Source organism: Acidovorax sp. 1608163, assembly GCF_003669015.1.
Lineage (GTDB): Bacteria > Pseudomonadota > Gammaproteobacteria > Burkholderiales > Burkholderiaceae_C > Acidovorax.
The window spans coordinates 4,785,159-4,894,742 of sequence record NZ_CP033069.1 but is presented as its reverse complement, the minus strand read 5'-3'; the positions used below and the strand labels follow the sequence as shown (position 1 = coordinate 4,894,742).

The window sequence follows — 109,584 nt, the reverse complement described above, 5'->3', positions numbered from 1 at the left end:
GCCGATTTCGTCCACGATGGCGCGTGTCACCTCAAGCAGCAGGCGGGCGCGGTTTTTGATGCTGCCGCCGTAGTCGTCGGTGCGCTGGTTGGCGCCGGTCTTGAGGAATTGGTCGATGAGGTAGCCGTTGGCCGCGTGGATTTCCACGCCATCAAAGCCGGCGGCAATGGCGTTGCGCGCGGCGTGGCGGTAGTCCTGCACGATGCCGGGCAGCTCTTGCGCATCCAGCGCGCGGGGCTCGGATGTTTCAGTGAACGTGGGCACGCCGTCTTTGATGAGCACCGTCTTGGCATGGGCGCGGATGGCCGATGGCGCCACGGGCTGGGCGTTGCCGGGCTGCAGCGAGGTGTGAGAGATGCGGCCCACATGCCACAGCTGCACCACGATCTTGCCGCCCGCCTGGTGCACGGCGCGGGTCACCTTCTTCCAGCCGTCCAGTTGCTCGGTGCCGTACAGGCCCGGCACGTCGGCATAGCCCTGGCCCTGGGGGCTGATGGCGGTGGCCTCAGAGATGATCAGGCCCGCGCTGGCGCGCTGCGCGTAGTAGGTGGCGACCAGATCGGTGGGAATGGCCTCGGGCGAGCGGTTGCGGGTGAGGGGGGCCATGGCAATGCGGTTGGCCAGGGCGATGTCACCGGCTTGGGTGGGTTCGAACAGGGAAGTCATGGACGCGCTTTCCGCAATCTAGATTGCACTCAGTGGATAACGGCCTCAAGCGTACTGCTGCTGGCCCCAACGTGCAGGCCGGATGCATCAACAAGGGCTCTCTTTTTGTGATAACCGCAGGGCTTGGAGGGCGCGCACACAGTGGCGTTTCACGTGGAACCTTGCAGTGCGGGGGCGCTGCTGCGCTGGTGGGCAGGCCCATGAAAAAAGCGCAGCCTCTTTGCAAAGGTCTGCGCTGTTTGGGTCCCGTTCAGGGGGCTGCCGCTTACTTGAGCAGGCCTTCCGCCTTCAAGGCGGCTTGCACGCCTGGGCGTGCTTCCATGCGCTGTTTGAAGGCTTGCAGGTTTGCCAGGCCCGAGGTGTCCACGCCCACAAACTGGCCCCAGCGCGAGACGGTGTACAGGTAGCCGTCGGCCACGCTGAAGCTGCCCAGCAGGTAGTCCTTGCCTGCCAGTTGCTTGTCGACCCATGCAAAGCGGCTTTGCAGGCGTTCGCGCACGATGGGCTTGTACTCTTCGGGCGTGTTGGGGGCAAACAGTGGGCTGTGGCCCTTGTGCAGCTCGGTACCGATGAAGGTCAGCCACTCTTGCAGGCGGTAGCGCTCCATGGTGCCGTGGGCAGGGGCCAGGCCCTTGCTGGGCACCTGGTCGGCCACGTACTGCACGATGGCGGGGCCTTCGCGCAGGCGCTCGCCGTTGTCCAGCTCCAGCACGGGCACGTAGCCCAGTTCGTTGATGGTGTAGAAGTCGGTGCCGTCTTGCAGCTTGTGCGTCTTGGTGCTGGCCAGCACGGCGTCAAACGCCAAGCCCGCTTCGTGCAAAGCGATGTGGGGCGACAGCGAGCAGGCGCCGGGGGAGTAGTACAGCTTCATGGGCTTGTGTCCTCTGGTCAAAAAATCACGAGGTGCACATCGTATGCGTTGGCGCAGCGTTGTGCGTAGGGGCGGGCTTTGGGGGCGTGGGCTTCAGTGGTCAAACCCTGGCGCTTCGCGCTGGGCCTTGCGCAGCAGTGCGGGCCAGGCAAAGGCACCGCCCAGGCCGCCCGTCTGCACGCGCATGGCCTGGGCCACGCCACTGACGATGCGCGGGTCCACGGCAATCAGCTCGCCACCGGCCTGCGCGTCGATCTGGATGCGGCAGGTGTTCTCGAACGTGTACATCGACAAGAACGCATCGGCAATGGTTTTGCCCACTGTGAGCAGTCCGTGGTTGCGCAGCATGAGGAAGTTGGCCTCGCCCAGGTCGGCCTGCAGGCGCGGTTTTTCTTCGTCGCGAAAGGCCACTCCCTCGTAGGCGTGGTAGGCCAGCGAGCCCAGCACAAAGGTGCTTTGCTGGCTGATGGGCAGCACGCCGCCCTTTTGCGCGCTCACGGCCACGCCCGCGCGGGTGTGGGTGTGCAGCACGCAGCCTGCCTCAGGCCGGGCCTCGTGCACGGCGCTGTGGATCACAAAGCCCGCAGGGTTCACCGGGAAGGGCGAGTCGTGCAGCTTGTTGCACTGCATGTCCACCTTGATGAGGCTGGATGCGGTGATCTCGTCGAACATGAGGCCATAGGGGTTGATGAGGAACTGGTGCTCAGGCCCTGACACCGACTCGGGCAGCTTGGCGCTGATGTGGGTGAAGACCAGGTCGCTCCAGCCGTACAGCGCCACCAGCCGGTAGCAGGCGGCCAGATCGCAGCGCAGTTGCCATTCTTCGGGGCTGACGCTGCCCTGCAGCGAGGGGATGGAATGCATGGGGTGTCTCCGTAACGTGGGTGGGGACACTGTAGGCCGCTTGCGCCAGCGTGGCTGTCAGACAGGCTACACAAGCAAGGGGAGTGGTGGCCCTTTTGTTTATTCAAAAATGATAGCTGCTAGCGCTTATTGGATAAGCGCTAGCAGCCTATTTGGTTTGAAATCACACCACGGGTGTTTGCGGGATCGGCGCACGCATGCCAGCGTTGATCAGGTTCCAGGCGTTGATGATGGCAATGGCAAAGCCCAGGTCGGAGATTTCGGCAGCGCTGAACACGGCCTGCAGTTTGGCAAACTCTTCATCGCTGGCGTCGCTGTGCGGCGTGGCGGTCAGGATCTCGGCCCAGCGCACGGCGGCGCGCTCACGGTCGCTGAAGAACGGCGCCTCGCGCCAGCCCGCCACGGCGTTCAGGTGGCGGGGCTCCATGCCGTCTTTGACGAGCACATGCCAGTGCATGTCCATGCAATAGGCGCAGCCGTTGATTTGCGACACGCGCAGGAACACCAGCTCGGTCAGGCGCAGGCCCAGCGGGCCTTTCTTGACGGTGTCCGACAGGTTCACCAGGCCCATGAAGGCCTTGGACGACAGCTGGTGGTAGGGCAGGCGGGCGGTGTGGGAGGTGCTGGAGGTGCTGGAGGTCATGTCAGGTCCTTGGATGGAAAGCGTTAGGGTGGAAGTGCAAAGGGTCATGAATGCGGCCAAGTGGCCTGTTCATGCCCATAAGACGCAGCCCGTGCCGTGTTTGTGACAGGGCAGGGCCCCAACGCCCCAATTTCCTGGAGCTTCAGCCCAGCGTAGTGGCAATGCCGGTGAGCTTGTCGGGGTTGCGCACGGCGTAGATGGCCACGATGCGTTCGCCATCCGTCACAAACGCCTGGGCGGATTCGAGCTGGCCCTCCACGTAGCGCAACAGCCCCGGCTCGCCGTTGATGAGCGCCATGCGGTACGCGACCTGCGGGCCCAGGCGGCGAAACAGCGCCCAGTACAGGTTGGCAATGCGAAACGGCCCCACCAGCGGCTTGGGGAACGAGGGCACCTTGCCGCCGCCGTCGCCAATGAGCTGTGCGTCCTCGCCGATCAGTGCCTCGATGGCGTTGCGGTCGCCACTGTGGGCGGCCTGCATGAAGCGCTGCAGCAACTGCTGGTGCACCGTGCGCGGCACCTCAAAGCGGGTGCGCGCCTGCTGTACCCGCTCGCTGGCGCGGTGCACCAGCTGGCGGCAGGCGGCCTCGGTTTTGCCCAGCTGTGCGGCAATGTCGGCGTAGTCGTAGTCAAACACCTGGCGCAGCAAAAAGGCCGCGCGCTCCTCCGGCCCCAGGCGCTCCAGCACGTACAAAAACGCCACTGACAGTTCCCCTGCCAGCTCCGCCGCCGACTCTGGCGTGTGGTGATGTTGCCCGCCTGCCTGCAGCTCCACCAGCGGCTCTGGCAGCCACCAGCCCACATAGGCCTCGCGCTCGGCCTTCAGGGCACGCAGCCGGTCAATCGACAGGCGCGTCACCACCGTCACCAGCCACGCCTCGGCCGACTGCAGGGCGGCGGTGTCCTGGCGGCTCCAGCGCAGCCAGGCGTCCTGCAGCACATCCTCGGCATCGGCCCGCACCCCCAGCATGCGGTAGGCCAGCCCAAACAGGCGGGGGCGCAGGATGGTGAAGGGGTCTGTGGTGGGTGCTGCGAAAGCGGGCTCGGTGGGATGGGTCATGGCGTGGGTGGTGAATGGGGGGCACAAGGGGCTTCGCGCTGCGCTTGTCTGAGTCTGTCAGACGTACAGCCCCTAGGGTTTGTGACAGCGGTATCGCATCTGCTTCTGATTTGATAGCTGCTAGCGCTTGCTGTGCGGGCGCTAGGCGGCTTTTTTGTCAAAAACCTCGGGCCACGGCGCCATGGAAACCCTGGGTGTTGCCCGGTGCCACAGGCGCCTTCCGTTCAAAGGCCAAAAGGTATTTGTGGGTATGTGATTTTGTTAATCTTTTAACAATTGGTGATAGTATTTTTTTGACACGTGTCAATGCTTTTGGGGGCTGAAGCCACAAGAAGCCTGCACAGGGCCGGGTTTTACAGGACCGATCGCGGAGATTCCGCACAGAGTTGGCTGGAGTGGGGCGGCGTGGTTTGCAACGCGGCGCCCTCTGCGGCTGTGGGTTCCAAACTGGGGAGAAGTCTATGAAAAACTGGAAGATATCGACGCGCCTTGCGGGGGCCTTTGCAGCCATGGTGCTGCTTGTTTTGGTGTTGGGTGTGATCAGCCTGGTGCGCTCTGGCCACCAGCGGGAGGCCCTGAACGACGTGGTGGGTGTACGCATCCCTGTGACCAAAGCCCTGGCCGCCCTGGATTCCGGGGTGAACGAGCAAGCGATCCAGTACCGCAACCTGGCCCTTTGGGACACCGATGAGGTGCGCCAGCGTGCCTCCACCCAGATCGCCTCGGCCCGCGAAACCGTGACCGCCCAGTACAAACTGCTGGAGACCTTGATTCGGTCGCCAGAAGGCAAAGACCGCTTGGCCAAGATGCAGCAGGAGCGGGCCAATTTTCTCCGGGTGAGTGACCAGTACCTGGCAATGATCAAAGAAGGGCGCAAAGACGAGGCCCTGAAGTACCTGGAGACGGAGCTGCGGCCTGTCCAGAGAGCGTACCGGACGCTGATTGAGAGCCAGCTGGATTTCCAGGACAAGACCACCCAGGCCGCCGGTGAGAGGGCTGAGAGCGAGGCCTCGGCCCTGCAGCGGGATGTTCTGTTGGCCTGCGCCGTGATTGTGGGCTTGGCCATCTTCCTGGCGATTGCCATCATCCGCTCCATCACCGCCCCCCTGTCCCGCGCAGTGGAAGTGGCCGACCAAGTGGCCGCAGGCGACCTCAGCGCCCACATCGAAGTCACCTCCACCGACGAAACCGGCCAGTTGCTCGGAGCCCTGCAGCGCATGCAGCAAAGCCTGGTGCGCACGGTGAGCGTGGTACGCCAGAACTCAGAAAGCGTGGCCTCGGCCAGCGCAGAGATTGCCTCCGGCAACAACGACCTGAGCGCCCGCACCGAACAACAAGCCAGCGCCCTGGAAGAAACCGCAGCCTCCATGGAAGAGCTCGGCTCCACCGTGCGCCAAAACGCAGACAACGCCCGCACCGCCAACCAACTGGCCATGAGCGCATCGACCGTTGCCACGCAAGGCGGAGAAGTGGTTGCCGAAGTGGTGGAGACCATGAAAGGCATCAACGCCAGCAGCAACAAGATTGCAGACATCATCAGCGTGATCGACGGCATCGCCTTCCAGACCAACATCCTGGCGCTGAACGCCGCCGTGGAAGCCGCCCGGGCAGGCGAGCAAGGCCGAGGCTTTGCCGTGGTTGCCACCGAAGTACGCAACCTGGCAGGACGCAGCGCAGAAGCGGCCAAAGAAATCAAGAGCCTGATCATGGCCAGCGTAGAGCGGGTAGAACAAGGCACCCTGCTGGTAGACAAAGCCGGCAGCACCATGACCGAAGTCGTCACCGCCATCCGGCGCGTGACCGACATCATGGGAGAGATCAGTGCCGCCAGCAGCGAACAAAGCGCAGGGGTAGGCCAAGTGGGCGAAGCGGTGACGCAAATGGACCAGGCGACCCAGCAAAACGCGGCGCTGGTGGAAGAAATGGCGGCAGCGGCCAGCAGCCTCAACGGCCAAGCGGGCGAGTTGGTCAACGCCGTGGCAGTGTTCAAACTGGCGCACGATGCCAGCGGCACAAGCTACAGCGCCCGAACCAGCAGCCCCGGTGCCAGCAGCCTGGGCAAAACCCCCAGCGCCCGGCCTGCACTGAGCAAGCCCAAGGCGACAACGGCCAAAGCGCCAGCCCAAAGCAAGCCAGCGGCGAGCCTGGCAGCGCCCCAGGCGGCGGCGCCAGCACCCAAGGCAACGCCAGCACCCAAAGCAGCGAAGGCCGGGGGCAACGACGATGAGTGGGAGAGCTTCTAAGCTGAGCTGAGCGGAGTTGGGTGTGTAAGGGCGTGGGGGAGGGGATTGCCTTCCTGCCGCCATCACGCCAGCCGTTACCAAAGCACGCCCATGGGCGTGCTTTTTTATGCCTGTGCCCGCCCCAAGCCGCTGCAGGTCAACGCTGCGGTAGGTGGGCTGGTTGGGTCAGTTGTTCCAGTTGCGTCAGATACGCCATGGCCTGTGCGTTGCTGGCACCGCACATCTCAGCGGAGGGCATCAACCCACCGCACACCGCTGGCCGATCGGGTTGGCCAAAGATGCGGCACCGTGCGTGCTCGTCCAGCTGCACACAGCGCACCCCCGCAGGCTTGCCGTGCGGCATGCCAGGGATGGGGGAGCTGATGGAGGGGGCGGTGCAGCAGGCGCCGCAGCCAGGGCGGCAATCCATGGGTTTGCTATGGTTTATATAGCTGCTAGCGCTTGTTAAATAAGCGCTAGGGCTTGTTTTGACTTAAATACGTTCAGGCGGGGCCTGCAGCGTCGCCGTGCAGGCGGCCTGCGGCCCACAGCACCTGGTCCACCACGGCGCGCACGCGGTCGCGGTGGGCGGGCTGGAGCAGGGCGCCGCTGTCATCGAACGCGCTGCCTGCCGAGCCCAGCGCAAACGCCTTGGGGGCCAGCCAGCATTCGAGGTTGGTGAGCAAGGGGCCCAGGTGGCTTTGCGAACGCAGGCCGCCCAGCGCACCAGGGGACGCGCTGAGCATGCCCACCACCTTGCCCCGGAAGGAGCGGGTGCCGTCTTGCCACACCGGGTCGCCCTTGATGGGGCTGGAGGCCCAGTCGAGGGTGTTTTTGAGCAGGGCGGTGTAGCTGCCGTTGTATTCGGGCGAGCAGATGATCCAGGCGGGGTGGTCGAGCAGCACCTGCTTGAGCCGCACCACATCGGCCGGGGTGCCTTGGGCTTCCAGGTCGGCGTTGTAGAGCGGAATGTCAAAGTCAGACAGCTCCAGCAGCGTGACGCTGGCACCCGCATCGCGCGCGATGGCCGCGGTGGCATGGGCCAGTTTGCGGTTAAAGGACTGCTGGCGGGTGCTGCCCGCGAAGATGAGGAGTTGGGCGTTTGGCATGGGTGCCATTGAATCACACCGGGTGGACAGGATTCCTGCGTGGGGTGTTTCACGTGAAACAAGGGGGCAGTCTCTTTTTTAGGCTGAGCGAAGGGGGCTTGCCAGGATGCGCCACCACCCGCCCCAAGGGCATGCGCAGACACAATGCGCGCAAAGTGGGAAAATCAGGGGTTACCCGCAATCGCCCTGGCCTGCGCCGACAGCACCTGATGCCCGGCCCGCAGTGCGATTCCCGAAAGGATTTTGAACAGATTCTGATTGCGGGTGTTTTCTTTATCGGGCCCGGCAGGGCCCCGGAGCGCTCCCATGTTGTACCCCCAGGAATTTGATGTGATCGTCGTCGGCGGTGGCCATGCTGGCACCGAGGCCGCGCTGGCCGCTGCCCGCATGGGCAGCAAAACCTTGCTGCTGTCCCACAACATCGAGACCCTGGGGCAGATGAGCTGCAACCCCAGCATTGGCGGCATTGGCAAGGGCCATTTGGTCAAAGAGGTGGATGCGCTGGGTGGTGCCATGGCCTTGGCCACGGACGAGGGCGGTATCCAGTTCCGCATTCTCAACAGCTCCAAGGGCCCTGCGGTGCGCGCCACACGGGCGCAGGCCGACCGCATTCTGTACAAGGCGGCTATCCGGCGCATGCTGGAGAACCAGCCCAACCTGTGGCTGTTCCAGCAGGCGGTGGACGACCTGATGGTGGAGGGTGATCGCGTAGTGGGTGCAGTCACGCAGGTGGGCATCCGCTTTCGCAGCCGTACGGTGGTGCTGACGGCCGGGACTTTCCTGGACGGCAAGATCCATGTGGGCCTGAACAACTACGCCGCCGGCCGGGCAGGGGACCCGCCCGCCGTTTCGCTGAGTGCACGCCTCAAAGAACTGAAGCTGCCGCAAGGGCGCCTGAAGACCGGCACGCCCCCGCGCATTGACGGCCGCAGCATCGACTTCAGCCAGTGCGAGGAGCAGCCCGGCGATGGCATGCCCGGTGGCGTGAACGAGGGCACCGTGCCTGTGTTCAGCTTTATGGGCAATGCGCAGATGCACCCGCAGCAAATGCCGTGCTGGATCACCCACACCAACGAGCGCACGCACGAGATCATCCGCAGCGGCTTTGACCGCAGCCCCATGTTCACCGGCAAGATCGAGGGCGTGGGCCCGCGCTACTGCCCGAGCGTGGAAGACAAGATCAACCGCTTTGCCGACAAAGACAGCCACCAGATCTTTCTGGAGCCCGAAGGGCTGACCACGCACGAGTATTACCCCAACGGCATCAGCACCAGCCTGCCATTCGACATCCAGTACGACCTGGTGCGCAGCATGAAGGGCTTGGAGAACGCCCACATCCTGCGCCCAGGCTACGCCATTGAGTACGACTACTTTGACCCGCGCTCGCTCAAGAGCAGCTTTGAAACGCGGCAGATCCAGGGTCTGTTCTTTGCCGGGCAGATCAATGGCACCACGGGCTATGAAGAGGCGGCAGCGCAGGGCTTGTTTGCTGGCATCAACGCCGCCCTGCAGTGCCGGGGCGAAGCCGCCTGGCTGCCCGGCCGCGACGAAGCCTACCTCGGCGTGCTGGTGGACGACCTCATCACCAAGGGCGTGACCGAGCCCTACCGCATGTTCACCAGCCGGGCCGAGTTCCGCCTGCAACTGCGCGAGGACAACGCCGACATGCGCCTGACCGAAGCAGGGCGCCGCATGGGATTGGTGGACGATGCGCGCTGGGATGCGTTTAGCCGCAAGCGCGATGCTGTTTCACGTGAAACAGAGCGTCTGAAAGCCACCTGGGTGAACCCACGCAACCTGCCTGCTGCCGAGTCTGAGCGCGTGCTGGGCAAGAGCATCGAGCACGAGTACAACCTGTTTGACCTGCTGCGCCGCCCCGATGTGGCCTATGGCACGCTGATGGGAATGGACGGCGGCAAGTACGCCAGCGCCGATGTTTCACGTGAAACGCTGGGAGCGCTGAGTGAATCGGTGATTGAGCAGGTGGAGATCGCGGCCAAGTATTCAGGCTACATCGACCGCCAGAAGGGCGAGGTGGAGCGTGCCGCCCATTACGAAAAACTGCGCCTGCCCGCTGAGCTGGACTACATGCAGGTGACGGCCTTGAGTATTGAGGCCCGCCAGGCGCTGACGCGCCATCGCCCTGAAACCCTGGGCCAGGCCTCGCGCATCACAGGCATCACCCCGGCGGCCATTTCCTTGTTGATGGTGCACCTCAAGAAGGGTGGCTTCAAAGACTTTGCCCTGGCACCCGCCAAGGCCGAGGGCGAGGTGACGGCATGAACACGCCGACCCTTCACCCCGTGCAGACTCTACAAGTCCGTTTGCAGGAGGGTGCCCAGGCTTTGGGCTTGGACCTGACGGATGCACAGACGGCGCAGTTGATGGAGTTTCTGGCCCTGCTGCAAAAGTGGAACAAGGTCTATAACCTGACGGCGGTGCGCGACCCGCAGGAGATGCTGACGCACCACCTGCTCGACAGCTTGGCAGCTGTGGCGCCGCTGCGCCGCCATGCCGCCACCTTGGGGCAGGGCGGGGCGGGCGTGAGGCTGCTGGATGTGGGCTCGGGCGGTGGCCTGCCCGGTGTGGTGTTTGCCATCTGCTGCCCTGCCGTGGATGTGAGCTGCGTGGACACGGTGGGCAAAAAGGCCGCGTTCATTCAGCAAGCGGCAGTGGCGCTCAAGTTGCCCAACCTGCATGGCGTGCATGCCCGGGTGGAGACACTGACCACGCCGTTCGACATCGTCAGCTGCCGGGCGTTTGCCTCGCTGCCTGATTTTGTGACCTGGTCGCGCTCGGCCCTGGCCGCGCCCCATGGCGTGTGGCTGGCCATGAAGGGCAAGCACCCCGAGGATGAAATCGCAGCATTGCCCGCTGACGTCGCGGTGTTTCACGTGGAACAACTCACGGTGCCCGGGCTGGATGCAGAGCGCTGCATTGTCTGGATGAAGCCCGCATAAGCTGGTCGGGGCGCGCTCTTCGGGGCTGGTGCTTGACCCGCGCTGCGTTGGAGGCGCTGCTTCCGAAAAAGCGTCGCTTAAACTCGGCCTTGTTATTGCGCAGTTTTCGCTGCATTCCCCATCGTCACGGCACCGGGAGAAATCATGTTTGGCATTGCTGACTACGGCGCATTTGTCGCCGCCATTGTGTTGTTCTTGGCCATTCCAGGCCCCGGCAATCTGGCGCTCATCACCTCGACCAGCAAGGGCGGCATTCGCGGCGGCCTGGCGGCCACGATGGGGGTGATTGCGGGCGACCAGGTGCTGATGTGGGCGGCCGTGGCGGGTGTGGCCGCACTGCTGGCCACCTATCCCACGGCGTTTGCGGCCGTGCAATGGCTGGGGGCGGCCTACCTGGGATGGCTGGGGTTCAAGATGCTCACAGCCAAGCCCGGCGCCAAGCCGGTGCTGAACATCGAGCCGCGCCACTACTTCAAGCAGGCTGGGTTGATCACGCTGCTCAATCCCAAGGCCATCGTGTTCTACATGGCGTTCTTCCCTCTGTTTGTGGACCCAGCCCGCCACCAGGGCCTGCTCACTTTTGGTGTGATGGCGGCCACCGTGGCGGTGCTCACGTTTCTGTATGGCTTGGTGGCGGTGCTGCTCACCCACCACCTGGCAGAGCGCATGCGCGCCAACCCCCGCATTGGCCGCATGCTGGAAAAGCTGGCGGGCGTCTTCCTCATCGGCTTCGGCATCAAGCTGGCCATCTCCAAGTAACTCGAACCCCTCCACCTTCAAACCCTCATGGCCAAAATTTTCTGTATCGCCAACCAAAAGGGCGGCGTGGGCAAAACCACCACCACCGTCAATCTGGCCGCGGGCCTGGCCAAAATTGGCCAGCGTGTGCTGATGGTGGACCTGGACCCGCAGGGCAATGCCACCATGGGTTCGGGCGTGGACAAGCGCCAGCTGGAGCTGTCGGTGTACGACGTGCTGCTGGAGTCCGCCTCCGTCAAAGAGGCGGCGGTGCTGTCGGACAAATGCGGTTACTGGGTGCTGGGCGCCAACCGCGAACTGGCCGGTGCCGAGGTCGAACTGGTGGCCCTGGAGCACCGCGAAAAACGCCTGAAGGCCGCGCTGGCCGAGGCCGATGCAGACTATGACTTCGTGCTCGTCGACTGCCCTCCATCCTTGAGCATGCTCACCCTCAACGGCCTGTGCAGCGCGCACGGTGTCATCGTGCCCATGCAGTGCGAATACTTCGCGCTGGAAGGCCTGACCGATCTGGTCAACACCATCAAGCAGGTGCACGCCAACCTCAATGCCGACCTGCAGGTCATCGGCCTGCTGCGCGTGATGTTCGACCCGCGCATCACGCTGCAGCAACAGGTGAGCGAGCAGCTCAAGGACCACTTTGGTGACAAGGTGTTCAACACCGTCATCCCCCGCAACGTGCGCCTGGCCGAGGCCCCCAGCTACGGCGTGCCGGGCGTGGTGTTTGACCCATCGGCCAAGGGCAGCCACGCGTTTGTGGACTTTGCCAAGGAGATGGTTGATCGCGTCAAGCGCATGGGGATTGGAGATAAAAAGACCTCCAAGGCGCAACCATAAAGCGCTATAAGCTATAAAAATGATAGCAATTAAACCCTCCAATGTGCTGCTGTTGCCCGGCTGGCAAAACTCGGGCCCTGACCACTGGCAAAGCCGCTGGGAGCGCCTGCACGGCTACCAGCGCGTGGAGCAGCACGACTGGATGCGCCCACTGCGCGGCGATTGGTCGGCCCGGCTGGAAGAAACCGTGGCCGATGCCGACGGCCCCGTGCTGCTGGTGGCGCACAGCCTGGGCTGCGTGCTCACCGCCTGGTGGGCCAGCCACACCCGCCACGCCGCCAAGGTGCGCGGCGCGCTGCTGGTCGCCCCGGGCGATGTGGAGCGGCCTGACATCGCCGCCATGATCCACGGCTGGGCGCCCATTGCGCGGCAGCCACTGCCGTTCCCGGCCCTGCTGGTGGGCAGCCAGAACGACCCGTACTGCAGCTACGAGCGCGTGCAGGGCCTGGGCGAGGCCTGGGGCGCGCGGTTTGTGGACTACGGCGAGCGCGGCCATATCAATGCGGAATCCGGGCTGGGCGACTGGGAAGAGGGGCACGGCTGGTTGACCCAGTTGGCCTATGCGGAATGAGCCGCTGGGCCCTGTGGCGCAAGCGCCCGCCCGTGACGGACGCCGTGCAGGCCCCGGCTGCCACGTCCCGGCGCCGCCCTGCCCAGCTCTATGTGCCGCTGGAAGCGCTGCAAGTGGTGTTGGCCTGGTTGCTGCCCAGCAGCGCCGTGGTGGTGGCCGCTTTGGGCCAGTTCATGCTGGCCCTGGTGCTGCTGGCGGTGGCCTGGGGTGTTTGGCTGCGCTTGTGGCGCAGCCGCAAAAAGCGCCAGGCCATGGCGCGAGCTTCGCGCTGACAACCCCGCATTTCTAGCCCATGTCCAAAACCCATCTGATCTCAACCGCCAACCAGCTGTCCCGCGCCTGGGCTTCCACCATCGTGGGCCAGGCAGCGGGCAGCAACGTCAAGGTGCTGCGCATGGACGGCGCTGCCTACCCCGATGAGTCGCACGACTTCGATGAAGCGCTGTTGGTACTCGACGGCTGCATGCGCCTGGACCTGCAGGGGCAGGTCACCGAGGTGAACGCGGGTGAAGTGTTCATCGTCCCGGCAGGCGTGCCCCACGCCGTGGCACCTGGCAGCCACGGCACGCTGGTCATCATCGACCGCTGATTCTTTCCATTCCTTTTCTCTTTCGCGAGACGCATTTCATGGTCACCAAAAAACCCAAGGGCCTCGGCCGCGGCCTGGAAGCATTGCTCGGCCCCAAGGTCGAGGAAAAAGTCGAACAAGCCCAGGCCGTGCAGGCGGGCTTGCCCAGCACGCTGCCATTGACCGAGCTGGTGCCGGGCGTCTACCAGCCGCGCACGCGCATGGACGAAGGCGCGCTGTACGAGCTGGCCGAGTCCATCAAGGCCCAGGGCATCATGCAGCCGATTCTGGTGCGCCGCCTGACGGATGGCGAGCATGCTGGCAAGTACGAAATCATCGCGGGCGAGCGGCGCTTTCGTGCCTCCCGCCTGGCGGGCCTGGCCGAGGTGCCGGTGCTGGTGCGCGATGTGCCCAACGAGGCCGCTGCGGCCATGGCGCTCATCGAAAACATCCAGCGTGAAGACCTGAACCCGTTGGAAGAAGCGCAGGGCCTGCAGCGCCTGGTCCGCGAGTTTGGCCTCACGCACGAGCAGGCCGCGCAGGCGGTGGGCCGCTCGCGCAGCGCTGCCAGCAACTTGCTGCGCCTGTTGAACCTGGCCGATCCGGTGCAGACCATGCTGATGGCCGGCGACATCGACATGGGCCACGCCCGCGCGCTGCTGTCGCTCGACCGCGCCGCGCAGATCACGGCGGGCAACCAGATTGCGGCCAAGAAGCTGTCGGTGCGCGAGGCCGAGAGCCTGGTCAAAAAGATCGGCGCCGAGTTCAACCTGGTGCCGCAAAAGCCCAAGAAGGAAAAGTCCCGCGACATGAAGCGCGTGGAGGAAGAGCTTTCGGACCTGCTGATGGCCGCCGTGGAAGTGCGCGTCAAAAAGCGCGTGAAGCGGGCAGGGCGCATGGAAGACATGGGCGAGCTGGCCATCCAGTTCGGCTCCATCGAAGAACTCAACGGCCTCATCGAGCGACTGCGCGGCTGAATGGCTGTGTAGTTCGCAGCGCGGCCTCACGACTGGTGCCGATTGCGCCATGGGGTGCCCCAGAGATCCCCGGCGGCAATGGTCTTTGGCCGGGGCGCGTTGACAGCCCGGCGGGCGCGAATGTGAACTTTGGCACAACCCTGGCCTTGGCGAGGGCCTGAGGGCCCTGGAAAACACGCCCAACCGGCCTACACTGCCCGCTGCAGACCGGCGCCTGGAGTGCGCCGTGCTTCCTCCAGCCCTCGCCATGAACCACCCTTGTCTTGATTGCATTGCCTTGCCCGCAGCCACGCTGTGGCACTGCGGTGCGCTGCCTGTGGCGGATGGGTGCGCATGATGGTGTCCCTGCGCCTGCCCTGGCCCTTGCCTGCCTTGCTGGCCTGGGCGGCTGCCTGGCTGCTGTTCATCACGCTCCAGCCCGTGGTGCCTTCGCTGTGGGCCATGCTGCTGCCCTGCCTGCTGGGCACAGCGGCCAGCTTGCTGGGTGAAAGCTGGTGGCGGCGCGGGTTGATAGCGGTGGGCTTTCCCTTGTCCCTGGCATTGACGGGCATGGCCACCTTGCCCGCCTGGGCCTGGCTGGTGCCTTTGGCGCTGCTGCTGCTGGTGTACCCGCTCAACGCCTGGCGTGATGCCCCCTTGTTCCCTACCCCCCGCCATGCCCTGCAGGCCTTGGCTGTACAGGCCCCTTTGCCCGCAAGCGCGAAGGTGCTGGATGCAGGCTGCGGCCTGGGCGATGGCCTGCTGGCCCTGCGCCACGCCTACCCCGATGCGGCGCTGCACGGTATTGAGTGGAGTTGGCTGCTGCGGGTGGCCTGCGCGCTGCGCTGTCCTTGGGCCCGGGTGCGCCGGGCCGACATGTGGAAGGCCGACTGGAGCGGCTACCAGATGGTGTACCTGTTTCAGCGGCCCGAAAGCATGGCCCGCGCTGCGGCCAAGGCCCAGGCCGAGATGGCCCCCGGCGCCTGGCTGGTGAGCCTGGAGTTTGCTGTGCCTGGCGTGCTGCCCCGCGCCCAGCTGCGGGCCCCGGGTGGGCGGGTGGTGTGGATTTACCGCATGCCATTGCAGGACCAGCGCCGGTGATCGCCATGGCCGAGCCGCTTGTCTACTCCCACCTGCTGGCGCCGCTGCAGGCCCGCTTGGTTACAGAAAAGATACAACGTTTTGCTACATTCCCGGCTGGCTACATCTGCCAACACAATTTCCAGAAAACTCACAGCTTGAGGGGGCTGCCTGACACGTTTGCGCGCCGGGAGGGGGCGCACCGTGACACCCGATCCATCCCGTTGATTGCCCGGTTTCCATGCGCATTTCGCCTGCCGTTGCGGCGGCACAGACTTGGTGCGCGTTGGCCTACCGGGCTGGATGTGATGGGTCCTGCAGGGCTTTCTGAGATCCCGTTTACCGTTCTCCTAGGAAAAAAATGAAAACTCTTGCGCACTTTCGCCCCCGTTTGCTGTGGGTGCTGACGCTGAGCGCGGCTCTGACGGGCTGCGCCAGCATGCAAAGCCATGACAAGCTGGCCACCGATGTGCAGTCGGCCGGTCGCACGGGCGGCATTCCAGCCGCGTTGCAGCAACTGGAGGCATCTGCCAAGAGCGAGGACGACAAGACCGCGCTGCTCTACAACCTGGAACGCGGCGAATTGCTGCGCATGGACCGCCGCTACCAGGACAGCACCAACGCTTTCTTGCTGGCAGACATCAAGGTCAAAGAATGGGAAGAAACCGCCAAAACCAACCCTTCCAAGCTGATGGGCACCGTGGGTGCCGCCCTGATCAGCGAGCGGCTCAAGAACTATGAAGGCCAGGATTACGAAAAGGTGTGGCTCACCACCCGCCTGGCCTTGAACCGCGTGGCCGTGGGCGACTTTGAAAACGCCCGGGTCGATATCAAGCGCACGCACGAGCGCGAGGCCATCATTGCCGAGTTCCGCTCCAAGGAAACCCTGGCGGCGGAAGAAGAAGCCAAGTCCAAAGGCGCCGCTGCAGGCGGCAAGGAACTCAACGGTTACCCCGTTGAAACCCTCAACGACCCCGAAGTGCTGGCGCTGAAGAACGGCTACCAGAACGCCCTGAGCCACTACCTGGCAGGCTTCATGTACGAAGTGCTGGGCGAGTCTGGCCTGGCCGCCCCTGGCTACCGCAAAGCCATTGAACTCAAGCCTGAAACGGGGGTGCTGGAAGAGGGTCTGCGCGGCCTGGACAACCGTACCAGCTTCACCTGGAAGCGCCGCCAACGCATGACGGATGTGCTGTTCGTGGTCGAAGCCGGTGACGCGCCTGCGCGCAAGCCCAAGGCCTTCACCATTCCCGTGCCCACGGGCCGTGGCATGGTCACCGCCAGCATCTCTTACCCCATCATCGAGCCCTCCACTGACCCGCTGCTCACTACGCTGTCGGCCGCAGGTACCAACCTGAAGCTGGAAAAGGTGGTGGACGTGAACGTGATGGCCCGTCGCGCCCTCAAGGACGAAATGCCCGGCATGGTGCTGCGTGGTGTGACCCGCGCTGTGGCCAAAGGCGTAGTGCAAAACGAGCTGCAAAAGCGCGGTGGCCTGGTGGGTGGCCTGATTGGTGCGGTGGCCTCTGCCGCCACCGAAGTGGCCGATGACCGCCTGTGGCGCATGTTGCCGGGCCGGGTCTATATTGCCCGTGGCTACCTGCCTCCAGGTGAGCATGTGGTCAGCGTCAATGGCCGCGCCTTGCCCGATCCGATCAGGATCGACGGCCAGTACGCCCTGGTGCCCTTGCGCTTGTACGAAAACACAGTGCTGATGGGCGATGTGGCCAGCCTGGGCAAGCTCGCTCCTGCAGGCTCTGTGCCTGTGGAAGCCGCCGCCCCTGCGGCCAAGCCCGCCGCTCGCACCGCCACGCGCACCACGACCAGCAAGCCTGTGGCCAAGTCCCCCACGGCTGCCCCGATACCTGCCGCTAAAAACTGAGCGCATCCCGCCCAGACCATCGGCCCATTTCACGATTTGCCTGAAGGAGTCTTTTGAATGACCAACCGCATCATCCTGAGCGCCATCTGCGCCGCCTGCGTGGGTTTGGCTGGCGCTGCCAGCGCCCAACAACACGACCCTGCCACGCCGCTCGCTGTGGCTTCCAAAGTGGCCTTGCGCGGTGAAGCCAACGGCATCGCTGTGCGCGAGATGCGCCTGGTGCGCAAGAACGACATCCTGGCGGTGCAGGCCGACCTGTCCAGCTCGGTGCGCAGCGACCGCACGCTGTTCTACCGCTTCAAGTGGCTGGACAACGTGGGCAACCAGGTGGGCGATGGTGAGTCGTGGAAGCAGCTCACCGTGCTGGGCCTGGGCCAGCAAACCATCAAAAGCGTAGCCCCCACCGCAGCTGCGGTGGACATGCGCCTTGAAATGAATGTCGAACCGCGCTGATGCGCGGACCGCACAACGCATTGACCGTTTTGTAGAGAGAGAAAACCATGCAACGCAATTTCCAGCGCACTGCGCTCATCGTGGCCTTTGCGGCCAGCACGCTGGCCCTGTCGGCCTGCCAGAACCTGTCCTCCCCCACCGTGCGTTTTGACCGCCAGGTCAACTACGGCGACGCCAAGGGCGTGGAACTGGTGACCAATGAATTCGGCTCGTCCGACCTGCAGATGATTGCCGAGAAGATGACCGGCAGCCTGCTGGAAACCGGCATCTTCCAGGGTCGCCCCACGGTGACCATTTCCACCGTCAAGAACAAGACCAGCGAGTACATCGACACCACCAATGTGATGAACTCGATCCAGACCGCGTTGGTCAAGTCGGGCAAGGTGCGCTTCACGCGCTCCATCAACGAAATGCAGCAGGGCGTGGACGAACTGCAGCGCCAGAACCAGAGCGGCCTGTACAAGCAGAACACCACGGCCAAGGTCGGCCAGATGACGGCGGCCAAGTACCAGCTCGAAGGCGAGCTGACCAGCATCGTCAAGCAGAACAACAACACCAAGGACGTGTTCTACAAGTTCACGCTGAAGATGTTTGACGTGCAGGAAGGCACGATCGAATGGCAGGACGAAAAAGAGATTCGCAAAACGAGCAAGAAGTAAAGAACCCCCTGAGCGGCTTTGCCGCTTCCCCCTTTCTCTCGCGCTTGGCGCGGGAAGGGGGACGCCGCCAGCGCGGCGGGGCGGCCCTTGCGCGGCGGCCACTGGTATCGACCGCGCCAGTATCGGACGATGTGCGTTTTGGATTGCACTGCGTCTGATTCATCCCTGAATTCCCGTCAGCTCACAAGGAGCACACCATGCAACGCAGAACCACTTTGCACACGGCACTGGCCGTGATCGCCGCCACCACGCTGGCCTGGGGCGGCAGCGCCCAGGCGCAGAATGCGGCCCCCAAGATTGCTGTGACCGACTTGGCTTATGCCCAGCGCGTGTCCGAGTATTTTGTGGCGGGCGCCTACCAGCGCAGCGCCCAGATGAGTGCGCGCAGCAGCCAGGGCGGCAGCCACAGCCATGGGGCATATGGTGGCGGTGGCTCGTACTCTGGCAGCCAGTCAGTGCAGGCGTCCGAGCAGGCCAGTGGCACCTATGTGGCGGGCAGCTACAGCTACATCGAGCAGCGCGAGCTGGGCGGCTACACCAACGACATCAAGGGCGCTTTGCTGCAAGGCACCTACTTCCGCCTGGTGCAGGGCAAGGGCTTTGACGCCGGTGCGCCCCAGGCCTCCAAGGCCGAGCAGGTGCTCAACCAAGTGCAGGGCGGCAAGATGGCCACGCCCAAGGCACAGCCCCAGGTGACCGATGTGATCGCCCGCATCAAGAAGGGCGAATTCAACGGCGCCGACTACGTGCTGTTCGGCGTGGTCTCCAGCATCGATTTCACCGATGCCCTGTCGCCCCTGCAAGGCAGCAGCAGCGCCACACGCCAGTACGGCCTGCAGTTGCTGGCCGACTTTTCTCTGATCAACACCCGCACCTATGAAATCAAGGCAGCGTTCTCGGCCCAGGGCCAGGGCAACGACACCAAGATTTTGTCCACGCGTGGCGACATTGCCCCACCCAACCGTGCCAAGGTGATCCGCGAAACCTCGCAAAGTCTGGCCCAAGACGTGTACGTGCAACTGGCCACCCAACTGGGCTACACCGATGCGCACTTGTCCCGTGGCGTGCGGCCTCCACAGCCGATGGCCTACCCTGCAGACGGCGGCCAACCCCAGCCGATGCCTGTCCCGCAGCAGCCTGATCAGGTCATCATCCTAAAGTGATGCCGGGCACTGCGTGGCGATGAACGCCATGGCGCCCTCGCTGCGCCAGCGCACCGTGAAGGCCAGCCTTGCGCTGGCCTTTTTTGCGTGCGCTGTCGCGGGTTTGCCCGGCTGCGCTGCACCGCGGACGCCTGCGCCTGCAGAGACCGCTGAAGGGCAGGGCGCCGTGCGATTTATGCCCCTGCGGCTCAGTGGGATCAGTGTGGGTGAGGGCCCAGCGCAAGCGCTGTGGGCGCTGCAGCGCGGTACCCTGGCGCCGCCCTTGCGCTACCGCGTGGTGGTGATTCCGGGCTCTGGCTGCGCGGGCATGGGCCCCTTGGCAGACCGCTACTTCAGGGGCCTGCTGCATGCCCAGGTGACGGTGCTGCACAAGCCCGGCGTGCATCCTCAGGACACCACCGCACCTGCCGATTGCCCGCCCCATTTTGTGCGGACGGACAGCCTCTCCCACTGGGCGGTCAACGCCCGGGCTGCGCTGGAGCAGATCGTCGCCATGCCGCCACCTGCCCGTGTGGATGGTCCGCCGCAGCCCCTGCTGCTCGTCGGGATCTCCGAGGGGGTGGAACTCCTGCCCACCTTGGCGGCGGCTGCCGGGCCTGGACTGGCGGGCATGGTGATGGTTTCTGGCAGTGGCCTGGACCCGCGCGAAGCCGGGCGGCTTCAGGCACTGCGCACGGGCCACAGTGCCGATTGGGACGCCTTGGACCGCATGCAGGCCAGCACAGCCCCAGACTCCATCGTGCACCAAGGCCGCAGCCTGCGCTACTGGCGAGACCTGTGGCACTGGTCTGTGCAGCAGCCCCTCGTTGACGGACCCTGGCCGCTGCTGCAGGTGTGGGGTGAGAGGGACGAGCTTGTGCCTGCGGCTGCGTACCGGCAATTTGCCCGGGTTGCCCAGGGTCGTACAGCGCCATACTGCATGCGCAGCTTGGCGGGGGCCAACCACGGCCTGCAGACGCCAGACACAGATGGCGTGCAAGGGGTGTGGTATGGGCTGGAGCAATGGGCCCGCACGCCAGGCCAGGGGTTGTGCTGACGGCTGCAGGTGCCCTGACGGTGCCGTGCCCTATACTCGCCCCCGTTGGTGCTCGTGCCGTCATTGCGACGGCACAGTTAAACGGGAATCGGGAGAGCGCGGCCCACCACGAGTCGCCCTTAACCTGAGCTGCCCCCGCAACGGTAAGCGAGAGAAAGCACCGCTTTCAGCCTGCGTCACATGTCCACTGGGTCTTCATGGCCTGGGAAGGATTCACAGGAACACCTCGCCAGCCCGGAGACCGGCCGACAAGCGGGTGAGCCACGTGCCCACCCATGTCACAGAACCTGCGGGGAAGCAGGGGGTCTGGGTGCATCCGGGTTTTGTCCATGGTTTCTGATTTGATGTTGGCCTGCGTGCCAGCGGCGCGGCGTTTGGCGTGCCATCCCTCTCCCTTGCGGACAGGGTGGGCCTCCTTGTGCCTGCGCCAGCCATGACGGTCGGCACCGTCTGGTTTGTGGGCGCGGGCCCAGGTGATCCGGAGCTCATCACCGTCAAAGGCCGCTCGCTCATCGAGCGTGCTGGCGCCATCCTGTTTGCTGGCTCGCTGGTCAACGAGGCCGTGACCCGCTGGGCACCGCCGGGCTGCAGCATTGCCGACAGCAAAGACATGACGCTGGAGCAGATGGCCGCTTGGCTCATTGCCCAGGCGCAGCAGCACGCGGTAGTCATCCGCTTGCAGACCGGCGACCCGGCGCTGTACGGCGCATTGATCGAAGTGGTGCAGCCATTGGATGCCGCAGGCGTGCCCGTGCGCGTGGTGCCGGGTGTGTCATCGGCCATGGCGTCGGCAGCGGCGGCGGTGGAGAGCTTCACGCTGCCCGAGGTCACGCAAAGCGTGATCTTCACCCGCGTGGAAGGCCGCACGCCCATGCCTGAAGGCGAGTCGCTGGCCGAGCTGGCGCGCCACCACTGCACGCTGTGCATCTTCTTGTCCATCACCCTGCTGCACAAGGTGCAAGAGCAGCTGCGCGCCGCCGGCTGGGCCGAGGACGCCCCCATGCTGGTGGTGCACAAGGCCAGCTGGCCGGGTGAGGAACTCATCATCCGCGGCACGCTGGCAGACATTCGCCAGCGCTGCCGCGACGCCAAGGTGGTCAGCCAGGCCATGGTGATTGCCAGCCCCAACCTGGGCGCACGCCACTGGCCCACGCTGGCCAAGTCCAAGCTGTACGACGCCAGCTTCACCCACCGCTTTCGCAAGGCCAGCGTGCCTGCCACGCCCACGGAGACCTCTTGATGCACACCCCAGCCACGCCCCACGGTATACACCTCGGCGCACGCCACGACGACACCATCCTGCTCATCGGCCACGGCTCACGCGAGAGCGAGGGCAACGACGAAATCCACCGTTTTGTGGCCCAGTGGCGCGCGCGCCAGCCGGGCTGGAACATTGAGGTGTGTTTCATCGAATTTGCCGCCCCCAGCCTGCACGACGGCTTGCAGCAAGCCGGGCGCAACGCCCGCCGCGTGCTGGTGCTGCCCCTCATCCTGAATGCGGCGGGCCACGTGAAGATGGAGATCCCTGAGGCCATCGAGCACGCGCGCGAGCATCGCCCAGGCACCGAGTTTTTGTACGGCCCACACCTTACGGCTTGTGATCCCATTTTGGCGGTGCTGCGCCGCAATTTGCGCCAGTGCATGGGCCAGCTCGATATGCCCGACCCCACCACCACGGGCGTGGTGCTGCTGGGGCGCGGCTCGTCAGACCGCCAGGCCAATGGCGATGTCGCCAAGATGGCCCGCTGGCTGATGGAAGAGACCGACCACGAGCTGGTGGACCTGGCCTTCACCGGCATCACCTGGCCGCGCCTGGAGCGCGCGGTGCAGCGCCAGGTGCTGCTGGGCATGAAGCAGGTGGTGGTGCTGCCGTATTACCTGTTCACCGGCACGCTCATGCAGCGCATTGCCCGCCAGGTGGAGCACCTGCGCCAGCAGTACCCCCAGGTGCGGTTTGCGCAGGCCTCGTACTTCGGGTTTGAGAAAGAAATCTTCGCCCTGCTGGAGCAGCGTGTGGCCGACCTGCGTGCGGGCGTGCCCGACAGCAAATTGCCCTGCGACGGTTGCAAGTACCGCGAGATTGCCCACGACATGGGCCACGGTCACAGCCATGAGCACACCCATGCTCCGGCTGCAGAGGCCGTAGTGCATCTGCACGAAAACGATCACCACCATCATCACCATCACGAGGTGCAGCCCGCATGAGCACCGTCAACACCGTCACCGAGCAGCTCACCCGCGCGGGGCAGGCCATTGAGCACGACAGCTTCTCCATCATCGATGCGGAGGTGCAGGGCCACGATTACACGGCCGAGCAGTGGCCCATCGTGCGCCGCATGATCCATGCCAATGCTGACTTCGAGTTCAACGGCCTGACCGACTTTCACCTGAACGCCGTGGAGGCGGGGATCACCGCCATGCTGCGTGGGGGAACGCCCGTGGTGGCCGATGTGGAGATGATCTGCTCGGGCCTGTCACAGCCGCGGTTGGCGCACTTTGGCATGTACACGCACCAGTTCATATCAGATGCGGACGTGATTGCGCAAGCCCAGCAGCAAGACACCACCCGCGCAGTGCAGGCCATGCGCAAGGCGCACCAGCGGGGCTTGCTCGACGGGGCCATCGTGGGCATCGGCAACGCCCCCACGGCGCTGATCGAGTTGGCCCGGCTGATCGCCGAAGAGTGCGTGCGCCCGGCATTGGTGGTGGGTATGCCCGTGGGCTTTGTGTCCGCGGCCGAGTCCAAAGACCTGATTGCCAGCCAGCACGAAGTGCCATGGATCGTGATCCGTGGGCGCAAGGGGGGCTCCACCTTGGTGGTGGCCGCCTTGCATGCGCTACTGGCGTTGGCCGAGGCGCGGCAAAAGCACCTGATGGGCATTGCAGCCCAGGGCTGACACCGCCATGATGGAAAAAACCGTTCGCCGTGGCACGCGCACCGGGTTCACCACTGGGGCCTGCTCTGCCGCCGCCGCCGCCGCCGCCGTGCAGGGCTTGGTGCATGGCACGGTGCCCGATGCGGTGGACTGCCTGCTGCCCAACGGCGACACGGTGCGCTTTGCAGTGAACGATGGGCGTTGCGATGCGAGCACCCTCAGTGCCACCGCCCATGCCATGGTCATCAAGGATGCGGGCGACGACCCCGACTGCACCGACAAGGCCCACCTCACCGCCGATGTGCGTGTGCTGCCCAGCGAGGCCGGTGTGGTGCGCCTGTGTGGCGGCTTTGGTGTGGGCACCGTCACCATGGCTGGGCTGGGGCTGGAAGTGGGCGGCCCCGCCATCAACCCCGTGCCCCGCCGCAATATCGAAGACAACGTGCGCGCCGCAGGTGCAACGTTGCTGGCCCATGCGGGGCTGGAGGTCACCATCTCCGTGCCGCAAGGCGTGGACATGGCCAAGAAGACACTCAATGCGCGCCTGGGGATTCTGGGTGGCATCTCCATCCTCGGCACCACCGGCATCGTCAAGCCGTATTCCACCTCCGCCTACCGCGCCAGCGTGGTGCAGGGCGTGCAAGTGGCGGCCACGCTGGGCCACGGTGTGGTGGTGCTCACCACCGGTGGCCGCACCGAGCAGTTTGCGATGAAGGAGCGCGCTGGCCTGCCCCCCGCCTGCTTTGTGCAGATGGGCGACTTTTTGCGCTATGCGCTTGATGAAGCTGTGGCCCAAGGCCTCGCCGAAGTCGTCATTGGCGGCATGGTGGGCAAGCTCACCAAAATCGCCCAGGGTGAAACCATCACCCACGCTAACCGCGCCGAGGTGGACACCGAGCTGCTCGCGCAACTGGCTGCAGGCATTGGTGCCCCGCCCGAGGTGTGCGCCGAGATTGCTGCTGCTGAAACCGCCCGTTTTGCCGCCGAGCGCATGCAGGCCCTGGGCTTGGCCACGGCCTTTCACGAAGCGCTGGCCCGGGCCGTGGTGCACACGCTCATGGCCCCTGACCGCTACGGTGGCAAGTTCCGCCTGCAGGTGCTGGTGTGTGACTTCGATGGCCTGAAGATGGCCGAAGCCGATTCTTCCATTTCACAACCCACATGACCGACCCCCAACCTTGCCGAGTGATCGGCGTGCTCGACGATGGCGCCGCCAGCCTCAGCCCCACAGCCCTGGCCCTGCTGCGCCGGGCCGACTGGGTCATTGGCGGTGCCCGCACGCTGGCGCTGCTGGACGACGACATCGCCCCCCATGCCCAGCGCCGCGATCTGACGGGCCAGCTCAGCGCCGTGCCCGGCTGGATAGCTGCCGCGCGCGACGCAGGCCAGACCAGCGTGGTGCTGGCCACGGGCGACCCGCTGTGCCACGGCATTGCCAGCTACCTCGCCTCGCGCCTGTGCATCGAGGCGGTGGAGGTGCTGCCCAACCTCTCGACCGTGCAACTCGCCTGCGCCCGCCTGGGCCTGGCCTGGCAGGACGCGCGCATCGTGTCCGTGCACAGCAAGGATGCTGGCGAATGGCGAGTGGGGGCGGAGCCCGGCCACGGCCTCTATGCCCTGGCGCAGAGCCTGCGCCAGCACGACCGCTTGCTGGTGCTCACCAGCCCCGACAACACGCCCGATCGCATAGCCCGCCTGATCGTGGCCGAGGGCCTGGGCGACGACTTTCAGATGGCCGTGGCTGAGCGCCTGTGCACACCCGACGAGCGTGTGGTGGCCGAGCTATCGCCCCACGATGCAGCCCAGCAAGCCTATGCCGACCCCAACGTGGTGGTGCTGGTGCGCAGCCAAGTGCGCCCGCAGCCTGTGCGCATGGGCCTGGCCGACAGCGCCTACCACCAGCGCCAACCCGACAAGGGCCTCATCACCAAGCAAGAGGTGCGTGCCGTGTCGCTGGCCCGCATGCAGCTGCGCGCTGACAGCCGGGTGTGGGACATTGGCGCGGGCAGCGGCTCGGTGGGACTCGAAGCCGCCCGCCTGTGCCCGCAAGGCCATGTGTGGGCCATCGAGAAGAACGAGGCCGACCACGCCATTGCAGGCCAGAACACCCGTGCCTTTGGCGTGAGCAACCACACCCTGCTGCACGGCAAAGCCCCTGAGGGGCTGGACGCCTGGCCCGACCCGGATGCCGTGTTCATTGGCGGATCGGGCGGTGAGCTGCAGGAGCTGATTGCCCTGTGCCTGCGCCGCCTGCGTGCGGGGGGCTGGCTGGTGATGAACTTCGTCACGCTCGAAAACCTGGCCAGCGCCACGCACGTCTTGCAGGCCCAGGGTGCGGTGTGGGATGTGCTGCAACTGCAAGCCGCCCGCAGCAAACCCATCCTGCACATGCACCGCATGGCGGCAGAGAACCCGGTGTGGATCGTGTGCGCGCAGCGCGGCGAGGGTAGTGCGATGCCAGCGGTGCCAGCCACGCAAGGGGAGGGTGCATGAGCGAGACCACGCTTCAGACCACCCCTGCACTGGGCCGCCTCATTGGCGTCTCCCTTGGCCCTGGCGACCCTGGCCTCATCACCCGCGCAGCTTGGGCACAGCTGCAGCGCACCGATGCAGTGTGGACCTACCCCGCCCGCAGCACCAAAACACCCAGCTACGCCTTTGACATCGTGCAGCGCGCCGGGCTCACGCCGCCCGCCCAGCACCAAATGTTGTTGTTCCCCATGACGCATGACGGCGACAAGCTCGCCCGCGCCTGGATGCGCGCCGCAGAGACAGTGCTGCCCTGGCTGCTGGCCGGGCAGGACGTGCTGTTTTTGGTGGAAGGCGATGCCAGCACCTACGCCACCTTTGGCCACTTGGCCCGCACCGTGCAGGCGCTGGATGCGCGCATCGATGTGCCTGTGATTGCCGGTGTGAACGCCTTCGCGGCCGCCTGCGCCGCGCGCGGCATGCCTCTGGCAGAACAGGACGACACCATTGCCATCGTGCCAGCCGCCTACGGCGTGAGCGCGGTGGACCGCTTGCTCACCGACTTCGACACCCTGGTGCTCATGAAGGTCAAGCCACTGATGGACGACCTGATCGACTGGCTCACCCAGCGCGACTTGCTGCCCCACACCCAGTTCATCGAGCGCGTGGGCGCGCCCGACGAGCGCAGCGTGAACGGCGTGGACCTGCCCGCTCTGCGTGGCACCAAGGTCAGCTACCTCTCGCTCATGGTGGTGAAGAACCCGCACCGCATCCGGGGCGAGCGCATCAAGGGTTGCCTCAAAAAGACATCGCCCGTGCCGTTGCCCGCATTGGATGGCAACGGCCTCTCTGCCGAATTGGAAACCGCTGAATGACCGCATCCTCTGAATCACCCGCCGTGGTGCTCTCTGCTCCCGTGAACCCTGAGCAAGAGACACGCGTCTGCATCGTCGCCATCACCCGCCACGGCGCGGCCCAGGCGGCCCAGCTGGCGCGTGATTTGCCAGATGCCCATGTGTGCACCGCCGCCAAGTTTGCCCAGGCGTTCGAAGGCCTGGCCAACCCCGTGCGCGCTTACGACGGTGCTCTGCGCGATGAGATGGCTCCGCTGTTTGCGGCCTACGATCAGCTCGTGTTCTTTGTCTCTCTGGGTGCGGTGGTGCGGTTGATTGCACCTGTGCTGAAGTCCAAGGACGAAGATCCCGGCATCACGGTGGTAGACGATGCTGGCCAGTTCGTCATCCCGGTCCTCTCGGGCCATGTGGGCGGCGCCAACGCCATGAGCGAGCGCATTGCCGACCTGCTGGGCGCTACGCCCGTGCTGACCACTGCATCGGACGTGGGCAAGACCATCCCTGTGGACATCCTGGGCCGCCACCTGGGCTGGCGCGTGCAGGCCCCCAAGATCAACATCACCCGCGTCTCGGCCCATGTGGTCAACGGCGAGCCCATTGCTTTGGTGCAAGAGGCTGGCAGCACCCGCTGGTGGACACGCCCCACGCCGCTGCCCGCCAATGTGGAATGCCTCAACGCCTTTGCGCAAGTGCGGCCCGACCACCACAAGGCCGTGCTGTGGGTGACCGATGCGGAGGTGCCAGACAGCCTGTGGGCCGACTGGGCCGAACGCCTGGTGGTGTACCGCCCGCCAGCCGGGCAGACCGCTGACGTCACCACCGCCTGAGCCATGCCCGCGATGGCCTGCACCACGCCCATCCAAGCTGCGCAGCCCCTGGCCATTGGCCTGGGCTGTGACCGGGGCACGCCCCTGGCCACCGTGCAGCAGTGCCTGCAGCAAGCCCTGGCGCTGGCGGGTGGCACGTTGGCCGATGTGGTGGTGCTTGCCAGCATCGAGGCCAAGACCGACGAGGCTGCCTTCCTGCAACTGGCGCAGCAACATGGTTGGCCGCTGCGGTGGTTCACGGCCACCCAACTGGCGGCCGTGCCGGTGCCCAACCCGTCGGCCACCGTGCAGCGCTACATGGGCACACCCTCGGTGAGCGAAGCCGCCGCTCTGCTGGCCGCGCAGGCTGATCTGCGCGCCCTGGTGGTCGAAAAGCACAAGCTGCGTGGGCCCGATGGCAAGAACGCCACCGTGTCCATCGCCCGCATGGTGTGCCAAACGTCCTTTGCATCGCCGGGCCCGACCACTGCAGGCCCACCCCCCGTTCAGGCTGAGCTTGTCGAAGCCTCGCGCGGCGCTTCGGCAGGCCCCGCGTGAACGGCTTCTGTTGGGTTGATGCCGTCTCCAACACCCTCCACCCCATTTTCACCCCGTCCGTTTCTTGAAAGGAAACCTCCCATGCACATCGAAATCGGCATCATCTCCCCCGAAAAACTGGCCTACGCAGGCGTAGCGGCCACGGCCCTTTTGGGCGCCCACGCCATGGGCCTGCTCAAAAGCCCCACCGCTTGGCTGCGCACGGCGCTGGCCTCGTTTTTCTTCAGCGTGTTGATGCAGGCCTGGCATCTGCCTGTGGGCCCGTCAGAGCTGCACCTGGTGGGCGCCATGCCCATCTACCTGCTGTTTGGCTTCATTCCCACGCTGTTCGGCTTTGGCCTGGGTCTGCTGGTGCAAGCCGTGGTGTTCGAGCCGCAAGACATGGCCCACCTGGCCGTCAACTTCCTGAGCCTGGCCGTGCCATTGCTCACCGTGCACCACACCTTGGGCAAGAAGATGCAAGGCATCAACGTGGCCAACGTGCTCAAGCTCGACGCCGTGTACTACGCTGGCGTGACGCTGATGGTGGGCTTTTGGCTGTCCATCAGCAACGACGCAGCCCCTGTGGCCGACTGGGCGCTGTTTGCTGCCTCGTACGCCAGCCTGGTCGCCATTGAGCCGCTGCTGACCATCGGCCTGGTGGCCTTGGCAGGCCGCATGCAAGGCAACCGTTGGCTGACGGCCTGCATCGACGAAGGTCTGCTGCGCCGTGCAGCACCCGCCGCGTCGGCTGCTTGATCTGCAAAGGGCTGATCCCATGACCGCAGGAAAAATCATGCTCGTGGGCATCGGCCCCGGCAGCACCGAGCACATGACGGCGCGCGCGCGCGCCGCCATTGCCGAAGCCGACACCATCATTGGCTACGTCACCTACATCAAGCTGGTGGCTGATCTCATCGAGGGCAAGGAGATCATTCGCAAGTCCATGACCGAGGAGTTGGACCGCGCAATCGAAGCGTTGGCCCGCGCCCGCGAAGGCAAGAAAGTGGCGCTCATCTCTTCGGGCGACGCAGGCGTGTACGGCATGGCCGGCCCCACGTTCGAGGTGCTTTTCCAGGCCGGGTGGACGCCGCCCGCCGTCGATGAAAACGGCACGCCCGAGCCCGGTAGCATCGTGGTCGAAGTGGTGCCCGGAGCCTCGGCCCTCAACAGCTGCGCGGCCCGCGTGGGTGCGCCGCTCACGCACGACTTTTGCGCCATCTCGCTGTCGGACTTGCTCACGCCCTGGCCCACCATTGCGCGTCGGCTGGACGCGGTGGCTTACTCCGATTTTGTGGTGGCCCTCTACAACCCCAAGAGCGGCCGCCGCACGCGCCAGATCGTAGAGGCGCAGCGCCTGTTCCTGCGCCACCGCAGCCCGGATACCCCCGTGGCCATCGTCAAGAGCGCCTACCGCCGCCGTGAGCGCATCGAGTTCACCACGCTGGCGCACATGAGCGATGCCGACATCGGCATGCTCAGCACCGTGCTCATCGGCAACAGCAACACCGTGGTGCAAAACGGCCTCATGGTCACGCCGCGCGGCTATGCCAACAAATACGACGTGCAAGCGGGCGGCACCACGCGCGAGGGCGAACGCCCGGGCCGGTCGCTCTCTACCGGGCTCAACGGCTGGCTCGAAAACTTGTTTGCCGACCACGCTGCGGGCGACACCATCGAGGCCCTGGCCCAGCGCCACCGCTTGCCGGTGGAGTACATCCGCGACACCCTCGAAAACCCGCTGGAAGCCGCAGCGCAGGACGCCCCCGAGGAGGCCGAAGCATGAGCACCGACAGCGCGAACGCGGCTGTGGCCGCAGATGCAACGACCCCCGAGGTCGTGCGCCCCAAGATTGGTGACTACCGCCGTCATTTGCTCATCTGCACCGGTCCGCGTTGCACCCAAAACGGTGAGGCGCAAGACCTGTTTGACAGCCTGGGCGCCAAGTTCAAGGCCGCGGGTTTGAACGATGGGGAACTGCGCGTGAAACGCAGCAGGGTCAGCTGTTTCGCCGCCTGCAAAGGCGGCCCGGTGATGTGCGTGCAGCCTGACGGCACTTGGTATTACGACGTGACCCCCGCGAACATGGACCGCATCATTACCGAGCACTTGGTGGGCGGGCAGGTGGTGCAGGAGCTGGTGTTTCACCAGGGGCCGACGGGTGGGTAGTGCGTGGCGGTAGGCGAGGACCACGGTTCCTTGCCGCTGCATGTGTTGCAGAACTCGGGACCGTTTGCGGCTGCAACACTGAACGTTCCCGCACCCCATTGGATTGCCCCTGTACTGTTGACGAAGCCTAGAGCGTTTTATGAACTTCCTGCCCCGGCCAGCACTCGTGCGGCAGCGGGCAACATGAGCATTGCAAAGACAAGGAAATGCAGCCCGCCGGGCACTTCGGGCAGTCGCTCGTAGCCCCGCGATAGCCTGCGAAATCTCGCCAGCGAGCCGAAGCTGCGCTCTACCACCCAGCGCCGGGACAGCAGCACGAAGCCCTTCTTCGCCTCAGGCAACTTCACAATCTGCAGGTCGATCGCGTTTGCTTGCGCCGCCTTCGATGCGGCCTCACCCGTGTAACCCTGGTCTGCCCATGTCAGTTGCACCGTGTGGCCCGTGGCCTACTGCATGTCTTCGCACAGGCGCTGCACTTGGGCGCGCTCCTGTTCGTCCGCTGGCGTGACATGCACCGCCCGCAGGTGGCCCAGCGTGTCCACGGCCATGTGGACTTTGCTGCCGCGCTTGCGTTTGTAGCGTCGTAGCCCGCACTCGGGCCGCTCTCGCAGCTCGACTGCAACGTGTGCCCATCCATCGCTACGGCGCTGGGCTGACCTTGGCGACCCTGCGCTACGCGAATGCTGGAGCGCAGGTCCGAGACCATCGCCTCGAGGCAACCCGCATCCAGCCAGCGCCGGCTCTGCTGATAGACCGACTCCCAGGGTGTTGAAGACTTCCCGCAGATCGTTCTCTCGCTGGGGCGCGTGCTGGTCCATCAAGGTCAGATATGGGGCAGTGAAGCTCCATTCTTCATCGCTGACGTCCGTTGTGTAGGGCTTGCGGGGCATGCGCAAACTCTACTCGCGGCTTTGCCCTCAATGAGTAAAGTTCATAAAACGCTCTAGTTGCGTTGCGGGTATGGGCGATGTTTTCATTGGAAGAGTGAACCCATCAATTTAAATTGGTTGGGGCGTAACGCAATCTGAGCAACGGTTACGCCCTCTTCATCACAGAACTCGATTTCGTAAGCGCTCTCTGGTTCTGTGAACTCTTCGACGATTACACCGATTGCGCCCTTGGCTAGCGATTCGCTCGGAATTGCGTCAATGAGCTCCACAGCGTCATTTATCTTTGGCTTCATTGTCTGCATCACTTCACAAAGATAGTTGTCATTTCAGGCACATTTGAACCAGGTTTGTATATCCAGCCGCTTCGAACAACGCCACTGCCTGCTGGACCAGTTACAGGTATATCTACCGTAAAGCGACTTCCGAACTGATCGACCTTACCCGCGATGGGTGTGTAATTCATCACACCTTGACGAAGTTGGCTCATCAGATCATCAGCGTTACTCTTGGTGAATCCAAGTGCTGACTCAAACACCCGTGCTTTGTTTCCCCCGACCGGATGGGCAGGGTTCAGTGCGTAATCGGTAAGCTTGCGTGGATCAATGACTGCTCTGTTAGCGCCAATGAGAGAGGAGGCGCCTTCAGCAAGTTCGACGCCTCCATTGTTCGAAATGTCCCTGCTGCTCGCAGCCTCTACTCCACTCACACCCGAACCGTTCTGAGGCCTATTTCCATCCGGCGTCTTTCCCGCAGCCCCCATCGCATTGTCAACACTGCCGCCCAGTCTGTTGCCAATCCCCCGGCCCAGCGCACCTCCCATGGCCATTCCGACCTGCGCGTGCAGCCCTTCCTCCGTCGCAAAGCCCGTGATGTCGTTGATCGCATCCCGGCTAAACCCTTTGCCTGCAGCATTTTCCAACGCTGCCGCCTTGGTCCACAGTCCGTTATAGATGGCGTCGCGAGAGAAGTCTTTGCCCTGGATTTGCTTGTATTCCGAGGCTGCAGCTCTCCACTCTGCTGCGCTAAAACTATCTATGGGCATGTCCGACATGCTCGCCAGCGTCATAACCCGCTGACGCGGATCGGTATAGGCACTGGGATCGGTGATCGTAGAGCGCCCCGCAAAAGGGTAGTTTCCATACTCGGACGCTGGTGCTGGATTCACAAATCCTCGGCCACCGCCCGCATTGTTGGTGTTCTCAGCGGCGGCGTCTCTTTGCGCCCTTCCCCCACTCTCGGCCGCAATAGCCCGCCCACCCAGCTGCGCCGCGCTCGTATCCGACAAGTCAAACCGCAGCACCTGCCCCGGCTGCACCACGGGCACGCCCTGCGCGTTCAGCCGCACCTGACCACTGGCCAGCAGCTGGCCGTAGGCCGCCCTTTGCTCCTGGGCACTGAGCCCGGCGGCGGCCAATGCTGCCAGTGGACCCTGACCCTTGCCCACGACGGCCTCGTTGATGGCGGGCGACTCGGGGGCCATGCTGCCGTTCAGGCGGATACCGCCGTCGATCTCATCGCTCCAGTTCGATAGCGCATCGTCCGAGACCCGCAGGCCTTGGCTGCTGCGCCCGGGCTGCAGGCCTTGGGCCTGGGTGGGGTCTACGTCGCTGGAGCCGAGGTTCTGCACCCACTCGTTGTTGGGTTTGTCGCCTTGGCGGGTGTTGCCGGTGTTTTCGGTCTTATTCGTTTTGTCTGCCTTGCCGCCAGCGTCTGCTTTGCCTGCAAACGGGTTGTTCTCTTCCATCAGCCCGCCAAGAAAGTCACTGGCAAAGCCTGCGGCTGCGTCGCCACTGCCTGCCACGCGCACGGCGCTGCTGGCGGCGCGGCTCATCAGGCGCAGGGTGCTGGCTTCTTGCACGTTCAGCGTCCCGTCCTTGCTGAGCGCGGTGATCTGGCTCTCCAGGCTCTTGCCCACTTCTCCCGCCACGCTGGAGATGAGGCTGTTGGTCAGGCCGTCCTTGAACTTGCCGCCGCTGGCTTCTTGCAGCAGGCCTTGCAGGCCAGCTTTGCCCAGGTGGCCCAGGGTGCGGGTGGCCAGCTCGGTGCTTTGCAGGGCGCCACTCACGCCTGAGACGTCCATCACCCCAAACGTCACGCCTGCTGTCAGGGCCGAGCGCAGCATGTTGCCCAGATTGATCTTGCCGCCCGTGGCCAGTTGCATGTTGGCGCTGCTGATGGCGCCCAGGGCCATGCTTTGGCCCAGGCTGGTGCTGGCACTGGCGGCGGTGATGCCGAAGGCGCCGGCCGTCATCATCGTCATGACGCCAGCGAACACCAGGGGGAAGGCTTTGTCGATGAAGCTGTTGCTGGGCCGGATGTTGTTCTCCAGGTCCGTGCTCCAGCCGTTGACGGGGTCAAACCACAGGTATTCGTTGTTGATGAGCCTGCGGTTTTGTTCGGGGGTGAGCTGGGTTTTTTCCAGGGTGGCGTCACGCCAGTCGCCAGGGTTGCCGTTGTCGTCCACGGTCTGGCCACCCATGACCAGCTTGGCCTCACCTAGCTTGTAATGCGCGGGGGTGCTGTCCACACCTGCATCGGTTTGGTTGTGGATCTGCTCAGGCTGGAACTGCAGTGGCTCTTTGCCGTGCAATAGCGCAAACGCTTTTTGCGTAGGGCTGTCGCCTGCGGCGTAGGCTTTGGCGAATTCAGCGGGGTCGGTGAAGCGCCATTCGTTGCTCACCCCGCTGACAAACTGGTTGGCTTTGTCCCAAACCGCCTTCGTTTGCGCAACGTCGATAGGGTGCGTGACGTGGAGCAGCGTTTGCTCTGATACATCGCCGCTGTCGTTATTGCTGCTGTACAGCTGCACGAGCTCACTGCCCACCACATTGGGCCCAGGGTGTTGCTGGGCCTCGTCCAGGGCTTTGAGGAATTGGCCGCGCACGTTGTTTTGCGCTTCCTGCAACTGCGTCAATCGCGCCCCCAGGTCTGTGCCAAAGCGTGCCTGGATGCCGCTGCCCACGTCGGTGCCGGTGTTCAGCGGCGTCAGCGTGGGGCCAAACTGGGCAATCATTTCCTGGTTGGCGGGCTCGGCCAGCAGCAACTCCAGCGCTGCAATCTCCATGGCGCTGGCTTTGGGGGCGGCCACTGCCGTGGCAGCGTCGGGGCTGGCGACTTGGGCGGGTGTCAGCAGCAGGGGTTTGGTGTGGACTGTTACGTATTCCGGGGCAGCGTCAATCTGCAGGGGTTTGTTCACGCCATACGCCACATCGCCATTGCCGTCGTCGGTGATCAGTAAGGGCTTGGTGGATACCGTGACGAATTCCGGGGCGCCGTCAATCTGCAGAGGTTTGTTCACGCCGTATGTCACATCACCACTGCCGTCGTCGGTGATCAGCAAGGGCTTGGTGGACACGGTTTCGTAGACCGGGGCTTCGTCCACCAAGAGAGGTTTGTTGTAGCCCGTGTCATAGCCCGCGCCGCCGTCGAGCAGCAAGGGTTTGGTGTCGACCGTGTCAAAGGTGTCTACGCTGCCTGGGTCGTAGGCATCCACAGATGCGGGGGGGATGGGCTCGATGGTGGGGGTATCCCACACTGCGGCGGCGCCGGACGATGTGACTTGCATGGCGGCGCAGTGTGCCGAGGCTCTGCGCTGTGCGTAACTGGGATGCTTCCTAGCTGGGAATCACCCTAGCTGGGAAGAACACCTATGGGGCGCTGATTGCAAGGCAGGCAATTGCTATCAAATGAATAGCTTCCAGCGCTTGATGAGAAAGCGCTAGAGGCCTAAATGACCACAAGCGAGCACGGTTGGCAATGGCATAGCGTTAGCTGTCCGTTGGACTGGCGCTAGTCGACTGGTGTGGGCGCTTGTCCAGCAGTTGAACCTGCGAAGGGGTGACGCCGAGCAGGTACTCTTGGTCACCGCTGCGCACGACAAGCACCCGTTCGCGTCCACCCAGTGACAGGTGCTGAACGATTTGCAGCGGGGATGTTGCTTGACCCGAGCGCAAGGTACTGGCCCGGTGCAGCAGTTTCAAGAACAGCCATGCCAGGGCGAGCACAAACGCCAGCGCCAGTGCACTGCCCAGCACGCTTGCCAGAGGGCCAGAAGACATTGGGGTGCCTGCGTCTGGTGTCGATGTTGTCGCCGTGAGGGCCTGGGTGGGTGTGGAGGGGGCGACCGTGGCGTTTGCCACATCGCCTGCACCGTTGTTTGGGTTTTGGGGGGAGGCTGGGGATGCGTCGTGTCTTGGCGTTGTGGTCATGGCTGTGACGAGGATGGGTTGTGCTGCCGCCAGCGTCGAGGGACGTAGCGGGAGAAATGGTGTTTGCGCCAGCGCGCGCCTTTGGCGGTCTGGCTCTCGGTGTTTGCGGTTGCAGGGCCGTAGCGGGTGAGGTCTTCGCCGGGGCGGGGCGCTTGGCTGCACGCGGGCCTGTATTCGGTGTCGCGTTGTTTGCGCGTTCTTGTGCCAGCTCCAGCTCGTGGCGCACGTCCTGTGCCCACAGGACCACGGTGGCGATGATGTCGAACAGCTCGGCTGGCACGATGTCACCGGTTTCTGTGTCTGCGAGCAGTTGCCTCGCCAGTTCGATGTTGCGCAGCACCGGCACGCCCGCTTCCTGTGCCGCCTCGCGCATGGCCAGGGCGTCGTCGTCCCGGGCCTTGGCCGTCACTGTGGGCACGGGGCAGCGATCGCGGTGGTAGTCAATCGCAATCGCCACGTGGGTGGGGTTGACGACCAACACGTGTGCGCCAGCGGCGGCCTTGTTGGCGCTTTGTTGGGCCCACTCTTGCTGCAACTGCTTGCGTTGGCCTTTGAGGTGGGGGTCGCCTTCGGCATCTTTCATTTCCTGGCGGATGTCCCGCATGCTCATGCGCATTTTTTTCGTGAAGGTGTAGCGCTGCCAGGCCAGGTCCAGCGCGGACACCAGCAGGAACGAACCGGTGGCCCACGCCAGGAGTGTCCAGCTGGCGTGCCAGAGCGCTGAGCCCACGGTTTCAGGTCGGCTGTTGGCGAGCAGGGGCAGGTCCGGTAGCAAGGTCTTCAGCGCCAGCCAGGCAATGGTGCCAACCAGGGCCGTCTTGAGGATGGACTTGAGCAGCTCGACGAGGTTGTCGAGAGAGAACATGCGCTTGAGCCCGCTGGCGGGGTTCAGGTGCTCTGCCTTGGGTTTGATTTTCTCCATCGTCAACACCGGGCCAGCTTGCAGAAACTCCACCAGCACTCCCACCACGGCAACCGGCACGATGACCAGCGCAACGATGGACAGCAGTGTGACCAGCGCCTGTTGCACTAGGCGGGGCATGGCGGTGGCAAAGGGTTCTCGCAGTGCGCTCAGGCTGATGTCGATGAGTGCAGTCAGCTGTTGGCCGATGAGCGGAAGTGCCACCGTGGCCAGCAAAAGCACGGTCAACAGGGTTGCCGTGGCAGTGAGGTCTTTGCTTTTTGAAACCTCTCCCTTTTTGCGTGCGTCCTGCAGCTTCTTGGGGGTGGGCTTTTCTGTCTTGTCGCCACTGTCGTCGGTACCTGCCATGGCTGTTGTGTCCTCTTGGAGGGTCGATGGGAAGGTTGATAAATCCGGTACATGAGGGGCTGCCTGCGCGCCAGCCAAGACCATGGGATGCCCCCCTGCGGCGATGCTTGCGTCGCGTTTTGGGGTCGATGACTCGGCGATGGTGTTCTGCGAGGGCCCTTCGCCTGAAGGTGTCCAGAAGTGTCGGGGAGTCTGACTGGAACGACAGGGATGTTGAAACAAGGTGCAAGCACAAATGCGACAGCACCATTGTGGTGCGAATGCATTTGTGTTTCGTTGCTGACAAATGGATACGGGATGCGGCACGTTTTGCCACAAATTCGACAAGTTGTACGCAAACACTTGCGTGTCTGTACCTATTCCAAAAAGAAATGCCTCCCGTGCGTCACCCTTTGTTTCATCACGTCTCCAGTGCCGCGCTGCGCATGGCTTGCCGACGCTGGGTGGCCCCCTGGGGTTTGCTGGGGGCGGCGTTCGCCAGCGTTGCCTACGCCGGGGGCGCAGAGGCTGTCCTGGCAGCACCAGTGGCATGTGCAGCAGGGTGGGACCAACTGCTCACCCCTGCTGAGCGTGAAGAGCAGGTGCGTTTACGGGGGTGCCAGGCGGCTTCGGGCAAGGCAGGTCGGCCTGTGCTGGCAGCGCAGATGGGGGTGTACAGACACTCTTCGTCTCGTCTGCTGAATGTGGGCATTGTGAGCACGCCGCGGCCTGGTGCGCGCGCTGCGCAGCAGCGCCCAGATTCCAAGTCGCAGCCTTCGGTGCGCGCCAGTAAGTCCCTGCAAGTGCGAACCCATGGGCCTGCAGGCCTTGCGCCGCTGGTCGACCACGCAGCGCGCGAGCACGATATCGACCCGCTGCTGCTGCATTCGATTGCACGGGTCGAGTCACGGCACCAGCCTGACGCCATATCACCCGCTGGTGCCCGAGGGCTGATGCAAGTGATCCTGCCGACAGCCCGCAGGTTTGGCGTAGAGGGGGCCGACCAGTTGCATGACCCGCAGACCAATCTGCAGGTGAGCGCCAGATACCTCAAGACCCTGCAGCAACGGTTCGGCAATGACCTGGAACTGGTGCTGGCCGCCTACAACGCGGGCGAGGGGGCCGTTGAAAAGCATGGACGCCGTATCCCTCCGTATCGGGAAACACAGGAATACGTGCGCAAGGTGCTGGCGGAGTACGCTGTGTTGCGCAACGTCAGTCGCAGTCAGGTCGGGTTGTCTGCAGTGATCTCCGAGAAAGGCTCGCTGTGAGCCTTGCGAGCTATTTCAGGTCGGCTGCACGGGTCGATCACCGAGGGGGTGGCTTAGCGCGTTACACCGACATCGTTTTGGTGGCGGGCATTGTTGCCATCATCGCGCTGATGATCGTGCCACTGCCTACCTGGGCGCTGGATACGCTGGTGGCCGTCAACATCTCTGGTGGCGTGTTGCTGCTGCTGTTGGCCATCTATGTGGCCAATCCGCTGGAGTTCTCGGTGTTTCCGAGCGTGCTCCTCATCAGCACCTTGTTTCGGCTGTCGCTGTCGATTGCGACGACGCGCATGATCTTGCTGCATGGCGAAGCGGGGCACATCATCGACACCTTCGGCAACATGGTGGCTGGTGGCAATCTGGTTGTGGGTCTTGTGGTCTTTCTGATCATCACGGTGGTGCAGTTCATCGTGATTGCCAAAGGCTCTGAGCGCGTAGCGGAGGTGGCCGCTCGGTTCTCCCTCGATGCCATGCCTGGCAAACAGATGTCGATCGATTCGGATCTGCGATCCGGCCTGATTGACAAAGATGAGGCGCGTCGCCGGCGGCGGCAGTTGGAAAGCGAAAGCAAGCTCAACGGCAGCCTGGATGGTGCGATGAAGTTCGTTAAGGGTGATGCCATCGCCGGCATCATCATCATCATCATCAATCTGCTCGGTGGTCTTGCTGTGGGCGTGTTGCAGCAAGGCATGCCCATGTCGGCGGCAGCCATCAAGTACTGCATCTTGGCCATCGGTGATGGCATGGTGACGCAGATTCCTGCACTGTTGGGTGCCATGTCGGCAGGCTTGCTGGTGACGCGCACGACCGATGATGAGCACGACAAGCATTTGGGCGACGCTATTGGGCGGCAACTCACTGCCAAGCCGCGCGTACTGTTGGTTGCGGGTGGCTTGTGTTTGCTGTTTGCTGCGGTGCCGGGGTTTCCTGCGGTGGTGTTTGGTTTACTGGGCATGGCCTTCTTTGTCACGGGGGCGATGCTTACCCCGGCCTTGCGTGAGCGCTGGGACCGCTGGGTTGGCCCGAAGGTGGTGGCAGTGCGCCGACGGGCGGCTGATGCTCCCGATTTGATGTCCACCGACGCCATTCCCGCACGCCCTAACGTACCGCTGCTGCTGGAGTTGCCGTCTGGCCGCCTCACGGCAGAAGCCAGCCGCGAGCTTTTGCATGGCCTGGAAGGTGTGTTGGATCACTTTCAACTGCACCTGGGGCTGCGATTGCCCCGCATTGACGTTCATGTCGTGCAAGGCCCCAACGGCCCAGGGACACTCTCTGGCGAGCAGGGCGCGCTGGCTTTGGAAAACCTGGGTGCGCAGGCTCCGTGGCGGCTGATGGTGCATGAGGTTCCCGTCGCCCAGGGCGCCATGGTGTCCGAAGGTGCGCCTGCCGCGCTGTCTATGGCCGTGCGCGAGGCGCTGCGCCGCAATGCATCGCTTTTTCTGGGAACCCAGGAAACCAACCATTTGCTCACACGCGCCAGTGTGGATCTCCCCGACGTGGTGAAGGAAACCTTGCGAGCCTTGCCGTTGGCCCGCGTCGCAGAGATTCTTCGGCGTTTGGTGGAGGAAGAGGTGGCCATTCGCAATCTGCGGGACATTCTCGAAACCCTGTCCGATGCTGCCCAGCGAGAAAAAGACGTCTTTGCATTGACCGAGTTGGTGCGTATTGGTCTCAAGCGCCAGCTGTGCTATCGGTATGCGCCTGCTGGACGGCTGAATGCCTTGCTGATCGATCCGTCTATCGAGGAAATGCTGCGCGGTGCCGTGCGTGTCAATGGCGGAGTGCAGCAGCTGGCGTTGGACCCTGCCCAGACCACGCAACTGATTCAGAAATTCACAGAGGCCGTGGGCCGTCACCAGCCTGCGGCCATCGTCACAGCGGTGGACATCCGGCGACATGTTCGCAAGCTGATTGAGGTGGAGTGCTTTGACACGCCAGTCCTCAGCTACCACGAGTTGATCCCGACCTTGCATTTGGGCGTGCTGGCCCATGTCGGAAAAGACGATGCGCCCATGCTGGAGGCCGCGTCACAAGAGAAGTAGCCAGCGATCCGCCGGCTGTGTGTTTTACCTTTCCATTGACATAAAAAAATGAGTTCTGATCTGGGAGTGAAAAAGAGTGCAGAAGTGCGAAAGCACTTGGCGCATGGCACCGCTGTACCGCTTGAGCGCGGCTGGCGCTTGTGGGTGGCCGGTTGTGCCTTGGGGTTGGCGCTGAGCGCTGGGGCCGTGCATGCCACCCCCATTCCTTTTGAAGACCGGCAGGTTGACATGACGGTGCGCGAGCAGCCGATCGCCGCATTCCTCCAAGACTTTTTCGGCACCATGGATGTGCCCGTCTCTGTCAGCGCCAACGTCAAAGGTGCCGTCAATGGCGTGTTTCGAGGGCCTACCGAGCGCGTTTTTTCCAACATCCAAAAATCCTTTGGTTTGATGGCTTACTACGATGGCTCGGTGGTGCACATCTACACACCCAACGAAGTCACCACGCGCACTTTTGCGATGCGCCAGGGCGATGCACGGCAGGTGATCAGCACTGCCCGAGACATGCAGGTCATGGACTCACGCAATACCCTGCGGGTCAGTCAGAGTGGTGGATTGATTGCCAATGGCAACCGCCGGTTTGTCGAACTGGTGGGAGAGTTGGCCTCGGGCCAGCAAAGCCAGTCCACTACGCTGGCGCCCGTGGGCTTCAAGGTGTATTACCTGAAATACGCTTGGGCGCAGGACGTGAGTGCGCAGTACGGTGGCACTGTGACTGTGATTCCCGGCGTGGCCAGCATTTTGCGGTCGCTGTTGACCGCGCAGAGGGGCAATCCGTCGCCAGCGTTAACCCAGTACCGGGGCGCTTCAGAGCCTGGCCTGCGTGGGCAGGGCTTGGCGCGCCAGGGAACGCTGGGGGCCTCGGGCGCCAATCCCATGCTGGCCACCGCAGAAACGGTGCAGCAAGCTTGGGGTAACCGTCCTGGTGGCGTTCAGGTCGCTAGTGTGGATGCCTCCCTGCTCGACGGTCTTGGCGCCTCGTCGGCTGCCAATCAGGCCCGAGTTGAGGCCGATATCCGTCTGAATGCGGTGATCGTGCGCGATCTGCCTGAGCGTTTGCCTTACTACGATGAGCTCATTAAGTCCCTGGACATCGAGCCTCAGGCGCTGGAGATCGAGGCCACCATCATCGATCTGAGTACCGACAAACTGCGTGAGCTGGGAATCAACTGGCGATTGACAGGCGATCGCTACTCCTTCTTGTTTGGCAATGGATCGAGCAGCGACAACAGCCTTCTGGGGTCCACGCCTGTGCAAAACATCACTCCGGCAGGGCAGGGGGGCTTCATGTCGTTGGTGCTGGGTGGGCGCAATAACTTTGCAGCCCGCATCAATGCGCTGCAGAACAAGGGCGTGGCGCGTGTCGTCTCCAGCCCGCAGGTCATGACGCTGTCCAACGTCGAAGCACTGTTCGACACCAACAAGAGCTTCTATGTGCGTGTGGCAGGTCGCGAACAAGTGGATCTGTACAAGGTCTCTGCCGGCACTTCGCTGCGTGTGACGCCCCATGTCTTCCAGGACGGCTCTGATGTCCGCATCAAGCTGCTCGTCCAGATCGAAGACGGTGGCATCAGTGGCGCTAGCCAAGTCGATTCGATCCCGATTGTCGAACGCTCTTCCATCAACACCCAGGCCCTGATTGTGGCGGGGGAGAGTTTGCTGATTGGCGGCATGGTTAAAGAGTCCACCAGCGAGGGCGTGTCAAAGGTCCCCTTACTGGGCGACATTCCTTTGGCGGGTAGCTTGTTTCGCTCCAACACCGATCAGCATGAACGCGTGGAGCGATTGTTCCTGATCTCGCCGCGCCTGATCCCTGCGCGCCGATCGATGAGTGCCAGTGCCCCGATGGGCCCGCTGCGTCCGGGCGGTGCCGTTGCAGCACCGCCCGTCCCGGCCATGGAAGAGCCGTCCCCGCCCGCCCGCCCCGTTGAGCCGGTCAATCCGAGCACGGGTCTGCAGCAGGGCTGGGGTGAGCAATCACAGTGATCACCGTCCGAAAGTCTGGGTCCAGGAGTCCCGTGGAATGAACACAGAACCTTTGTACGAACTTCGTGTATTGAGTGGCGAGCAGCGAGGCGCTTCATCGGTAATGCAGCCGGGTCAGACGCTGCGTATCGGCCGCGATTGGTCTAGCGAAGTGGTGCTGCAACAGGCGCAGGGCAGTGCCGTCCTCTCGTTTTCGGCTGAAGATGGCCTGGTGCTTCAGGCTGAGCAGGGCGACTGCACCGTGGCCGACCACGCTTTGCTGCCCGGAGGGCGTAATGGGTTGGCTCTGTACGTCCCCTTTTCGGTGGGTGGGGTGCGCATGGCCGTTGGGAAGATGGGAGCATCCCAATGGGCTGGCCTGTTCGACGGAAACGTTGCGCCCCAGGCGCAGGAGACGGTGCAAAACGAGAGCACCCATGCTGAAGAAGTCCAGCCCCCTGAGGCGGCCCCTGCCGCGACTTCCTCAGGGGAAAAAATGGCACCACTGCCACGGCGCAGCTGGACGTCCCGTCTCATGCTGGCTGGAACCGCTCTGTTCGGTGTCTCCGTTTGTACGTTGACGCTGGCTTGGGCGATGGGGCCTTCTACGCTCAGCCCTCAAGAGCAGGCGGTGAACATTCGCCAGACCCTCTCGCACCTCGGCCTGACAGCCCTGAACGTGGAATCGCGCAATGGGCAGCTTTTTGTGACCGGGCACCTGGAGTCCCAGGCAGAGCGCACAAGACTGGAAAAAGCCTTGACCGACCGTTCCCCTGCCAGGTTGTCTGTCTGGGTCAATGAACAGGTGGCGGCCAGCGTGGCCGAGGTGTATCGCCTCAACGGAGTCGCTGCTGAAGTCCGTGCCACCGGCCCCGGGGTCGTGCGTGTGCAAACCGCCATCAGCGACTCCAAACTGCTGGAGCACGTGCAGTCTGCGGCCCGGCGCGACGTTCCAGGCCTCAAACAACTGGTTGCCGCCAACGATGCGCCGCCAGCGCCTCCACCAGCGGCCTCTGGCATCAATGATCCAGGTAAGCGCGTAGCGGCCGTTGTTCCGGGGGAACCCGCTTACTTGGTCACTGTGGATGGAACCCGCTACTTTGAAGGTGCCATGTTGCCTAGTGGCCACCGCATTGTTTCCATCCTGCCAGACAAGGTCCAGATGGAGCGCGACGGTGTTGGCAGCGTGCTGGCCTTTTGAGTTGTTAGCGCCCTGCCGCATGTCTGTGCTGCAGCGCCATTTTTCCTGCATTTCAACGTTCCAAGCTGGCGATGTCCGCCAGCGTTTCCTTGAAGGAGTCAACGCATGAGCAATTCCATCAACCCACTGGCCATGATGGCCACCACCGGCATGACCGGCACCCAAAGCCGCAGCGGCAAGGGGTCAAGCTGGTACGAAGTCATGGCCGATGCCTGGGGCAAGACACTGGATGCAAAGGCCAGTGAAATTGAAGCCGCTGGCGACGCGCTGGCCGATGGCAACGACAAGCCTGCCCACATCACCCACATGACGATGCTGGCACAGCAAATGGGATTCATGTCCAACAGCGCGCACACCTCGCTGCAGTCCGTTGGCACGGCCCTGGAAACCATGGCGCGCAAGCAGTAATGTGGCGGTGAACTGATGAACTCCACCCTGTCCATGGGCCTTGGCGCCCCAGGTGCTGACACTTCCGCCTTGCTTGGCAGTGGCGGCGTCCACGCGGGCTACGGCATTTCGCTCACCGATATGTCCGGCTTTCATGAGGCCTTGGCGCGAGCCCAAGCCGGTGGCGTCAGCACCCTCAATGCCCAGCCTGTATCTGCGCCGGGCGAGGGAATGCAAGCATTGTTCAAGCCGCTGGAGCACATCAATGCCGAGGCTGTCTCGCTGGAGGAGCATGCCCAGGCCGCCATGGCCGCAGGCAACGATATGACCCCCGGAGAAATGGTCATGCTGACCGTGCGGGCTCAAGAGTTCTTGTTCCACAGCCAGCTCACCGCCAACATTGCCAACCGTACATCGGATGGTCTGCAGCAATTGTTCAGGCAACAGGCTTGAGTGGCCAGAGTCCTTCGAATGAGACCGCTTTCCCCCGCAGGATCGAGTGTGAGAACTTTCCGCCTATGGCGTTCCGTCGCCCCTGTCTTGCTCATTTGCCTGAGCGCTTGTTCGCAGCAGGATCTCTATGGTCAATTGAGTGAGCGACAGGCCAACGAAATGGTTGCCGTGCTGCGCAATGCCGGCCTCCAGGCCGACAAAGCGGCATCGCGTGACGGCAAAGCCTTTGTCGTGAGTACCCGTTCCAGCGACTTTTCCCGAGCGGTTGAAGTTTTGCAGGCAGGTGGCTTTCCCAAGGAGTCGTTTGACACCATTGGCCAGGTTTTTAAGAAAGAAGGCTTTGTGTCTTCGGCACTGGAAGAGCGCGCCCGCTTCACCCATGCTCTTTCGCAGGAGTTGTCGAATACGCTTTCCAATATCGACGGTGTGGTGCAAGCCCGAGTGCATGTGTCAGTGCCAGAGAAAAATCCGCTGTCTGACAAACCGCAACACTCGACAGCATCGGTGTTCATCAAGCATCGGCCTGGTGTGGACCTGAGCCAGCAGACGGGCAAGATCAAGGCGTTGGTTGTCAATGCCATGGAAGGGCTGCCTTATGACAACGTGACCGTGGCATTGTTTCCCGCAGAACCCATTCCGCCTGCTGCGCCCCAATCGTTGGCATCTGCCCTCTGGTCCCAATATGGCAGCTTGCTGTTGTTCGTCATGGGCCTGGGTTTTCTGATTGCGGGGGGCGTTGTTGTCGCCGCTTGGTGGCAACGCCGTGAGGCCGCAGTGCAGCCTTCGCCGCAGAGGGGCTTGGCATCGATGGTGGATGCCGCTGTAGCGCCATTGCGGCGTGCCAAGGCCCCTGTGGTCGAAGCGGCACCGACGAGCATGGCCAGTGAGGCCTGAGCCTGAGTGGAAAGCATCGACCACTTGAGCGCAACCGCTATGGCGCACGCCCCCTCGTCTGCATCGACTGATATGGGCGGGACTGCGTGCGCCCTCACCCAGGCGGCTGGCAATCGCCGTGCGCGGGCCGTGCTGGCAAAGGAGTTGCACGGCCTGCCATGGAGTTGGCAGCAATTGCATGAGTGCCCGCTGTGGGTTGTCTGGCCGATCGCTTCGCGCGAAGCCCTGTGTGCCCTGGCTGGCCTGGGTTGGCTCAAGTTGTCGCTGCGATCTTGCATTGATGGGCGGCAGTTGGCCCCCATCGTTGGGCTTGTGGGGCCTCAGGCGCTCAGTGCGGTCCTCAACACAGATACCCAAATTCCGGCGTTGGCTTTGGCCAGCGCCCCCAAACCCCTGCTGCCGCCGCAGCAGAGCATCGCCGCATATGTCGTGGCGTGGGGGCGGGCGTTGCTGGTGTGGGGTTGCCCGCATGCGTGTCGTGACGCCTTGGCTGACCATCTGTCATGGGCCGATGCGCCAGCGTTAGTGAATTCCATTGATGTTCACCCCGAGTGGGCACAGACTGCGCTGCGGCAAGCCCATGCGACCGCAGCGGCCGCTGGGTTGGCGCCTGTCCTGCCTCAGGACCACACCTACACGACAGACACGCCATGAGCTACCAACTCACGCTTCACCACGACGCTCTCTTGTCTGTGGTCACGACATCCCGTGTGGTGCCGCCGCAAGACGTGGCTCCTCTTCAGGACGCCTTGGCGCTGCTCACCACCCTGCGGCAATTGATGGACAGCAGCGGCCAGACGGTGGCCGCTGCAGAGCTTGAGGCCAAAGAGCGTGGCTATCTCGCCGGATATGAAGCAGGCAAGGCGATCGCACTTGAAGAGTCGGCGCAAAAGTTATCCCAGTCACTGCACGATCTATCCCGGCAACTGCAAGACCAGCGCGATGAGCTGCGCGACGCATTGGTCAAATTGGCATCAGGGCTGGTGCGTTGCATGGCTGCAGAAATTGCCCCTGATCAGGTGGTCACAGCCTTGGCCGTGCGGGCTTTGGAGCAGGTCGTTCCACCACAGCCGGTGCGGCTGAGATTGCCGCCATCCCTGATGGAGGGTGTGCGTGCCCAACTGTCGCTGCGGGAATTGCCTCTGTCTGTGCAGTGTCTGCCCGACCCGACTCTGGAGGGACTGACCTGCGTGGTGGAGTCACAAGCAGGCGCCTTGCTGGCGGGACTGGATGACATGCTGGCCCATGCTACTCAGCAGCTGGAAGTTGGTCAGCGGCAGGTGCTCCTGCGGACTGAATGACCGACGTTGCAACATTGCCCTGGATGCCATGACCCTGGATACCTCCCCCCGCCCATTGCTTGATCCAGCCGTGCTGGCATCCCTCAGGTCGCTGCAGCCCGTGGCTGCGCGCGGACGCGTGGTGCAAGCCTTTGGGACCACTTTGCGAGTGAGCGGTCTGCGGGTTTCCATTGGCCAGCAGTGCCTCATACGCAACCCTGCGCAACTGCATAACCCACCCCTGCGGGCCGAAGTGGTGGGTTTGCGCGAGCACGATGCCATTCTGGTTCCTCTGGGGCACTTGCTCGGAGTGTCCATGGGGGCTGAGGTCGAGGCTTTGGACACTGGCACGTTCGTGCCTGTGGGGGATGCGTTGCTGGGGCGCGTGCTGGACGCATTTGGCAACCCCCTGGATGGGCGGCCCCTTCCTGTGGGCTTGCCGCTGCGCTCGTTTCAGTCAGATCCGCCCAACCCCCTGACCCGGCGTCCGATTGACACCCCGTTCGTGACGGGCGTACGTGCTTTGGATGGACTACTCACGGTAGGTGAGGGCCAGCGACTGGGCGTGTTTGCCATGGCCGGTGGGGGTAAATCAACGTTGCTCGGTATGCTGGCCAAGCTTGCCCAGAGCGATGTCAATGTCATTGCGCTCATTGGCGAACGTGGCCGAGAGGTCAGTGAGTTTTTGGAGGACAGCCTTGGTGCGAAGGGCTTGGAACGTTCGGTGATTGTGGTGTCCACCTCCGATCGCCCTGCCATGGAGCGCTTGCGGGCTGCGCAAACCGCGACGGCCATCGCCGAGCATTTTCGCGAGCAGGGCAAGCGTGTGCTGCTCATGATGGACTCTGTCACGCGGTATGCCCGGGCTCTGCGCGAGATCGGACTGTCCGTCGGAGAGCCCGCCGTGCGGCGGGGCTTTCCGCCCAGCGTGTTTGCCGAGTTACCGCGCCTTTTCGAGCGTGCGGGCAACGATGCGCATGGCTCCATCACCGCTTTTTATACCGTGCTGGCAGAGGATGAAGACGGCTCCGACCCTGTGGCGGAAGAAACCCGCTCTATTTTGGATGGGCACATCGTGCTTTCCCGCCAGCTGGGGCAGGCTGGGCATTACCCGGCGATCGATGTGCTGGCCAGTGCCAGCCGCGTTTTTAACCGCGTGACCGGTCAGCCGCAGCAAGAAGCCGCCCAGCGGGTGCGCTCTCTTATGGCCAAGCACGAAGAGATCCGGTTTTTGCTCCAGGTGGGTGAGTACGCTCCGGGTAGCGACCCTTTGGCCGACGACGCCATCGCGGCGCAGCCCGCACTGCAGGCACTGCTGCGCCAGCGCCCTGACGAAGGCACGGCCTTTCAAGAAACCCTCGCTGCGCTGCAGCAGTTTTTGCACTGAGAACTGCATGACTCTTGCCGTGTCTTCTCCATCCTGCCGACTGCCCTCTTGGGCCCCTGGGCATTCTGGACGGCGGCCTGTGACCCTCACTAGGCCTCTGGCGTGCCCTGCGATCCGATGCTGCGGTGAACACGGGGAGGCCCGTGTATGACTGCGGTGAGCCATGCACAGCAATTGGCTGCAGCCAGGCAGCTGCAGCGCCTGCGTGAGCTGCGGGAGCGCAAAGCCCTGCAGACCTACCAGCGTGCTGAACTGGGCGTGCGCAATGCGCAGCAGTTGGTGCAAGAGCGTGAGGCCCAGATACGGGGGCTACAGGACCAGCGACTGGCCCTGCAGCGCAGCTTGATCGGCGAATACGCCGCCCGCCTGGGCACATTGGCCGCCTACGCCAGTGCGGCGCAAGAAGTCCTGGATGACCAACTTGAGCGCTCTGAGTACGCACTGATCGACGAGGAGGAAGAGTTGTTCAATGCCCAGAACCGGTCCGGTGCTGCCCGCGACGCGTGGCTGCACGCGGTGGCACAGCACCAGGCCTGCACCACGCTGCGGGACGATGCCCGCAAGGGCCTGCGGCGTGAGCAAGAGATGCGACTTGATCGCGAAGACCCACCCATGCGACCAGAACCATGAGGAAACCAGGGCATGAGTGAAATCCGCCAAACCACCTCGTCCAAGGCACGAGAGGTCGCTCCATTGCAGAGTACGCCATCGGCGAACCCATGGGCACAGGCCCCAGTCCAGGCGAGACGTGACTTCGATGCTGCGATCCGACGTGTTCGCGACAGGGGGAATGATGAGCCAGAAGAGGCTGAAACGTCTGAGCACACGCCCGCCGATGCTGGCCTGCCTTTGCCCGGCCTGATGCCGTATTTGCCGCCTTTGGTGGGGCACAGCGGGCAGACCTTGGGGGGCGATTCGGCTGGGCTGGGAGGGCACACTGCCGTCGCACAGCCCGCGCTGCCCACCAGCCCATTGCCGGATGCCATACCTACGGTTTTGCAGACCAGTGTCCTGGGCGTGGGGCAGCCACTGCGCATGCAGGTGCCGCTGGGTGGGGCCGAGGCCGCTACGCTGGCGCTGCGTTTGGCTCAAACCGGCGCGGGCCAATGGCAGTTGCGAGTGGGAGGAGACGCCTCCACCCGGCAACAACTGGCGCCCCACCTGGAACGGCTGCGTGACCGCCTGCGTGAGCGCAGTGCCGGGGGGCTGGAGGATGTCGGCTTTGACGATGACATCGAGTCCTGAGCCCACGGCCATGGCGCGAGATGCCACTCCATCAGCGGTTCTGTATTTCAAGGGACATCTGGGGGCGTCAGTGGCAGGCTTGCTGCTGCCCATGGATGCCTTGGCCCTTGCCCCTGGGCCATTGACGGGGCCGCAACTGATGTTGGAGATGGCCAAGGCCGAGCCTTTGGTCAGTGCCGTTGAGCAGTGGCAGCTAGCGCCCTGGGAGTTGGCACCCGAACCACTGCCTTGCGATGCGTCTGACCCTGCCACCTGGTGCGAGGCTGTGGTGCGCGCGCCTGCGTTGGCTCCTGCAGGCACCAGGCTGAGGTTGCCTTGGTCGGCCTTGCGCACGGCCCCGCCCCCATGGCTACAGGCACCTCATGTGATCTGGCCCCAAGTGGAGGCCGAGGTCTGCATTGACCATTTGCATGGCGATGAACTGGATTGCCTCCCCATCGGCAGTTTGCTTTGGCTCGCCCCCTCATTCGGCACTGACTGGCCCATCACCGCACGCGACCCTCTCCATCGGCTGGCACCGCGCAGCGGTCAATGGAGACGTGGCCAAGTGTCATTGGAGCAGCTCACGCTGGACCCATTGTGTGCCGATACGGGGACGACGCGCGTGCCATGCACGGCGCCGCTGGACGCATCAGAGCAGGCTGATGTCGTGTTGGTAGCCCCTTTGTCTGTACCGCTGGAGCATTGGCTGGGATGGTCACCAACAGCTACGCGGTCGGCTGCGCTGCCATTGCATGCCCAGAACCTGGCAGTGCAGGTGCGCCAAGCCGGAGCCGTGCGCGTCTCGGGCGGCCTCCTGCCGTTAGGCAGAGGCCACGCTTTCAAGGTTGAAGCAGCAGCCTCTCACCCTTTCGAGCCGTCTGGCGAAACCCGCTGAAACCCAACAACAACCCGGGAGAACGGGGTGGCGGCACTGCCGCTGGCCCTCATAGAACGCATGGATCTCACACAATTTACCCCGTCATCGGCACTGATCACGGTGATCGTAGTCTCGCTGGCCCCATTCGTGGGCGTCATGGTGACATCGTTTACCAAAATCATTGTGGTGCTCAGCCTCTTGCGCAATGCCCTTGGGCTGCAACAGGTGCCGCCCAATGTCGTGCTCAACGGCATGGCGTTGGTGCTCACCATCTACGTCATGCTGCCGGTGGGCCTGGACATGGCTGAGCGTGCCCGCAGCGTCTCGAATGTGGGCAGTACCTCCGGCATGCTGGCTGTGGCCGATGCGGCCAAAGAGCCGCTGCGGGATTTCCTGATCAAGCACTCCTCGGCGCACGAACGCGCTTTTTTTCTCAAGACCGCACAGAAAAGCCTCAGCCCAGAACGTGCCGCACAACTGAGCGAACGTGACTTTGTCGTGGTCGTTCCTGCATTCACCGTGAGTGAGTTGTCGGCGGCCTTTCAGATCGGCTTTCTCATCTTCCTGCCCTTTCTCATCATTGACTTGGTCATTGCCAACATCCTCACGGCCATGGGCATGATGATGCTGTCCCCCACCACCATTTCCCTGCCGTTCAAGCTTTTGCTGTTCGTGCTGGTGGATGGTTGGATCAAGCTCACCCATGGTCTCGTGCTGTCTTACTGACCGGTATGAGCACACCGCGCCTCTTCACCTTGCAGCAACAACGCCATGTTTGAAAGCCAGACCATCCAACTCATGTACCAGGCACTGTGGCTGGTGCTGCTGCTCTCCGCTCCCCCTGTGATGGTGGCGGCCTTGGTCGGCCTGCTTGTCGCTTTGGTGCAGGCAGCCACCCAGATTCAGGAACAGACGCTGCAGTACGCACTCAAGTTTTTCGCCATCGTGCTCACCATTTTCATCACGGCCTCATTGCTGGGGGGCACTCTCTATCGGTTCACTGACCGTGTGATGACGGAGTTCCCCGCCCTCGTGAAGAAGTGACGCGCTCAAGCCATGGGAGACACCTTTGCCGCCATCCACAACGTCAGCGAACTCGCCATGCTGGCTGCGCTGGCCAGCGTCCGTTTTGCGATGGCGTTCTTGCTCCTGCCGGTCCTGTCGCAAGACACGGTTCCGCAGCTTGTGCGTGGCGCGGTGTTCCTGGCGTTCGGTGTCGTTACTCTGGCCATGCAGCCCGCCGTCAACGTTCTCGGCTGGAGCGTTTCCCATTGGATCGGCCTGTTCGCCAAGGAAGCCTTTCTCGGCTTGGCCTTGGGCATGCTGCTCGCTGCCGTGCTGTGGGCGTTCGCTGCTGCGGGCGAGATCGTCGATGGCGCCAGTGGGCTGTCGCAGGCGCAGGTGACCGATCCGCTCTCGGGTCGCCAGACGTCACTGTCTGGGGCATTCCTAGGACGGTTGGCGGTCTACGTGTTCATGTTTTCCGGGGGCATGATGCTGTGGATTGGCGTGCTCATGGAGAGCTTCTTGCTCTGGCCCCTCGCGCAGCCAGGACTCGCCGTGCAGCGCGGCGGTGTGGCCTTGTTCGAAAGCGCGTTTGCCCAGTTTGCGGGGCTGAGCTTTATGCTTGCCGCGCCCGCCTTGGTGGTCCTCTATGCGATTGATCTGTCCCTTGGGCTGATGAATCGCTTTGCGCCCCAGCTCAACCTGTATTCGCTGTCCACCTCGCTCAAGAGCGTGGCGGCCGTCATGGTCTGGCTCGCCATGCTCTCCACGCTCGTCAAGACGTTGCTGAACCATCTCGCGGCCCTGTTGCCCACGCTGCTACAAAAGGTCCAGGCATTGGGCGGCTGACGGGCGTGGTGGTTCAGGTGGTTTTGAAGCATTTTGTTGCAATCACCTCCGCAAAACTAGGAGCCTTCCCAATGGCGCCCAGCCGAGCACTTTTCTAAGATGGAGCCCACTGCCAACTTCAACCGTTCACAGACATGGTGACCCCGTCTTCCCTCTCGTTTCTGCCCGGCGCCTCTGGTGCGGCGCTGCGGACCCCTGAAGCGAATCTGCCTGCTTTGGGCGGGACTGACAGTGCCAGCCTGTTTGGCTTCACGGGGTCGCACAGCGAAGCCCGGGTGCTGTCGGTGCCGCCTGCCAGCGGCGAAAGTCCTGCGCAACTCCAAGCGCGCTTCGTCGATTGCCTTTTTACACGCGCCTGAGGCCGCGCTGCGGCCCATGTCGATCCAGATCCCTGACCTTGTCCTGAAAGACCAACCCGACTGGTCTGCTGCGGCTGAAGTGCTCATCGAAGGCTGCGCCTATCTGCCGTCGCCGGAAGAGCGCGTACGCTGGATGGAACGCTTGTGCCTGTCTCTTGGTGATGCGCTGTACCCGGCCTTCCTGCAGGTGCTTTGCCGCATTGGCGAACATGGCAACCCCCAAGCCCAGAAAGTGGTGGCTGACACCCTTGTGCTGGCCTTGCAGAGCGGCCGCATGCCCTCAGGCCGCCATGCGGCCTGGGGTGCGCAGTGGGACCCCGCCAAGCGTGCTACCCGAACCATCGGGCCCATCGAATACCTGTGTGCCTGGTTCACCCAGCCGGATGGACGCGGCACCTTAGGCGCTGTGTCCTTCGATCAGGGTGCGCGTGCACTGGTGGGCCTCGTCTCGCACAGCGATGCCGCCCGTCGCCTCTATTGCGCCCAGCTGCTCAGCATTGCCGAGGACCCGCTCGAAGGCACGTGGTCCCGCAGCAGCCGCCAGGCCCTGCAGGCCATGGCCCGCAGTTGGGCCAGTGCCGATGCGGACCCTCGCCGGGCGGGTACCCAGGCGGTGGAGGCCTTTCTGGCGGCCACTCGGCAAACTGCTGGCAGCCTGGCCACCCCGCCAGCGCCCGGGGGCTGGATCCCGCCAACCTCTTGGCGTTGAGCTTGCGTGTCCAAAGCCAGCCGACTATCTGTTGATTGCTTCGCGGTCATCCTTGGATGGCACCACGCTGCGCCATGACGACCCCGATCCAGCCAGTCACGTCGGTCACAGCGTCGGCCCCCACAGCCTGGGTTGCCCTGGCCGCAGTGGGGGACACCGCCTTTGATTTTCAGCAGGACCAACGTGAGGGGCTCGATGGAGTTCCCGAGGCCGAGGCCCTCACCATCCTGCAGCAACTGCGCGGGCAGTCTCCTGCGGAGCGCAATGCCTTGGTTTCTGCCTTGAGCGAGGGGCAACTGTGTGCGCTGCGTGGCCTAGGCCCTGAAGGGCTCTCCTTCGGGGAGCAAGGCGAACTCTTTGACTTGCTAGCGAGCAGTCTGGACGGACATAACCTGGCGCGTGTCAGCGCCGTCTACTTGCATTCGGCTGCTGCCAGGCTGTGGGGCGATAGCCTTTGCCGACGGGCCAGTGCAGATGCAACGCTGGCATTTTTGAAGACCTGGGCTCCACGCATTGAAGCCGCACCGTCCAGCCTGGAGGTCGCCGCGATGGGTGGGGACACGGTCTCCTCCGCAGTCTCCTTGCTCGCAGCCAAAGCCTTGGCGGGCTTGGCGAACCACACCCGCCAGGTGGATGAGGCGCTGCAACTGCTCGCGCCCCACCCCAGCGAAGCGGGGCGCTTGCCGTCCGTGATCGGCGCGGCCCAGCAAATGCATGTCAGCGTGCCAGCCTGCCCGTGGGGCGGTGTCACCGCCGTCACCTGCGATCCAGAGCCTCTGTTCCGGCTCATCGATGCCAGCGCCTGCGCCACCAGTCCTTGTGCCAAAGCCAGCGTGTTCGAGTGGTCTGCCCAATTGCTCGGCAAGATGGCTGTGGGCCGCAGCGCAGTGCCCGGGCTGGTGGCCCGCCAAGGAGTCAATGCCGCTTTGGCGCAGTCCCTGACCCGCCTGGTTTGCAGCGACACGGCAGGCATTCTGGGGGCGCTGGAAACCCACCATGGTGGCGGGCAAGGCCTGGCCGCCTATGTGCGAGAGATGGTCCACCAGGGCCGTACCAACGAGTTGCGGGTCATGACCGAACAGCTGCGCTGTGGCCACGATGCTTGCGAAGACCCCGTCCGGCATTTCAACCAGCGCGATGCACAGGGGCGATATCGCCACGCGGCTACTCTGGGCTACTACGTGGGTGCGGTGCAAGCCGCCTGCCAGACATTCTCTTCAGAGATGGCGCCGTGGGCCCATCCTCTGGCTGCCATCTTTGCGGGGGGGCTATCGGGTGGCCAAGGCATGGAGGGCAAGCTCTGGCTCTCCGGTGGCGCGGTCCGTGCGCTCCAACGCGTGGCAGCCTCCCCTCCCTTGGCGTTGGGTGCTCCAATCGCTGAACGGATCACCCGTGCGCTGAAGGCAGGCCCTCAGGACGACGCCGTTACCGCACTGGTCTTGCCCCATGCTGCTGAAGGCGGCCCTGTGGAAAAGAAAGAGGCCGCGATCGCCTGCGTTGCAGCCATGCGTCGCGTGATCAATGCCCATGGGCTGTGAGCGACATGCCGTTCACCCAGTCTCTCTGTGCTCTGCGATGACCGATTCGACCCCCTACCTGTACCAGGGCGCGCGGCTGCGTCTTCGCGAATTTGGCTGGCGCGATGTGCATGCGCTGGTCCAGATGCACCGCGATCCGCGTGTGCGTGCCCACCTGGCAGACGACGTTCCGCTCGATGACGCCCGTGTGGCCCACCAGTTTGTGGAGAACATGCAGCAGTTCTACCGCCAGCATGAAGGCACCGGCATCTGGTGCGCTGAGCGTGCCCACCCTCCCGAGGCCGAGGTGCTTGCCGATGCCCTGCGGGCCCACGCCTGTGGCGAGATCGATGCCGTATTTTTGGACGCCTTGGTGCAGCCTCGGTGGTCCTTTTGCGGATGGTTCAGCTTGGTGCACCTCAGCGATGACCTGCACACCTTGGAAATCGGCGCCCGGCTCACCCCTCAGGCTTGGGGTGGAACGCTCGCTCTCGATGGGGGAGAGTGGCTGCTGGAGCACGCCTTTCGCACGTTGGGCCAATCCCATGTCCTGGGCCATTGCAGCCCTACCAATCGCTCCGCAGCCCATTGCTTGCAGGTGCTGGGGTTTCAGCCGCAGGGGCTCGCGCCGTACAACGGGGGGCAAGCCCTGCGCTTTGGCCTGTGCCAAAACGGCTGGGCTGCCTGGCATGCCCAGCCGCGCCGTGAACGCCAGCGCGCTGTGCTGAGCACTGGCCGGTGAGGCCCCGCTGCTGCGCGGGTGGCCGCTGGAGACAAGAAAGCCGTGTATTTACACGATGCGCATGCCCGATGACGTGATGCGCAGGCGACTGGCGTCCACCTTCAAAAATCCCTCGATCATCTGCCTGCCCAGCTGGCGCATCTGAGCCTCCAGCGCTGGGTCGGGCTGCCGCTGCAGTTGCACCTGGGTCGTTGCCATCAGCATGCCCAACATCACCATCACGTCGTACATGCGCTGCTTCTCGGAATCGCTCATGCGGGTGAAATCGCTTTGGCTCGCCAGCGCATGCCTGAACTGATCCGCCATGGGCCTCACGTAGCTGTTGCTCAGGTTGTGGTTGTTGTAGGCCATGTAGGCGCCCGCAAGAAATGAGGCAATCCCGGTGGCCACATCGTTCGTGGGTACCCCCAATTGGCGCGCCACCTGCGGGTAACTGTTGTGCAAATCCAGAAAGCCTTGGCGCATTTGTGGGCGCTGAGAAGGTGGGTAAAAACCGACCAGTGTGTCCAGGCCTGCTGTGCTGTAAGAGCGCGTGAAACGCGTGCGTGCCAGGGCCGTCCTGGGGGCTGTGTTGTACATGCCCCCTCGGCTGGCACGCGCGGCGCGCTGCACTTGCTCGTTGAGGATGTAGTGCCCCGCGCCAATGGACAGGTTCATTGCTCCATCCGCGCTCATCCAGGCGCTGGCCGGAGACATCGTGGAAAACACAACCGCCGCGGCGATACACAGGTGTTTGAAGGCTTTCATGGAGGTGGTGCTGTGAACGCTGGTAATTCAATCAGGGAATGAGGCATTGGCGAACCCGTGCGCTGGCCTCACAGTGCCGCCGCATCGTATCGGGCGTTTGCAATAAAAACGGGCCGCAGAACGGCCCGTTTCCATTGTTGCAACTGGCGATGATTGCCACGGAGTGGCTGGGGCTGGGGCGGGCTGCATGGCCTGCCCCAGCCCGGCCCCCTGCTGCCCTTTACCGCCCCTTACTGCTTGCGCGCCATGCTGCTCATGCCTTCGCCCAGCGACTTCAGCGCCGTGTTGAACGCATCCGTGAGCAGCTTGAACTCCTGGCTCACCGCCTGGAACTCCGCATTCGTCGCCTGCATCTCCTTGGCCTGGTCTTGTTCGCTGCCGCCCGAGTTCTCCTTGAGCTTGTTGGACAGCTCCACCATCTTGGAGGCCTTGTTGCCCATGGCCTCTCCCATGGCCTGTGCAATCGCCTGCAGCCAGCTCTTGGCACCTGTCTTGCCACCGCCGCCGCATTCCTTGCCCATGTCCGAGGTGCCTTCCGTCATCTGGCGGCGCACGCTGTCCACGATTTGCTTGGCAATGTCGTCCACTGCGCTTTGGATGCCCCCACCTGCGGCGTCCGAGATCGCTTCGTCTGCGCCTTCGCTGGGCTTGTGGCAGTCTTGCAGTACTTTCTCGATGGCCTGGCTGATGGCGTCCTGCAGGAATTTGGGCATGCCGTCTTCGCGCTGCAGGGTTTGCGTGGCCTGCTGGGCGCCGCCGCCCATGATGGTGCTGACCAAGTTGGTGGTGGCGTTGAGGATGTTCACGGGCGAGAAGCCTTCCAGTGTCTTGCCCATGTCCGAGCCGCCCAGCAGCCCGCTGACCATGCCGCCCAGGAACTGGGAGCCGATTCCGCCGAGCAAGCCGCCCATGCCGCCACCACCCATCAATGCGGAACCCACTACGCCTACTGCTGCACCCATGTTCAACTCCTTCAATTGGTTTGGCTCTGTGGCCGATTTAGCTGTCTGTCCTTCCCTGGACCCGCAGGACCCGTTGTTGCACTGGGGCCTGGGGCCATTGCGCGGGGCGGCTGCTGCTCGCGGCGACCCTGTGCAATGGACGTGATTGAATCGGCTTTGCCCCACCAAAGCTATACAGGCGATTCCCAGCTAGGAATCGCCCTAGCTGGGAAGAACACCTATGCCGAACCGTTCACAAGGAGCAGGTGTTGAACTGGTTTGCTATCAAATAAATAGCTGCTTGCGCTTTATAAATGCGCCTTAGGGCATGGTTTGACATCTATTTTCACTCGCCCTAGCAGCTTGGGTGTTGGTCTAGAACACCCCACACACATGCCTGTGGTGGCATCCACGTGCCAGCATTCCGGCGTGTGTCTGTCTTCGCCGGGTACCCACAGCTATGGCCCTGCAGCTGACCCAAAGTGCGTGAAGGCAATCTGCGACGGCGGGGGCGCCTCGTCCAGGGCTGGTGTCCGTGGTACGGGGTTGCGCCCGCCGTTGTTGACGGTATGGCGCTGCATGAGGCGGGCTGAGGTGAGCCCTCAGTTTGATTGGGCTTGCGCTCGCGCCACCGAGGCGCCCTGGATGCCGTGGCGCGCCAGGGCTTCGGCCACAAAGCCGCTGGCCTTCATGTCTTCGACAAACTGTGTGAGCGCAGCCTGCGCGGCAGCGCCCCGGCCTTTGTGCGTGCCCATGGCCTGCTGGATGACCATGAAGCGCCCGGGCAACAGGCGCAGGCCGCCCAAGCGCTGGGCATCGGCTTCCAGCTGCTGCTTCACGCCCGCCGCCACATCGTGGCCGTGGGTGAGGAAGGTGTCGACCACGGCGGGCGAGGTGGGAGCGCGCTCGATGGTGGCGTGTTTCAGTTCACGGCTTAGGAACAGGTCATACGCGCTGCCCTTGCCCACCGTCACGGTGCGGCCGCTCTGGTCCACTTCGTCGTTGGTTTGCAGGGGCGAATCGGCCCGCACCAAGTAGCTGCCTTCGATCAGCACATACGGCGCGGTGAACGCAATGCCTTCGCCGCGCAGTGGGTCGATGGCGAAGAAGCCGATGTCGGCCTGCTCGCCGCGCACGGCCTCGACCGACTTGCCTGCGGCGTCAAACACCACCAGCTTCAGCCCCACACCCAGGCGCTGGGCAAAGGCACGGGCCAGGTCAACGGACACGCCCTTGGGCGCACCTTGCGCGTCCACGCCCGCCAGGATGGGGTTGCCCAGGTTGATGGAGGCGCGCAGAACGCCCTGGGGGGCCAGGGCACGGGTGGTTTCGGTAGAAGCGGTCATGGCAGCAATGGATGGGAAAGGTGGCGCGCTGGCGGGCGCGGGGCCGTGGCCAGTGCAATGGCCTGTATTAGCCATCCATCCTAGCGGCACGGCCTGCATGGGCACAGGCCTTGCTCAATGCAAGCGCGGCAACCTTTTCCCGTCGGTCCTTGGTTGGCCCAAGGACATTGGAAGCGCACGACCGTATTACTGTGGGCCGGGTTGGCCATATACCCGGCGGAACTCCCACAGCGCCACGGCCACGCAGGCCAGGCCCCAGAAGATGGGGTACTCGTACCCGCCGGTGTTCCACAGCCAGCCAAAGCCCTTGACAGTGTGCAGCGCATACACCGCAATCGCTAATGCACTGGCTGCGCCCAGGGCGGCGTAGCGGGTGCACAGCCCCAGCACCAGGGCGATGCCGCAAGCGGCCTCGGTGAACGCTGCCAGCCAGGCCCACAGCTCGGGCGGCTGAAACCCCGCCTTGCCAAAGAACCCGATGGTGCCCGCAGACAGCACGCCAAACGCTGCAAACTTGCTCAGCGCATGCGGAAACATGAACGCGCCGCAGGCAATGCGCAGCAGGTTTTCTGCGCGCGTGATGTTGAAGTGAGAAGCCTTGATCCGGAAATCGTCGCGTGTGAGCAGTTGCATGAAATTTACTCCTTGGTGAATTTCATGTTAGGTAGACCCTGGATTTGCGCAGTTGATGCAAATCAAGGTGCTGTATCGTTGCGTAACACGCCTTGGGCCAAAGCTCTGCGCTGGAGGGCTGCAATGTCCTGCGGGCTGGTACGGCAGCATCCACCAATCAGGCGCGCGCCTTGCGCGTGCCAGCGCATCGCGGCTTCGGCAAAGGCATCGCAAGGAGTTGCATGGGCGGTGGGTGGGGTGCTGCCGCGCCACTCTTTGTCCACTGCGTCGTAGGTTTCGCCCGAGTTGGGGTACACCACGATCGGGGTGCGTGTGTGGCTGTGGATGTGCGCCACCAGCGAGGGGATGTGTTGCGGGGCGGTGCAGTTCACACCCACGGCCCACACCTGGGGCAGCCCGTCTAGCGCGGCGGCGCAGTCGGCCATGCGTTCGCCCTGGCTGTTGTGCTCGCCGTCCTTGCACGAGAAGCTGATCCACGCGCCGGGTGCGTTGCCGTGCCCGTTGTCCAGCGTGGGCAGCAGGCTGGCAATGGCCAGGGCTTCGTCCAGGCAGGGCAGGGTCTCGCAGGCCAGCAAATCGGCACCAGCGCAGGCCAGCACCCGCAGGCGTGGGGCATGAAAGCGCGCCAGGTCGTCGCGGCTGACGCCTTGGTAGCCGGTGTATTCAGAGCCATTGGCCAGCATGGCGCCGTATGGCCCCACCGACGCAGCCACCAGCGGCTTGTGGCGGCCCTGGCGGTTGGCGGTGTCAGCCCAGAAGGCATCACGGGCCTCGCAGGCCAGGGTGATCGAGCGCCGCATCAGGTCCGCCGACTCTTCTACGGAATAGCCGCGCTGGCCAAAGGCCTCGAACGTGGCCTGGTAGCTGGAGGTCGTGGCCACATCGGCACCGGCCAGGAAGTAATCCAGGTGCACCTGGCGGATCAGCTCGGGTTGCTCAATCAGCAGCTTGGCAGACCACAGTGGGTCTTTCAGGTCCGCGCCACGGCGCTCCAGCTCGGTGGCCAGCGCACCGTCGAGAACGAACAGGCCTTGCTTGTCCAGCAGGGTTTGCAAGGGATTGGCGGTGGGCGTAAAAGTCATGGTGAGCGAGGTCTGCAAAGGAAAAAGGGGGCTGCGGGGGCAATGCACCGCCGCAGGCAAGCCCGGCAAAGGTACGACAGGCCTGACGCTGGGTGGCCGCTTTTAAAGCGTGCAAATGCGGAAATCCGGCATTCGCCGCGGGGGAGGCGCGGCAACCCTGCGGTGGCGCACAAGTGCCCTTTTGAAGGGGCTTACTTCTCCAGACTGCGGTGTGTAAAGCGCCGCTCCAGCCAGCGCACGCAAGCCACGATGCCCAAGGTGAGGGTGGCATAGAGGGCACCGGCCACCAGCAGCGCATCGGTGGTGTACGAGGCCACCGAGAGCTGCCGCGCCGCGCCTGTGAGGTCCAGCACGGTGATGGTGCTCACCAGCGCCGTGGCCTTGAGTTGGGCGATGGCCTGGTTGCCCAGCGCGGGCAGGGCAATGCGCAAGGCCCGTGGCAGCACGATGCAGCGCATGCTCTGCCAGGGGGTGAAGCCCAGGGCCATGGCTGCCTGACGCTCGCCCAGCGGCACGGCCAGCAGGCCCGCGCGCAGGTCCTGTGCCATGTAGGCCGCCAGGTTCAGCGACAGCACGGCCAGCCCACACCAGGTCGCGTCTTCCAGCAACCACCAAAGGGAGGACTGCCGCACCGCCTCAAACTGGCCAAGGCCAAAGTACGCCAGAAACAATTGCACCAGCAGGGGCGTGCCGCGCACCAGTGCCCCATACAGCCGTGCCGCTGCAGCGATAGGCCGGGGCCCCATGGCAGTGGCCACGGCCAGCACCAGGGCCAAGGCGGTACCTAGCAGTGCGGAGCCCGCCAGCAGGCCTGCGGTCACGCGCAAGCCGTCCAGCATCGGGTCCCACGCAGCCTGTACCGATTCCCACGTCTCCTGCCAGTCTGCGGGCAGGCTAGCGAGCCAAAGGGAGAAGGTGGACGAGGCCAAGCTATCGGCGCTCATGCCGTGCTCCCTGGCAGGTGGGGCGCATAGCCCCGCTGGGCCCAGCGCTCCAGCGTCGCCTGCACGGGGTGCGACAACGCCAGCAAGGCCAGATACGCCGCTGCCACCGCGAGGTAGAACACAAAGGGCTGCTGGGTGAACTGGGCACCCATCTGGGCTTTCTTGAGCAGATCTTCCAGCCCCACCACGGACACGAGCGAAGTGTCTTTGAGCAGCGATTGCCACAGGTTGCCCAGGCTGGGCAGCGCAATGCGCCAGGCCTGCGGCAGGCGCACCACCCAGAAGACTTGTGCGGGCCGCATGCCCAGGGCCTGCGCGGCCAGAACTTGCCCGGCTGGCACGGCTGCAAAAGCCCCGCGAAACACCTCACTGGCGTAGGCCGCAAAGACCACCGACAGGGCAAACACCCCTGCGCCAAACGGGCTGATCTCGATGGCCCCGTCCAGGTGGTTATTGATGAGGTTGGACAGTCCGAAGTAGCACACCAGCACGATCACAAATTCCGGCACGCCGCGCAGCAAGGCCGTGGCCAGGCCGACGCTGCGCCGCAGCCAAGGGCGCATGCTCAGGCGGCATGCCGCGAGGGCCAGCCCCAGCAGCAGTCCCAGCCCCAGCGAGGCAAAGGCCAGCTGCAGCGTGACCCACACGCCCTGCAACAGTGGCAGCGCGTAGTCGGTCAAGGGGCCTGTCAATAACGCCATGGGTTCTCTGCAAAAAGCAAAACGGCCCGGCACAGTGCCGGGCCGTCGCGCCGTGCGCCTGTCACTTGACGGCGGGGGCGATGCTGAATGGGAAAACCTTCTTGTTCTCTGCCGCAAAAGTGCCGTCGGTCAGCACTTGCTTGATGGCGGTGTTGAAGCGTGTGCGCAGCGGGTCGCCCTTGCGCACGGCAATCCCGGTGCCTTCGCCGAACATGGCCACGTCGTCAATCGGCTTGCCCACCAGCTCAAAGCCTTTGGCCTTACCGGTCTTGGCCAGCCAGTCGTGTGCCACGGTGGTGTCGGTCAGGGTTGCCTGCACACGGCCCGCTTCCATGTCCAGCCAGATGGGGTCTTGCGAGGGATAGGTTTTGACGCGGATGCCCGACTTGGCGGTGGGCAGGCGCTTTTTCAGGTAGGTCTCGTGGTTGCTGCCGCTGTAGATGCCCACGGTCTTGCCGCGCAGGGTCTCTGGGTTGTCGGTGATGCCCGAGCCAGTCTTGGCCACCCACTGCACGGGTGCCAGGGTGAACAGGTCGGTGAAGTCCACCGCTTTCTTGCGCTCATCGGTAATGGACATCTGTGCCAGCACGGCGTCAATCTTCTTGGCGCGCAGGGCGGGGATGAGGGCGTCGAAGTCCATGGTCACGAACTCGCAGCGCGTCTGCATGTGCTTGCACATGGCGTGGGCCAGTTCGATCTCCATGCCCTTGAGCTGGCCGCTGGCGTCCTTGTATTCAAAGGGGGCGTAGTCCGACAGGGTGCCGATGCGCACCACATCCTGCGTTGCCGGGGATGCGGGCTGGGCGTTTGCCACGCCTGCCATTGCCATGCTGCCTGCCAAGGCGCCCGTTGCCAGCCACTTCAGGGCCTCGCGTTTGAACATCATCCTGCTCCAGATGGGTTGGTGGTTGGTTCATGTGCATCGCGGGCCTCAAACCCCTGGTTGCCCTGCGGCTGTGCCTTGCGAACGCAAAAGGACATGAGTATTGCCAACAAACTTGCGGCAGGGCTGCAAATTGGGTGGCTGCTGCGCTGTTTTTGTGCGCGCTTTGAAATGTCTGTGCGGTTTGGCGGCAGGGTGTGGGTGCCTAACGCCGCTTTGGATCATGGGGTGCCAGTGGGTCGGGGCGGTTGTGGGGGCGGTGTGTTGGCCTGCGCCTGCTCGCGCAGCCAGGTGCAAAAGGTGTCCAGCCGGGGCGCCAGGGGCTGGGTGGCCCTGCGCCGCAGCACATAGTGGTAGCCCGATGCCACGAAGCCCCAGGGGGCCACCAGCCTGCCCGCCTGTACGTCGTCCATCACCAAATGCCAGGGCGCGATGGCGATGCCCAGGCCGCGCACAGCAGCCTCCAGGGTGAAGTAGTAGTGCTCAAATTCAGGCCCCGCACTGCCTTGGGCCTCTGGCAGCATGGGCTGATCCGCATGGGCTGCAGCCCACCACATGGCCCATGCGTTGCGCCGGGTACGGGTGCGCAGCAGCAGGGTTTGCCACGCGGGTGAGCGCAGATCGTCGGGCATCTGCTGCGGTGCAGTGCTTCGCTGGGCCAGGTGCGGGCTCAGCACGGGCCCCAGGTGCTCTGGGAATAGGTGCAGCAGGCCGGTGTCCTCGCTGCGGGGCGGTGTGGCCTGCACTGTGATGGCCAGGTCGCTGCGCTGGGGCGTGTTGTCAGCGTCGGCTTCGCTGGTGCGCAGGCGCACATCGATGTCAGGGTAGCGCGCCTGAAAGTCGAACAGGCGTGGCAGCAGCCATTTCACGGTCAGGGTGCTCAAACAAGCCACGTCCAGCGGCCCCCGGCTGGGGTCGCTGACTTCGCGCACGGCATCGGCCATCTGTCGAAAGGCATTGCTCAGCACGGGCTGCAGCACCCGTGCGGCCGGGGTCAGGGTGGGCCGGGCCTTGGTGCCGTCGAAGAGGGTGATGCCCAGGTGCTCCTCTAGTTGGCGCACCTGTCGGCTGACGGCGCCGGGTGTCACGCACAGCTCGTGCGCCGCTGCGTTCATGCGGCCCAGGCGTGCGGCTGCTTCGAATGCGCGCAAGGCGCCCAAGGGGGGAAGGCGGTAGCTCATTTAAGTGATCTCAATGCACATAGGGTGTGCGCAATCATCGCTTTTCAAGGGGCAGGCAGTTTTTCAAAATAGCAAATGAAAGCGTTGCATCGTAGCGACTGCCAGCCTGCTTTGTTGCGGCTTCTATTTGAATAAAACGAACATAAAAAGGATATGCCATGCCCTTCATCCGTACCAACGTTCCCCATCACCTGTCGGCGCAAGCCCGCCAGTGCATCGTCCAAGGCATCCACGACGCCTTGGTCAGCAGCATTGGCATGCCGGCGGACGAGTTGTTCAACATGGTGGCCAGCTACCAGCCGGGTGACTTTGCCTGCAGCCGCACCTTTAACGGGGTGGTTCGGTCCGAGGAGGTGGTGGTGGTCGAGATCACGCTGCGCCGGGGTCGCAGCGATGCCATGAAGCGTGCGCTCTATGAGGCAATTGCCCGCAACCTGCAAAGTGCAGCGGGCGTGAACCCGGCCGATGTCTTCATCTTCATGCACGAGAACGACTATTCCGATTGGTCGGTGGGAGAGGGCCGCTTGGCGATGGGGCTGGTGCAGAACCGGGGCGCTGGCGCCTGAAGGCGGATTGGCCAGCCCCCGCCTGTGGATGGGGGTAAGCCACTTGAACCGTTCACGCTGAGCTTGTCGCCGGGCTCAGTCCACACGGGGATATTGCAAGTGTCCAAGTGCAAAGAGGCCGAATCCCTAAAATGCCGCGCATGGATGCAAGCCTTGACCTCTTCGACCGCAAAATTTTGGCCCTGGTGCAGCGTGACTGCCAGATGAACGCCGAGGTCATTGCCCAGGAGGTGGGCCTGTCGGCATCGGCCGTGCAGCGCCGCTTGCGGCGCATGCGGTCCGACAAGGTCATCAGCGCCGAGGTGGCCGTGGTCAACCCGCAGGCCGTGGGTGGGGTGATGAGCTTCCTGGCCGGGCTGGAGGTCAAGGACAACTACGAAGCGCTGCCGCGCATTCGCAGCTGGTCGCAAGGCGAGCCAAGCGTGCAGCAGGTGTACTACGTCACGGGCACTTTTGACATCATGATGGTCATCGTGGCACGCGATGTGAAAGCCTACGATGCCTTGGCGGCCCGCCTGATGAGCGATATCCCCCAGATCACCCGCATGACCACCCATGTGGTGATCGACACCATGAAAAACAGCCTGTATGTGCCCGTGGACACATCGGGCGATGCCCCCGCCAGCACCTAGCTGGGCAGCGGCACGGCCTTGCTTCAGCGTGGGCGGTGCATCTTGAAGAGTTGCTCGGGCCCCACCGTGAAGTAGTCGGCCGGGCCGCCTGCGCGCAGGATGTGGCCCGCGCTGGCGGTGTCGTACACGCCGTCCTTGAGCAAAGCCGTGTCGATGTGCACGGCCACCACCTCGCCCAGCACCAGCCAGGTGGGCACCTGCGCGCCATCGGCGCCTTGCAGTTGCAGGATCTGGGTGCAGCGGCATTCCATCGTCACCGGGCTCTCGGCCACGCGGGGCGGCTGTACCTGTGTGCTGGGCAGGGGGGTGAGTCCGGCCAGCGCAAATTCGCTCACCTCCGGCCCCACGGCGGCGCAGGTCTGGTTCATGGCATCGGCCAGGCCGCGCGTGGCCAGGTTCCACACAAACTCGCCCGTCTCCTGCACGTTGCGCAGCGTGTCCTTGGCGCCAATGCTGGCAAAGCCCACGATGGGCGGCACGTAGTTGAAGGCGTTGAAAAAACTGTAGGGCGCCAGGTTCAGCGCGCCCTGTGCGCTGCGGGTCGAAACCCAGCCAATCGGGCGCGGCCCCACGATGGCGTTGAACGGGTCGTGCGGCAGGCCGTGGCCCTTGCGGGGCTCATAGCTGTGCAGGGTGCGTGCGGTCATGGATCCATCCTTGCGTGGCGATGCGAAATGCTATTAAAAATATAGCTGCCAGCGCTTATTTTGAAAGCGCTGGAGGGTTATTTTGCTTGAAGCGGTGCCTTGCCGCTCTGCCCCCTTCCCTTGTCCCCGGCGGCGGGGTTGGCAGCACGGGTCTCCGGCGCTGCAGCACCCGGCAGGTTTTACAATCGCGCTCCTTCCCAGCCACGGGCCAGCCCACGCCACGCCCCCAGCCGTCCATGCCCTTCAGGCGCCACTGTGCGCGCCAGGGCTTCACCGACAGGCTGTGTGCCCGTGCTTGCCCACTACTACCAAGAACTGCTGAACTACTTTGCGCGCGCGGTGCGCAGCCGTGACCGGGCTTCGGACCTGGTGCACGAGGCGTACACCCGAGTGCTGGCGCTGGAGCAATCGGGCCAAGTGGTGGAGCAGCCCCGGGCCCTGCTGTACCGCACCGCACGCAATTTGCTCATCGACCAGCACCGCCGCCAGGCCGTGCGTGCGCCACACGCAGCAAATGCCACGGCCTATGGCGCCGATGGTGATGAGTCCGTGCCCGATGTGACCGAGCTGCCCGCGCCCGCTGCGCTCGGGCCCGAGGCACAGGCCGCCTCGGCCCAGGGCATGGCGGCGCTGCTGGCCACCATCGATGCGCTGCCGCTGCGTTGCCGCGAGGCCTTCATCCTGCACAAGTTCGACGGCCTGCCGCAGGCCGAGGTGGCCGCGCGCATGGGCATCTCGCGCAAGATGGTGGAGCAGCACATCCAGCGCGCCATGCTGGCCTGCCGCCAGTGCCGCGAGGCGCTGGAGCAGGGGCGCACCTTGGGGGCTACGGCGGCTGGTGCGTCTTCACCCAAGAAGGCCCCCAAGCCACCAACGTCGCCTGCGCCCCAAGCGCCCCCCACACCCGATCACCCCGCCTGAGCCCGACCCGATGGACTTCTCTGAAGACGACCCCCGCATGCCCCTGCCGCAGCAGGCACTGCGCTGGTGGGTGCGCAGCCAGCACGGGCTGAGCGCGCAAGAGCAGCATGCGCTGGACCACTGGCAGGCCCAAAGCCCCGCCCACCAGCAGGCCTACGCCGCCTGGCAGGCCGACTGGCAGGCGCTGGACCAACTGAGCGCCCCAGCCGTGCAGCACCTGCGTGACCAACTGGCGCAAGACCTGGCGGCCGAAGCCGTCCGTTCGCCTCAGGCCCAGACCGCTGCCAGCCTGCCGGTCCATGCCAGCCACCACCGCAGTGCTTGGGCCGGGCTGCGCGCTGGCTGGCAGGCGTTGCCCCAATGTCTGGGCGCGGCATCCACCCGCTGGGCGCAAGGTGCCGTCGCCGCCGCGCTGGTCTTGGGCACCGTGTTTGGCGTGATGGAGGTGGTGGGCTGGTCGCCCTGGCAAAGCCCGCCGCAGTTTGCCCAGGCCTTTGCTGTGCCCCAGGGGCAGCAAACCCAGGTGCAGTTGCCTGACGGCAGCCTGCTGCGGCTGGACACCGACACCCAGCTGGACGTGTCGCTGTACGCCCAGCGCCGCGAGGTGCGCCTGGCGCAGGGGCAGGCCATGTTCCAGGTGCAAGGCGATGCAGCACGCCCCTTTGATGTGCTGGCCGGGCCGGTGCGCATCACCGTGGTGGGCACCCGGTTTGCGGTGCGCTACACCCCCGGCATGGCGGGCTACGACGGCGTGCGCGTGGCGGTGGAAGAGGGCCGGGTGCAGGTGGCCGCCCCCGGTGCAGCCCCGGTGCTGCTGACCGCCGGGCAGCAGGTGGTGACGGACGCCACAGGCACCTTGGGCCCCGTGGTGGCCGTGCCGCCTTCAGGCATCGCCCCCTGGCGCGCCCACCGCGTCAGCTTTGACGACACCCCCCTGGCCCAGGCCCTGGCCGAGCTGGGCCGCTACGGCCCCACGGGCATCACGCTGCAAGACCCGCAACTGGGCGCGCTGCGCCTGACGGGCACCTTTGACCCGCGCCACCTCGACAACTTTGTGCGCGCACTGCCGCGCGTACTGCCTGTGCGTGCGGTGGCCTGTGGCGAGGGCGAGGGTGGTAAGGAGGCCACCTGCATTGAAGCGGCTGAACTGGTGGGTGCGGGGCGGTGAATGTCTCGGAGGCTGTGGACGATTCCTTGTGGATCGCAAACAGGTAACTGGATGCCAGAAAAATAGGTACTAAAAATCGGAAGCTTCTGGGCTAGCCGCTTTGGGCCCACAAGAGACATTGCGAGCGCTCCGAAGCGGTCATTCGTCCGGTGCCGCGGCGCCTTGAAATCCTCGCGCAAATTCGAGGAAATTTCCGGCCACATGAATTGCGGCAGCCGGTTCCATACCAATCATTGGCAGCATGAAGACAGCGCCTGTCGAGTCGAATGCATAGACTTCACCGCCCCCGTTTCCAGCGAAAGCCACGTAGCCAGGAGCGTAGACATCAACCTCGATTTCCGCGTTGGCGCTAGTGACCTCGTCCTCGCCCCATAGGATGACGTAGCACTCTTCATGCGCAGTGACAAAGAAGCCTTCGAACAGACCGTTCGTTTCGATGAAGGCACGGTAGGCAGCAGGTAGTTGAATGGTCATCGAGAACGTCTGTTCATGGCCGATACGGGACGTCAGGCTCGGCGCTGTCGCACCCAAACATCTTCTGTGCTGCGCCGCGTGGCGATGAAGCCTTCTGGGAGGTCGGCAAGTTCGGCAAGAGCCGGATCACTATCGACCATGCGACCAAGACCCACGACTAGTGCGTTCGTCTCTACAAGCGCGGTTCCGTCGAGAAATTGCCACCCACCATCCTCTTCGTCATGTGAGACATAGAGAACGGGGCGTTCGCCTGACACCACGCTAGCTGCGGTGATGACTGCGAGATTCTTTGGTTGTGCAAAATTCCAAGACATAGTTTCGGTGTCTGCTCTTGGCCGTCAGTTGAAATTCGTACTCGGCTCTTCTGTTCCCTCGGGACTCCAGAACCGCCACACGCCGACCTCCTTGCCCTCGTGATAGCAACCTTCCGCTGCAGGTTTGCCGTTCGGATGGTAGTCGCGCCAAAGCCCACATTCCTTGCCATCTTTGTAATTGCCTTCCGAAATCATGGTTCCATTTTCATCGTACTCAACGAAAAGACCGTGCCGAACCCATCGTGTTCGATCTGCTGCCATCACCCTCGCATAGCGAAACCTGATCACTCCTGACTCGTGGGGAATCTCGGCGATGTTGAGCTCAGTATTGATGGTCATACTGTTTGTGTAGGGGAGAGTTGACAGAGGATTGGGAACGTCAGCTGTTGGCCGAATTCTGCCTCACAGGAAACAGAGACGAAGAACTCTGCGGGTTGACTGGCTGGTGTGGGCAACGTGAACTCCCTTCGGCTGACCAAACCCGTGCGGTGTCACTCAGGCCCTCAAGCGCAAGGGGCAACCGCACAAAAATCCCCGCCTAAAAAATTTTTCCCCACCGACCTAGGGGGCGCGCAAAGTGCTGCGTCTACATGAGAACACTTCTTGTTCGCAATGTTCACCATGCACTCACACCCGAGGGAATTTCCGTCCATGCGCAGCCTTTGCCCCCGCCCTGCACCCCTGGCCCTGGCGGCCTGGTTGGCCCTGAATGCTTTGGCTGCGCAGGCCCAGACCCCTGCGCCTAATCCAGCACCCGCGTCCAACGCCGCCACCACGGCGGCGCTGCCGGTGCAGATTGCGGCGCAGCCTCTGGCCCATGCCTTGAACGACCTGGCCCGCCAGGCGCGGCTGGAATTGGTGGTGCAGCCTGCGCTGGTGCAGGGCCGCCAGGCGCCTGCGGTGCAGGGCACGTTCACGGCGCGGCAGGCGCTGGAGCGGTTGCTGGCAGGCACTGGGCTGGTGGCAGTGATCGAGGGCAGCCTGGTCACGGTGCAGCGCGACCCGGCTGCCGGGGCTTCGGGTGCCGCTGCTGCGGGTGTGGCGCTGGCCGAGGTGCGCGTGCAGGCGCAGGCTGAGCATGGCCCGCTGACGGAGCACACCGGCTCGTACACCACCGCCCAATCGGGCACGGCCACGCCGCTGGGCTTGAGCCTGCGCGAGACGCCGCAGTCCGTCAGCGTCATCACGCGCCAGCGCATGGAAGACCAGGGCCTGACCCAGCTGGCCGATGTGGCGGCGCAGACGGCCGGGCTGGTGGTGAGCCAGGCGGGCAATGCGGGGTCGGACTCATCGCCCATCTACTCGCGCGGCTTTGAGGTGGACACCTATATGGTCGATGGCGTGCGCCAGCTTGACTCCAACTACAGCTCCATCTTCCAGACCAACGACATGGCCATGTTCGACCGGGTGGAAGTGGTGCGCGGGGCCTCGGGCCTGATGAACGGCCTGGGTACGCCGGCGGCCGCCATCAACCTGATCCGCAAGCGGCCCACGCAAGATTTTCAGGCCCAGGTGAAGGCCGAGGCGGGCTCGTGGAACCTGCGCCGCCTGGAGGCCGATGTGGGCGGCCCGCTGAACGAAGCGGGCACGCTGCGTGGGCGGCTGGTGGCAGCAGCGCAAGACAACGACTCGTACATCGACCGGCTGAATGAGCGCAAGCAGCTGCTGTACGGCGTGCTGGAGGCCGACCTGGCGCCGGGCACGCTGCTGCGCGCGGGCGCATCGCTGCAAAACCACGATGCCACGGGCCACGCGCGCGGCGGCCTGCCCGCCTACTACGCCGATGGCACGCGCACGCAGTGGAGCCGTTCGGCCTCGGCCGCGCCCAGCTGGGCATATTCAGAGCGGCACAACAACAGCGTGTTTGCCACGCTGGAGCACCGCCTGGCGGGTGACTGGCAACTGCGCGCCACGGCCAGCCGCACGCAAAGCCACTACGACGAACTGGTGGGCTACGCCAGCGGCGGCAACCCCGACCGGGCCACGGGGGCGGGCGTCACCATCTGGGCGGGCCGCTGGACGGCCAAGCCCACCCAAGACAGCCTGGACGTGCAGGCCACCGGCACCTACACGCTGCTGGGCCGCACGCACGACCTGGCCCTGGGCGCGCAGATGAGCCGCACCACCTTCAGCGACCCCACGTACACCAACTGGTGGCACGACAACTGGAGCAGCGCGGTGCCCAACATCTACACATGGGACGGCAACAGCCCCGCTGCGCCCAACAACCCCAGCGTGGGCCACTACCAATCGGACGAGCGCATGAACAGCGCCTTTGCCACCACCCGCCTCAAGCCCATGGACGGCGTGGCCGTGCTGGCCGGGGCGCGCGTGACGGACTGGAGCCGCTACAAGACCGACCTGACCTACAGCACCGGCAGCATCGACATCACCGACCGGTCCGAGTCGGGCGAGGTCACGCCCTACCTGGGCCTGGTGGTGGACCTGGGCGCGCACTGGTCGGCCTATGCCAACTACACCAGCATCTTCAAGCCGCAAAGCAACCGCACCGTGAGCGGCGCCTATCTGGACCCGCAAACGGGCGACAGCTTTGAGCTGGGGGCCAAGGGCGCGTTCTGGGGCGACAAGCTCAACCTGGGCGCCTCGGTGTACAAGGCGCGGCAGGACAACCTGGCCGTGGCCATTCCCAACGCTTTTGCGCCCGATGGCTCGCAGGCCTACGAAGCGGTGTCGGGCACCAGCACGCGCGGGGTGGAGGTGGAGGCCTCGGGCGCGCTGCGACCCGGCTGGCAACTGGCCGCCAGCGTGGCCCGCAACATCACGCACGACCGGCTGCGCAATCGGCTGTTGACCAACGTGCCGCAAACCACCGCCAAGCTGTTCACCAGCTACCGCATCGCGGGCGTGGGCAAGGGCCTGACGGTGGGCGGCGGCCTGCGCTGGCAAAGCGCAATTTACGCGGAGGACCAGGGCCCGCTCAAGGTGCGCAACACCCAGCCCGCCTACGCGGTGGTGGACCTGATGGTGCGCTACGCCGTCACCTCCAGCGTCACGCTCAGTGCCAACCTCTACAACGCGTTTGACAAGAGCTACTACGCCACCACGGGCAACTCGTACTACGGCGCCCCGCGCAACCTGCGCCTGGGTGTGGACGTGCGGTTCTGATGGCGCGCAGGAGCTTGACTGCCATGACCCACTGGATCACCCGCGCCGTGGCCGCGCGAGCGGCTTGGTGCCTGACAGGCTGGGTGTGCCTGACACCCTTGGCAGCACAGGCCGATGCCCTGTGGCTGCAACCCCATGCCGATGGCGCGCAAGCCCTGGCAGGCACGGTGGCGCAGCCCGCCCCCAGCCTGCCGCCGCTGCAAGCCGTGCGCGCCCTGCAAGGCGATGCGCAGCCGCTGGAGGCCACGGTGCAGGCCGCCTCCATCCGTGTGCCACGCCCCCAGGGCCGCGTGGGTGTGGCGCTGCCCGACCTGCGCCTGCAAGCGCGCCACGCCAGTGCCAATGGCGTGCTCACCTCCTACCAGGCCAAGCTGGGCCGCCAGGAAACCAAGGCCCATAACGAGCTGGAGCTGGTGCCCACCACCCCCGGTGGCAACACCTTCAAGCTGGTGTGGAAGGGCCAGACCGTGGCCGCCACGCGCGTGAACGTGGACACCAGCGCGGGCTGGAGCCGCACGCTCACCCCGGCGGCCGATGGCACCGTGCAACTGGAGACGCCGTTTGCAGGCCTGTATGTGCTGGAGGTCTCGGCCCGCATCAACGGCTCGGCCATGGTGGATGGCACCAAGTACGAGGAGGTGCGCCACACCGCCACGCTCAGCTTTGAGGTGGTGCGCTGATGGGCATGGGCTTACCGAGCAGACCCTGGGTGCGCCGCGCCGCGTTGGGGCTGGCCGCAGCCGCCGTGCTGGGCAGCGCCGCTGCGTGGTGGGCGCAGCAGCCCGATGTGCTGTACGACACCACCCCCGTGGCGCGTGCCGACATTGAAGCCAGCGTGGCCGCCATTGGCACGCTGCAGCCGCAGCGTTACGTGGACGTAGGCGCACAGGTGTCGGGCCAGGTGCTGCGCCTGCTGGTGCAGCCCGGGGCCGAGGTGAAGAAGGGCCAGTTGCTGGTGGAGATTGACCCCAGCGTGCAGCAGGCCACGGTGGATGGCGCCCGCGCCGCGCTGGCCGGGCTGCGCGCCCAGCTGGCCGAGCAGCAGGCCCAGCACCTGCTGGCCCAGCGCCAGCACGCACGCCAGCAGGCACTGCAGCCGCTGGGCGCCACCACGCTCAACGACTTGCAAGGGGCTGAGGCTACGCTGGCATCGGCCGCCGCGCGCATCGACCACCTCAAGGCCCAGATCGAGCAGACCCAGGCCAGCCTGAAGGCCGACGAGGCGCGGCTGGGCTACACCCGCATCTACGCGCCCATGGCGGGCACGGTGGTGGCGCTGGAGGCGCGCGAGGGGCAGACGCTGAACGCCACCTACCAGACGCCCAACATCCTGCGCATTGCCGACCTGACCACCATGACGGTGTGGACCGAGGTGTCGGAGGCCGACATCCGCCGCCTGAAGGTGGGCATGCCGGTGTACTTCACCACCCTGGGTGGCCAGACCGATGCCACGGCCCGGCGCTGGCACAGCCGCGTGCGCCAGCTGCTGCCCGCCCCCCCCACGCCCGAGGCCAAGGCCGCTGGCGGCGCAGGGGCACAGGCGGCGGCGAGCAAGGCGGTTTCATACACCGTGCTGTTTGATGTGGACAACGCCGACGGCGAGCTGATGCCGCAGATGACCGCGCAGACGAGCTTCATCACCGCCCAGGCGCAGGGCGTGCTGGCCGTGCCGCTGGCGGCGTTGCAGCCCTTGCCTGCACAGGCCTCGTCCGCTGGGGCATTGCCCACAGCCGACGGCCCCACGCACAGTGCCCGCGTGCTGCGCGCTGATGGGCAGATCGAAACCCGCCCTGTGCAGGTGGCCGTGAAGAACCGCCACCTGGCCGAGGTGCGCAGCGGCCTGCAAGAGGGCGAGCGGCTGGTGACGGGCGAGCGCCCCGCGCGCAGCGGGCCGCAAAGGTTCAAGCTGTGAGTGGGCCCGTGGATGCCACCCACAGTGCGGCCCCGCTGATCGAGCTGCGCGGCGTGCGCCGCCGCTACGGCGGGGGCGAGCAGCCCGAGGTGGAGGTGCTGCGCGGCGTGTCGCTGCGCATCCACGCGGGCGAGTTCGTGGCCATTGTGGGGGCGTCGGGCTCGGGCAAGTCCACGCTCATGAACCTGCTGGGCTGCCTGGACCGGCCCAGCAGCGGTCAGTACCTCTTTCAGGGGCAGGACGTGGCGGGCCTGGGCCCCGACGCATTGGCCTGGCTGCGGCGCGAGGCGTTTGGCTTTGTCTTCCAGGGCTACCACCTCATCCGCTCTGAATCTGCCCGCGAAAACGTGGAGGTGCCCGCCGTGTACGCGGGCCTGCCACGCAGCGAGCGGGCCCAGCGCGCCAGTGCGCTGCTCAGCCGCCTGGGCCTGGCGGGCAAGCAGCACCTGCGGCCCACGCAGCTCTCGGGCGGGCAGCAGCAGCGCGTGTCGATTGCGCGGGCGCTGATGAACGGCGGGCGCATCATCCTGGCCGACGAGCCCACGGGCGCGCTGGACACCCACAGCGGTGCCGAGGTGATGGCGCTGCTGCACGAGCTGGCCGACGCAGGCCACACCATCGTGCTCATCACCCACGACCGCGAGGTGGCTGCCCAGGCGCGCCGCGTCATCGAAATCCGCGACGGGCAGATCGTGGCCGACAGCGGTGCGCCTGCCCCAGTGCTGGGGTTTGAAGACAAATTGGCCTCTAGCGCCCAAGGAATAAGCGCTAGCAGCTATCAAAATAATAGTGAATCCGCCAGAGCAGGCGCGCTGTGGGCCGAGCTGGCCGAGGCCGCCCGAGGCGCATGGCGCGGCATGCGCATCCACCGCACGCGCACGGCGCTCACGCTGCTGGGCATCGTCATCGGGGTGGCTTCGGTCATTGTGATGATGGCGGTGGGCGAGGGCGCCAAGCAGCGCGTGGTGGAGCAGATGGGCGCCATGGGCACCACCATCATGTACCTGGGCACCACCCACCCGCGCGAGGGCGGGCCGCAGGGCGAGATCACCGCGCAAGACCTGGAGGCGCTGGCGCAGCTGCCCGACATCGGCACCGTCATGCCTGTCATTGGCGACCCCACGCCCGTGCGCTATGCCAACGTGGAGCGCCAGCTGTACGTGTTTGCCGCCAGCGAAGACATGCCCCGCGTGCACCACTGGCAGGTGGCCCAAGGCCGTTACTACACCGCGGCCGAAGACCGCGACATGGCTCCGCTGGTGGTGCTAGGGCACAAGGCCAGTGAGCAGTTCTTCCCCGACACGCCCAGCCCGCTGGGCCGCCACCTGCTCATCGGCAACGCGCCGTTCGAGGTGATTGGCGTGATGGCCGAGCGCGGAGCCGACTCGGGCGCGCAGAACTACGACGACATGGTGTTCATTCCTTACCAGGCGGGCCGCGCCCGCGTGTACCGTGCCCAGACCCAGCCCGACTACACCGTGGTGGCCGCCGCATCGGTGGCCCAGGTGCAGGCGGCCGAGCAGGCCATGCGCGCCTTGCTGCTGCAGCGCCACGGGCGCGAGGACTTTGCCATTGGCAACCCCGCCGCCAAGCTGCAGGCCGAGGCGCAGACGCGCAACGCCATGACGCTGATGCTGGGGCTCATCGCTGCCGTCTCGCTGGTGGTGGGCGGCATTGGCGTGATGAACGTGATGCTGATGACTGTGCGCGAACGCACGCGCGAAATCGGCATCCGCATGGCCACGGGTGCGCGCCAGGGCGACATCCTGCGCCAGTTCCTGACCGAGGCGGTGCTCGTCACGCTGGTGGGTGGGGGCTCGGGCGTGGCCATGGGGCTGCTGGTGGGGGCGGCCCTCATGGTGGCGGGTGTGCCCGCCATCTTCTCGGTCACGGCCATGGCGGGGGCGTTTGCTTGCGCCGTGGCCACGGGCCTGGTGTTTGGCTACATGCCCGCCCGCCGCGCTGCCGCGCTGGACCCGGTGGTCGCCCTGGCATCGGAGTGATGCGGGTGTCGCACAGCGTCTTGCAACTCCTGCGCCGGGCCGGGCAGCGGCCCACCGTGGCGCGCATCGCCATCCTGCAGGTGGTGCAGGCCGCGCCAGCGCCCAGCATCGGGGCGGACGATGCCTACCTGCGCCTGCTGGAGCGCGGCACCCGGGTGAGTCTGAGCACGGTGTACCGCACCTTCGCCCAACTGCAGTCGGCCGGGCTGCTGCAGGTGGTGCCCACGCCAACGCAGCACGGGGCCTCTGCCCCGGGGCGGGTGCGTGCCCTGTACCGGCTGGCCGAGGCGCTGGACGGCCGCCGCAGGCCGGGCAGCCCAGCCACAGAATGCCAGCCCCAGGTGTGACACATTGCCCGCCGGTTGCGCTGTCTGGCCCAGGCGAGAAGCAGAGCCCGGGCCCAGGAGCGCATCCCGTTCGCCATAAAAACAGTTTCTTACAACTCTGACGCAAGGCTTGCGGCGATGGGCTGCAAGCCCTGGCCATGCGGGTAAAACTGGTGCGCCAGCGCAACGTTGTGCCGTGTTGCGGGGCGGCCAGGGGCCCGTTTGCCAATCCGCCCCCTCGGCTTGGGCAACAATGTGCGGATACCGCCCGCCATGAACGACACGCGCTTCCCGCTTCCAGACTCTGAGGAGACCTCCAGCGAACTGGAGCGTCTGCGTGCCGCAGTACACCGGGCCGAACAGGCCGAGCGCCTGCAGCGCGCCCTGTTTGCCATCTCCGAGCTGTCCAGCTCCGATCTGGAAATGCCCCACATGCTGCAGCAGTTGCATGCCATCGTGGGCTCGCTCATGTACGCGCGCAACCTGTTCATGGCGTTGTACGACGAGGCCAGCGATAGCCTGGACTTCATCTACATGGTGGACGAAGCCACCCCCGACCTGCACCAAAGCGGCCAGCGCATAGCCATGGCCGACTACGCCCAGGCCCTGACCTGGTACCTGGTGCGCGACGGCCTGCCTCGGCGAGGCTCCATGCAGGCCCTGGCACAGCAGGTGCCCGGCCCCTTGTGGGCGCGCGGCGCCAATGCGCAGGACTGGCTGGGCGTGCCCCTGCGCGAGGGCAGCCACGTGCGCGGCGCCCTGGTGGTGCAAAGCTACGACGAGCCCGACCGCTATGGCCCGGAGGAGCAGGCGCTGCTGGAGTTCGTGGCCAGCCACGTGCTCACCGCCGTGCAGCGCAAGCAAAGCCAGCAGGCCCTGGAGCAGGCCGTGCAGGCGGGCACCGCCGAGCTGGCCCAGGCCAACCAGGCCCTGCTGGCCGAGGTGGCCCGCCGCCAGCGCGGCGAGCGGCTGCAGGCCGCCCTCTACCGCATTGCCGAGCGCGCCAACGACATGGGCAGCATGGACGATTTCTACCGCGCCGTGCATGACACCGTGGGCGACCTCATCAACGCCCGTAACTGCTACATCGCCCTGGTGTCGGAGGATGGGCAGCAGCTGCACTTTCCCTACTACGTGGACGAGCAGGGCGGCAAAGGCATCACCCGGCACATGGGCCGGGGGCTGACCGAATACGTGCTGCGCACCCGCAAGCCGCTGCTGGTGAGCCGGGCCGAGGCCGATGAACTCATCGCCCAGGGCATCTTCCAGACGGCCGGGCCGCGTGCCAACTCCTGGCTGGGCGTGCCGCTGGTGTGCGATGGGCGGGCGCTGGGCGTGATTGCCGTGCAAAGCTACCTGGCCGACGTGGCGTATTCCGACCGCGACCGGTTGCTGCTGAGCTTTGTCTCGCACCAGATCGCCAGCAGCCTGGTGCGCCGGCGCACCACCGAATCGCTGCAGCGGGCCAATGCCGAGCTGGCGCAGCGGGTGGCCGAGCGCACGGGCGAGCTGCAAGAGCAGATTGCTGTGCGCGAGCGGGTCGAGGCCCAGCTGCAGCACCAGGGGCTGCACGACGCCCTGACCGGCCTGCCCAACCGCAGCTATCTGCTGGAGCGCCTGACCTGGCTGCAGGCACGCCTGCAACGCCATGGGCACCGCCGCTTTGCGGTGATGTTTGTGGACGTGGACCGTTTCAAGCTCATCAACGAAAGCATGGGTCACCATGCGGGCGACGCGGTGCTGCAAGAAATTGGGCGGCGCCTGCTGGCCACGCTGGGCGACTCGGACATGATCGCCCGCGTGGGGGGCGACGAGTTCGCCGTGCTGTTGAGCGACGCCCAAACGCTGGAAGCCGCCATGCGCCTGGCGCGCCGCATGCTGCAGGTGCTGGACGAGCCCATGGTGGTGGAGGGCAAGCAGCTGTTTGCGTCCGTCAGCATCGGCATCATGATGTGCGACCAGCCCGCGGCCACCCCCACCGATTTGCTGCGCAATGCCGACACCGCCATGTACCGCGCGAAGGTCAATGGTCGGCGCCGGTTTGAGCTGTACGACGCGCACCTGCACAGCGATGCCCTGCGCGTGCTGACCATCGAGAACGCCCTGTGGTCGGCCCTCAAGCAGCACCAGTTTGTGCCGTACTTCCAGCCCATCGTGTCGCTCAAGGACGGGCAGGTGCTGGGCTATGAAGCCCTGGTGCGCTGGCAGCACCCGAGCGAGGGCCTGCTGGCCCCGGCCGACTTCTTGCAGGTGGCCGAAGACAGCGGCAGCATGGAAGCCATCGACTGGCAGATTTTTGCCGCCGCCAGCCAGGCCATTGCCGCCCAGACCGACTTCACCGGCTACCTGGGCCTGAACGTGGCACCGCGCCACTTCCGCAACCCGCACTTTTGCCAGCAGCTACTGGACATGCTGAAAGCTGCGGGCCTGCCGCCCTCGCGCCTGTGCCTGGAGATCACCGAAGGCGCACTCATCGACGACCCCGAGCGCACCTGCGACCTGCTCAACGAGCTGCGCAGCCACGGCATGTCGCTGGCGCTGGACGACTTTGGCACCGGCTACTCGTCGTTGGGGTACCTGCACCGTTTTCCGCTGCTCACGCTCAAGATCGACCGCAGCTTTGTCGCCCCCCTCACAGCCCCCCTCGCCAACCAGGGCAGCGCCAGTGCCGCCGTGGTGCGCGCCGTGGTGGCGCTGGCGGGCTCGCTGGGCCTGAGCGTGGTGGCCGAAGGCATCGAAACCCAGGCCCAGGCCGACGCCCTGTGCGCCCTGGGCTGCCACCTGGGCCAGGGCTTTCTGTTTGCCACGCCAGGGCCTTTGCCAGCGCCTTCGGTTTGAGCTCTGCCCTGGCTACCGCTGCCCCAAAAACTGCCCCGGCGGCTGCCCCACCGACTTGCGCACCATCGCGCTGAAGGCGCTGGGGCTGTAGCCCAGCTCCGCTGCAATCTGGCCCATGGGCATGCGGCCTGCGGCCAGCGACACTGCCTTGGCCAAGATCACCTGCTGGCGCCACTGGGTGAAGGTGCTGCCCAGCTCGGTGCGAAACAGCCGCGCCACGGTGCGCAGGCTGGCGCCGGTGTCTTGCGCCCAGGCTTCCAGTGTGGTGTGGCGGGTGGGGTCGGCCAGCACCGCCTCACACAGTTGGCGCAGGCGCTTGTCGTGCGGCAAGTCCACGCCCAGCCGCACCGGGGCTGCGCGGGCCAGTTCGTCGCACAGCAGGGCGCTCAGGTGGCGCTCGCGCAGCAGCGTGGCGGCATCGGGCGCGGCCCCATCGTCAGGGGTGGTGGGCATCTCACGCACCACGGCGCGCAGCAGGTCTGAGGCTTCCAGCACCCGACACTGGCGCCACGCAGCCTGCCCGTGTGGCGCAGTGCGCTCGCCCAAGGCCGCTGGGCCGCAGCGCCCGCGCGGTTGGTGAAAGTACAGCGTGCGCATTTCGGCGTCTTCCACCATCGTCACGGCATGCTCCATGCCCGGCGGTATCCACAGCGCGCGCGATGGCGGCACGATGTAGGTGCCCCGGTCCACCGTGAGCTGGATCACCCCGGTGGTGGAGATGGCCACCTGCGCCCACGGGTGGCTGTGCGGCATCACCCGCGTGTCGGCCCGCAGCTGGCGCACCTTGGCGCGCACCGGGCGCTGGGCCGTGGGCACAAACAGGTGCGGGGTCAGCGAATCGACATACGCCACCGGGCGCCGGGCGCGTGGGGCCCCTGTGGAGGCAGCGGTCACTGGCGATGCCGCGGCGGATGCGGGGGCTGCAATGGCTTCCATGGACGGCATTGGCATATTGGCGATAGAAGTTGACCGACTATCGTAAACCTGCCGAGCCCGGCTTGCCTAAGATCAATCCCCATGACTTCTGCATCTCCTGGCATCTCCTCCCCCAACGCAGTGCCGCTGCGGCAAGACGCGCGCACCATCGGCCTTGTCGGGCTGGCCCACGGCAGCTCGCACTTCTTTCACATGCTGCTGCCGCCGCTGTTCCCCTGGCTCATTGCCGAGTTCGGCTTCAGCTATTCCGAGCTGGGGCTGCTGGTGTCGGTGTTCTTCGTCATCTCGGGCGTGGGCCAGGCACTGTCGGGCTTCCTGGTCGATCGCATCGGCGCTCGGCCCATCATGTTCTTTGCACTGTCCAGCTTTGCCGCCGCAGGGTTGGTGGCGGGCACGGCCCAGGGCTATGTGGGGCTGGTGGTTGCGGCGGCCTTGGCCGGGCTGGGCAATGCGCCCTTCCACCCGGTGGACTTCACCATCTTGAACAAGCGTGTGTCCCCCAGCGCCTGGGCCACGGGTTTGCCGTGCACGGCATCAGCGGCAACCTGGGCTGGGCCATGGCGCCAGTGTTCATGGCGGGCATTGCCACGGCCACCGGCTCGTGGCGCACGGCCAGCCTGAGCGGTGCCGTGTTCGCACTGCTGGTGCTGACCATCATGGTCATCAACCGTGAAGCGCTGGACGACCGCAAGGGCGAATGGGCCCACCAGGCCAAGGGCGCGGGCGCCCAGGCAGCCAAGCCCGAGCATCCCATGGCTTTTCTGAAGCTGCCCTCGGTGTGGTTGTGCTTCTCGTTCTTCTTCTGGAGCACCTGCGCGCTCAGCGCCATCCAAAGTTTTGCCAGCCCCGCGCTGCAGTCCATGTACGGCCTGCCACTGAGCCTGACGGCCATGGTGGTCACCGGCTACATGCTGTGTGGCGCTGGCGGCATGGTGGTGGGCGGCTTTCTGGTGGGCCGCGTGCAGCGGCTGGAGAAGGTGATCTCGGTCTGCCTGCTGGGCTCTGCCGTGCTACTGGCGCTGGTGGGCACAGGGCTGTTGCCCGGCATCGCCGCACTGGCAGTGGCCTCCATTGCCGGCCTAGGCACCGGCCTGGCCGGCCCCTCGCGCGACATGCTCATCAAACGCGCCGCCCCTCCTGGAGCCACCGGCCGTGTCTACGGCACCGTGTACTCGGGCCTGGACCTGGGCTTTTGCCTGTCCGCCCCCGTGTTCGGCGCCATGCTGGACCACGGCATGACCTCGGGCATCTTCTTCGGCTCTGCCGCTACGCTGGCGCTGAGCGTGGTGTCTGCGGCGTTTGTGGGGGTGGGGCTGGCAGCACGCTTGGCGCGGCCTGCGGCTGTGGCGGCGGGGTGATCGGAGGGGCCTGGTTTGATGGCAAGCCCAGGCCTCTCTGCTGGTGAGGCTTCCTCCTGTTTGGGCGGCATTGCTGGCCCCGTGCAATGAGTGGCGAGGCTCCCAAAAGAATGCTCAATACCCAAGGTGAGTAGTGCACCGGTACCGGACACGCAAGTAACGCCACCAAGAGCCGCAGCCCTTGGTGGCGTTAGTTTTTACCGCCCCGTCAGGGGGTTCTAACGACTGCAGCGGTAAGCTTGCGGACGATAGGGAGGACTAGCAATAGGACCGGGAATGCGACGAGCCACGAAAGCATCCAAGCACCAGGCCATACGTTGAAGAACGTAGTCCCCCAACCGATACTTTTAAGTGTGCTTATCAATGACACCACGCAAGTCATAAGCACCGAGAGAATCAGCGGCATGACGATGCCTGCATATTGGGGAGGAAGCTTGCGGATGCCAAATAAGGATTGCGATTTCTGAGAGTTCATAAGTGCTCCATAAGCCGGTCAAACAAGGCGCCTTCTTTGCGTGGGCAAAGAGATCAACCCCGGCATGGGCCGGCAGAAGTGGCGCGTTGATTGACGTAAACGCTTACGGCTTGCTTCATATGAAGATCGCTGGCGTGATGCTAGCAGAGCCGCAAACTACTCGCGAGGAAAAATCTTCAGTATGGCCAGGGGGAGCAGGCTGACGGTGCGGGTCACGGACACATTGCAGACCGTGAAGCAGCCGGACTGCAAACGAATGCCCGCCGAGGGTTGGCTGTGCAATGCCGCTTTGGTGCACAGAATGTCCCTCCCCATGTATGCGTCTGCCAATGGGTTCATTCGTTCGCTGCGAAAGGTGCGGCGATCTTGGAAATGCACGGCTGTCCTGGCTGTGCGGCTCGACCACTCCAGCCACCCATAAAAAAGGCCTCATACGAGGCCTCTAGGTTCATCAAGTCACATCAATTCTCGTCCCGCGCCCGTGATTCGCGGGCCTTGCGGGCCCAGTAGCGGGACTTGGCGGCGTCGCGGGGCACGCCTTCGCCCTTGGCGTACATGACCGACAGGTTTTGCTGCGCATCGGCATCGCCTTGCTCGGCGGCCTTGGTGTACCAGTGCACGGCCTGCTTCTTGTCCTGGGCCACGCCCTCGCCGTCGTCGTAAGACACGGCCAGGTTGAATTGCGCGCGCGAGTGGCCTTGTGCTGCGGCTTTGCGGTACCAGGTTACGGCCTGCTTGTGGTCTTGTTCGACGCCTTCGCCGTCGTCGTAGGCCACGCCCAGGTTGTATTGGGCGTCAGAGTCGCCCTGGTCTGCGGCCTTGCGGTACCACTGCGCGGCGATCTTGTGGTCTTTGGCCACGCCTTCACCCTTGTCGTATGAGACGCCCAGGTTGTACTGGGCCTTGGCCAGCCCTTGGTTGGCGGCCTTGGTGTACCAGAAGACGGCCTGTTTGTAGTCTTGCGGCACGCCCTCGCCGTCGTCGTAAGACACGGCCAGGTGGTATTGCGCATCCGCGTGGCCCTGGTCTGCGGCCTTGCGGTACAGGGCTGCGGCCTTGACATGGTCTACTGGCACAGCGCGGCCAAAGTCATACATCAGGCCCAGGTGGAATTGGGCTTCGGCGTCGCCCGCCTGGGCGGCTGGCTGCAGTTCTTTCAGGGCCTGGGTGAACTGGCCCTTTTCGTAGGCGCGCACGCCCTCGGCGGTGCCAGCCCAGGCCGCACCGGTGAGCAATGCGGTGCCCAGGAAGGCGGCGCTGATCCAGCGAGACATGCGTGCGATGCGTGATGGTTGGTGTGTCATGGTGGTGGGCGGCGTGGCGCTCCTCGCGCGGCCGCTGGGTTGAATAAAAACAGATGGATGGGAGTTTGCCTGCGTTGACTGCCTGTAACACCCAGGTTGCCAATGGTTACATGCCGGGCGTGTGCATTTTTTGGCCGTTTGGCGATCTGGTCATTGGCCGCTCAGTGGGGTGGTGGCGTGCCTTTGGTGGGTGGGGTTGGGCTGTGCGAGGCCAGGGTGTTGAGCAGCCGGGTGAAGGTGGCCGTGGCGCCCACGTTGTCTTCGGCGCGGTACACCAGGGTCAGGGGCACATCGAGCTGGCTGCCCACGTCCAGCGGGCGGTAGGCGATGGCGTGGCGGTGCACGCCCAGCATGGACGATGGCACGACCGAAACCCCCGTGCCTGCGGCCACCAGGTTCAGGTTGGTGAGCATGCGCGGCACCTCGGCCACCACGCGGGGCTGCACGCCCTGGGCGGCGCACAGGGCCAGCAGGTTGGCGTACAGGCCGGGTGCCCCCGTGCGGCGCACCAGGATCAAGGGCTCGTCCTGCAGATCGGCCAGGCGCACGGGGGTGGGCTGGCCGCGCCGCTGGCGCAGCGCCAAGGGGTGGTCAATCGGTAGGGCGACCATGGCGGGCTCGTGCTGCAGGGTGTCGAACACCAGGCCGGGGGGGCGGTCTACCGGCACGCGCAGCAGGCCGCAGTGCAGGCGGCCCTGGGCCACGGCCTCGGTGATTTCGGCGGCGTTGGCTTCGCCAATGTCCAGCGCCAGGCCGGGGTGGCGCGCGCGGCATTCGCGCAGCGCATAGGGCGTGAACTCGTGCGCAGCGGCCGAGCTGGTGAAGGCAATGTCCAGCCGCCCGGTCTTGCCCTCGGCCAGCAGCTGCATGCGGCTTTGCAGGGCATCAAAATCGTGCAGCAGCCGGGTGGCATCGGCCTGCAGGGTGCGCCCTGCCTCGGTCAGCGTCACACCTTTGGCATGGCGTTTGAACAGGGGCAGGCCGATCTGGGTCTCCAGGCCCTTGATCTGCTGGCTCAGCGGGGGCTGGGCCATGCCCAGTGCTTCGGCCGCGCGGGTCATGTGGCCGGTCTGCGCCACGGCCAGGAAGTACCGCAGTTGGCGCAGGTCCATCAGTGCCGCTCCTGGTTGGCGCGGCGGCAGTGGGAGCGGGGCTGTGGTGTCATTGTCATATCAAAATCGTATCAGTTGCGGTGGTGTAGCCTATTTGACGTATGGAATGGCGCTTTCTACGATGCGTGGGCATCCAGCATCGGCACCCATACCTACAGGAGACACCACCATGCGCCACCCCTTTTTGCCCCCGTCTTTGCCCGGGCGGCTGGCCCTGGCGGGGCTGGCTGTGCTGGCAGCGGCCTGCGCGCCGCTGCCGCCGCAGGCCCCGGCAGCCCAGGCCAAGCTTCAAGCCCAGGCCCCTGAGGCCGCCCCCACGCCCACCGCGTGCCCCAAAGCCGTGGCATCGATTGCCCGCTGCCTTTCAGGCCAGGACTCTGCGGGGGCCTACTACCTCATCGCCCTGCCCAATCAGTGGAATGGGCACTTGGTGCTGCACGCCCACGGCGGCCCGGCGCTGGGCGCGCCCAAGCTGGAGCGGTCGGTGGAAGACCTGGAGCGCTGGGCCATCATGGTCAAGGCGGGCTATGCATGGGCGGGCAGCACCTTCCGCCAGGGCGGTGTGGAAGTGCGTGCCGCCGCCGAGGACACCGAACGCCTGCGCCAGATCTTTGTGACCCAGGTGGCGCAGCCCCAGCGCACCATCCTGCATGGGCAATCGTGGGGGGCCAGCGTGGCGGCGCGGGGGGCGGAGAGGTTCACCACCACGGCCCACGGCAAGCGCCCCTACGATGCCGTGCTGCTCACCAGCGGCGTGCTGGCCGGGGGCTCGCGCTCGTACGACTTCCGCACCGACTTGCGGGTGGTCTACCAGTACCTGTGCGGCAACCACCCCCGCCCCACGGAGGCCGCTTACCCGCTCAACATCGGTCTGCCTGCCGATGCCCACATGGCCCAGGCCGACCTGCAGGCGCGCGTCAACGAGTGCCTGGGGCTGGACAAGCCGCAGGCCGAGCGCAACGTCGAGCAGCAGCGCAAGGTGAAGCTCATCACCGACGTGGTCCGCATCCCGGCCAGCTCCATCCACAGCCACATGAACTGGGCCACCTTCCACTACCGCGATGTGGTGCAGCACCGCACCGGTGGCGCTAGCCCGTTTGGCAACCAGGGCGTGCGCTACAGCGGCTCGGGCGATGCCGCTGCGGACGCGGCCCTGAACGCGGGCGTGCTGCGCTACAGCGCCGACCCGGCCGCCGTCGCCCGCTTTGCGCAAGACACCGACCCCACCGGCCGCATCCCCGTGCCCGTGCTCACCGTCAAAGGCGTGAACGACCCCACTGCGTTTGTCGAGCTGGACTCGGTTTTCAAGGCCACCATGGACAAGGCGGGTACCAGTGGGCATCTGGTGCAAACCTTCACCCAGCACAGCGGCCACAGCTACCTGAGCGATCCGACCTATCCCACCCTGGTGGCAGCCTTGCTGCGCTGGGTGAACGACGGCACCCAGCCCACCCCGGCCAGCATTGCCAGCCAGTGCCCGGCCTTCGAGGCGACCTTTGGCAAAGGCTGTGCCTTTTTGCCTGACTACCGCCCCGCCGCACTGAACACCCGCGTGCCAGACCGCGAACGGCCCTGAAGGCTGGGTGTGGCTGGGCGCGCGCGTGGGGCGTTGCGAATGAACCCGTTGCCTAGTCGTAGTGCATCACGCTGAACGTGACCCTGCGTGAAGCGCCATCGGTAGGGGCAATGGGGTGGGCGGGCACCACCTGCCGCAGCACCACCACCTCGGTGCGTTGCGGGTTGGCGTATTCCCAGTCTTGCAGCGTGGCGGTGTCGGTCGCCTCGTGCTTGAACGGCCCGGTGGGTTGCAGGCCCTTGGTCTGCAGATAGGCCTGCAGCCGGGCCAGGGTGGCGCTGGCTTGCTCGGGTGGCACTTGCAGTGTCACCATGCTCACCGGCTGCTTGGGTCCGTCGCCGGTGGATCCGTAGTACTCCGGCGCATCCCCATCCGCTGGCAGGGGCACGCCCCGCACCAGGGACGACAGGCCCAGGTAATAGTCCAGCGTCCCGGGCTCAGGGTGGTAGTCCTCATGCGACAACACCCACAGCATGCCCAGCGGCCATGCCAGCAGCGCCAGCAACAAGGCCGCGCCAAAACAGCGAGAGACAGTCAACCAGCGCATAAGGGTTTTAATAAAAATGGCCGTTAGCGCACGCAGTAAAAGCGCTAGCAGCTATTGAATGTATAGCATTTGCGCTCTGCGCCAGGGCCTGTACGCCCACCATCGCACCCTGCAAGAGTGCAATCCCCCAAGGGCGTGGCACGCGATGTGCTGCATAGTGCCCGGCACCGCCGTTCGCCGCGCCACGCGCGGTGCATCTCGCATTCATCCAGGGAGTTTTCCATGCCATTGCAGCGTTCTCTGAGGGCCGTCGCCGCCACCACCGTCACGGCCACGCTGTGGCTGTGCGCTACCCCCAGCGCTTGGGCCAAGCCGTTCAAATGGGCGGGCTCCAGCGACATCCAGACCATGGACATCCACTCGCAAAACAGCGCCCTGGGCAACGGCATCCACGCGGCGGTGTACGAGTCGCTGGTCATGTTCAACAGCCGCACTCTCAAGATCGAGCCCGTGCTCGCGCTGTCGTGGAAGGAAGTGACCCCCACGCAAGTGCGCTTCAAGCTGCGCCAGGGCGTGAAGTTCAGCGACGGCTCGGCCCTTACGGCCGAAGACGTGGTCTATTCGCTGCAACGCGCCATGGCCAAGACATCCACCTACGCCATCTACACCCAGGGCATGGACCGCGTGGCCAAGGTCGATGCCGACACCATCGACATCTTCTTGAAGAACCCCAACCCCGTGCTGCTCAACCAGCTGACCGAGCTGCGCGTGATGAGCCGGGCCTGGGCCGAAAAGCACCAGTCGCTCGAGCCCAAGGACATTAAGGGCAAGGAAGAAACCCACTCGCACCGCAACGCCATGGGCACCGGGCCCTTCACCCTCAAGGAATGGGTGCCCGACCAGCGCATCGCCTTCGCCACCAACCCCCACTGGTGGGGCGCAGGCAAGGCCGAAGGCAATGTCACCGAAATCACCTACACCCCCATCAAATCCGAAGCCACGCGCATTGCCGCGCTGCTCTCGGGCGAGGTGGACATGGTGCGCGACACCAGCATTCAGGACCTGGCCCGCGTCAAGGCCCACCCGAGTCTCAAGGTCATGGAGATGGTGGAAAACCGCACCGTGTACCTGGCTCTGGACCAGTTCCGCGACGAGCTGCCCGGCAGCAACATCAAGGGCAAAAACCCGCTCAAAGACCTGCGCGTGCGCAAGGCCCTGTACCAGGCCATCGACAGCGCCACGTTGCAGCGCGTGACAATGCGCGGCATGGCCAAGCCCACGGGGGCCATCGTCTCGCCCCTGGTCAACGGCTGGACCGAAGCCGTGGACAAGCGCCTGCCCTTTGATGCCGCTGCTGCCAAAGACCTGCTGGCCCAGGCGGGCTACAAAGACGGCTTTGAGGTGGACTTTGCCTGCAGCAACAACGCCATCGTGCAAGACGAGGAGCTGTGCCAGGCCATCACCTCCATGTGGGCGCGCGTGGGGGTCAAGGCCAAGCTGCGCACGCTGCCCGCCGTCACCTACTACCCCATGGTGCAGCGGCACGAGGCCAGCATCGCCATGCTCAGCTGGGGCGTGCCCACGTTTGACGCGCTCTACACCCTGCAGTCCCTGGCCCGCACCAAAACCACCGGGGGCGATGGCAACTACAACCTGGGCCGCTACAGCAACGAGCGCATGGACTATATCGTGGACCGCGTGAAGACTGAAACCGACCTGCCCGTGCGCAACCGCCTGCTCACCGAAGGCCTGCAACTGCACAACGACACCGTCGCCCATATCCCGCTGCACAACCAGATGCTGGCCTGGGCCATGAAGAAAAACATTGAACTGGTGCAGCGCACCGACAACCGCATCGACTGGCGGCTCGTCAAGGTGAACTGAGGCCTGGGCGCCGCAGCATTCGAGACTGGCGCGGCGCAGGCCAGTGTCCTCGCGCAAGGGCCACCCCGCCGCGCCGGGGACGCCCCCCTCCCGAAGGAGAGGGGGGAGGCGCCGAAGGCGACTCAGGGGTGTATTCATTTCATCGGCTGCAGCACGATGATGGCCATGCCCACCAGCGCCACCAGCACCCCGGCCACATCCCAGGCCGTGGGCCGGATGCCATCCACCGCCCACAGCCAGGCCAGTGCCACGCCAATGTAGACCCCCCCATACGCCGCATACACCCGGCCAGCGCCTGCGGTGTCGTGCAGCGTCAGCAGCCACGCAAACAGTGCCAGGCTGGCCGCAGCAGGCACCAGCAGCCACGCTGGCTTGCTCTGCTTGAGCCACAGCTAGGGCAGGTAGCAGCCGACGATTTCGGCCAGGGCGGTGAGGGTGAAGAGCAGCAGGGTTTTCATGCAGTGATCGGGAGGGGGCGATTCGGGCGGGTGCCGGTGGACGGCTGTCAGTGAGCGGGGGCCGTAGCGGCCAGCCACTCGCGCAGCGCCAGCTCGCCCTTGGGCGTGAACTGCACCACCCGCGAGGGCGTGCCTTGGGTGGCTGGTGCGCGGCGAGCCCAGCCGCCCTCCAGCAAGCGCTGCAGCAATGCGGCCCCCAGCGCACCGCCCAGGTGGTGGCGGCGCTCGCTCCAGTCCAGGCAGGGGCGGCACAGCATGCGCCGCTGTTGCTGCAGGGCGGCTGTGTCGATGCCCACCTGGGTGAACCAGTCCGTGCCTGCGGGCGTCAGGGCCACGCCATCCGGCGCAGGCTGCAACAGCCCTTGGCGCACCAGCGCTTCGTACAGCTGCACGCCCACCTCGCCCGCCAGGTGGTCGTAGCACATGCGGGCGCGGCGCAGGGCGGGCTCGCGCGGGCTGGAGCGCACACGCACCGCGCCAGAGCGGAAGGCCACATTCATCAGCGACTCCAGCAGCTGCGCTACATCGGCATTGGCCAGCCGAAAGTAACGGTGGCGGCCTTGCTGTTCGACCGCCAGAAGCCCGGCATCCAGCAGCTTGGCCAGGTGGGCGCTGATGGTCTGCTTGGTCACGCCTGCCACGGCGGCCAGCTCGGTGGCGGTGAGTGCGCGGTCGCTCATCAGCGCCGTGAGCACATCGGCCCGCGCTGTGTCTCCGATCAGTGCGGCAATGCGCGCAATGTGGGGTCCGTCTTTCATGGTTCGATCTTCAGCGAACCATTCATGCCCGTCAACCGTCTATCGTGCAGGGCCTACCCACTTCACCGCAATGCCGCCATGATCACCTGCTTCATCCGTTACGAAATCGATCCCTTCCAGCGCGAGGCGTTTGCCGAGTACGCCCGCCGTTGGGGGCAGATCATTCCCCGCTGCGGCGGCCACCTGCTGGGCTACTTTGTGCCGCACGAGGGCAGCAACTACGAGGCTTGGGGCTTGATTGGCTTTGACTCGCTGGCCGCGTACGAGGCCTACCGCGCCCGCTTGCGGGCCGACCCCGAGGGGCAAGCAAACTTTGCCATGGCCCAGCAACAGCGCATCATCCTGCGCGAAGAGCGCAGCTTCCCCCAGGTGGTGGAGGGCACCTTCAGCCTGCCCGCCCACGCCTGGGTGGAAGGAGCCCACGCATGATGGCCGTGATCTTTGAGGTACAGCCCGCCCCTGGCCAACGGGATGCGTACCTGCAAGCCGCCGCCGCGTTGCGCCCGCTGCTGGAACAAGTGGACGGCTTTATCTCCATCGAGCGCTTTGAAAGCCTGAGCGAGCCAGGCCGTTTGCTGTCGCTGTCCTTCTGGCGCGACGAAGCCGCCGTGGCCCGCTGGCGCCAGGTGGAGGCGCACCGGGACACGCAGCAGCGGGGCCGTGCCCATATCTTCAGCGACTACCGCTTGCGTGTGGCAGCGGTGGTGCGGGACTATGGCTTGAACGACCGGGCGCAGGTGCCGCTCGATTCGCGCGCTGTGCATGGATGAGCGCAGAGAGAGGTCATTGGCCTTCTGCCGCTGACGCCCGCGCCTCAGCGCTTTGCGCTGCTTGTGCCAGGCCCGCTTTGATTTGCTCGGCCTGGGCCGCCGCTTGCTTGGCTTGCGCTGCCTGCAGCTTGGTGGTGGTCACGGCCGTGGTGGCCACATCTGCGCCACAGCCTGCCAGCGCGATGCAGGCCAGCCCAAGGAAGGTGTTGCGTTGCCAATTCAAACGTTTCATAGGGATTTCCGAAAAGTGTTGAGGTTTAGCGACTTTTGAGTGGCAGACCTTGGATTTGAAATGCTATTTAATTTGTAGCGGTTGAAGTGCGATCGCCGGCGCGGTAGAGCATGCCCGAAACGAGGACCAAGCTCATGGTGGCTGTGGACGATACGAAGCTTGCCAGGGCAAGCCATGCGCAGGCGGAAAATCCTGCGAGGAAGTACAGCTGCGCTGCCGTGTGCTTGCGCTGAAGCACCACCACGGCAGCAATGTACGCGCCCAGCGCTGCAGCGGGCCAAGCGGCCCAGAGATTTCCAGAGAAGGTTCGAAATGCAGGCAGGGGATGGGACTGGGATTCATACCATGTTCCCCAAGCGGCGGCGAACACAAACAAGATGGCACTGAAGGCCGCAAGGAACTTTTCTGACTGTGAAAACAGCGGTTTCATTGGGGGCATGTTCATGTTGCGCGTGGTTGGATGTCTGTAGCAGTGACCAAGCCGTTCACCTCTTGGCAAGAAAGTACGCCACCAGCGCATTGGCATGCCCGTGGCCCATTTGGTGTTGCTCTTTCAGCAGGGCCACGTACTCCATGTGCTTGCGCTCGCCCGCATTGCTCAGAACATCCAGCCAGTGGGCAATCGGTTTGCCGTAAGTCTTTTCAATGGACGGAAAGTACGAAGCCGGTCCCTTGGTTTTCTCTTCAGCCATACAGACTCCTCCGGTGGGTTGGGGCATGCGACGTCGAAAGACGTAGTGTCACTGGTGCGCTTGTCTCCGACGGGCACGCCGATTCTCTCAGTCACTCTCCGTGCGTATCTCATGACCACCCTTGCAGGCCATGCTGAAGAACGGCAAGAGACGCACCACGGTATGGGCCAGCGCCTTGTTGGCTGCGCCGCCATGGCTGGCCAGCAGATCGATCAGCTCATGCAGCAGCGCACCGGCTTGCGCCGAGGAGAGGCGGGGGTCATCGTAGTACGCACTCCACAGCGCAGACAGCGCCGGAAAGCGCTGCCCATCCGCCTGAATCAGCGCGAAGATGAATTCCTCTTGGTGCCCAATGGCCTCATGCTGGCCGTTGGCGTACATGTCAAAGGGCATGGTGTTTCTTCGGAGCGCTGCGTTGGGGCAAGCGAGGTGCTGATTTTGCAATCAATATGGCATCTAGAGCTTGCAGATAAAGCGCTGATGGCTATCAATTAAATAGCAAAATTTGCGACGGCCGTGGCATCGCCACGCACCCTCACATCGCAAAAATCTTCCCAGGATTCAGGATGTTCTTCGGGTCCAGCGCGCGCTTGATGGCGCGCATCATGTCCACCGCGCCGGCGCCTGTCTCGTCCAGCAAGAAGCCCATTTTGTGGATGCCCACGCCGTGCTCACCCGTGCAGGTGCCGCCCATGCTCAGGGCCCGGGCGACCAGGGTGTGGTTCATGGCTTCGGCCTGAGTGCGTTCTTCGGCGCTGTTCGGGTCGATGAGGTAGCCGAAGTGGAAGTTGCCGTCGCCCACGTGGCCGACGAGGAAGTAGGGGATGCCGCTGGCTTCCACTTCGTCCACCGATTCAAGCAGGCAGTCGGCCAGGCGGCTGATGGGCACGCAGGTGTCGGTGCTGATGGCGCGGCAGCCGGGGCGGCTTTGCACGGCGGCAAAGTAGGCGTTGTGCCGCGCGGTCCACAGGCGGGTGCGTTCCTCGGGGGTGCTGGCCCATTCAAAGGCTTGGCCCCCAAACTCGTTGGCAATGTCTTGCACCATCTCGGCCTGCTCCTTCACGCTGGCGGGCGAGCCGTGGAACTCCATCAGCAGCATGGGCTCTTCGCGCAGGCCCAGCTTGCTGTGGGCGTTGACCATGCGCACGGTGTGGCGGTCGATCAGCTCCACGCGGGCAATGGGCACGCCCAGCTGGATGGTCTGGATGGTGGTGCGCACAGCCGCTTCGATGCTGGGGAAGGAGCAGATGGCGGCGCTCACGGCCTCGGGCAGGGGGTACAGGCGCACGGTGATCTCGGTCATGATGCCCAGCGTGCCTTCGCTGCCCACCATCAGGCGGGTGAGGTCGTAGCCCGCGCTGCTCTTTTTGGCGCGGGTGCCGGTGTGGATGACTTCGCCGCTGGCGGTGACCACTTGCAGCGCCAGCACGTTCTCGCGCATGGTGCCGTAGCGCACGGCGTTGGTGCCGCTGGCGCGGGTGGCCGCCATGCCGCCAATGCTGGCGTCGGCGCCAGGGTCGATGGGGAAGAACAGGCCCGTGTCCTTGATGGCCTCATTGAGCTGCTTGCGGGTGATGCCGGGCTGCACGGTCACCGTGAGGTCTTCGGCGTTGATGCTCAGCACGCGGTTCATGCGGCTCACGTCGATGCTGACGCCGCCCTGCACGGCCAGCAGATGGCCTTCGAGCGACGAGCCTGCGCCGTAGGCAATCACGGGCACTTCGTACTGGCTGGCCAGCTTCACCGCGTCGGCCACGTCCTGCGTGCTTTCCGCAAACACCACGGCGCTAGGGGGCGGGGCCTGCAGCGAGCCCTCGTCACGCCCGTGCTGCTCGCGCACGGCCTGGGCCAGCGAGCATTGCGCGCCAAAGTGGGTTTGCAGGGCGTCGATGAGTGCCTGGGGCACATCGCGCAGGGCAATGGCGGGCAGCAGGTGGGCGGCAGCGGTGGGGGCGTTCATGGGCGGGTCTCCTGGGTGGGCCGAAAAGAATACCACCGGCGCCCGCCGCCTGCCACCGATGGCCTGCGTGGCAGGGGTTGAGCGGCGCTTAACTGACCAGCGAGTTCGCCAGCAGGGCGTAGCCGCCTTGCTCTTGCAGCGCGCTGATGTTGGGGTACGAGCCGCTGCTGCGCGGCACCACGATCAGCGTGACCACCGAGGTGCTGCCCAGCGTGATCTGGCTGGTGAAGTCAAACAGCACATTGCTCTGGTCATCCTTGCTGGTCAGCCGCACGCGGTAAAGGCCGGACGACACCGAGACAAAGTCGCTGATGTCGCCGTATTCCGTGACCGTGGCGGTGGGGCTCAGCCCGCTCAAGCTGCTGGTGTTGGTGAGGTACAGGTCCAGGCCGCTCAGGCTTTCGCAGGCGTGGAACACGCGCACCTTGGTCTTGCTGCTGTCTGCGCTGCTGTTGGATTCGGCGAAGAACTTGAACTTGAGGCTGTTGGCCAGTGAGCCGTAGGCCAGCAAGCTGGTGTAGGTGTCTTCTTCCAGCGTGCGGGTTTCGGTGAGCTTGGCGCTGGAGCCTCCAGCGGCGTACAGCGCGATCTGGGTGCTGTCGGCTTCTACGGCATACCAGGCAGAGATGTTGCCCCCGTTGCTCAGCGAAGCGGCCACGCGCTCGCCTGCGGCGTAGAAGTCGGCCTGGGTGTAATCCACCGTGGCGTTGATGAAGCGCAGCTGGGCTTCGCTGCCCAGCCCGCCGCAGCCGGTCAGGGCCAGCGCGCTGCCCGCGCCCACAAGGCCCAGGGCCGATGCCAGCACGCTGCGGCGGGTGGGGGGCAGGTGGGCGGTGAATGCCGAGCGAGGGGAGCGGTGGGACACAGGATTTCCTTGTAGTGGTCGGTAAAGCGACGAGGCTACGAAGCCGCCTGCAGGTCCACATGTGCCGGGGGTAAAGATAGCCCGCCGCACAGTAAAGAAAGTTGAAGCAGTGCCCCACACCTGTGGCGGGCTGCACCGCCTTGGCGCTGGCGTGTGCACCAGTGTTGGCGCTGTTGCCTTGCGCCTTGCGTTGAACTGGTGCGGTCGGGGCGTGGAGACCCCTCGCCAGGGCCCGTGTGCACGAAACAGGTGCGCCACCGTGGTGCATCGGTCTTGTATACCAGTTGGCACAGAACCTGCGTAGGTTGGGTCAATGACCACCGCCACCGACATCAGCAACCGCATCATGGAAGCCGTGATGGCCCAGAAGCTCGCCCCCGGCTCGCGCCTGGGTGAGCAGCAACTGGCCATGCTGTTTGACTGCAGCCGCACCATCGTGCGCGAGGCGCTGACGCGGCTGTCCACGCGCGGCATCGTCACGGTGAGTGCGCGGCGTGGCTGGTATGTGGTGGAGCCCTCGCAAGACGAGGCCCGCGAAGCGTTTGAGGCCCGGCGCGTGATCGAGCTGGGCTTGCTGCACCAGCTCAAAGCCCGCGCGGTGGACCCGGGCGCGCTGCGCCAGCTCAAGAACCACCTGGCGCGCGAAAAGGCCGCCCTGGCGGGCAGCGATGTGGGCATGCGCACCTACTTGCTGGGCGACTTTCATGTGTGCCTGGCCGAATGCCTGGGCAATGCGCTGCTGGCCGACACGCTGCGCGACTACACCGCCCGCACCACGCTCATCGCCATGCTCTACCAGTCTTCGCACGATGCGGCCCAAAGCTGTGCGGACCATGTGCGCATCGTCGAGGCGCTGGAGGCGGGCGACATCGACCGCGCCGAGACCCTGATGGCCGACCACATCGGCACCGTGCAGGCGGCGCTGCGCCTGCAAGCCCAGACCGACCCCCTGGCCGGGTTGCGCGACGCGCTGGCCCCGGTGGCCAAGACCCCGCCGCAAGCCGCCAAAAGGCGGCCCGCTGCGCGCAAAGCCATTGCATCCACCTCTCCCACATCTTCCACCCCCTCACCGTCCGACGACGGGTCTGCCTACCTAGGAGCCTTGCTATGACCGCCTTGATGAGTTCCCGTACCTCTTCCTTTGCTGCCGCTGCGGACAGCCACCGCACCCGCCGCACGGCACTGGCCCTGCTGGCCGCAGCGGGCTTTGTGGCAGCCCTGGCGGCACCTGCGGCGCACGCCCAGAGCGCGCTCGACAACATCCTCAAGGCCAAAGAGATCAAGATCGCCATCCCCACCGACTACCCGCCCTACGGCTTTGTCGGCACCGACCTCAAGCCCCAGGGCCTGGATGTGGAAATGGCCAACTACATTGGCACCAAGCTGGGCGTGAAGGTGGAGCTGATCCCGGTGACCAGCGCCAACCGCATTCCTTACCTGCAAACGCAAAAGGCCGACCTCGTGATCTCCACCCTGGGCAAGAACGCCGAGCGTGAGAAGGTGATCGACTTCACTGCCGCCTACGCCCCGTTCTTCCAGGCTGTGTTTGCCAGCAAGAGCCTGAACATCAAGAGCTTTGCCGACCTGACCGGCAAGAGCGTGGCCGTGACGCGCGGCGCCATGGAAGACCAGGAGCTGGCCAAGGTGGCCCCCGCCGGTGTGGACGTGAAGCGCTTTGAAGACCATGCCGCCAGCATCTCGGCCTTTGTATCGGGCCAGACGCAGGCCATTGCGACCAGCGCCTCCACCGCAGGCACCATCATGGTGAAGAACCCACAGCTGCAGACCGAATACAAGCTGCTGCTCAAAGACAGCCCCAACTTCATTGGCGTGGCCAAGGGCGAAGACAAGTTGCGCACCCGCGTGAACGAAATCATTGCCGACGCCAAGAAGGCGGGCGACCTGGACAAGCTGTCGAGCAAGTGGCTGGGCCGCCCTGCGGGCGATCTGCCCCAATAAGCACTCAAGACCGCTCTCTTCCTTTGCACAGGGCTGCGGCGTGACAAGCGCCGCAGGGTTTGCCCACCATGCTGATTCAACTCGACTTTTCTGCCGTGCTGGCCGCGTGGCCGCTGCTGGTGCGGGGCGTGGTGTGGACCATTGCCCTCACCATCGTCGGCACCGTACTGGGCCTGTTGCTGGGCACCGCCTGTGCCTGGGCACGGGCGCGCAACCTGGGGCACCGGCCGGCACCCCTGCGCTGGGCTGTGGCCAGCTATGTGGAGCTGGTGCGCAACACGCCCTTCATCGTGCAGTTGTTCTTCCTGTTCTTTGGCCTGCCGGCGCTGGGACTCAAGCTCTCGCCCGAGTTCGCTTCCGTGCTGGCCATGGTGGTCAACCTGGGGGCCTATTCGTCCGAGATCATCCGCGCAGGCATTGAGGCCACGCCACGCGGCCAGATCGAAGCCGCGCACAGCCTGGCGCTGACGCCGGGGCAGACCTTTCGCCGCGTGGTGCTGCCGCCCGCGCTGCAAAAGGTGTGGCCTGCCATGGTCAGCCAGATCATCATCGTGATGCTGGGTTCTGCCGTGTGCGGGCAAATCTCCACGCCCGAGCTGAGCTATGCGGCCAACCTGATTTCGAGCAACACCTTCCGTGCGTTCGAGGCCTTCATCCTGGCCACGCTGGTGTACCTGGCGCTGTCCATGCTCACCCGCCGCCTGCTGATGTGGGTGGGTGCACGTTTCTTGATCGGGAGGTAAGCAGCCATGGTCGAGTTCTCTCTTTGGGACATCCTGCGCAACCTGCTTATGGCAGCGCGCTGGACGGTCTCTCTCTCCCTTATCGCCTTCATCGGCGGCGGCCTGGTGGGCCTGCTGCTGCTGGTGGCGCGCTTGTCCAAGGTGCGCGGAATGGATCGCGCCGTGGGTGCGTATGTGCAGGTGTTTCAGGGCACGCCGCTGCTCATGCAGCTGTTCCTGGCGTACTTCGGCATTGCGCTGTTTGGCATCAAGACCTCGCCGTGGACGGCAGCGGCCGTGGCGCTCACGCTGTACACCAGCGCCTACCTCACCGAGATCTGGCGCGGCTGCGTGTCCTCCATCCCTAAGGGGCAGTGGGAGGCGGCGCAGAGCCTGGCGCTTAACTTTGCCGAGCAGTTGCGCCATGTGGTGCTGCCGCAGGCACTGCGCATTGCGGTGCCACCCACGGTGGGCTTTTTGGTGCAGGTCATCAAGGGCACGGCGCTGGCCTCGGTCATCGGCTTTGTCGAGCTGACCAAGGCGGGCAGCATGATCTCCAACGCCACCTACCAACCGTTTCTCGTCTACGCCTGCGTGGCGTTGCTCTACTTTGCCCTGTGCTTCCCCGTGAGCCTGGTGGCGCAATCGCTTGAAAGGAAACTCCATGGCCACCGCCGCTGAAGCCACCGCTACCTTCGCCACCCCCGTGCATCCACACGACGGCATCCTCGTTGGCCCACCCCCCATCGTTGACATCACCGCGCTGCGCAAGTCCTACGGCACCAACGAGGTGCTCAAAGGCATCGACCTGAAGGTGGCGCGGGGCGAGGTGATTGCCATCATCGGCAAAAGCGGCTCGGGCAAGAGCACGCTGCTGCGCTGCGTGAATGGGCTCGAGCAGTTTCAGGAAGGCGCTTTGAGCGTGAACGGCAAGAAGCTGCTGCACGACAACCCCGCTGCCATGCGCGAACTGCGCCAGCAGGTGGGCATGATCTTTCAGGGCTTCAACCTGTTCCCGCACCTCTCGGTGGGCCGCAACGTGATGTTGGCCCCCACGCTGGTCAAGGCCCGCAGCCCCAAAGACGCAGAGGTGCAGGCGCGCAAGCTGCTTGAACGCGTGGGCCTGGCCGAAAAGTTCGATGCCATGCCCGACCAGCTCTCGGGCGGGCAGCAGCAACGCGTGGCCATTGCCCGCGCGCTGGCCATGGAGCCGCAGGTGCTGTTGTGCGACGAGATCACCTCGGCGCTGGACCCTGAGCTGGTGGGTGAGGTGCTGCGCGTGGTCGAGTCGCTGGCGCAGGAAGGTATGACGCTGATGATGGTCACGCATGAGATGGCGTTTGCCCGCAAGGTGAGCGACCGCGTGATCTTCATGCACCAAGGCCGGGTGCATGAGATGGGCACCCCCGCGCAGTTGTTTGGCAGCCCGCAAACGCCGGAGCTGCAGCAATTTTTGTCGTCGTTGCACGACTGAGATCGATCCCAAAAAAAGCAGCGGCTGGGCGCAACCATGCCGCCAAAAAAAGAGCCCGGAGCGTCCACCACCGCCCGGGCTCTCGTGGGGTGGGCGCGGCGGGGGCCGCACCGCAGGGCGTTATGACTTCACGCCTGCTTCAAATTCTTCGCGTGACAGCATCTGGTCCTTGTTCTTGTCCAGCGCCTGGAAGCGGTTGCCAATGGCGGGCAGCGTGGCCGCTTCCTGCGGGCTGAGCATGCCGTCGTGGTTGGCATCGGCGCGCAGAAAGGCTGCGTCGCTGCTGGTGCCAGCACTGCCACCGCCAAAGGTGGCCTGGCCTGCGGTGGGTGTGGCGTTGGCTGGGCCCACCACGGTTTTGGAGGGCGCCGTGCCTGTGCTGCTGGCGCCGCTTTGTGCATGCACCGCACCGGCCGTGCCCAGCGTCAAGGCTGCAAACAGCACCACGCTGCTGGCTTCAAAGTGCCGGGTCCAGCCAGTGGCCGTGGCGCGGCTGGCCGGGCTTGTGGGGCTGGTGGTGTGGGGTGCAAGTTGTTGCTTGGTCTTCATGGATGCAGTGCTCCGTAAAGTTGAACAGGGTTGCATTGCACCCCAGCAGGGCCATGCAGGCCAGCACTTTTGCCTGCTGTTGCCTGGTCCAACATTTTTCAGCGCCGTGTAACGGCGCAGCCACCTGCCGTCCGCGCATCTGCACGGTGCGGTGCAGTGCACAGCGCACCGTTTCAAATAGAAATACCTTGTAGCGCTCAATAAATAAGCGCTGGCAGCTATTGTTTTGATAGCGTATTGAGAGAGGCCGAATCGCACGGCGCACCGGGCACAATCGGGCCTTCGTTGATCCAACCCACCCCAGGTCCCGCCCATGGCCCAAGCTTCCAAAGCCCTTCCCGTCATCACCGCCCTGGCCGTGCTGGTCGCAGCCGCAGCGCTGTTCAATCCCTCGGCCGAGCGGCACCGCCAGCAGATCCAGGCGTCTGTGGCCGAGCGCAGTCCGCTGGCGGGCGTGCTGGGCGTAGGCGCGCTGGCTGCGTTTGTGTCCAACTACCACTCGGTGGGCGTGGCCTCGTACACCAGCATCCGGGGGCGCACCGTGTCGGTGGGCTTCATGGGCATGGTCTTTGTGCTCGACTCGCACAAAGACCTTTGAACAGGCTCTCAGACACCACAGGAGACATCGCATGGGAAACCGCCTCACCGAAATCGCCACCCGCACCGGGGACGCTGGCACCACGGGCCTGGGTAACAACCAGCGCGTGTCCAAGAACAGCCTGCGCATCCACGCCATGGGCGATGTGGACGAGCTGAACTCGCACATTGGCCTGCTGCTGTGCGAGCGCCTGCCTGACGGCGTGCGTGCGCTGTTGGTGGAGATCCAGCACCAGCTGTTCAATCTGGGTGGTGAGCTGTCCATTCCCGGCTTTGAACTGCTCAAGGCCGAGGCCGTGCTCGCGCTGGACGAGGCCTTGGCCGAGCACAACGCAGTCCTGCCGCGCCTGCAGGAATTCATCCTGCCCGCTGGCACCCGCGCAGCAGCCCAGGCCCATGTGTGCCGCACCGTGGCCCGCCGTGCCGAGCGCGTGGTGGTGGCGCTGGGCAACGAAGAAGCCATCAACGATGCACCCCGCCAGTACCTCAACCGCCTCTCCGACCTGATGTTCGTGCTCGCCCGCGTGCTCAACCGCATGGATGGCGGGGACGACGTGTATTGGAAAAGCGAGCGCTTGGCGCGCCAAGAGGGCGCTTAGCCATCGGTTCGCCGCTCTGCGACTTTTCTGTTTCTCGGTTTCCTCGTACCACGCGTTCCTTTTGTCATGAAAATTTCTGCTGGGTTTCGATCTTCCATTGCCGCATGTGCCCTGATGTTGACGGGATGTCTCGTTCCCGAAAAGTTTGCAGCCAGTGTGGATGTGCAATCGGACGGTGGCTACACGTTCCGATACTCGGGCACGGCCGTGCATGCATTGGCTGCTGCCGAGATCAAGAAGGCAGGCCGTTTGACCGAGAAGGACCAGGCGGGCCTCAAAGCAGAGGCTGAAAAACTCTCTGGCCACCCTGGCTTTCGCAAAGCGACCTACAAGGGCGATGGGCGCTACGAGTTGGAAATTGACAGCCCCAAAAAAGCCAGGCCAGCCGCTGGACATGCTCAGCATTTTTTCGGTGTGCACCGACAAAGACGGGGTGATGACCATCGCCTCGAAGGAAATCAAGGACAAAGAAAAGCGTGAACTCGAACAGCTCGGTATCACGGTGAACGGAACACTGCAGGTCAACCTTCCCAAGAACGCTGAAGTCATCTCGCACAACGCGACTTCAACGCCCACGCTGGGGTTTGGCTCGTACGCTTGGAAGATTGGCCGTGTGGACCAGAGGCCGCAGATGACGGTTCGGTTCAAGCGGTGACGCAGACTTCTACCCCAGCCATGGACAACCACCGCACACCAGCCCGATGGACCAATGAGGAGCATCTGTTTTCCGGCAAGACCGGTTGGCTCGGAGTGGCCTTGCCGTGCGCCATGGTGGCGCTGGGCATCTATGGGGAGTCTCCAGGCCTGGGTGGACTGGGCGCTGCAGTGTTGCTGGTTCAGGCGCTTGGATACCGGAAGTGGTTGGCAGACGGTGCCTTGGTAGCGGCTGCGCAAGCTTCCACGGACTGGATACCGGCACGGTTAGACCATGAGCAGTCTTCGGACGGATGGGGATGGAAGCTGGACGTGTCTCTGCCCAACGGGACGGCGGTGTGGATGTTGAAATCGACCGGTGATTTCAGAAAAGAGCTTCCGCTGTCCGTGGAGGTCTGTGATCTGGGGAACGACGTGGTGGTGATTCGCTGCGAAGACCGGTGGGTGCTGACCCGGGTGGAGTCTCGGGGGTAGCGCTTCTCGGTGCGCATCAATGGGCGGCTGGCCGTGCCTTGCACGCGGCCTTGATCAATCGCATGTAAGGCTGGCCCGGCACGTCTTTGAACAGCACGGGAGCCTGGCCTTCCTCGTAATTTTCCTTGCCAATGGTCGGCCCCTGCCATTGGGGCCCTGCATGGTACGAAAGCCAGAGATACCACGCCTTTTGTGCCGTGCAATCCACACTGACTTTGGCCACGTAAGAGCGGTATTTTTGTCCTCGAAACGAAGTGCGCTGGTGGCTGCGTGATACACGCAAATCCAGCAGCACGCGCTCACCCAGGGCCGTGGGGGCGGGAAGCACTTCGATCAGTTCCCCGTTTTTTTCGCCGGGGTCTCCCAGCACGGCGAACCAAGGCTCTGCCGACGCCGCCACGGGAGCTGCCAATAGCAACAGGACCGAGCCAAGGATCAGAAAGCGGAACACCACATTGCCTTTGGTGGAGTGCGTCACGCAGGCTAAGACGGATGGGAGGCGTGAGCGAGGTGGTGGATCGTAACGGATGGAGGTCTGCCTTCGAAAACCAGCTCTGGCGACAGGGAGGTCCGCCCACCTTTTGTTGGCAAAAGGCGGGTCCGCCAGGGCGCCGACACACTTCTTTACATCATGTTCATCGGTGTATTGAATCCAAAAAGTTCCCTTTGATTGTTTCAATTTCATGAACATTTCGTTCCATGAAGAGGCATTTATCTCCGTGGAAACCCTAGATACAGTTCATCCCATCGATGAGCGACGCGTTCAACTGGCGCTCACCGACGCAGGTTGCACTGGCCTCCGCCCTCTGGGTGGTCTCCTCTGGCCCGCATCTGACTGTTGATCTGAAAGGTATGACCATGAAGAAGAACTATCGCACTCTCGCCGCCCTGTCCGTTCTGGCCCTGAGCTCCTGGGCTGCCCAAGCGCAATCGGTGGGCGCTTTTGGTGAAGGCTCCAACTATCCCGCTGCCGCATCGGCCCAAGGCACGCTGACCCGCGCCGCCGTGGCTGCCGATCTGGCCGCCGCCCGCGCCAACGGCACGATGCCGCACGATGCCGAAGGCTCTGACGTTGCTTACAGCGACGCTTCTGCGCACGGTTCCCGCAACCGCGCTGATGTGCGTGCCGAAGCGATTGCCGCTGCCCGCGCCCATCAAACCGACCGCGGCGAGTTCTGATCGAACGGCGCTGCCCCGAGAGGGCCCCCAAAAAAAGCCCGCAAGGCCTGCCTTGCGGGCTTTTGCGTTTGGGGGATGTATTGGCATGGAGTCGTGATGGCGACAAGCCTTTTGGAAACCTCTGGGCTCATCATCGTGCACCGGGCACCCATGGCCTCAGTCGGCCTGCTTCTCAAGTCAATGCGCGCAATAGAGGCAATAGCGATGGCTGTGCCTTGCGACCGGCAGTCCTCGTCAATCTGCGGCGCGGAATGACTGCTCGATTTGCGCCGAGGCTCCCGGGTGCGAGCCTGGCAACAGGCTCAGCCCTTGGGCGCCAACACGGCCATGGTGATGCGGGAGACGCAGGTCAGCTCGCCCGCGTCGTTGACCATGTCAATCTGCCAAACCTGCGTGGTGCGGCCAATGTGCACTGGCCGTGCCGTGCCGGTGACCCAGCCGCTGGTGGCTGCGCGCAGGTGGTTGGCGTTGATGTCCAGCCCCACGGCACGGTGGCCTTCGGGGCTGGCGTAGTAGGCGCCCAGCGAGCCCAGGGTCTCGGCCAGCACCACGCTCACGCCGCCGTGCAGCAGGCCAAACGGCTGGCGAGTGCGCTCGTCCACGGGCACGCGGCCACGCACGAAGTCGTCGCCCACTTCTGTCAGCTCAATGCCCAGGTGGCTGGTGGCGGTATTGGCGCTGGTGTCGTTCAGGCTTTGGACGGAGATGGGCTTTTTCCAGATGGACATGGGTGCGGGTTCCTGTCGGTGCATGAGGGATGTGCGAATGAGGCTGCACGGTGCTTGCAGAGACAGCCTAAGGGTTGATTCTCTGGCGCTCGCGCAAGCCACCGCATAGATTGCCATGTTGCCCTGTGTTTGGGGCACTGGTGGCGGCAGGTCGGCCGCGTGCCATTGTGGTCAATTCTCAGGAGTCCGTGTTCTATGCTGCGTCGCCAATTTGTCACCCATGCCCCTCGTCTGGTTGCTGCCCTGGCAGCCCCTGCACTGGTGCGCAATGTGTTTGCGCAAGAGGGCGGCATCAGCAGCAAGAGTCTGACGATTGGCTGCTCGGCTGCGCTCACCGGCCCGTTGGCAGGCTTTGGGCAAGACATCAAACTCGGCGCCGAAGCCGCGCTGGCGCAGATCAACGCGCGTGGCGGCATCCATGGCCGCGCGGTGCAATTGCAGGTGGTGGACGATGGCTATGTGCCCCAGCGCACCACCGAGAACATCCAGCAAATCATCAGCCAGGGCAGTGCGTTTGCACTGATGTCCTGTGTGGGCACGCCCAACAACGCAGGCATCCTGCCTTTGATCGACGAAGCGGGCATTCCGTATGTTGCGCCTTTCACCGGGGCATCGTCGCTGCGCAAGGGCTCACGCAACGTGTTCCATGTGCGGGCCAGCTACACCGACGAAGTGCGCCGCCTGGTGCAACGCCTGGCGGGCATGGGGCTCAAGGACATCGGCATCGTGAACCTGGACAACGCTTATGGGCGCGAAATGCTGGAAGACTCCACGCGCTTTTTGGCAGAGCAGGGCCTCAAGCCACTCGTGCAGGCGGCTCTGGCCACCGATGGCAAGAACCTGAGCGATGTGCTGGCCAAGGTAGGCCAGGCGCGCCCGGCGGCGGTGCTGTTGGCTACGGCAGGTTCAGCATCGGTCGAGCTGGTGCGTGGGCTGAAAAAGAACCTGCCCGGCGTGCTGATGGCGGGCCTGAGTGTGACCCTGACGAGCGATGGCCTCAAACAACTGGGCGATGCGGGCAGCGGTTTGGCGGTCACCATGGTGATGCCTGACCCCAACCGCGCAAAGACAGCGCTGGTGCGCGACTACCAGGCCGCCATGCGTGCCAAGGGTGTGCAAGAGTTCAACCTGGGCACGTTGGAGGCCTACGTCAACACGCGCGTGCTGGCCGAAGGCCTGGAGCGTGCCGGCGCCGACCCTACCCGCAGCAAGCTGCGCACCGCGCTGGCGGGCATTCGCAACCTGGACCTGGGGGGGCTCACCATCGACTACGGTGGCCAGGCCCCTTACGTGGGCTCCCGGTTTGTCGATATGGGCGTGCTCAACGGCACAGGCCGTTTTGTCGGCTGATACTGCCTGGCAGCGCGCCTACGCCCGTTGCGGGGCTGGATCAGCCGACCACGCGGCCGTTGGCGCCCAGGATGCCCAGGTCCACAAAGCGCGAGCCCACGTAGGGTGCGCCGCCGCTGAAGTCCACCGTCATGCCTCCCATGTCGTGGCTGCGCAGGCTCGCCAAGGCAGAGCGCAGCTTGCCACGGGTCAGCTCGCGGCCTGCGCGCTCCAGGCCTTCGGCCAGCACGCGGGCGTTGACATAGCCTTCAAAGCTGCGGGCTGAGAATTCCTGGAAGCCCGCAGCGCGCATGGCCTTTTGGTACTCACGCACCAGTGCCACGCTGGTGCGGCCTGAGTCGGGCAACACCATTGACAGGGCCAGGCCTGCCGTCTTGCCACCCAACTGGCGCAGGTTGTCACCGCTCAAGGCCACGCTGGTGGCGGCCAGTGGGGTGCTGGGCGATACCTTCTTGAATTCATTGACCAGTGCCGCCGTCACGTCACCGGCCGTGCCCAGCAGCACGGCCATGGGCTTGGCCGCCACGGCCTGGCCCACCACACTCTCAACGCCCTTGCCCTCTGCATCCAGCTTGAACGCCTTGGGCGCCGTCGTCTGGCCGATGGACTTGAGGGCCGCCGTCACATCGGCCAGAAACTCGCGGCCGAAGACGGTGTCCTGGTACACGATGGCCAAGTCGGTGATGCCCATGGAAAAGAGCTTTTGCGTCAGGCGCTGGGCTTCGTCCGAATAGCTGGCACGCACATGGAACACCGAGCGGTGCTCGGCCTTGCGCAGCGACGTGGCCCCGCTTTGGGGGGCGACATAGGGGATCTGGGCTTCGTCCACCAGGGGCAGGATGCGCTGGTTGTTGGGGGTTCCCATGCAAGAGATCAGCGCGACGGTATTGGCGTCGGCAATCAGCTTGCGGGCATTGTCTTCAGAGCGTTTGGCGTCGTAGCCATCGTCCAGTGCCACCAGCTTGATCTCGCGGCCATTGATGCCCTTGGCATTGACCTGCGCCAGACCGGCATCCAGACCTTGCTTGAGTTCGCGGGCCAGGCTGGCCAAGGGGCCTGTCAGGCCCAGGGAACAACCGATGGACACGGTCTTGCTGTCCATGGGGTCTTGCACGCCCACCGCACGCGAGGCGGTGGCAAAGAGAAGGCCTGCGCTGGTGGCCACCAGCGATTGTGTGAATTGACGACGTTGCATGGCTGTGAAATCCGCAAGTAAAACAGCCGACCTCTGAGAGAGGTCGGCTTAAGTCATGAAGGGGGTGGGGCCGTGCGAAGGCCTGAGATTCCCAGGTGAATGGCCTAGGGTTAACCCTAATTTTACCGGGTGGTAGAGGATTTCTGCAAGCGCAGCGTCCGCGAGCGGCCGCGGCGGGGGTGCCCCCGACTTGGTTGGCTGGGCGGCTGGCGCCCCGTCTCAGCGCATGGAGCCTGTGTCCACGTACCGTTGGTGCCAGGACAAGGCCTCGTTCAGCAGGTGTGGCGTATGTTGGCCCGTGGCACCTTTGCGGGCGCGGGCCAGGTAGTCGCGCAGCGCGGGGCGGAAGTTCGGGTGGGCACAGTGCTCGATGATGAGTTCGGCCCGCTGTGTTGGCGAGTGCCCGCGCAGATCGGCCAGGCCTTGCTCGGTCACGATGACCTGTACATCGTGCTCGGTGTGGTCCACATGCGAGACCATGGGGACGATGCTGGAGATGGAGCCACCCTTGGCCAGCGAGGGTGTGACGAAGAACGAGAGGTAGCAGTTGCGGGCAAAGTCGCCCGAGCCGCCAATGCCATTCATCATGCTGGAGCCCATGATGTGGGTGGAGTTGACGTTGCCGTAGATGTCGGCCTCGATCATCGCGTTCATGCCGATGATGCCCAGGCGCCGCACCAGCTCGGGGTGGTTGCTGATCTCCTGGGGGCGCAGCAGGATGCGCTCACGGTAGAAGTCCAGGTTGCTCGCAAACTCGGCCAGCGCAGCGGTGGACAGCGAGATGGCGGTGGCCGATGCCGAAGCCATCTTGCCGGTGCGCAGCAAGTCGAGCATGCCGTCTTGCAGCACTTCGGTGAAACCGGTCAGCCCCTCAAAAGGGCTGTCCTGCAGGCCCGCCAGCACGGCGTTGGCCACATTGCCCACCCCCGACTGCAGGGGCAGCAATTGCTTGGGAAGGCGGCCCTTCTGCACCTCGGCCTGCAAGAAGTCGATGATGTGCGAAGCGATCTTTTGAGACACTTCGTCGGGCTTGGCAAACACGGTGTTGCGGTCGCTTTGGTGGGTGCCCACCACGGCCACCACCTTGGCGGGGTCTACGCGCAGGTAGGGCTCGCCAATGCGCTCGTGGGGCTGCGTGAGCGGAATCGGCTTGCGGTGCGGCGGCAGGGCCGTGCCGTAATACACATCGTGCATGCCCTCCATGGCCTCGGGCACCATGGAGTTCACTTCGATGATGACTTTGTCGGCCAGGTCCAGCCAGGTCTTGTTGTTGCCCACGGCGGTGGAGGGAATCAGACGCCCATCGGGAAGAATCCCCAGCACCTCGATGACCGCCACGTCCAGATGGCCCAGAAAGCCAAACCAGGCATGCTGCGCCACGTGCGACAGGTGCATGTCATTGAATTGCATCTTGCCCGTGTTGATCTTTTCGCGGCAGATGGGGTCGGACTGGAACGGCAGGCGCATGTCGATGCCATCCACCTTGGCCAGGGCTCCGTCCAGCTCGGGCGCGGTGGACGCGCCCGTCCAGACATTGATGCGAAACGACTTGCCCGCCGCGTGTTCGGCCTCAATGCGTTTGGCCAGCGCCAGCGGAATCGCCTTGGGATAACCCGCCCCGGTGAAGCCGCTCATCCCCACGTTGGCCCCTGCCGGAATCAACGCTGCGGCCTCTTCCGCCGTCATGATGCGTGAGTGAAAGTCGGGGTAACGAACGCGCTCTGCCAGGGTCATTGGGGCCATCTCCGGTCAAAAAAAATACCGCCCCACAGGGCGGTTCTGTCTTCTACAGGGCAAATGGTAACGACCGTGTAAACCCTGTCAGTGATTACCCTCAAATGCCCCCGTGAAAGTCAGGGGGCGTCAGGCTTGCGTCAAATTTGCAGCGGAGATCTGCAGGGGCTGTCTGCACATCTCCTGTGCGCCGTGGGTTGTTGCGTCAGTCAGTCTGTAGACCGATTGAGCAGCGCGTACAACACGATGGCGCCGAACGTGGCGGTACCGATGCCGCCGAGGGCGAAGTCGCCGAACTTGAGCGTGAAGTCGCCCGTGCCCAGGATGAGCGTGATGGCGGCAACGATCAGGTTCTTGTTCTGCGAGAAGTCCACCTTGTTGTCCACCCAAATCTTGGCGCCCGCCACGGCGATCAGGCCGAACACCACGATGGAGACACCGCCCATCACCGGCAGGGGGATGGTCTGGATCAACGCACCGAACTTGGGGCTAAAGCCCAGCACCAGCGCAAACACACCGGCCAGCAGGAACACGGCGGTGGAGTAAATCTTGGTGGCGGCCATCACGCCGATGTTTTCGGCATAGGTGGTCACGCCCGTGCCGCCTGCGCTGCCGCTGACCATAGTGGCAATGCCGTCACCGATGAAGGCGCGGCCCATGTAGCGGTCCAGGTCCTGGCCCGTCATGGCCGTGACGGCTTTGACGTGGCCCAGGTTCTCGGCCACCAGGATGATGGCCACAGGGGCGATGAGCAGCATGGCGTTGACGCTGAACACGGGTGCGGCAAAGTTGGGCAGGCCAAACCAGGCCGCGTTGGCCAGGGCCGACAGGTCCATGGGTTTGCCCAGGCCCAGGCCGTTGGTCAGCACTGCATAGGCGATGCTGGCCACGATGAGCCCCACCAGAATCAGCAGGCGCTGCACCATGCCGCGCGTGAGCACGGCCACCAGGCCCACGCACACAAAGGTCAGGGCCTGCATCCAGCTGTCAAAGTTGCTCGCGGCCATGTTCTTGATGGGGATGCCCGCCAGGTTCAGGCCAATCACGGCCACCACCGAACCGGTGACCACCGGGGGCATGCAGCGCTCGATCCAGCCCGTGCCTACGGCTTGCACCAGCACGCCGATGAGGGTGTAGACCAGGCCGCAGGCAATGATGCCGCCCAGCGCCACGCCGATGTTGGCATTGGCGCCTTTGCCTGCGTAACTGGTGGCTGCAATCACCACGCCAATGAAGGCGAAGCTCGAACCCAGGTAGCTGGGCACTTTGCCACCGGTGATCAAAAAGAAGATCAGCGTGCCCAGCCCACTCATGAGGATGGCCACGTTCGGGTCAAACCCCATGAGGATGGGGGCCAGCACGGTGGCGCCGAACATGGCGATGACGTGCTGCACGCCCATCACTGCGGTTTGCGGCCAGGGCAGGCGCTCGTCGGGGCCGACCACGCCGCCGCGCTCCAGCACGTCGGGGGTTTTGACTTTCCAGTCCATGAATCCCATGGTGTTTCCTTTATTGTGAAAATTTGTGTGCTGGATGCTAGTGGATTTCGGGACGCAGAAGCGGTCGCTGTGCGCGGGCGGGTTGTGAGGTGGGTGGACGGTTACGATGGCGCGTCACTTCCCGTCCAGCCGCTACGCCATGAAACCCTCTTCGCTTTGCCCCTCGTGCCGCCAGCCCATGCAGACCCAGACGCTGGCGGGCCACGACCATGGCAGGGGCCAGAGCGCGGTGGAGCTGGACCTGTGCTTTGCCTGCCAGGGCATCTGGTTTGACCACCGAGAGAACCTGAAGCTGCACCCCCAGGCGGTGGTCGAGCTGTTTGCGCTGCTGCACCAGCACCGCACCGATGAGCGCAGGCCGCTGCAGCACAACCTGGCCTGCCCGCGCTGCGTGCGGCCCCTGTCGCAGGGCTATGACATGGTGCGCAGCGGCCGCTACATGGTCTACCGCTGCGCGCAGCAGCACGGGCGCTTCAGCGCGTTTTCTTCGTTCATGGTGGAGAAGGGCTTTGTGCGCCACCTCACCCGGGCCGAGGTGCAAGACCTGGCGCGGCGGGTGGATGCCATTTACTGCACGGGCTGCGGTGCGCCGGTGGACATCCGCAAAGACCACGCCTGCCCGCATTGCCGGGCGGCGTTTTCGCTGATCGACCCGGAGGCCGTCAAACGCGCCCTGGAGGGCTATCGCGTGGCTTCGGCGGCCAAGGTGCCTGGCGCCGCCGGTGACGGGGCGCCGCGCCCCGACCTGGCCGACGCGCTGATCATGATCGAGCGCGACCGCAACCGGGCCGAGCGCGAACAGCAAAAGCGCCGCTTCACGCAAGAGGACGACCGCACCGTCACCGGCGATCTGCTGACCGCCGGGGTGGGCCTGGTGGTGGGGATGCTGCTGGGCGGTTAGGCCGCCACACCCACTTGCAACACAGCGGTGTAGCCACCGTTCACCGTACCGCTGGTGTCGGCGATTTGCAGGGCGCCACTGTCGTCGCTGAACACGTTGTCGGACGCCAGCGAAGTGCGCGCGTAGTTGGTGCGGCTGGTGGCGTAGGCGGTGGTGGCGTACACCTCGGCCATGGCGGCGGGGGTGAAGGTCAGCTGCGAGGTCTTCACATCGTTGTTGCCAGAGGTGGCCACCGACAGGCTGCGGTACACCTCGAAATGCACATGCGGATAGCGCCCGTCGTAGCAGCCAGGGAAGATGGTGGTGAAGCTCACCTCGCCATTGGCGTCGGCCACCTGCACGCCGCGCAGGTAGTTTTCGTTGGTGATGCCGGTGCTGTACATCGAGTAGTTGCCGTCGCGGTCGCAGTGCCACAGGTACACGGCGTAGCCTGCCAGGCTGGCGCAGTTGGCGCTGGTGTTGACGAGCTTGAGCCGGATGGTCAGCGGCACGCCCGCGGCCGTGGTGCTGGTGGTCAGGCTGCTGCGGATGTCGCTGCGCACAATGCCCGACAGCAGCAGTGCGTTGGCCACGGTGCCGCCACTGCTGTTGGTGCCGTCGCCGGGGTAGGGGCCTGCCGTCTCGCTGGGGATGGTGCTGCAGGTGGTGGTGCCTGTATCGGTGCCCGTTCCGGTCCCTGTGCCGGTTCCCGTACCACTGCCAGAGCCTGTTCCCGTGCCGGTCCCGGTCCCCGTGTCTGTCGTGGTATCCGTGGCCGTGGTGGCGTCGCTGCTGCCGCCGCCGCAGCCCCACAGGGAAAATGGCACGCTGGTGCCCACAGCCAGCCAGCGCAGGGCTTTGCGGCGTTCGGTCAACTGGTGCAGGTCTTGTGCAAGGCCGCCGTAATGCGCGTTGGGGGCGGCTGCGGCTGCGGCTGCGGGGGCGAGGTGGGGGGTGGTGCGGTCCATCGCGTGCTCTCTCTCTTGGTGGTTGCGGTTCAAGCAACGCAATCTAGAGAGCCCACTGCACCTCCTTTTTGCTGGGCCGTAAAGATTCGGTAAAACCAGGGCGAGTAGGGAACTGTGTGGTTCTAAGCAAAAAGAGGCTCTAGCGCTTTTGCCATAAGCGCTAGAAGCTATGAATTTGGTAGCAAATGGCGG

At 64.7% G+C, this 109,584-nt stretch carries 114 protein-coding genes, 4 pseudogenes and 1 riboswitch (1 of these 119 cut by a window edge); of the genes and pseudogenes, 72 read left to right on the top strand and 46 right to left on the bottom strand.

Annotation, left to right across the window (positions count from 1 at the left end; genetic code table 11):
• The 5 genes from EAG14_RS21915 to EAG14_RS21895 all read right to left on the bottom strand — a co-directional run.
• Nucleotides 1-666, bottom strand: partial view of an alkene reductase gene (locus tag EAG14_RS21915; protein WP_099657285.1) — the 5' portion only. 438 nt of this gene lie to the left of the window's left edge; 666 of the gene's 1,104 nt are visible here — the first part of the coding sequence; it begins with the start codon at nt 664-666; its stop codon lies beyond the left edge, outside the window.
• A gap of 265 nt (nt 667-931) precedes the next feature.
• Nucleotides 932-1,537: a glutathione transferase GstA gene (gene gstA / locus EAG14_RS21910; protein ID WP_121730138.1), complete on the bottom strand. Its 606-nt coding sequence runs from the start codon at nt 1,535-1,537 to the stop codon at nt 932-934.
• A gap of 93 nt (nt 1,538-1,630) precedes the next feature.
• Nucleotides 1,631-2,401, bottom strand: coding sequence for a class II aldolase/adducin family protein (locus EAG14_RS21905; protein ID WP_099742569.1), 771 nt, complete (start codon nt 2,399-2,401; stop codon nt 1,631-1,633).
• A 163-nt stretch (nt 2,402-2,564) separates the two neighbouring features.
• On the bottom strand, nt 2,565-3,044 hold the full coding sequence (locus EAG14_RS21900) for a carboxymuconolactone decarboxylase family protein (RefSeq protein ID WP_121730137.1): 480 nt from the start codon (nt 3,042-3,044) through the stop codon (nt 2,565-2,567).
• Between the two features lie 142 nt (nt 3,045-3,186).
• Nucleotides 3,187-4,104 carry an RNA polymerase sigma-70 factor gene (locus tag EAG14_RS21895; RefSeq protein ID WP_121730136.1) on the bottom strand — a complete coding sequence of 306 codons (918 nt, stop codon included), beginning with the start codon at nt 4,102-4,104 and terminating at the stop codon, nt 3,187-3,189.
• A gap of 461 nt (nt 4,105-4,565) precedes the next feature.
• Between EAG14_RS21895 and EAG14_RS21890 the strand changes: the two genes are divergently transcribed.
• Nucleotides 4,566-6,347, top strand: coding sequence for a methyl-accepting chemotaxis protein (locus EAG14_RS21890; protein WP_121730135.1), 1,782 nt, complete (start codon nt 4,566-4,568; stop codon nt 6,345-6,347).
• A gap of 136 nt (nt 6,348-6,483) precedes the next feature.
• On the opposite strand, the gene EAG14_RS21885 is transcribed toward EAG14_RS21890, so the two are convergent.
• Nucleotides 6,484-6,756: a YkgJ family cysteine cluster protein gene (locus EAG14_RS21885; protein ID WP_099657291.1), complete on the bottom strand. Its 273-nt coding sequence runs from the start codon at nt 6,754-6,756 to the stop codon at nt 6,484-6,486.
• Between the two features lie 73 nt (nt 6,757-6,829).
• Complete coding sequence (locus EAG14_RS21880; protein ID WP_099658914.1) at nt 6,830-7,435, bottom strand: NADPH-dependent FMN reductase; 606 nt, start codon at nt 7,433-7,435, stop codon at nt 6,830-6,832.
• A gap of 306 nt (nt 7,436-7,741) precedes the next feature.
• Between EAG14_RS21880 and mnmG the strand changes: the two genes are divergently transcribed.
• The 25 genes from mnmG to EAG14_RS21745 all read left to right on the top strand — a co-directional run bounded on the left by mnmG (nt 7,742) and on the right by EAG14_RS21745 (nt 30,067).
• The gene (gene mnmG / locus EAG14_RS21875; protein WP_121730134.1) at nt 7,742-9,718 is read left to right on the top strand and encodes a tRNA uridine-5-carboxymethylaminomethyl(34) synthesis enzyme MnmG; all 1,977 of its coding nucleotides are present in this window, start codon (nt 7,742-7,744) and stop codon (nt 9,716-9,718) included.
• Nucleotides 9,715-10,395: a 16S rRNA (guanine(527)-N(7))-methyltransferase RsmG gene (gene rsmG / locus EAG14_RS21870; RefSeq protein ID WP_121730133.1), complete on the top strand. Its 681-nt coding sequence runs from the start codon at nt 9,715-9,717 to the stop codon at nt 10,393-10,395. The genes mnmG and rsmG overlap by 4 nt, the downstream gene beginning before the upstream one ends.
• Nucleotides 10,396-10,539: 144 nt before the next feature.
• The gene (locus tag EAG14_RS21865; RefSeq protein ID WP_099742576.1) at nt 10,540-11,154 is read left to right on the top strand and encodes a LysE family transporter; all 615 of its coding nucleotides are present in this window, start codon (nt 10,540-10,542) and stop codon (nt 11,152-11,154) included.
• A 27-nt stretch (nt 11,155-11,181) separates the two neighbouring features.
• Nucleotides 11,182-11,988 carry a ParA family protein gene (locus tag EAG14_RS21860; RefSeq protein ID WP_121730132.1) on the top strand — a complete coding sequence of 269 codons (807 nt, stop codon included), beginning with the start codon at nt 11,182-11,184 and terminating at the stop codon, nt 11,986-11,988.
• A gap of 28 nt (nt 11,989-12,016) precedes the next feature.
• Nucleotides 12,017-12,559 (top strand): alpha/beta hydrolase, encoded by a 543-nt coding sequence (locus EAG14_RS21855; protein WP_121730611.1) that lies wholly within the window; start codon nt 12,017-12,019, stop codon nt 12,557-12,559.
• Nucleotides 12,556-12,831, top strand: coding sequence for a hypothetical protein (locus tag EAG14_RS21850; RefSeq protein ID WP_099657296.1), 276 nt, complete (start codon nt 12,556-12,558; stop codon nt 12,829-12,831). The genes EAG14_RS21855 and EAG14_RS21850 overlap by 4 nt, the downstream gene beginning before the upstream one ends.
• Before the next feature lie 20 nt (nt 12,832-12,851).
• Nucleotides 12,852-13,148, top strand: coding sequence for a cupin domain-containing protein (locus EAG14_RS21845; protein ID WP_121730131.1), 297 nt, complete (start codon nt 12,852-12,854; stop codon nt 13,146-13,148).
• A 38-nt stretch (nt 13,149-13,186) separates the two neighbouring features.
• Nucleotides 13,187-14,104: a ParB/RepB/Spo0J family partition protein gene (locus EAG14_RS21840; RefSeq protein ID WP_099657298.1), complete on the top strand. Its 918-nt coding sequence runs from the start codon at nt 13,187-13,189 to the stop codon at nt 14,102-14,104.
• A 336-nt stretch (nt 14,105-14,440) separates the two neighbouring features.
• Nucleotides 14,441-15,184 (top strand): class I SAM-dependent methyltransferase, encoded by a 744-nt coding sequence (locus EAG14_RS21835; protein WP_099658916.1) that lies wholly within the window; start codon nt 14,441-14,443, stop codon nt 15,182-15,184.
• A gap of 340 nt (nt 15,185-15,524) precedes the next feature.
• Nucleotides 15,525-17,045 (top strand): COG3014 family protein, encoded by a 1,521-nt coding sequence (locus tag EAG14_RS21825; RefSeq protein WP_121730129.1) that lies wholly within the window; start codon nt 15,525-15,527, stop codon nt 17,043-17,045.
• A gap of 57 nt (nt 17,046-17,102) precedes the next feature.
• Complete coding sequence (locus EAG14_RS21820) at nt 17,103-17,498, top strand: YcfL family protein (RefSeq protein ID WP_099657301.1); 396 nt, start codon at nt 17,103-17,105, stop codon at nt 17,496-17,498.
• 47 nt (nt 17,499-17,545) lie between these two features.
• Nucleotides 17,546-18,157 (top strand): penicillin-binding protein activator LpoB, encoded by a 612-nt coding sequence (gene lpoB, locus EAG14_RS21815; RefSeq protein WP_199726569.1) that lies wholly within the window; start codon nt 17,546-17,548, stop codon nt 18,155-18,157.
• A 197-nt stretch (nt 18,158-18,354) separates the two neighbouring features.
• The gene (locus tag EAG14_RS21805; RefSeq protein WP_121730127.1) at nt 18,355-19,320 is read left to right on the top strand and encodes a hypothetical protein; all 966 of its coding nucleotides are present in this window, start codon (nt 18,355-18,357) and stop codon (nt 19,318-19,320) included.
• A 19-nt stretch (nt 19,321-19,339) separates the two neighbouring features.
• The gene (locus EAG14_RS21800; RefSeq protein WP_240456880.1) at nt 19,340-20,356 is read left to right on the top strand and encodes an alpha/beta hydrolase; all 1,017 of its coding nucleotides are present in this window, start codon (nt 19,340-19,342) and stop codon (nt 20,354-20,356) included.
• Between the two features lie 29 nt (nt 20,357-20,385).
• Nucleotides 20,386-20,621, top strand: a riboswitch (cobalamin riboswitch).
• A gap of 168 nt (nt 20,622-20,789) precedes the next feature.
• The gene (cobM, locus tag EAG14_RS21795; protein ID WP_099657304.1) at nt 20,790-21,596 is read left to right on the top strand and encodes a precorrin-4 C(11)-methyltransferase; all 807 of its coding nucleotides are present in this window, start codon (nt 20,790-20,792) and stop codon (nt 21,594-21,596) included.
• Complete coding sequence (locus EAG14_RS21790; RefSeq protein WP_121730126.1) at nt 21,596-22,561, top strand: sirohydrochlorin chelatase; 966 nt, start codon at nt 21,596-21,598, stop codon at nt 22,559-22,561. Before cobM ends, EAG14_RS21790 begins: the two co-directional genes overlap by 1 nt.
• Nucleotides 22,558-23,253, top strand: coding sequence for a precorrin-8X methylmutase (locus EAG14_RS21785; RefSeq protein ID WP_121730125.1), 696 nt, complete (start codon nt 22,558-22,560; stop codon nt 23,251-23,253). Before EAG14_RS21790 ends, EAG14_RS21785 begins: the two co-directional genes overlap by 4 nt.
• Nucleotides 23,254-23,260: 7 nt before the next feature.
• The gene (locus EAG14_RS21780) at nt 23,261-24,397 is read left to right on the top strand and encodes a cobalt-precorrin-5B (C(1))-methyltransferase (RefSeq protein WP_121730124.1); all 1,137 of its coding nucleotides are present in this window, start codon (nt 23,261-23,263) and stop codon (nt 24,395-24,397) included.
• A complete protein-coding gene (gene cbiE, locus EAG14_RS21775) occupies nt 24,394-25,725 on the top strand; it encodes a precorrin-6y C5,15-methyltransferase (decarboxylating) subunit CbiE (RefSeq protein WP_121730123.1) in 1,332 nt (443 codons plus the stop codon). The genes EAG14_RS21780 and cbiE overlap by 4 nt, the downstream gene beginning before the upstream one ends.
• The gene (cobI, locus tag EAG14_RS21770; RefSeq protein WP_121730122.1) at nt 25,722-26,576 is read left to right on the top strand and encodes a precorrin-2 C(20)-methyltransferase; all 855 of its coding nucleotides are present in this window, start codon (nt 25,722-25,724) and stop codon (nt 26,574-26,576) included. Before cbiE ends, cobI begins: the two co-directional genes overlap by 4 nt.
• Nucleotides 26,573-27,382: a cobalamin biosynthesis central domain-containing protein gene (locus EAG14_RS21765; protein ID WP_099742586.1), complete on the top strand. Its 810-nt coding sequence runs from the start codon at nt 26,573-26,575 to the stop codon at nt 27,380-27,382. Before cobI ends, EAG14_RS21765 begins: the two co-directional genes overlap by 4 nt.
• 3 nt (nt 27,383-27,385) lie before the next feature.
• Nucleotides 27,386-27,919: a cobalamin biosynthesis protein gene (locus tag EAG14_RS21760; protein WP_369803835.1), complete on the top strand. Its 534-nt coding sequence runs from the start codon at nt 27,386-27,388 to the stop codon at nt 27,917-27,919.
• An 81-nt stretch (nt 27,920-28,000) separates the two neighbouring features.
• Nucleotides 28,001-28,657, top strand: coding sequence for an energy-coupling factor ABC transporter permease (locus EAG14_RS21755; protein ID WP_099742588.1), 657 nt, complete (start codon nt 28,001-28,003; stop codon nt 28,655-28,657).
• A gap of 19 nt (nt 28,658-28,676) precedes the next feature.
• Nucleotides 28,677-29,684, top strand: a complete 1,008-nt coding sequence (gene cobJ / locus EAG14_RS21750) for a precorrin-3B C(17)-methyltransferase (RefSeq protein WP_121730121.1) — start codon at nt 28,677-28,679, stop codon at nt 29,682-29,684.
• Nucleotides 29,681-30,067, top strand: a complete 387-nt coding sequence (locus tag EAG14_RS21745; RefSeq protein ID WP_121730120.1) for a ferredoxin — start codon at nt 29,681-29,683, stop codon at nt 30,065-30,067. Before cobJ ends, EAG14_RS21745 begins: the two co-directional genes overlap by 4 nt.
• A gap of 137 nt (nt 30,068-30,204) precedes the next feature.
• On the opposite strand, the pseudogene EAG14_RS21740 reads toward EAG14_RS21745, so the two are convergent.
• The 5 genes and pseudogenes from EAG14_RS21740 to sctU form a co-directional block, all read right to left on the bottom strand.
• Nucleotides 30,205-30,957, bottom strand: a pseudogene (locus EAG14_RS21740) (IS5 family transposase).
• An 83-nt stretch (nt 30,958-31,040) separates the two neighbouring features.
• Entirely contained in the window at nt 31,041-31,226 is a 186-nt protein-coding gene (locus EAG14_RS21735; protein ID WP_205603458.1) for a DUF4926 domain-containing protein, read from the bottom strand.
• Between the two features lie 32 nt (nt 31,227-31,258).
• Nucleotides 31,259-34,522, bottom strand: coding sequence for a DUF6883 domain-containing protein (locus tag EAG14_RS21730; protein WP_121730119.1), 3,264 nt, complete (start codon nt 34,520-34,522; stop codon nt 31,259-31,261).
• 202 nt (nt 34,523-34,724) lie between these two features.
• Nucleotides 34,725-35,015, bottom strand: a complete 291-nt coding sequence (gene fliO / locus EAG14_RS23800; RefSeq protein ID WP_371414379.1) for a flagellar biosynthetic protein FliO — start codon at nt 35,013-35,015, stop codon at nt 34,725-34,727.
• Between the two features lie 436 nt (nt 35,016-35,451).
• Nucleotides 35,452-36,435 (bottom strand): annotated as a pseudogene (gene sctU / locus EAG14_RS23795) (type III secretion system export apparatus subunit SctU); the annotation flags it as partial.
• A gap of 380 nt (nt 36,436-36,815) precedes the next feature.
• Between sctU and EAG14_RS21720 the strand changes: the two are divergent.
• From EAG14_RS21720 to EAG14_RS21625, 18 genes are all read left to right on the top strand, one after another.
• Nucleotides 36,816-37,685 (top strand): lytic transglycosylase domain-containing protein, encoded by an 870-nt coding sequence (locus tag EAG14_RS21720; RefSeq protein WP_240456879.1) that lies wholly within the window; start codon nt 36,816-36,818, stop codon nt 37,683-37,685.
• A gap of 80 nt (nt 37,686-37,765) precedes the next feature.
• A complete protein-coding gene (locus EAG14_RS21715; protein WP_240456878.1) occupies nt 37,766-39,727 on the top strand; it encodes an FHIPEP family type III secretion protein in 1,962 nt (653 codons plus the stop codon).
• A 48-nt stretch (nt 39,728-39,775) separates the two neighbouring features.
• Nucleotides 39,776-41,713: a type III secretion system outer membrane ring subunit SctC gene (gene sctC, locus EAG14_RS21710; protein ID WP_121730116.1), complete on the top strand. Its 1,938-nt coding sequence runs from the start codon at nt 39,776-39,778 to the stop codon at nt 41,711-41,713.
• Nucleotides 41,714-41,750: 37 nt separating this feature from the next.
• A complete protein-coding gene (locus EAG14_RS21705) occupies nt 41,751-42,893 on the top strand; it encodes a hypothetical protein (RefSeq protein WP_162996066.1) in 1,143 nt (380 codons plus the stop codon).
• 105 nt (nt 42,894-42,998) lie between these two features.
• On the top strand, nt 42,999-43,301 hold the full coding sequence (locus EAG14_RS21700; RefSeq protein WP_099657321.1) for a hypothetical protein: 303 nt from the start codon (nt 42,999-43,001) through the stop codon (nt 43,299-43,301).
• Nucleotides 43,302-43,316: 15 nt separating this feature from the next.
• Entirely contained in the window at nt 43,317-43,733 is a 417-nt protein-coding gene (locus EAG14_RS21695) for a hypothetical protein (protein WP_233195091.1), read from the top strand.
• Nucleotides 43,734-44,627, top strand: a complete 894-nt coding sequence (sctJ, locus tag EAG14_RS21690) for a type III secretion system inner membrane ring lipoprotein SctJ (RefSeq protein ID WP_162996065.1) — start codon at nt 43,734-43,736, stop codon at nt 44,625-44,627.
• Between the two features lie 650 nt (nt 44,628-45,277).
• A complete protein-coding gene (locus EAG14_RS21680; protein ID WP_121730112.1) occupies nt 45,278-45,928 on the top strand; it encodes a FliH/SctL family protein in 651 nt (216 codons plus the stop codon).
• Between the two features lie 28 nt (nt 45,929-45,956).
• Complete coding sequence (locus tag EAG14_RS21675) at nt 45,957-47,294, top strand: FliI/YscN family ATPase (protein WP_121730111.1); 1,338 nt, start codon at nt 45,957-45,959, stop codon at nt 47,292-47,294.
• A 147-nt stretch (nt 47,295-47,441) separates the two neighbouring features.
• Entirely contained in the window at nt 47,442-47,924 is a 483-nt protein-coding gene (locus tag EAG14_RS21670; RefSeq protein ID WP_121730110.1) for a hypothetical protein, read from the top strand.
• A 12-nt stretch (nt 47,925-47,936) separates the two neighbouring features.
• A complete protein-coding gene (locus tag EAG14_RS23005; RefSeq protein WP_162996064.1) occupies nt 47,937-48,539 on the top strand; it encodes a hypothetical protein in 603 nt (200 codons plus the stop codon).
• Complete coding sequence (locus EAG14_RS21660; RefSeq protein WP_162996063.1) at nt 48,523-49,416, top strand: hypothetical protein; 894 nt, start codon at nt 48,523-48,525, stop codon at nt 49,414-49,416. The genes EAG14_RS23005 and EAG14_RS21660 overlap by 17 nt, the downstream gene beginning before the upstream one ends.
• Nucleotides 49,417-49,476: 60 nt before the next feature.
• Nucleotides 49,477-50,124, top strand: coding sequence for a type III secretion system export apparatus subunit SctR (sctR, locus tag EAG14_RS21655; protein WP_121730107.1), 648 nt, complete (start codon nt 49,477-49,479; stop codon nt 50,122-50,124).
• A gap of 45 nt (nt 50,125-50,169) precedes the next feature.
• Complete coding sequence (gene sctS, locus EAG14_RS21650) at nt 50,170-50,442, top strand: type III secretion system export apparatus subunit SctS (RefSeq protein ID WP_099742604.1); 273 nt, start codon at nt 50,170-50,172, stop codon at nt 50,440-50,442.
• Nucleotides 50,443-50,454: 12 nt separating this feature from the next.
• On the top strand, nt 50,455-51,252 hold the full coding sequence (gene sctT, locus EAG14_RS21645; protein WP_121730106.1) for a type III secretion system export apparatus subunit SctT: 798 nt from the start codon (nt 50,455-50,457) through the stop codon (nt 51,250-51,252).
• Nucleotides 51,253-51,627: 375 nt separating this feature from the next.
• Nucleotides 51,628-52,320 (top strand): hypothetical protein, encoded by a 693-nt coding sequence (locus EAG14_RS21635; RefSeq protein WP_099742606.1) that lies wholly within the window; start codon nt 51,628-51,630, stop codon nt 52,318-52,320.
• 74 nt (nt 52,321-52,394) lie between these two features.
• On the top strand, nt 52,395-53,858 hold the full coding sequence (locus EAG14_RS21630; protein WP_121730104.1) for a hypothetical protein: 1,464 nt from the start codon (nt 52,395-52,397) through the stop codon (nt 53,856-53,858).
• A gap of 37 nt (nt 53,859-53,895) precedes the next feature.
• Entirely contained in the window at nt 53,896-54,579 is a 684-nt protein-coding gene (locus tag EAG14_RS21625) for a GNAT family N-acetyltransferase (RefSeq protein ID WP_162996062.1), read from the top strand.
• Between the two features lie 48 nt (nt 54,580-54,627).
• Here EAG14_RS21625 and EAG14_RS21620 read toward each other — a convergent pair whose 3' ends face one another.
• The 10 genes from EAG14_RS21620 to EAG14_RS23595 form a co-directional block, all read right to left on the bottom strand.
• On the bottom strand, nt 54,628-55,326 hold the full coding sequence (locus EAG14_RS21620) for a DUF6683 family protein (RefSeq protein WP_143226016.1): 699 nt from the start codon (nt 55,324-55,326) through the stop codon (nt 54,628-54,630).
• Nucleotides 55,327-55,556: 230 nt separating this feature from the next.
• The gene (locus tag EAG14_RS21615) at nt 55,557-56,288 is read right to left on the bottom strand and encodes a hypothetical protein (protein ID WP_143226017.1); all 732 of its coding nucleotides are present in this window, start codon (nt 56,286-56,288) and stop codon (nt 55,557-55,559) included.
• Between the two features lie 581 nt (nt 56,289-56,869).
• The gene (locus tag EAG14_RS21610) at nt 56,870-57,613 is read right to left on the bottom strand and encodes an ABC transporter substrate-binding protein (protein ID WP_121730102.1); all 744 of its coding nucleotides are present in this window, start codon (nt 57,611-57,613) and stop codon (nt 56,870-56,872) included.
• 186 nt (nt 57,614-57,799) lie between these two features.
• Nucleotides 57,800-58,246 (bottom strand): DoxX family protein, encoded by a 447-nt coding sequence (locus EAG14_RS21605; protein ID WP_121730101.1) that lies wholly within the window; start codon nt 58,244-58,246, stop codon nt 57,800-57,802.
• Nucleotides 58,247-58,308: 62 nt separating this feature from the next.
• On the bottom strand, nt 58,309-59,328 hold the full coding sequence (mmuM, locus tag EAG14_RS21600) for a homocysteine S-methyltransferase (RefSeq protein WP_121730608.1): 1,020 nt from the start codon (nt 59,326-59,328) through the stop codon (nt 58,309-58,311).
• Nucleotides 59,329-59,519: 191 nt separating this feature from the next.
• The gene (locus tag EAG14_RS21595) at nt 59,520-60,272 is read right to left on the bottom strand and encodes an ABC transporter permease (RefSeq protein WP_240456877.1); all 753 of its coding nucleotides are present in this window, start codon (nt 60,270-60,272) and stop codon (nt 59,520-59,522) included.
• Nucleotides 60,269-60,973, bottom strand: coding sequence for an ABC transporter permease subunit (locus EAG14_RS21590; RefSeq protein WP_121730099.1), 705 nt, complete (start codon nt 60,971-60,973; stop codon nt 60,269-60,271). The genes EAG14_RS21595 and EAG14_RS21590 overlap by 4 nt, the downstream gene beginning before the upstream one ends.
• A gap of 61 nt (nt 60,974-61,034) precedes the next feature.
• Nucleotides 61,035-61,856, bottom strand: a complete 822-nt coding sequence (locus EAG14_RS21585) for a transporter substrate-binding domain-containing protein (RefSeq protein ID WP_240456876.1) — start codon at nt 61,854-61,856, stop codon at nt 61,035-61,037.
• Between the two features lie 221 nt (nt 61,857-62,077).
• Complete coding sequence (locus EAG14_RS21580; protein WP_099657341.1) at nt 62,078-63,037, bottom strand: LysR substrate-binding domain-containing protein; 960 nt, start codon at nt 63,035-63,037, stop codon at nt 62,078-62,080.
• A 34-nt stretch (nt 63,038-63,071) separates the two neighbouring features.
• Nucleotides 63,072-63,197 (bottom strand): hypothetical protein, encoded by a 126-nt coding sequence (locus tag EAG14_RS23595; protein ID WP_256371472.1) that lies wholly within the window; start codon nt 63,195-63,197, stop codon nt 63,072-63,074.
• On the opposite strand from EAG14_RS23595, the gene EAG14_RS21575 reads away from it, so the two are divergent.
• Both EAG14_RS21575 and EAG14_RS21570 read left to right on the top strand, forming a co-directional pair.
• Nucleotides 63,196-63,603: a tautomerase family protein gene (locus tag EAG14_RS21575; RefSeq protein ID WP_121730098.1), complete on the top strand. Its 408-nt coding sequence runs from the start codon at nt 63,196-63,198 to the stop codon at nt 63,601-63,603. The two genes, EAG14_RS23595 and EAG14_RS21575, sit on opposite strands and share 2 nt — an antisense overlap.
• A gap of 140 nt (nt 63,604-63,743) precedes the next feature.
• Nucleotides 63,744-64,235 (top strand): Lrp/AsnC family transcriptional regulator, encoded by a 492-nt coding sequence (locus EAG14_RS21570; RefSeq protein ID WP_121730606.1) that lies wholly within the window; start codon nt 63,744-63,746, stop codon nt 64,233-64,235.
• A 23-nt stretch (nt 64,236-64,258) separates the two neighbouring features.
• Here the strand turns inward: EAG14_RS21570 and EAG14_RS21565 are convergent, their stop codons facing one another.
• The gene (locus EAG14_RS21565) at nt 64,259-64,882 is read right to left on the bottom strand and encodes a flavin reductase family protein (protein WP_121730097.1); all 624 of its coding nucleotides are present in this window, start codon (nt 64,880-64,882) and stop codon (nt 64,259-64,261) included.
• Nucleotides 64,883-65,173: 291 nt separating this feature from the next.
• On the opposite strand from EAG14_RS21565, the gene EAG14_RS21560 reads away from it, so the two are divergent.
• Both EAG14_RS21560 and EAG14_RS21555 read left to right on the top strand, forming a co-directional pair.
• The gene (locus EAG14_RS21560) at nt 65,174-65,803 is read left to right on the top strand and encodes an RNA polymerase sigma factor (RefSeq protein ID WP_121730605.1); all 630 of its coding nucleotides are present in this window, start codon (nt 65,174-65,176) and stop codon (nt 65,801-65,803) included.
• 10 nt (nt 65,804-65,813) lie between these two features.
• Complete coding sequence (locus EAG14_RS21555; protein WP_121730096.1) at nt 65,814-66,971, top strand: FecR domain-containing protein; 1,158 nt, start codon at nt 65,814-65,816, stop codon at nt 66,969-66,971.
• Between the two features lie 138 nt (nt 66,972-67,109).
• On the opposite strand, the gene EAG14_RS21550 is transcribed toward EAG14_RS21555, so the two are convergent.
• From EAG14_RS21550 to EAG14_RS21545, 3 genes are read right to left on the bottom strand one after another with little or no spacing between them, the layout of a single operon-like run.
• Nucleotides 67,110-67,445: an SMI1/KNR4 family protein gene (locus EAG14_RS21550; RefSeq protein WP_162996061.1), complete on the bottom strand. Its 336-nt coding sequence runs from the start codon at nt 67,443-67,445 to the stop codon at nt 67,110-67,112.
• 32 nt (nt 67,446-67,477) lie between these two features.
• The gene (locus tag EAG14_RS23000; RefSeq protein WP_162996060.1) at nt 67,478-67,759 is read right to left on the bottom strand and encodes a hypothetical protein; all 282 of its coding nucleotides are present in this window, start codon (nt 67,757-67,759) and stop codon (nt 67,478-67,480) included.
• Between the two features lie 24 nt (nt 67,760-67,783).
• Entirely contained in the window at nt 67,784-68,098 is a 315-nt protein-coding gene (locus tag EAG14_RS21545) for a toxin-antitoxin system YwqK family antitoxin (RefSeq protein WP_121730094.1), read from the bottom strand.
• A gap of 312 nt (nt 68,099-68,410) precedes the next feature.
• Here EAG14_RS21545 and EAG14_RS21540 point away from each other — a divergent pair, with 312 nt between their 5' ends.
• The 6 genes from EAG14_RS21540 to EAG14_RS21515 all read left to right on the top strand — a co-directional run bounded on the left by EAG14_RS21540 (nt 68,411) and on the right by EAG14_RS21515 (nt 77,964).
• Nucleotides 68,411-70,885: a TonB-dependent receptor gene (locus tag EAG14_RS21540; protein ID WP_121730093.1), complete on the top strand. Its 2,475-nt coding sequence runs from the start codon at nt 68,411-68,413 to the stop codon at nt 70,883-70,885.
• 23 nt (nt 70,886-70,908) lie between these two features.
• On the top strand, nt 70,909-71,565 hold the full coding sequence (locus tag EAG14_RS21535) for a hypothetical protein (RefSeq protein ID WP_205603456.1): 657 nt from the start codon (nt 70,909-70,911) through the stop codon (nt 71,563-71,565).
• Between the two features lie 5 nt (nt 71,566-71,570).
• Nucleotides 71,571-72,797, top strand: coding sequence for an efflux RND transporter periplasmic adaptor subunit (locus EAG14_RS21530; protein WP_121730603.1), 1,227 nt, complete (start codon nt 71,571-71,573; stop codon nt 72,795-72,797).
• Nucleotides 72,798-72,805: 8 nt separating this feature from the next.
• Nucleotides 72,806-74,800 carry a MacB family efflux pump subunit gene (locus EAG14_RS21525; protein ID WP_121730092.1) on the top strand — a complete coding sequence of 665 codons (1,995 nt, stop codon included), beginning with the start codon at nt 72,806-72,808 and terminating at the stop codon, nt 74,798-74,800.
• A 5-nt stretch (nt 74,801-74,805) separates the two neighbouring features.
• Nucleotides 74,806-75,147 carry a Fur family transcriptional regulator gene (locus tag EAG14_RS21520; RefSeq protein ID WP_162996059.1) on the top strand — a complete coding sequence of 114 codons (342 nt, stop codon included), beginning with the start codon at nt 74,806-74,808 and terminating at the stop codon, nt 75,145-75,147.
• A gap of 252 nt (nt 75,148-75,399) precedes the next feature.
• The gene (locus tag EAG14_RS21515; RefSeq protein ID WP_121730090.1) at nt 75,400-77,964 is read left to right on the top strand and encodes a GGDEF and EAL domain-containing protein; all 2,565 of its coding nucleotides are present in this window, start codon (nt 75,400-75,402) and stop codon (nt 77,962-77,964) included.
• 12 nt (nt 77,965-77,976) lie between these two features.
• On the opposite strand, the gene EAG14_RS21510 is transcribed toward EAG14_RS21515, so the two are convergent.
• Nucleotides 77,977-78,915, bottom strand: coding sequence for a helix-turn-helix domain-containing protein (locus tag EAG14_RS21510; RefSeq protein ID WP_121730089.1), 939 nt, complete (start codon nt 78,913-78,915; stop codon nt 77,977-77,979).
• A 66-nt stretch (nt 78,916-78,981) separates the two neighbouring features.
• On the opposite strand from EAG14_RS21510, the pseudogene EAG14_RS21505 reads away from it, so the two are divergent.
• Nucleotides 78,982-80,258, top strand: a pseudogene (locus EAG14_RS21505) (MFS transporter).
• 208 nt (nt 80,259-80,466) lie between these two features.
• Here the strand turns inward: EAG14_RS21505 and EAG14_RS21500 are convergent.
• The 3 genes from EAG14_RS21500 to EAG14_RS21485 all read right to left on the bottom strand — a co-directional run bounded on the left by EAG14_RS21500 (nt 80,467) and on the right by EAG14_RS21485 (nt 83,149).
• On the bottom strand, nt 80,467-80,664 hold the full coding sequence (locus EAG14_RS21500) for a DUF2798 domain-containing protein (RefSeq protein WP_371414433.1): 198 nt from the start codon (nt 80,662-80,664) through the stop codon (nt 80,467-80,469).
• A 530-nt stretch (nt 80,665-81,194) separates the two neighbouring features.
• Complete coding sequence (locus EAG14_RS21490) at nt 81,195-82,007, bottom strand: tetratricopeptide repeat protein (protein WP_099742632.1); 813 nt, start codon at nt 82,005-82,007, stop codon at nt 81,195-81,197.
• A 191-nt stretch (nt 82,008-82,198) separates the two neighbouring features.
• Nucleotides 82,199-83,149: a LysR family transcriptional regulator gene (locus EAG14_RS21485; RefSeq protein WP_121730085.1), complete on the bottom strand. Its 951-nt coding sequence runs from the start codon at nt 83,147-83,149 to the stop codon at nt 82,199-82,201.
• Between the two features lie 169 nt (nt 83,150-83,318).
• Between EAG14_RS21485 and EAG14_RS21480 the strand changes: the two genes are divergently transcribed.
• Nucleotides 83,319-84,725 carry a hypothetical protein gene (locus tag EAG14_RS21480; protein ID WP_371414378.1) on the top strand — a complete coding sequence of 469 codons (1,407 nt, stop codon included), beginning with the start codon at nt 83,319-83,321 and terminating at the stop codon, nt 84,723-84,725.
• Nucleotides 84,726-84,777: 52 nt separating this feature from the next.
• Here EAG14_RS21480 and EAG14_RS21475 read toward each other — a convergent pair whose 3' ends face one another.
• On the bottom strand, nt 84,778-85,272 hold the full coding sequence (locus EAG14_RS21475; RefSeq protein WP_121730084.1) for a hypothetical protein: 495 nt from the start codon (nt 85,270-85,272) through the stop codon (nt 84,778-84,780).
• Nucleotides 85,273-85,494: 222 nt separating this feature from the next.
• Between EAG14_RS21475 and EAG14_RS21470 the strand changes: the two genes are divergently transcribed.
• A complete protein-coding gene (locus tag EAG14_RS21470) occupies nt 85,495-87,096 on the top strand; it encodes an ABC transporter substrate-binding protein (RefSeq protein ID WP_121730083.1) in 1,602 nt (533 codons plus the stop codon).
• 134 nt (nt 87,097-87,230) lie between these two features.
• Here the strand turns inward: EAG14_RS21470 and EAG14_RS21465 are convergent.
• A pseudogene (locus tag EAG14_RS21465) lies at nt 87,231-87,554 on the bottom strand (YnfA family protein).
• Between the two features lie 47 nt (nt 87,555-87,601).
• Nucleotides 87,602-88,312 carry a helix-turn-helix transcriptional regulator gene (locus tag EAG14_RS21460; RefSeq protein WP_121730082.1) on the bottom strand — a complete coding sequence of 237 codons (711 nt, stop codon included), beginning with the start codon at nt 88,310-88,312 and terminating at the stop codon, nt 87,602-87,604.
• Between the two features lie 78 nt (nt 88,313-88,390).
• On the opposite strand from EAG14_RS21460, the gene EAG14_RS21455 reads away from it, so the two are divergent.
• A complete protein-coding gene (locus tag EAG14_RS21455; protein ID WP_121730081.1) occupies nt 88,391-88,741 on the top strand; it encodes an NIPSNAP family protein in 351 nt (116 codons plus the stop codon).
• Nucleotides 88,738-89,082 (top strand): antibiotic biosynthesis monooxygenase, encoded by a 345-nt coding sequence (locus EAG14_RS21450; RefSeq protein WP_121730080.1) that lies wholly within the window; start codon nt 88,738-88,740, stop codon nt 89,080-89,082. Before EAG14_RS21455 ends, EAG14_RS21450 begins: the two co-directional genes overlap by 4 nt.
• 13 nt (nt 89,083-89,095) lie before the next feature.
• On the opposite strand, the gene EAG14_RS21445 is transcribed toward EAG14_RS21450, so the two are convergent.
• From EAG14_RS21445 to EAG14_RS21420, 6 genes are all read right to left on the bottom strand, one after another.
• Entirely contained in the window at nt 89,096-89,314 is a 219-nt protein-coding gene (locus EAG14_RS21445; protein WP_121730079.1) for a hypothetical protein, read from the bottom strand.
• A gap of 67 nt (nt 89,315-89,381) precedes the next feature.
• Nucleotides 89,382-89,744 carry a hypothetical protein gene (locus tag EAG14_RS21440; protein ID WP_162996058.1) on the bottom strand — a complete coding sequence of 121 codons (363 nt, stop codon included), beginning with the start codon at nt 89,742-89,744 and terminating at the stop codon, nt 89,382-89,384.
• A gap of 55 nt (nt 89,745-89,799) precedes the next feature.
• Entirely contained in the window at nt 89,800-90,006 is a 207-nt protein-coding gene (locus EAG14_RS21435; protein ID WP_099657365.1) for a DUF4287 domain-containing protein, read from the bottom strand.
• 87 nt (nt 90,007-90,093) lie between these two features.
• Nucleotides 90,094-90,399: a hypothetical protein gene (locus EAG14_RS21430; protein WP_121730077.1), complete on the bottom strand. Its 306-nt coding sequence runs from the start codon at nt 90,397-90,399 to the stop codon at nt 90,094-90,096.
• 142 nt (nt 90,400-90,541) lie between these two features.
• Entirely contained in the window at nt 90,542-91,966 is a 1,425-nt protein-coding gene (locus EAG14_RS21425; protein WP_121730076.1) for an FAD-binding oxidoreductase, read from the bottom strand.
• An 88-nt stretch (nt 91,967-92,054) separates the two neighbouring features.
• Nucleotides 92,055-92,831 (bottom strand): DUF4397 domain-containing protein, encoded by a 777-nt coding sequence (locus tag EAG14_RS21420; RefSeq protein WP_158236351.1) that lies wholly within the window; start codon nt 92,829-92,831, stop codon nt 92,055-92,057.
• A gap of 313 nt (nt 92,832-93,144) precedes the next feature.
• Here EAG14_RS21420 and EAG14_RS21415 point away from each other — a divergent pair, with 313 nt between their 5' ends.
• The 5 genes from EAG14_RS21415 (at nt 93,145) to EAG14_RS21395 (ending at nt 96,986) form a co-directional block, all read left to right on the top strand.
• Nucleotides 93,145-93,942, top strand: a complete 798-nt coding sequence (locus EAG14_RS21415; RefSeq protein WP_099657368.1) for a GntR family transcriptional regulator — start codon at nt 93,145-93,147, stop codon at nt 93,940-93,942.
• An 8-nt stretch (nt 93,943-93,950) separates the two neighbouring features.
• The gene (locus tag EAG14_RS21410; protein WP_121730601.1) at nt 93,951-94,790 is read left to right on the top strand and encodes a transporter substrate-binding domain-containing protein; all 840 of its coding nucleotides are present in this window, start codon (nt 93,951-93,953) and stop codon (nt 94,788-94,790) included.
• 68 nt (nt 94,791-94,858) lie between these two features.
• Complete coding sequence (locus EAG14_RS21405; RefSeq protein WP_121730600.1) at nt 94,859-95,533, top strand: amino acid ABC transporter permease; 675 nt, start codon at nt 94,859-94,861, stop codon at nt 95,531-95,533.
• 6 nt (nt 95,534-95,539) lie between these two features.
• Nucleotides 95,540-96,193, top strand: coding sequence for an amino acid ABC transporter permease (locus tag EAG14_RS21400; RefSeq protein WP_121730074.1), 654 nt, complete (start codon nt 95,540-95,542; stop codon nt 96,191-96,193).
• Nucleotides 96,177-96,986, top strand: a complete 810-nt coding sequence (locus EAG14_RS21395) for an amino acid ABC transporter ATP-binding protein (RefSeq protein WP_121730073.1) — start codon at nt 96,177-96,179, stop codon at nt 96,984-96,986. Before EAG14_RS21400 ends, EAG14_RS21395 begins: the two co-directional genes overlap by 17 nt.
• A gap of 120 nt (nt 96,987-97,106) precedes the next feature.
• Here the strand turns inward: EAG14_RS21395 and EAG14_RS21390 are convergent, their stop codons facing one another.
• A complete protein-coding gene (locus EAG14_RS21390) occupies nt 97,107-97,535 on the bottom strand; it encodes an EF-hand domain-containing protein (protein ID WP_121730072.1) in 429 nt (142 codons plus the stop codon).
• A 313-nt stretch (nt 97,536-97,848) separates the two neighbouring features.
• Between EAG14_RS21390 and EAG14_RS21385 the strand changes: the two genes are divergently transcribed.
• The 5 genes from EAG14_RS21385 to EAG14_RS21370 all read left to right on the top strand — a co-directional run bounded on the left by EAG14_RS21385 (nt 97,849) and on the right by EAG14_RS21370 (nt 99,859).
• Nucleotides 97,849-98,133 (top strand): hypothetical protein, encoded by a 285-nt coding sequence (locus tag EAG14_RS21385; protein WP_099742649.1) that lies wholly within the window; start codon nt 97,849-97,851, stop codon nt 98,131-98,133.
• Between the two features lie 31 nt (nt 98,134-98,164).
• Nucleotides 98,165-98,731, top strand: coding sequence for a cob(I)yrinic acid a,c-diamide adenosyltransferase (locus EAG14_RS21380; protein ID WP_121730071.1), 567 nt, complete (start codon nt 98,165-98,167; stop codon nt 98,729-98,731).
• 66 nt (nt 98,732-98,797) lie between these two features.
• Nucleotides 98,798-99,211 (top strand): hypothetical protein, encoded by a 414-nt coding sequence (locus EAG14_RS21375; protein WP_240456875.1) that lies wholly within the window; start codon nt 98,798-98,800, stop codon nt 99,209-99,211.
• The gene (locus EAG14_RS23520) at nt 99,168-99,386 is read left to right on the top strand and encodes a hypothetical protein (protein WP_240456874.1); all 219 of its coding nucleotides are present in this window, start codon (nt 99,168-99,170) and stop codon (nt 99,384-99,386) included. The genes EAG14_RS21375 and EAG14_RS23520 overlap by 44 nt, the downstream gene beginning before the upstream one ends.
• Before the next feature lie 20 nt (nt 99,387-99,406).
• Nucleotides 99,407-99,859 (top strand): hypothetical protein, encoded by a 453-nt coding sequence (locus EAG14_RS21370; RefSeq protein WP_121730070.1) that lies wholly within the window; start codon nt 99,407-99,409, stop codon nt 99,857-99,859.
• 16 nt (nt 99,860-99,875) lie between these two features.
• On the opposite strand, the gene EAG14_RS23515 is transcribed toward EAG14_RS21370, so the two are convergent.
• Entirely contained in the window at nt 99,876-100,544 is a 669-nt protein-coding gene (locus tag EAG14_RS23515) for a surface-adhesin E family protein (protein ID WP_240456873.1), read from the bottom strand.
• A 173-nt stretch (nt 100,545-100,717) separates the two neighbouring features.
• On the opposite strand from EAG14_RS23515, the gene EAG14_RS21360 reads away from it, so the two are divergent.
• Entirely contained in the window at nt 100,718-101,038 is a 321-nt protein-coding gene (locus EAG14_RS21360; RefSeq protein WP_121730598.1) for a DUF4148 domain-containing protein, read from the top strand.
• A 302-nt stretch (nt 101,039-101,340) separates the two neighbouring features.
• On the opposite strand, the gene EAG14_RS21350 is transcribed toward EAG14_RS21360, so the two are convergent.
• Complete coding sequence (locus EAG14_RS21350; RefSeq protein ID WP_099657376.1) at nt 101,341-101,766, bottom strand: hotdog fold thioesterase; 426 nt, start codon at nt 101,764-101,766, stop codon at nt 101,341-101,343.
• A 195-nt stretch (nt 101,767-101,961) separates the two neighbouring features.
• Here EAG14_RS21350 and EAG14_RS21345 point away from each other — a divergent pair, with 195 nt between their 5' ends.
• Nucleotides 101,962-103,116, top strand: a complete 1,155-nt coding sequence (locus EAG14_RS21345) for an ABC transporter substrate-binding protein (protein WP_099742653.1) — start codon at nt 101,962-101,964, stop codon at nt 103,114-103,116.
• A 40-nt stretch (nt 103,117-103,156) separates the two neighbouring features.
• Here the strand turns inward: EAG14_RS21345 and EAG14_RS21340 are convergent, their stop codons facing one another.
• The 3 genes from EAG14_RS21340 to EAG14_RS21330 form a co-directional block, all read right to left on the bottom strand.
• A complete protein-coding gene (locus EAG14_RS21340) occupies nt 103,157-104,311 on the bottom strand; it encodes an ABC transporter substrate-binding protein (protein ID WP_121730068.1) in 1,155 nt (384 codons plus the stop codon).
• A gap of 219 nt (nt 104,312-104,530) precedes the next feature.
• Nucleotides 104,531-106,045, bottom strand: a complete 1,515-nt coding sequence (locus EAG14_RS21335) for an acetyl-CoA hydrolase/transferase family protein (RefSeq protein WP_205603553.1) — start codon at nt 106,043-106,045, stop codon at nt 104,531-104,533.
• 209 nt (nt 106,046-106,254) lie between these two features.
• Nucleotides 106,255-107,544 (bottom strand): solute carrier family 23 protein, encoded by a 1,290-nt coding sequence (locus EAG14_RS21330; RefSeq protein WP_121730067.1) that lies wholly within the window; start codon nt 107,542-107,544, stop codon nt 106,255-106,257.
• A 139-nt stretch (nt 107,545-107,683) separates the two neighbouring features.
• On the opposite strand from EAG14_RS21330, the gene EAG14_RS21325 reads away from it, so the two are divergent.
• Nucleotides 107,684-108,445, top strand: coding sequence for a zf-TFIIB domain-containing protein (locus EAG14_RS21325; protein ID WP_099742655.1), 762 nt, complete (start codon nt 107,684-107,686; stop codon nt 108,443-108,445).
• Here EAG14_RS21325 and EAG14_RS21320 read toward each other — a convergent pair.
• Nucleotides 108,442-109,392 carry an intradiol ring-cleavage dioxygenase gene (locus tag EAG14_RS21320; RefSeq protein ID WP_121730066.1) on the bottom strand — a complete coding sequence of 317 codons (951 nt, stop codon included), beginning with the start codon at nt 109,390-109,392 and terminating at the stop codon, nt 108,442-108,444. The genes EAG14_RS21325 and EAG14_RS21320 overlap by 4 nt on opposite strands.
• Nucleotides 109,393-109,584: the final 192 nt, after the last annotated feature.

Bases quoted from the DNA above. Each gene is read 5' to 3' on its own strand.
- EAG14_RS21905 (WP_099742569.1), bottom strand. From the start codon at position 2,401: ATGCATTCCATCCCCTCGCTGCAGGGCAGCGTCAGCCCCGAAGAATGG.
- EAG14_RS21580 (WP_099657341.1), bottom strand. From the start codon at position 63,037: ATGAGCTACCGCCTTCCCCCCTTGGGCGCCTTGCGCGCATTCGAAGCA.
- EAG14_RS21780 (WP_121730124.1), top strand. From the start codon at position 23,261: ATGATGGAAAAAACCGTTCGCCGTGGCACGCGCACCGGGTTCACCACT.
- EAG14_RS21860 (WP_121730132.1), top strand. From the start codon at position 11,182: ATGGCCAAAATTTTCTGTATCGCCAACCAAAAGGGCGGCGTGGGCAAA.
- EAG14_RS21630 (WP_121730104.1), top strand. From the start codon at position 52,395: ATGACGACCCCGATCCAGCCAGTCACGTCGGTCACAGCGTCGGCCCCC.
- EAG14_RS21800 (WP_240456880.1), top strand. From the start codon at position 19,340: ATGAACGCCATGGCGCCCTCGCTGCGCCAGCGCACCGTGAAGGCCAGC.
- EAG14_RS21700 (WP_099657321.1), top strand. From the start codon at position 42,999: ATGAGCAATTCCATCAACCCACTGGCCATGATGGCCACCACCGGCATG.
- EAG14_RS21545 (WP_121730094.1), bottom strand. From the start codon at position 68,098: ATGACCATCAATACTGAGCTCAACATCGCCGAGATTCCCCACGAGTCA.
- EAG14_RS21400 (WP_121730074.1), top strand. From the start codon at position 95,540: ATGGTCGAGTTCTCTCTTTGGGACATCCTGCGCAACCTGCTTATGGCA.
- EAG14_RS21480 (WP_371414378.1), top strand. From the start codon at position 83,319: ATGCGCCACCCCTTTTTGCCCCCGTCTTTGCCCGGGCGGCTGGCCCTG.
- EAG14_RS21415 (WP_099657368.1), top strand. From the start codon at position 93,145: ATGACCACCGCCACCGACATCAGCAACCGCATCATGGAAGCCGTGATG.
- cobI (WP_121730122.1), top strand. From the start codon at position 25,722: ATGAGCGAGACCACGCTTCAGACCACCCCTGCACTGGGCCGCCTCATT.
- EAG14_RS21625 (WP_162996062.1), top strand. From the start codon at position 53,896: ATGACCGATTCGACCCCCTACCTGTACCAGGGCGCGCGGCTGCGTCTT.
- EAG14_RS21490 (WP_099742632.1), bottom strand. From the start codon at position 82,007: ATGTCTCGCTGGATCAGCGCCGCCTTCCTGGGCACCGCATTGCTCACC.
- EAG14_RS21765 (WP_099742586.1), top strand. From the start codon at position 26,573: ATGACCGCATCCTCTGAATCACCCGCCGTGGTGCTCTCTGCTCCCGTG.
- EAG14_RS21500 (WP_371414433.1), bottom strand. From the start codon at position 80,664: ATGCCGCTGATTCTCTCGGTGCTTATGACTTGCGTGGTGTCATTGATA.
- EAG14_RS21515 (WP_121730090.1), top strand. From the start codon at position 75,400: ATGAACGACACGCGCTTCCCGCTTCCAGACTCTGAGGAGACCTCCAGC.
- fliO (WP_371414379.1), bottom strand. From the start codon at position 35,015: ATGTCTTCTGGCCCTCTGGCAAGCGTGCTGGGCAGTGCACTGGCGCTG.
- mnmG (WP_121730134.1), top strand. From the start codon at position 7,742: ATGTTGTACCCCCAGGAATTTGATGTGATCGTCGTCGGCGGTGGCCAT.
- EAG14_RS21320 (WP_121730066.1), bottom strand. From the start codon at position 109,392: ATGGACCGCACCACCCCCCACCTCGCCCCCGCAGCCGCAGCCGCAGCC.
- EAG14_RS21330 (WP_121730067.1), bottom strand. From the start codon at position 107,544: ATGGGATTCATGGACTGGAAAGTCAAAACCCCCGACGTGCTGGAGCGC.
- gstA (WP_121730138.1), bottom strand. From the start codon at position 1,537: ATGAAGCTGTACTACTCCCCCGGCGCCTGCTCGCTGTCGCCCCACATC.
- EAG14_RS21435 (WP_099657365.1), bottom strand. From the start codon at position 90,006: ATGGCTGAAGAGAAAACCAAGGGACCGGCTTCGTACTTTCCGTCCATT.
- EAG14_RS21590 (WP_121730099.1), bottom strand. From the start codon at position 60,973: ATGGCGTTATTGACAGGCCCCTTGACCGACTACGCGCTGCCACTGTTG.
- EAG14_RS23520 (WP_240456874.1), top strand. From the start codon at position 99,168: ATGACCATCGCCTCGAAGGAAATCAAGGACAAAGAAAAGCGTGAACTC.
- EAG14_RS21695 (WP_233195091.1), top strand. From the start codon at position 43,317: ATGAACTCCACCCTGTCCATGGGCCTTGGCGCCCCAGGTGCTGACACT.
- EAG14_RS21680 (WP_121730112.1), top strand. From the start codon at position 45,278: ATGAGCTACCAACTCACGCTTCACCACGACGCTCTCTTGTCTGTGGTC.
- EAG14_RS21485 (WP_121730085.1), bottom strand. From the start codon at position 83,149: ATGGACCTGCGCCAACTGCGGTACTTCCTGGCCGTGGCGCAGACCGGC.
- cbiE (WP_121730123.1), top strand. From the start codon at position 24,394: ATGACCGACCCCCAACCTTGCCGAGTGATCGGCGTGCTCGACGATGGC.
- EAG14_RS21380 (WP_121730071.1), top strand. From the start codon at position 98,165: ATGGGAAACCGCCTCACCGAAATCGCCACCCGCACCGGGGACGCTGGC.
- EAG14_RS21895 (WP_121730136.1), bottom strand. From the start codon at position 4,104: ATGACCCATCCCACCGAGCCCGCTTTCGCAGCACCCACCACAGACCCC.
- EAG14_RS21880 (WP_099658914.1), bottom strand. From the start codon at position 7,435: ATGCCAAACGCCCAACTCCTCATCTTCGCGGGCAGCACCCGCCAGCAG.
- cobM (WP_099657304.1), top strand. From the start codon at position 20,790: ATGACGGTCGGCACCGTCTGGTTTGTGGGCGCGGGCCCAGGTGATCCG.
- sctT (WP_121730106.1), top strand. From the start codon at position 50,455: ATGGGAGACACCTTTGCCGCCATCCACAACGTCAGCGAACTCGCCATG.
- EAG14_RS21540 (WP_121730093.1), top strand. From the start codon at position 68,411: ATGCGCAGCCTTTGCCCCCGCCCTGCACCCCTGGCCCTGGCGGCCTGG.
- EAG14_RS21840 (WP_099657298.1), top strand. From the start codon at position 13,187: ATGGTCACCAAAAAACCCAAGGGCCTCGGCCGCGGCCTGGAAGCATTG.
- EAG14_RS21850 (WP_099657296.1), top strand. From the start codon at position 12,556: ATGAGCCGCTGGGCCCTGTGGCGCAAGCGCCCGCCCGTGACGGACGCC.
- EAG14_RS21395 (WP_121730073.1), top strand. From the start codon at position 96,177: ATGGCCACCGCCGCTGAAGCCACCGCTACCTTCGCCACCCCCGTGCAT.
- sctS (WP_099742604.1), top strand. From the start codon at position 50,170: ATGTTTGAAAGCCAGACCATCCAACTCATGTACCAGGCACTGTGGCTG.
- EAG14_RS21325 (WP_099742655.1), top strand. From the start codon at position 107,684: ATGAAACCCTCTTCGCTTTGCCCCTCGTGCCGCCAGCCCATGCAGACC.
- EAG14_RS21745 (WP_121730120.1), top strand. From the start codon at position 29,681: ATGAGCACCGACAGCGCGAACGCGGCTGTGGCCGCAGATGCAACGACC.
- EAG14_RS21885 (WP_099657291.1), bottom strand. From the start codon at position 6,756: ATGGATTGCCGCCCTGGCTGCGGCGCCTGCTGCACCGCCCCCTCCATC.
- EAG14_RS21440 (WP_162996058.1), bottom strand. From the start codon at position 89,744: ATGAAACCGCTGTTTTCACAGTCAGAAAAGTTCCTTGCGGCCTTCAGT.
- EAG14_RS21460 (WP_121730082.1), bottom strand. From the start codon at position 88,312: ATGAAAGACGGACCCCACATTGCGCGCATTGCCGCACTGATCGGAGAC.
- sctC (WP_121730116.1), top strand. From the start codon at position 39,776: ATGAGTTCTGATCTGGGAGTGAAAAAGAGTGCAGAAGTGCGAAAGCAC.
- EAG14_RS21825 (WP_121730129.1), top strand. From the start codon at position 15,525: ATGAAAACTCTTGCGCACTTTCGCCCCCGTTTGCTGTGGGTGCTGACG.
- EAG14_RS21805 (WP_121730127.1), top strand. From the start codon at position 18,355: ATGCAACGCAGAACCACTTTGCACACGGCACTGGCCGTGATCGCCGCC.
- EAG14_RS21705 (WP_162996066.1), top strand. From the start codon at position 41,751: ATGAACACAGAACCTTTGTACGAACTTCGTGTATTGAGTGGCGAGCAG.
- EAG14_RS21360 (WP_121730598.1), top strand. From the start codon at position 100,718: ATGAAGAAGAACTATCGCACTCTCGCCGCCCTGTCCGTTCTGGCCCTG.
- lpoB (WP_199726569.1), top strand. From the start codon at position 17,546: ATGCAACGCAATTTCCAGCGCACTGCGCTCATCGTGGCCTTTGCGGCC.
- EAG14_RS21760 (WP_369803835.1), top strand. From the start codon at position 27,386: ATGCCCGCGATGGCCTGCACCACGCCCATCCAAGCTGCGCAGCCCCTG.
- EAG14_RS23005 (WP_162996064.1), top strand. From the start codon at position 47,937: ATGAGTGAAATCCGCCAAACCACCTCGTCCAAGGCACGAGAGGTCGCT.
- EAG14_RS21675 (WP_121730111.1), top strand. From the start codon at position 45,957: ATGACCCTGGATACCTCCCCCCGCCCATTGCTTGATCCAGCCGTGCTG.
- EAG14_RS21430 (WP_121730077.1), bottom strand. From the start codon at position 90,399: ATGCCCTTTGACATGTACGCCAACGGCCAGCATGAGGCCATTGGGCAC.
- EAG14_RS21450 (WP_121730080.1), top strand. From the start codon at position 88,738: ATGATGGCCGTGATCTTTGAGGTACAGCCCGCCCCTGGCCAACGGGAT.
- EAG14_RS21390 (WP_121730072.1), bottom strand. From the start codon at position 97,535: ATGAAGACCAAGCAACAACTTGCACCCCACACCACCAGCCCCACAAGC.
- EAG14_RS21660 (WP_162996063.1), top strand. From the start codon at position 48,523: ATGACATCGAGTCCTGAGCCCACGGCCATGGCGCGAGATGCCACTCCA.
- EAG14_RS21865 (WP_099742576.1), top strand. From the start codon at position 10,540: ATGTTTGGCATTGCTGACTACGGCGCATTTGTCGCCGCCATTGTGTTG.
- EAG14_RS21455 (WP_121730081.1), top strand. From the start codon at position 88,391: ATGATCACCTGCTTCATCCGTTACGAAATCGATCCCTTCCAGCGCGAG.
- EAG14_RS21550 (WP_162996061.1), bottom strand. From the start codon at position 67,445: ATGACCATTCAACTACCTGCTGCCTACCGTGCCTTCATCGAAACGAAC.
- EAG14_RS21670 (WP_121730110.1), top strand. From the start codon at position 47,442: ATGACTGCGGTGAGCCATGCACAGCAATTGGCTGCAGCCAGGCAGCTG.
- EAG14_RS21510 (WP_121730089.1), bottom strand. From the start codon at position 78,915: ATGCCAATGCCGTCCATGGAAGCCATTGCAGCCCCCGCATCCGCCGCG.
- EAG14_RS21475 (WP_121730084.1), bottom strand. From the start codon at position 85,272: ATGCGCTGGTTGACTGTCTCTCGCTGTTTTGGCGCGGCCTTGTTGCTG.
- EAG14_RS21405 (WP_121730600.1), top strand. From the start codon at position 94,859: ATGCTGATTCAACTCGACTTTTCTGCCGTGCTGGCCGCGTGGCCGCTG.
- EAG14_RS23515 (WP_240456873.1), bottom strand. From the start codon at position 100,544: ATGAAATTGAAACAATCAAAGGGAACTTTTTGGATTCAATACACCGAT.
- EAG14_RS21755 (WP_099742588.1), top strand. From the start codon at position 28,001: ATGCACATCGAAATCGGCATCATCTCCCCCGAAAAACTGGCCTACGCA.
- EAG14_RS21425 (WP_121730076.1), bottom strand. From the start codon at position 91,966: ATGAACGCCCCCACCGCTGCCGCCCACCTGCTGCCCGCCATTGCCCTG.
- EAG14_RS21565 (WP_121730097.1), bottom strand. From the start codon at position 64,882: ATGACCGCACGCACCCTGCACAGCTATGAGCCCCGCAAGGGCCACGGC.
- EAG14_RS21445 (WP_121730079.1), bottom strand. From the start codon at position 89,314: ATGAAACGTTTGAATTGGCAACGCAACACCTTCCTTGGGCTGGCCTGC.
- EAG14_RS21845 (WP_121730131.1), top strand. From the start codon at position 12,852: ATGTCCAAAACCCATCTGATCTCAACCGCCAACCAGCTGTCCCGCGCC.
- EAG14_RS21890 (WP_121730135.1), top strand. From the start codon at position 4,566: ATGAAAAACTGGAAGATATCGACGCGCCTTGCGGGGGCCTTTGCAGCC.
- mmuM (WP_121730608.1), bottom strand. From the start codon at position 59,328: ATGACTTTTACGCCCACCGCCAATCCCTTGCAAACCCTGCTGGACAAG.
- EAG14_RS21530 (WP_121730603.1), top strand. From the start codon at position 71,571: ATGGGCTTACCGAGCAGACCCTGGGTGCGCCGCGCCGCGTTGGGGCTG.
- EAG14_RS21345 (WP_099742653.1), top strand. From the start codon at position 101,962: ATGCTGCGTCGCCAATTTGTCACCCATGCCCCTCGTCTGGTTGCTGCC.
- EAG14_RS21535 (WP_205603456.1), top strand. From the start codon at position 70,909: ATGACCCACTGGATCACCCGCGCCGTGGCCGCGCGAGCGGCTTGGTGC.
- EAG14_RS21375 (WP_240456875.1), top strand. From the start codon at position 98,798: ATGAAAATTTCTGCTGGGTTTCGATCTTCCATTGCCGCATGTGCCCTG.
- EAG14_RS21790 (WP_121730126.1), top strand. From the start codon at position 21,596: ATGCACACCCCAGCCACGCCCCACGGTATACACCTCGGCGCACGCCAC.
- EAG14_RS21730 (WP_121730119.1), bottom strand. From the start codon at position 34,522: ATGCAAGTCACATCGTCCGGCGCCGCCGCAGTGTGGGATACCCCCACC.
- EAG14_RS21370 (WP_121730070.1), top strand. From the start codon at position 99,407: ATGGACAACCACCGCACACCAGCCCGATGGACCAATGAGGAGCATCTG.
- EAG14_RS21615 (WP_143226017.1), bottom strand. From the start codon at position 56,288: ATGGGTGCAGCAGTAGGCGTAGTGGGTTCCGCATTGATGGGTGGTGGC.
- sctR (WP_121730107.1), top strand. From the start codon at position 49,477: ATGGATCTCACACAATTTACCCCGTCATCGGCACTGATCACGGTGATC.
- EAG14_RS21335 (WP_205603553.1), bottom strand. From the start codon at position 106,045: ATGACCCTGGCAGAGCGCGTTCGTTACCCCGACTTTCACTCACGCATC.
- EAG14_RS21470 (WP_121730083.1), top strand. From the start codon at position 85,495: ATGCCATTGCAGCGTTCTCTGAGGGCCGTCGCCGCCACCACCGTCACG.
- EAG14_RS21555 (WP_121730096.1), top strand. From the start codon at position 65,814: ATGGACTTCTCTGAAGACGACCCCCGCATGCCCCTGCCGCAGCAGGCA.
- EAG14_RS21585 (WP_240456876.1), bottom strand. From the start codon at position 61,856: ATGTTCAAACGCGAGGCCCTGAAGTGGCTGGCAACGGGCGCCTTGGCA.
- cobJ (WP_121730121.1), top strand. From the start codon at position 28,677: ATGACCGCAGGAAAAATCATGCTCGTGGGCATCGGCCCCGGCAGCACC.
- EAG14_RS21635 (WP_099742606.1), top strand. From the start codon at position 51,628: ATGTCGATCCAGATCCCTGACCTTGTCCTGAAAGACCAACCCGACTGG.
- EAG14_RS21570 (WP_121730606.1), top strand. From the start codon at position 63,744: ATGGATGCAAGCCTTGACCTCTTCGACCGCAAAATTTTGGCCCTGGTG.
- EAG14_RS23000 (WP_162996060.1), bottom strand. From the start codon at position 67,759: ATGTCTTGGAATTTTGCACAACCAAAGAATCTCGCAGTCATCACCGCA.
- EAG14_RS21620 (WP_143226016.1), bottom strand. From the start codon at position 55,326: ATGAAAGCCTTCAAACACCTGTGTATCGCCGCGGCGGTTGTGTTTTCC.
- EAG14_RS21350 (WP_099657376.1), bottom strand. From the start codon at position 101,766: ATGTCCATCTGGAAAAAGCCCATCTCCGTCCAAAGCCTGAACGACACC.
- EAG14_RS21610 (WP_121730102.1), bottom strand. From the start codon at position 57,613: ATGACCGCTTCTACCGAAACCACCCGTGCCCTGGCCCCCCAGGGCGTT.
- EAG14_RS21605 (WP_121730101.1), bottom strand. From the start codon at position 58,246: ATGCAACTGCTCACACGCGACGATTTCCGGATCAAGGCTTCTCACTTC.
- EAG14_RS21785 (WP_121730125.1), top strand. From the start codon at position 22,558: ATGAGCACCGTCAACACCGTCACCGAGCAGCTCACCCGCGCGGGGCAG.
- EAG14_RS21835 (WP_099658916.1), top strand. From the start codon at position 14,441: ATGGTGTCCCTGCGCCTGCCCTGGCCCTTGCCTGCCTTGCTGGCCTGG.
- EAG14_RS21820 (WP_099657301.1), top strand. From the start codon at position 17,103: ATGACCAACCGCATCATCCTGAGCGCCATCTGCGCCGCCTGCGTGGGT.
- EAG14_RS21595 (WP_240456877.1), bottom strand. From the start codon at position 60,272: ATGAGCGCCGATAGCTTGGCCTCGTCCACCTTCTCCCTTTGGCTCGCT.
- EAG14_RS21410 (WP_121730601.1), top strand. From the start codon at position 93,951: ATGAGTTCCCGTACCTCTTCCTTTGCTGCCGCTGCGGACAGCCACCGC.
- EAG14_RS21385 (WP_099742649.1), top strand. From the start codon at position 97,849: ATGGCCCAAGCTTCCAAAGCCCTTCCCGTCATCACCGCCCTGGCCGTG.
- rsmG (WP_121730133.1), top strand. From the start codon at position 9,715: ATGAACACGCCGACCCTTCACCCCGTGCAGACTCTACAAGTCCGTTTG.
- EAG14_RS21340 (WP_121730068.1), bottom strand. From the start codon at position 104,311: ATGCAACGTCGTCAATTCACACAATCGCTGGTGGCCACCAGCGCAGGC.
- EAG14_RS21575 (WP_121730098.1), top strand. From the start codon at position 63,196: ATGCCCTTCATCCGTACCAACGTTCCCCATCACCTGTCGGCGCAAGCC.
- EAG14_RS23595 (WP_256371472.1), bottom strand. From the start codon at position 63,197: ATGGCATATCCTTTTTATGTTCGTTTTATTCAAATAGAAGCCGCAACA.
- EAG14_RS21900 (WP_121730137.1), bottom strand. From the start codon at position 3,044: ATGACCTCCAGCACCTCCAGCACCTCCCACACCGCCCGCCTGCCCTAC.